The organism is Desulfoluna sp. CLI2B (assembly GCF_056847375.1).
In genome coordinates this window covers 344081-458067 of record NZ_CP186557.1, presented here as the reverse complement: position 1 = coordinate 458067, position 113987 = coordinate 344081, and the positions used below count along the sequence as shown (strand labels likewise).

The following is a 113987-nucleotide window of genomic DNA, read 5'->3' as shown; positions in this document are numbered from 1 at the left end:
CCCCGATGGAGGTCTCCAGCTTGTCCGGCGTGGAAATGCCTGGGGGCACCCCGGTGGTCATCTTCATGGCAGCCTGCCCGGCCGAGGGCTGCCCAACCATGGTACAAACAAACAACAAGGCGAGAACCGGCAACTTCGTGCTCATGACGTTTCTCCTTGATTCATGGGGTTATGGGTCGTTTTTTTCCTTTCCCGTCGCCCTTGGGGACACGGTCATACCAGTGAGGTTAAGCATGGTAAGGCGAGGTTGTGACGGGCGGCATGGGGGAGACAAACCCAGAAGGGTTTATCATTAATTCAAGGCAGATACACTCAGCAAGTATCTCACAGGCGCATTCACAGAGTCCAGCGCAATCTGTCCCTTCGTTCCAGGGAAACACTGGCCATAAAAAGCGTGTCCCCTGTTATATGATGCTGTTTCCTGCCCCTCGGGTTTTCGGTGTACCCATGGCTGCTCCCCCCACCTTTTTCAAAAATACTCTCCACTTATCCTTGACTCTCAGCAAACCACCATGCAAACATACCATACCGTATGGTATTAAATAAAAGGAGAGCGGCTTTGAGCAACCCACAGAACAAAGAGAAGAAAAAGGCCAGGCGCAGCGCCGTTGAGTTGCTGGACGCCGGACTTAACCTCCTTGCGGAGCACAGTATTCAGCAATTGACCATTGATGCCCTGTGCAACACCCTGCATGTCACCAAGGGATCGTTTTATCACCACTTTAAAGGCCGAAGCGACTACCTGGAGCGCATGCTGGAGCATTGGGTGGAAAACTGGACGGTGGAGAATATGCGACTGGCAAACACCGCGGGCAACGCGGTTGCGCGCTTCGATGCCATTGTGGAAAGCTCCAACAACCTGCCCCATGGCCCTGAAACAAGCATTCGGGCATGGGCACAGCGGGATGCCCTGGCCCTGCGATTTCTGGAGCGGGTCGATGCCATGCGCATGGATTACCTGTTCAACATCTTTTTGGAAGTCTCCGGTGATGCAAAGAGGGCGCGCCTCCTGTCCCGTATCGGGTATTCCCTTTTTGTGGGCACGCGCATGGTGGCGCCTGCCATTGCCGGAGACGAGCGGGACGCACTCATCAACCTGGTGAAAAACGAACTGTACCACCTGCCAGCAACCGGCACCTGGAAACGGAGGAAACCATGAAACCTGAAATCCCCTGGTCGGACGTCGTATCCCTTTTCGGCAAAGTCACCCACACAGCCATCGCAACGGTGGACCCGGACGGCAGTCCCCGCGTCTCTCCCATCGGGTCCGTTCTTTTCACCGGAGAAAAGCAAGGGTACTACTTCGAAAAATTCCCCGAAAGCATGAGGCGAAACCTGGACCAGGACCCGCGCATGAGCATCTTGGCTGTGGCCCCGGGTTTCGGATTCTGGTTGAGCGCTTTGTGGAGAGGACGTTTTAAGAGTCAGCCCGCCATACGCCTGGTCTGCGAAGCCGGAGCACGCCGCGCGGCAACAGATGAAGAGCGCCGGGCCTGGCTGGATAAAGTTCGCCGGTTTCGGCACCTCAAAGGGCATGACATCCTGTGGAAACACATGAGTGAGCTGCGAGAGTTTACCGTGGTGCGTATCGAACCTGTGGAGCTGGGAAAAATGAACCCATTATAAGACCGAGCTGCCGGGACCGGTGAATCGCCCCCCCTTTCACCTTGAGGCATGGTTCACATAAATCAGCTCATCCGTGTTGAAGCCGAGGGCCTTTGACGTTGACACAAACACACTCAGCACCTCCTCATCGACCGTCGGGTGTCGAGAGAGCAGCCAGAGGTACGAGGTATCAGGGCCGCAGACAAAGGCATACCCGTAATTGTCTTTGTCCAGGTGAAAGATCACGTAGGACCCGTAGAACGGTCCGAAAAACGAAACCTTCAAATACCCTTCGCTGGGCCTGCCCACCAAAAAAGCCTTGCCCTCGGCTTCCTTCCACTGATTTTTCTCCGGTAAAAAGCCGCGATTTATGACCTGTACGCCGCCATCTTCACGCATGGCATACTCTGCTGTGACCTGCTCCATTCCCCGCTCAAAGGAGTGGTCTAACCGGGCAATCTCATACCATGTCCCCAGATACCTCTGGAGATCAAATCCCTGGACAGGCACCACCGGTTCAGGGACACCCAGACATCCGGTTAGAGTGAACAACAGAGCACACACCCAACCAAGCTTTTTCATGTCGATTCCTTTCCCCTGAGGGTCCATGGATTGGCCTTGACAGATCCCTTTCACATGGCTAAACTCTGCTCCATTCAAAAAAAGTTAGTCTACTACAATTTAATTTGGCAACGCAATGACAAGCAGTAACACCCACATCTCCCTGTCCCCACCGGAACAACACCATACCTCGGAAAAGGAACCGGCCCTTCCCGAAGGCATGACCCTTCAACGCCTTGAGTTACGCCGGGGCCTTGACCTCATCCTTGTGGAAGGAAAACCCCTTCAGCCCGGTTCACTTACCATGGAGACCGGTGAGGTGCCCTTTGAATTTTCCTTTCATCTTTCCGGCCACACGCACTACACAGTCAACCATGATAAAGGAGAACTCTGTTTCACAGGGCATCCGGGCCTGGGAGTCGCCTCTGCCTTCCCCCGCTCACAGGCCACCATGGCATTTGCGGCAGACCTCCCCATTCGCATGGTGGCCCTTCACGTAACCCCCGCTTTTTTCCGAGACTACCTTGAAGCACCCGGGGAGACACCGGGGTACCCGGAATTTGACCAGGCCATGGATCAGGGTTCTTTTCCCCATTGTTTCAAAACCATCCCCGCAGACCCCGCCATGACCGTTGCCGCATCCCAACTCCTCCATTGCCCTTACAAGGGCATGGGCAGAAAAATGTTCTACGAAAGCCGGGCCCTTGATCTCATTGCCATGCAACTTGACGCCTCAGCCCCCCCATCCTTTGGCAAAGGCTTGGCACCGTTCACCCCCCAGGAACTCCACCGGATCCAAAAAGCCCAAGCCTACCTGTCCCGCAATCTTGAAAACCCTCCCACCCTGGCAGAACTGGCCAAAACAGCCGGAATGAATCACACAAAGCTGAACCGCGGGTTCAAGGAGGTATACGGCACAACCGTGTTCGGATACCTGCGAAGGTACCGCTTGAGCCGCAGCCGCACCCTCATCGAATCCGGAGAGATGAACCTCTGTGAAATTGCCTATGCCACAGGGTTCAGCAGTCCCAGCCACTTTGCCAAAGCGTTTCTCAGCCATTTCGGCATCCAGCCCAGCCTTTACCTCAAGCAGGTCATGGCCCGGCAGACCATCTCCCTTCCCCAAGGCCCCCTGCCATAAAGCCTCTGACTCTCCATCCCTCAACGCCCCATACATGATCGCGAACTCCGACAAATTCAGCAAATGACACCATATGTTCCGGAGATGTTAGTCTGCACGCAATTTTCTCGACAGAATAAAAACAAACTCTCTCTCGTATCATGATGAAAGGAATCACATGGAGTCTCTTCCAAACACAGATGTAAGCTATCGTCCCCTCTACAACCTTGCCATGGGTCCCCTTAAGGCAGCCTTCCTCAACATGGCCCTTGAGCTCTCTATCTTTGATCTGCTGAGTGCTCCCGCATCACCGGAATCCGTTGCCCATCAGCTGAACACCCATTCCACCAACACACGCAGGCTCTTGGATGGCCTTACCATCCTGGAGCTCCTGGAGAAAAAAGAAGGGGCTTACCGAAACACCCCCTTGGCGAACACCTTTCTGGTCAGCCACTCGCCCCAGTTTATCGGCCCCCTTCTCACACAGACACAAAACCCCGACATGAACCCCTTAGAAGCATTGAAAACACTTGTTGCCAAAGGGCCGGAAGCCCACCCATCCCCCATGGACATGACCGATGAAACCCTCTGGGCCGAAGAGGTCAAGGCGTCCTCCGGATGGGTTTTGGGTGGTGTGGGAAGCAGGATTGCAACCCGCATTGCCGACCTGCCCGGCTTTGAGAACCTGAAAACCTTCATGGACATGGGGTGCGGCCACGGCGTCTTTTCCCTCTATCTCCTGGAGCAGATCCTGGCAAATGCCACGGGGGTACTCATGGACCGCAAGGGCGTCCTTGAAGCGGCAAAGCCCCTCATCGAATCATTTGACGCCCAGGACAGGATCTCTTATCGACCCGGGGATTATCTCACCGACGACCTTGGCCGGGGCTACGATCTCATCTTCGCCAGTGCCACCCTGAACTTTGCCCGGGGACGCATGGACCACATGCTCACAAAAATCCACCAGTCCCTGAACCCGGGCGGATATTTCGTCAGCTTTCAGGATGGCCTCACCCACGAGCAGACCCGGCCCGATACCATGCTCGGGGCCATTATTCCCTGCATGATGATGGGTCTGGATTACTGCTTCGACCAGGGAGAGATCGCTGATGCCGCCCTTCGGGCCGGTTTCCGCCATGTTCGGTCCCAAACCATGGAAACCCCCATCGGTAAGATGGAACTTGATATTGCCCGAAAAGCGTAGCCCAAGGAGACACAGATGAAGCATTCGTTAAAATATGCCCTTCACGCCCTGATGATCCTGGCTCTGACCTGCCAGGCAGGAACGGTCATGGCCCAGGCCGAAAGTGGTGCTGAAGAAAAAACGCACCTTGAAGCCATGGTGGTGACCGCCGAAAAGCGCCGGGAAAACGTTCAGGATATTCCGGTCAGCATCACGGCCCTGTCCGGAAATGAGATTCAAGACGCAGGTCTTTCCGACATCCAGGGAATGTCCCGGCTGGTCCCCAACCTCTACATCGCCAACTGGGGAATCCGGGGTACCTCCTATGCCTTTATCCGGGGCATCGGATCGGTGAACAACGAGCCCGCCCTGGGGTTTTACGTGGACGATGTGGGCTACATGGATGCCCGAAGTTTTGACACCCAGCTCTTTGACATTGAGCGCATCGAAGTGCTTCGTGGCCCCCAGGGGACCCTCTACGGACGCAACTCACTGGCCGGTGTCATCAACATCATCACCCGAAAGCCGGGCAACGAAACCCACGCAGGCCTGGAATACACCCTGGGCAATTACAACCTGAATCGGGGTCATGCTTATCTGCGGACACCGCTGGTAAAGGATCGACTGTTTCTGGGGCTGAGCGCAGGGGGCGAGTCACGTGACGGTTACTTTGACAACAGTTATCTCGGAAAGGATGTGGACAGCCGCAGGTCGCTCAACGGAAGGGGATTTCTTCGCTGGCTGCCCAGCGACACCCTGGATGTCTCCCTGGGTTTCAACGCGGAGCAGCTTCGGGACGGGGCCTTCCCTCTGGCCAAGCTCAAGGACCTTGACACCGACTCCTCCAAGGTGGCCTTTGACCATGAGGGCACGTACAACCGGGACAGCACCGCCACCCACCTGAAGGTGGCCTGGCAGCTGCCCTGGTTTGACCTCACGTCCGTCTCGGCGTATCGAGACTACGAGGACGAGGCATCAAACGATCAGGACTTCACGACCTACCCCATGATCACGTCCCATGAAACCATCGACGACAAGGAGTTCTCCCAGGAACTCCGACTGGCATCCAGGGATGAAGAAAACGCACGTGTGAAATGGCTGGCGGGTTTTTACGGATACAAAAAAGACAAAGACCACCTGATGGCCCTCGATTTTGCCCCGGGCATGTACCCTGTCCCCGGAGCTGTCCGTCGGCTCACGGACTCCAATGTCACCACAACGGGCACCGATCTCTTTGGCCAGGCCACAATCAGGGCAACAGAGCACCTTTCCGTCACGGCGGGCCTTCGGTATGACCACGAAAAAAGTGAAATAGACCACATCATGAATACCACCTCAGGTGGTACCACCCTGATGGACAGCAGCGTCGATGCGTCGGACACGCAGGATGCATGGCTGCCAAAGCTGCAGCTTGATTACCGATGGACACCGGGTCTCATGACCTATGTCGGCGTATCAAAGGGCTATCGAAGCGGAGGGTTCAACACCTCCCACCTTGACCCCAAAGACCTTACCTTTGACAGCGAGTTCAGCTGGAACTACGAGACCGGCGTCAAATCCAGCTGGTTTGATAACCGGCTCACCGTTAACGCGTCCATTTTTTACATTGAGTTGAAGGATCAGCAGGTGGTCCAGCTCCTGCCTTCGGCCGACACGGTGATCCGAAATGTGGGTGAGTCACGGAGCATGGGGGTTGAGGTGGAATCCAGTGCCCTGCTGGCCCCGGGCCTCACCCTGGACGCCGGCTTCGGGTATACCGATGCCGAATTCAAGGACTACAAAGACAATGTCTCCGGTGCCGACTATACGGGAAACGAAGCCATGATGGCCCCCTCGTACACCTACAACCTGGCCCTCACCTACAGGCGCCCCATCAACCACACCTGGGACGCCTTTACGCGTCTTCGACGCATGCATGTCTTTTACTGGGACACCGCCAACACCATCAAAGAGGAGGACTATGAACTCGTCAACCTCAGCATGGGCTTGGAAAGCGAGCGATACGACATTGTCCTCTGGGCGAAAAACCTTCTGGATACCGACTACCGCGTGGTCGCCTTTGAGTTTCCCGGGTCTGACCCCGTGGGACAGTCCGGTGATCCCCTCACCGCAGGGGTCACCTTCAGGGCTCGATTTTAAGTTGTGGCCCGCCACTTTCAAGGTGAACCGCCTTGAAAGCGGGTTCACCCGACAGCTACCACTCCAGAATGACCTTCCCGGACTCCCCCGAGCGCATGACATCAAAGCCTTTCTGGAAGTCGTCAATGCCGAAGCGGTGGGTGATCACAGGGGAGATGTCCAGGCCGCTCTGGAGCATGCTGCTCATCTTGTACCAGGTCTCAAACATCTCCCGGCCGTAGATGCCTTTGAGCTTGAGGCCTTTGAAGATAATCTGCGACCAGTCCACGGCGGTCTCCGGGGGCTGGATGCCCAGAAGGGCGATGTGGCCGCCAAAATTCAGGGCGTCGAGCATGTCACGGAAGGCCTGGGGACTTCCCGACATTTCAAGGCCCACGTCAAAGCCCTCGCTCATGCCCAGCTCGGTGATGGTACCCGGGATGGAGCCATTGCTCCCGGAGACGTTCACGGCCCGTGAGGCTCCCATCTTCCGGGCCAGGTCCAGGCGATAGTCGTTTACGTCGCTGATAACCACATGGCGTGCCCCGGCGTGTCGGGCGATGGCAACGGCCATGATGCCGATGGGCCCGGCCCCGGTAATGAGCACATCCTCGCCCACCAGGTCAAAGGAGAGGGCCGTGTGGGTGGCGTTGCCCAGGGGATCGAGGATGGAAGCGGTCTCATCGCTGATGCCATGGGGGATCCGAAACGCGTTTACAGCAGGCACGGCAATGTACTCGGCAAAGCAGCCGGTACGGTTCACGCCGATGCCTTCGGTGTTGCGGCAGAGATGCCGTTTTCCCGCCTTGCAGTTCCGGCAGTAGCCACAGGTGATGTGCCCCTCGGCAGACACCCGATCCCCCGCCTTGTAGCCCTCCACCTCGCTTCCCACCTCCACGATCTCCCCCACGAACTCATGGCCGATGACCATGGGGGCCGGCACCGTCTTTTGCGACCACTCGTCCCAATTGTAGATATGGATATCGGTGCCGCAGATGGCGGTTTTCTTCACCTTGATCAGGATGTCGTTGTGACCGGGCCTGGGAACCTCAACCTCTTCCATCCAGATCCCCGGTTCGGGCTTTGACTTGCTCAACGCCTTCATTGTCTCCATCGCTCACCTCATCTCCGTGTAAACGTTAAAAAACGCCTCCGGCGGCCCTGCCGGGGGCTAAACTTTTGAAAAGTTGAACAAACAGGCCCCAAAGCTATATTTTAAGTTTGCGCCAACATAAATACGGATGTGATTTGACCCGAGGAACGAGGGGCAAAGCGCATTCGTAACCAGCTTTCAAGGTGGCACACCTTGCCGCCGAAGGCTTGTTTTATTAAATGATATGTAACGCTTTGCCCACGTTTATAAAGGCGGCAATGGCCTTATCCAGATGGGCTTTGGTGAGGCCTGCGGACATCTGGGTGCGGATCCGTGCCTTGCCTTTGGGAACCACCGGAAAGCTGAACCCGATGACGTAGATGCCTTCGCGGGTGGCCATACTGGCCAGGGCAGCGTCTCCGAGCATCACGGGGATGATGGGGTGGTTTCCGGGGACGAGGTCAAAACCGGCCTCTTCCAGGGCGGCCCGGAAATAGCGGGTGTTTTCTTTGAGGGTATCGATGAGCTCGGAGCTGGATTTCAAAAGGTCAAGGACGGCGATGGAGGTGGCGGTGACCACAGGAGCAAGGGTATTGGAGAAGAGATAGGGGCGGGAGCGTTGCCGAAGCCAGTCGATGACCTCTTTTTTTCCAGAGGTGTACCCGCCGGAGGCGCCCCCCAGGGCCTTGCCCAGGGTGCCGGTAATGATATCCACCCGGTCCATGACGCCGCAGAGCTCATGGGTGCCCCGGCCAGTGTCGCCGGTGAAGCCCACGGCGTGGGAGTCGTCCACCATGACGTAGGCCCCGTAGGCATCGGCCAGATCGCAGATGGAGGCGAGATCTGCAATGGTTCCGTCCATAGAAAAGACCCCGTCGGTGGCGATGAGGACAAAGCGGGACCCTTTGGCGGCTTTGAGCTGGGCTTCCAAGTCTTCCATGTCGTTGTTGGCGTACCGGAACCGTTTGGCCTTGCTGAGGCGCACCCCGTCAATGATGCTGGCGTGGTTGAGGGCATCGCTGATGATGGCGTCTTCAGGCCCCAGAAGGGTCTCGAAAAGACCGCCGTTGGCGTCGAAGCAGGAACTGTAGAGGATGGTATCCTCCATGCCCAGGAACTCGCTTAGGGCAGCCTCCAGCTCTTTGTGGATATCCAGGGTGCCGCAGATAAACCGAACGGAGCTCATGCCGAACCCGTAACGATCCAGGGACGCGTGGGCCGCGTCGATGAGCGTTTGGTTGTTGGAGAGGCCCAGGTAATTGTTGGCGCAGAGGTTGATGACCTCACGGGGTCCCTTTACGCTGATCTCAGCCTGCTGCTGAGAGGTGATGACGCGCTCCTCTTTGTAAAGCCCGGCAGCCTTCAGGGCCTCCGTCTCTTTGGCAAGGTGCGTAAGCAGTTCCGTCTTCATAACATCCCCCATGGTTGGTTGAGGCAAATAAAACAGACCCCTTCTCGCATCGAAGGCTTGTGATGATGCCCACCCGGTTAAACAGAAAGGGCCCTGTACCGGCCCCATGGAAAGCTGGAGCCCCCGTTATCGGTCCATCATCGCCTGATTATTGTCAAAACATACTCCTTGTGGGTTGTCAATTAAATTTTAACCCAAAAATTACCCATTGCGCAAAATACTACCGTGAAAAATCTTCAATCATGAATTTTGCGTTAACAATTTTCGCATTTCTCAATCCGCAGGCATTTTCACCCATCGCCCCGACATGTGGTGGCGATACCAGGGACACCCGGCACAAGAGAACCAACAACAATGCAAAAAGAATCCGGCCCGTCCTGAAAAAGGAAACCCAGGGGTAACAAAAAGAGTTGTGCAGCGATATCTTCGTGGGGTAATCAAGGTATATTCATCAGGCGGCAGAGGTGTTGCAGAATCCGAAGGCATGGGCCGAAACGGCGACCGTGTTGCCCGGTGTTTCTCCCTTCCACCAGAACCAAGGAACAAACCATATGTCAGAGCGAAGTTTCCAGACGGACCATATCGACAGGGCCATCATCAAGGCATTGCAGAAAAACGGACGCGAATCGTACAAGAACATCGCAAGGGAGCTTGGGGTATCGGACGGTACGGTGAGGCTCCGCGTAGAAAAAATGATTCGGAACAACTACCTGAAAATAAGCGCGTCGGTGGACCCGCTCTTTTTCGAAAACTGCATCATGGCCCAGATCGGCCTCAACCTCGAAGAACCTGCCAACAAGGAGGTGATGGAACAGATCTCACGTTTTAAGGGCGTTCAGTCCGTCAACAACGTCACCGGACGCTACGACCTTGTCATTGAGGTCTTTGTGGACTCTCGCAGCGAACTCAGAAAATTCCTCATCGAAGACCTTGCCACCGTCAGCGGCGTGAGGGGAACCGAAAGTTTTGTCTTTCTTGAGGCCATCAACAAATGGGCCAGTATTTCCGATTAATGGCCCCTGTTCATTCCGTGCATGACGCCCACCGGCTTATCTGATAAGGAATAGAAAGAGATATTAACAGGCTAAATAACAGCCTGAAACCATCAGATACCGGGCAAAGAACATGCGAAACACATTACTCGTATTTTACTCAAGAACCGGAACCACCAAGGCACTGGCAGAAACAATCCGGGCGCGGCTGAACTGCGACATGGAGGAGGTCTTTGACCTGAAGAATCGGAGCGGCTTTTTCGGGAATCTCATGGGGGGCTTAGACGCCCTGTTTCAGAGGCAGACTGCCATCAGCGAGCCTTCTCACGATCCGGCGGCTTACGACCGGATCATCGTCGGAAGCCCGGTGTGGTACGGAAACCTTGCCCCTGCCATCCGCACCTGGCTCACCCGGAACGCCCCTCGCACCAAAGAATCGGCGACTGGGTTCTTCTGCACCTTTGCGGGCAAGGGGAATATCAGGGCCGGGAAAAAATTCAGCGGCCTTGCCATGGCAAAGAATCCGGCCCTGCTCTGCGTTCAAAACGGTGAAAAACACGGCATCACCCAGGACAGGGTGGAGGCGTTTGCCGAGGATATGGAGAGGAAATACCCGGGTTAACCTGTCTCCTCGATAAACCCAAGCACCACGCCGTTGGGGTCTTTGGCCAGCAGCAGCCGCAATCCGCCGGGCAGGGTTTTGGGACTCTCAAGTCCCGGCGCGCCTTTATCCAGAAGCCGGGCGTGGGTGGCCTCGATGTCGTCCACGTGGAAGGTCAGAGAGACCGAACAGGCGGCATTGGTCACAGGAGGGTCGGTGGCCCGCATGATAAGCTCCACCTTGACGCCCGAAGGGTCTGTCAAAAAGGCCAGCTCCACCCCGGGGGACGGGGTCAGGCGACTGCTCAGCTGAAAATCAAGGGCTTCGGTGTAGAAGTTCACCGAGGCATCCATGTCGTCGGTTCCGACGGTTACAAACGCTATCTGCATGAAAAACCCTTTTGCATCAATCCATCCCTCAAAAGAGACGATTCAGTCTGTTGTGGCCTCCCGCGGCCTTACCTGCCGCCCCGGAGTCCCACCACCAGGGCCACTTCCCCTTTGGGCAGGGTGAGGCGTTCGGCGATCTCGTCCACGGAGAGCCCTTTGGCGGCAAGCTGAACGATTCTCTGGCGGGATTCGGAGATGCGCTGCTCGGCGTTCTCTTCTTCGACGGCGGTCTGTTGTTGACGAGCCATGAGGGCATCGGCACGGTTCAGGTGTAATTTCAGGGAGGCGATGCGCTTTTCCAGGCCCTGGTTCAGTTCGGTGACTATGAGGCGTTTTTCGGCCACATGCCCGTCAAAGGCGTCGGCCACGGCCTTGGCCTCGGAGAGCACGGGTTCCAGCAGGGAGAGCACCCGGGAATGGGCCGCACGCACGGACTCAGCCTCCAGGCGTTGCCGTGTGCGCCGGGTCTGGATCAATTCGGACAGGGCCAGTGCCAGACAGGCAGTACCAAGGCCGAAGAGCAGAAAAGCCAGCATCGTATACAGAGTCATGGACGTGTCCCCCTCTCCTGAAGATCCGTGCTGAAAAAAAACATGGCGAAACATCTCGCGAACCAAACACAAAGGACCGACGGCCCCTTGCCACCCCCTGGGCCTACATCAGGCGATACCCCTCCAGAACAACCCGGTCAATGACCCCTTCGGTAAGAAGGGCCCCGGCGGTCTTGCGGACCAACTCACGCAACTCCCGCTCCACGGGTTTTTCCCCGGACACCGAGGCGAGCCGTGCGGCAAGCTCATCGTAGATGCGCTTCCGGTAAAAGATTTCATAGCCTGCAAGGGGATCTTTTTTTACCCCCCTTATGGTAAGCACCACGTGTGTGGCCACAAAAGCGTAGTCGTTTCCGTCGGCGGCAGGGATAAGAAAATTCTCCAGGCGGGAGATCACCTGGGGTTCGCCGGGCTCACCGGAGTCCAGCAAAGCCTCCGCCTCCTCGACCCCGGCGGACTCGCCCACCTGGGCCACGGGAACGGCAGGGTCGTCCCCTTTGAGAAATATCCAGCCTGCCACCCCTCCCAGAATAAAAAACAGGCCGACACCGGCCGCCATGAGCAACCGCTTCTTCTTTCCGCCGGAGGACTCCCGGGCGGGTTCCGGGTCCGCAGCCTCGACAGGCTCTCCAGAGGGAGGTGTTTCGATCTCGTCTGCGCGGGTCTGGGGCGGGTCTTCCAGGGTGTCGGTGAGGATGGTCTCGATCTCTTCATCGGAAATCTGGAACCCCTCATCCCCGGAGGGTGCTGGCTCTTCGGCATCCACACCGCTGTTTTTCAGCAGGCGATCGATGTCGTCCTGGCTGATGAGATCCTCATCAGTGCCCTCGGCCTCGCCGGTATCTGCCGGGGGGACATCATCCAGGGAGAGCTCATCTGGGGGCCCCTCGGGATCTGCCCCGGGCTCCGCCTCGGAGAGCACTCGCTGGATATCGTCCATGGAGATCATGGAAAGGTCTTCGTCGTCTGTGCCATCATCCTCAGGAAGCAGCTCGTCAGTCATCTCATCCTCCCTGCTGGATTCGGGGGTGGCCTCCGGTTCGTCGTCGCTCAGGAGGCGGTCTATTTCATCGGTATCGATAAAGTCCGAAATATCCCCAAGGGAATCGTCCCCATCTGGAAACGCAAAGTCACCCTGTCCTTTGAGCAGGGTGTCGATCTGTTCCTGGGAAACGAAATTATCGGCATATGGGCTATTGGGGCGGGACATACGGCGCTACTTTTGATACCGGCGAATGCGTGATCGAAGTTTGATCAGCGACTGGGTGTGAATCTGACAGATACGGGACTCGGTGAGATCCATGATCTTGCCGATCTCTTTTAAGGTCATCTCTTCGTAGTAGTACAGCGAGATAACCGTCTGCTCCTTGTCCGTCAACCGTTGGATGGCTTCGATGAGAACCTGTTTCAGCTCCTTTTTCATCACCGAATCCGAAGGATCGTCTTCGCTTCGGATGCCTTCGGAAAAGGTACTGCCGCTGCCCTCGTCGCTGTCGTCGTTGCGGATGCACGCATCAAGACTCAAAATGGCGGCGCTGTGAATGTCCGAAAGGGTCTTGTAGTACTTCTCAAGGGGCATGCCCAGCTCTTCAGCCACCTCAAGGTCGCTGGCGGGCCTCTCTTTGCGGGCCTCAATCTTCTGAACGGCAGCCTCTACGTCCTGGATCTTTTTCCGCATGGATCGGGAGTACCAGTCCATGCTTCGGAGTTCATCCAGAATGGCCCCTTTGATGCGATACTGGGCGTAGGTCTTGAGCCCCACATCCTTTTCAGGATCGAACTTGTCCACCGCATCGATAAGCCCCAAGGATCCGGCGCTCACCAGCTCGTCAAAGGCGACGTTGGCGGGAAGGCGAGACGCCACGCGTCCGGCGATGTACTTCACCAGATACGCATACTTGCGGATCATCTCATCCCGTTCAAGCGGTGAGAAGTGGCATCGCCTCTTCTCCATTTTCTTTTCGTAGGCAGACGTCATGCAAACGATCCGATTATCCGACACGCCCGTCACCGGCGAAATATATCGCCTGCCAACGGTCGCAGATATGGACCTCTCCCCCCCTCGACTGTCTGACCGCTGAAGGCGCTAGGGGTTCTCCCCGGAAATCAGGCGGTTCATGAAAAACGATATGTTGCCGGTACCGGGTGTTCCGGACGGGGATTTGAGGATCTGTTCAGCTATTTTAGTAATACTTCTGCTTGATGCGGCTGCAGGGTATTGCTCAATTACGGGTTTTCTCCCGACGACAGCTTGTCTCAAATGATCATCAAAGGGAACGTACCCCACAAACTCAAGCACAACCCCTTTAAGGAACCTGTCCGCCGCCTGGCTCAAGGTGGCGTAGACCGCCTTGGCTTCCTGAAGGCCGCGGGCCATATTGACGAGCAACTTGAAATGCTTGGTGCCGTTCAGGAACATGACCTTGATCATGCCGTAGGCATCGGTTACCGACGTCGGCTCACCGGTAACGACCACTATACACTCTTCAGCAGCTGAATTAAAGTAAATTACATTTGAGGAAATCCCGGCCGCCGTGTCGATCAACATAATATCGTAAAGGTTATCCAGGCCCTCAAATTCAGCCAAAAGACTCAACTTCTGCCCCTCGGTAAGATCAGCAAAGGCCGTGTCCCCGGACGCAGCCGGAATCACCCCCACCCGACCGGAAGCCGGCGTGATCACCTCGGATAGCTCCTTCTCGCCGGTGATGACATGCCCCACATGGTACTTCGGGTGAATCCCGAAAATGATGTCCACGTTGGCCAGCCCCATGTCGGCGTCAAAGATCAACACCCGCTTTCCCATGTCGGCAAAAGCCACCGCGAGATTGGCCACCATATTGGTCTTGCCCACGCCTCCTTTGCCGCTGGTGATGGAAATCACGCGCGTGGAAGATGCCCGTAAGCCCCCCCTGCGAACGGAAGAGGCCCCTCTGCCCTTAACCATTTCCCTAAGACTGCTTGCCTGATCCACTGTTGTACTATTGCTCCATGTCGGTTTCTTGAGAGGGGTTTGAAAGGACCAGCCCCAGCACACTTTTTCTGTCTGCGACCACCAGGTCCTCCGGCACCCTCTGCCCATTGGTAATGAGCGATAAGGGAAGCCGGGCTTCTGCCATGGTGTCGAAAATCGATGCGGCGCGCCTTGTCTCGTCCACCTTGGTAAAGACAAGGGTCTCCGGCCTTAAGACCGAAAATCGCTGCACCACCTCCCGGGCATCCAGGCGCCCTGTGACGGCGCTCACCACCAGGTGCACCGACAGGGGCACGCCACTGCCCAGGATCGTCTTGAGTTCCTCCATGCGGGCGGTATCCAGATGGCTCTGGCCGGCCGTGTCCACGAGGATCACCTCGCAGCGCTCCAGCTTGGAGAGGGCCGACACCAGGTCCTCCCGGCTGAAGGCCGGAACAAAGGGAATGCCCATGATGGAGGCGTAGGTCTTGAGTTGATCGATGGCGCCGATGCGGTAGCTGTCTACGGAGATGAGTCCCACCTTTCTCCCCTGCTTTAAAAACAGCTCCGCCGCCAGTTTGGCGATGGTCGTGGTCTTGCCCGATCCCGTGGGCCCTACAAAGGTCGCCACCTGGCGCCCTTCCTGCGCCCGGCCGGAAAGGCCGAAGGGATCGGCCACCTTCACCTGGCCCACAAGCAGGGACAACACTTCCCGCCCGATGCTGTCGGCGGGCACCTCGCCGTCGCCTGCCCGGCTCGCAAGCCTTTCCTCGGCCCGGCCCACCACTTCACGGGCCCGCGAATCCGAGACCCCGGCACGGAGCAGGGTCGTAAAAATACTTTGGGTTTCCGGGTTCCGGAGGATCTGACGCTCCTCCTCGGCCTGCTGGGAGAGAAGCATCAGCTCCTTTAACGCTGCCAGCTCCGACTGAACGGCAGCCCATCCCTCGGGCGAAGGTTTCTCTTCGGTTATATCCCGCACCGAACGGGAGTCAACCCCGCCCTTGGTCACAGGGACCGCCTCGGAAAAAAGGGAGTCGGTATTCCCTGCCGGGGGCTTTTCCGCGTCCACCTCGAAGATATCACGTCCGTACGGGTTATTCACCCCCACAGGAATGCGCCGGGTCGATAAAATGATGGCGTCGTCCCCGATGCTCTCCTTCACCTTGGCCACGGCCGCCTGCATACTGCCTGCCGTAAAGGTCTTAACTGCCATGGGCCGACTCCATTCCGCCGGGCAGGGAGACCTTGCCCGTGGCCTTGATGTTCATGTTGCGGGTAATCTCGCCGTGGGACACCACCATCACCGATGGAATCCAGGGTTCGATAAGGGCCCGAACATGCCGTCTCAACACCGGCGAACAGAGAATCACCGGTTGAACATTCAATCCCATATTTCGGTCCACTTCCTTTTGAATTGCCATGATGACCTGTTCCGACACCATGGGGTCCAGGGCGAGCCAGGCGCCCCCTTCGGAGTTCTGCAAGGCTCCGCTGAGCTGGTCTTCCAGAGGCTGATCCAGGAGGATCACGGGCAACGAGCCGTCCCCTTGCTGGTACTGGGAGAGAAAGCCCCTTGCAAGGCGCTGGCGCACATACTCGGTCAACAGGTCCGTGTCCTTGCTCATGGGAGCGTAATCGGCCAGGGTCTCCACAATGGTGAGAAGGTCCCGGATGGAGACCCGCTCCCGCAACAGGTTCTGGAGCACCTTCTGCACCATGCCCAGGGTCATAAGAGAGGGCACCAGCTCCTCCACGGCCTTGGGGCTGGACTTGGCCAGGTTGTCCAGAAGGGCCTGCACCTCCTGGCGCCCAAGCAGCTCGTAGGCGTTGTTTCGCACCACCTCGGTGATGTGGGTGGCGATGACCGTGGAGGTGTCCACCACCGTGTACCCGGCAAACTTGGCGTCTTCCTCCCGTTCCATGGGAATCCAGATGGCCGGTAGGTTAAAGGCCGGCTCCCGGGTGGGAATGCCGTCGATGGTCTGGTTCACGTCTCCGGGGTCCATGGCCAGAAGGTGGTTGACCATCATCTCGCCTGCGGCCATCTCCACCCCGCGGATCAGCATGCGGTACCCGGAGGGTTTCAGTTTCAGGTTGTCGCGGATGTGGATGGGGGGCACCACAATGCCCATCTCCGTTGCAAACTGGCGCCGGATGGCCTTGATGCGGCCCAGGAGGCTGCCGTCCTGATTCCGGTCCACCAGGGAGATGAGCCCGTAGCCCACCTCCAGTTCCATGCTGTCCATGGCCAGGAGGCTCTCCACGTCATCTGGACCGGAGTCGGCCGGGGCCTCCTCCATTTCGTCGGGGGGCATCTCGTCCACGGATTCGCCTTCCCGGGGACCGAAGGCATAGGTCGCTCCGGCCAGGCCCAGCCCCAGAATCATAAAGGGAAACCCGGGCAGCCCGGGAACCAGCCCCAACAGAAACACGATAACCGAGCCGACGTAAATAGGAAAGGCACTGGAGAAAATATGCTTGGCAAACTCCTCGCCCATGCGCCCTTCGGAGCCGGAGCGGGAGACGAGGATACCGGCAGATGTGGAGATAACAAGGGAAGGGATCTGGCTCACCAGCCCGTCCCCCACGGTGAGCAGGGTGTAGTTCCCCGCGGCCGTGGCCACGTCCATGTCCAGCTGCATCACCCCGATGACGATGCCGCCCAAAATATTGATGCCCGTAATGATGATGCCTGCCACGGCATCGCCTTTGACAAATTTGCTGGCACCGTCCATGGCCCCGTGGAACTCCGCCTCCCGGGCGATGAGTTCTCGGCGCTTCCGGGCCTCTTCCTCATCGATGTTGCCTGCGTTCAAATCGGCGTCGATGGCCATCTGCTTGCCGGGCATGGCGTCCAGGGTAAATCGTGCCGCCACCTCGGCGATACGGCCGGAACCGGCGGTGATGACCTTGAAGTTCACGATGACCAGGATGACAAAGATCACCATGCCCACCACGTAGTTGCCCCCCACCACAAAATTACCGAAGGCCTGGATCACGGAGCCCGCGGCCGAGGCACCCTCGTTGCCGTGGAGAAGGATCAGGCGGGTGGAGGCCACGTTCAGGGCCAGGCGAAACAGGGTCAGCACCAGGAGTAACGGTGGAAACACGGCAAAATCCGTGGGTTTCACCGTATAAATGGTGGTGATCAAAACGATGATCCCCAGGGTGATGTTCAGGGCCAGGAGCAGGTCCAGAATCACGGCGGGCAGGGGAAGAATCATGGCGGTGAGGATCCCCATGACGCCTGCCACCACGGCGATCTCCGCCGACTCCTTTTTCAATGCCCCCAAAAGAGGGGGCGCGTTGCCTGTGCTGCTTGCCATCTCGTGTCTGTCCTGCTCTGATCAGAAGTGTTGTCCGGCTGCGTCCGATATCCGTCGGCGGGCGTCATGATTTTGTCACCCCGCCTCCCTGCCGCTCCTTTGTCACCCCCTGGTGCCGGGCCTTGCGGGCAGCGTCCCGACACGTCTTTTGCATCAAAAAGCGATTACATTACCGCCCCTTGAGTCGGAATACGTAGGCGAGAAGCTCTGCCACCGCCTGAAAGAGGTCGTCGGGGATCTCCCTGCCCACCTCCACTACTTTATACAAATTCCGGGCCAACGGGCGATTTTCCACCAGGGGAACCCCGTTTTCCCGGGCAATCTCCCGGATCCGCTGGGCAATTTTTCCAGCGCCCTTGGCCACCACCTTGGGGGCGGCCATCTGCCCCGGCTTGTAGGAGATGGCCACGGCCAGTCGCACGGGGTTGACCACCACCACGTCGGCGTCGGGCACCTCGTGCATCATCCGCTTTCTGGAGGCCTCGATCTGGAGGTTTCGAATACGGGACTTCACCAAAGGGTCCCCTTCCATCTCCTTGTGCTCTTCCTTGACCTCCTGGCGGGTCATCTTGAGCTTTTCCTCAAAGCGCCAGCGCTGAAAAACGTAATCGGCCACCGCCACCGCCACCATGGGCAGGGTCACGGCGAGAAAGATCTTAAAGGCCACCCGCCCCATGTAGAGAAAAATCCGCAGGGCCGACTCATCGTAGAGAAGGGGAATGCGGGAGAGCTCCCCTTTGATCACCAGCCACGCCACATAGATGATGATGGTGAGCTTGGCCAGGCTCTTGACCAGCTCCCCCACGGCATGGAGGGAAAACTTGTTCTGGAACCCCTTGATGGGATCGATGCGCTCGATCTTGGGCATCACCGCCTTGGGTGAAATGACAAACCCCACCATGATCACATTGGAAAAAAGCCCCAGCACAAACACCGCCAGAAGCACCGGTGCCATGATGAGGAGAAAGAGCCCCCCCATATGGAAACACAAATCCACCACGGCCTTGAGGGTCAGCGCCTCCACCGACTCAAAGGCAAAGGCGTCCCGGAAGAGATCCTCAAAATGCCCGGAGATAAAGCTGGAGGTCAACAAAAGAATGAAAATGGCCCCCAAAAGCACAAAAACCGACGGCAGCTCGGCGCTTCGGGCCACGTCCCCTTCTTCCCGTGCCTTCTCCCGTTTTTTCGGGGTGGCCGGTTCGGTTTTCTCCTGCATGGAGTCTTCAGCCACGGGTGCCTCCCATCATCTCCAGCATGTGGGTGAGAAGGGTGGCATAGTCCCCCACAAAGCGCCCCACCATGATGTGAATCACCTGAAGGGTCAGGCCAAAGAGAAAAAGCCCCACGGCGATCTTCACCGGAAAAGCAAGCACCAGAACGTTCATCTGAGGCACAAAACGGGCGCACATGCCAAAGGCACAGCTCGTAAAGAAAAGGGCCACCATTGTTGGAGCCGCCACGCGTATGCCCACGGTGAACATGGCAGAGACCAGGGTCTCCAGGGTGTTCCAGAGGCTCTGGGTGAGCAGCAACCCCCCGGGCTTCACCAGGAAAAAGCTGTCGGCCAACGCGGTGATCACCACATGGTGCCCCCCGAAGGCCAGAAAAAGGAGCGTGGCCACGAGATACCCCACCTGACTCATGATGGCCATGGGTGACCCGGACTGGGGATCGATGGTGTTGATCATGGAAAAACCCATCTGAAAACTGATGATGCCCCCTGCCAGCTGTATCGCCGCAAAAAAGAGACGGGCGGAAAGGGCCAGGCACATCCCGAGGATCAACTCCGCTCCCATGGTGATCACCATGGGTACGGTCCCGTTCGGAAACACCGGGGCGGTTTTGGCCGCCACGGGCCAGAGGGTAAAGGCCAGCACCAGGGAGAGGGCGGTTTTCACCCGCACCGGGATCACCGGGCTGCCGAAAAAGGGGAAAAGAAAAAGAAGGGTGCTCACCCTTAAGAGCACCAGCAGGAAGATGCGGAACTCCGCGGTGGGAAAGTTGAGGATCTCCATGGGCCTACCGGATGTACATGGGGATGTTTTCGATCACCCGGATGGTAAAGGTGGTGATCTTCTCCAGCATCCAGGGCAAAAAGAAGAGAAACCCCAAAAGCACGGCCACGATCTTGGGCACAAAACTCAAGGTCATCTCCTGAATGGAGGTGACCGCCTGAAAAATGGAAATCAACAGACCCACCAGAAGACCCAGAAGCAGCATGGGAGCAGAGAGCAGCAACGTCAAGATGATGCTCTCCTTGGCAAAGGTCACCACAAATTCAGGGGTCATATCAGCAGCCTCCTTATACGCCAAAGCTTTTGACCAGGGACCCCACGATGAGGTTCCAGCCGTCCACCAGCACAAACAGCATGAGCTTGAAGGGAAGAGAGATCATCACAGGGGGCAGCATCATCATGCCCATGGAGAGAAGCACGCTGGCCACCACCATGTCCAGGATAATGAAGGGAACATAGATGAGAAAGCCGATGATAAAGGCCGTCTGCAGCTCGCTGATGACAAAGGCGGGTACCAGGGTGGTGAGGGGCAAATCGTCGTGGGTCTCCGGCCGCTTGTCCCGGGCGACCTTGACAAAGAGGGCGATGTCCTTTTCCCGGGTGTTGGCCAGCATGAACTTTTTCACCGGCTTTTCCACCTCACGGACCATCTCGGTAAAGGGGATCTTCTCCTCCAGGTATGGATTGAGCCCCTTATCGTAGGCCTCCTGCCACACCGGCTTCATGACAAAAAAGGTAATGAACAGGGCCAGCCCCACCAGCACCTGGTTGGGGGGCGCCGACTGGGTGGCCAGGGCCTGGCGGAGAAAATGGAACACCACCACCACCCGGGTAAAGGAGGTCATGAGAATAAGAATGGTGGGGGCCAGGGCCAACACCGTGAGAAGGGCCAGCACCTCCAGGGCGACGCCCACCTCCGAAGGAGTGGTGGCCTGCCCCACCCCGATCTGAAGGGAGGGGATGGGAAACTCAGCCCAGGCACTCACGGGCAAAAGGAACAACACCCCGATGAAAGCAGCCGGGCAAAAGTGCCTTATCAGCCCTTTGCGATCACGTCTCATCCGGGGCCTCCCCTTGCTTTGCTTCGCCCCTGGCCATGCGGCGCCTGAGCAGGGTCTCGAAAAAGGACGGAGAGGCCTCGTCCGCATCGGCTATGGCCTCAACCTCACCAAAGGTATGCAGGGTACTGATCCCGGCCGGGGTCACCCCCAGAAGCAGGCGCACGCCCTCCACATCCACGAGCATGAGGCGCTCCTTGGGGCCCAAATGGTAAGTCCCCCGTACCGCCACGGCTCCCTGGCCCGCAAGCTGCCGCATCCCGCCGATGCGCTTCAAAAGAAACACAACGCCCATGAGCACGGCCAGCACAACAAGAAGCATGCCCCCGGTTTTCAGCACCAGCGCCCCCATATCGGGAATCGCTGAGATATCCTGTACCGCTCCCGCCTCCACGGCCTTTCCCCCTTTACGACCTTAAGCTGCGCACCCGTTCCATGGGGGTGATGATGTCGGTTAAACGTACGCCGAACTTCTCGTTGACCACCACCACCTCGCCCCGGGCCACCAGCTTCCTGTTGATGTAGATCTCCAGGGGCTCGCCGGCGAGCTTGTCCAGCTCCACGATGGAGCCCTGGCCAAGCTGGAGCAGGTCGTTGACCAGCATCTTTCGACGGCCCAGCTCCACGGAGAGTTCCAGGGGGATATCCAGGATAAAATCGATGTCCTGGGTTTCGGCTCCGAAATCGTCCATTTCGTCAGTTTTGTTGCCGTTGTTATCTTCCATTAGGTCTGTCCCTTTGCTATCGGGTGTAGAGTTTTTCTTCAATGCTGAAGGCCTGGAACCCACGCTGGGTCCCGGCAAAGCCCTTGAGCTTCTTCACGCCGCCCACCATGGCCAGAAGGGTGTCTGAGGCATCCTGGGTCAACTCGATGACATCCCCCTCCTTCAGGCCGATGAGGCGTCTACCGGGAATGAGCTGTAACCCGAGCCACTGCATTTCCACCTCGGAGTCGAAGATGATCTCCTTGAGGCGTTTCTGCCAGGTGTAGTCCACGTCCTCGGTTTCCGCCTGGAACCCGGCAGAGAGCTTGCCGCGGATGGGCTCGATCATGGCATAGGGAATGCACACGATGAGGGTACCCGCCGACTGCTCCAGCTCCACCTCAAAGCGGGAGACGATAACCAGGTCCGTGGGCATGACAATGGCGGCAAACTGGGGGTTCACCTCGGACCGGACCATGGCGGGATGCACCTGCTCCACCGGCATCCAGGCCGTCTCGAAATCCTTGAGGCAGGCCTTCACCACCTTGAGGATCATGGCCTGCTCGATGCTGGTAAACTCCCGGCCGTCCACCCGGGCCGTGGAGTTGCCCTTGCCTCCGAAAAACTGGTCGATGAGGTTGAAGACCAGGCGGCTCTCCATGACAAACAGGGCGTGGCCCCTCAAGGGCTCCAGCCGGAACACATGGAGGCTCGTGGGCACGGGCAGGCTGCGGCCGAACTCGGCAAACTTGAGAATGTCGTGGGACTCTGCCGCAATGTCCACGTTGGTATGCAGAAGGGCCGACAGGCTCGTGCGGATCTCCCGGGCAAACCGGTCGTTCAGGACCTCAAAGGTGGGCATACGCCCACGCACCACCTGGTCCTGACTGGTAAAGTCGTAGGGAAGCACCCCGTCGGGGTCGGGCTGGCCCGATTCGGTCTCCGTTTCAATGTCTCCGGTGCTCAAGCCGGACAGGAGGCTGTCCACCTCCTCCTGTGACAGAATATCGCTCATGGCCACCTACAGGATAAAAAATTCAGTAATATAAACACCTTTGACGCGCCCACTCTCCAGAAGACCGTTGACCAGGCGCAGGGTCTCGTATTTAAGGCGTACCCTGCTTCCGCTGCGCTCCATCTCCTCCACGGACCGCCCGGCAAGGGCAAGGCCCAGGGCCTCGACGATCTCCTCCTTGCGAAGGGTCATCTCCTCGGCCAGCCCCTCGGAGTTGAGGTCAAAACTGAACCCGAGGGTCAGGGTCCGGTCCCCCATGCGCCCGGAAAGGGGCACCTGAATGTCCGTCAGGGGCCACAGGGCCTGGAAGGGCTCCTTGTGACGCGGCGGCAGGGGCTCGGTATCCGCGGCGACCTCCTCGTCGGGTTGCCCGAGAAGAAACCACGCCGCACCGGCACAAGCTACAGCCAGAAGAAGGCATCCCGCAAGGATGATCACCATTTTTTTATTTTTCAAGAAACCCGGCATGACTCGCCTTTCGCCTTCGTTGTGTCTCCAAACCCCAAGGGGATTAGCCGGATATGCCCGACAGGGACTTGAGACGCCCACTGGAAATGCCACGGGCCCCGGATACAGCCCCAAGCGCGCCACCCGAAGGTAGAGCAACCACCGTGCCAACGCCCCTTGGATTCCCCTTTTCTCGGCAAGGGCTCAAAAAAGTTCGATGTATTTCGAGGTATTGCAACACAGGCGGCCCATAACAAGCGTCCCTGCGACGCACCCCCTCTTTTTCAGGTATCGGCAGAATCGTCAAAAACATGACACCCGAACAAAAAAAACGCGGCCCCGGGCAATGCTCCCCGGTTCGGCCGCGTTTTATAAAAAAGCCATAGATACCCTGGCTATCGCTTCATGGAGATGGTGTCCCCAAGCATGGTGTCCACGGTGGTGACGATCTTGGAGTTGGCCTGGTAGGCCCTCTGGTTGGTGATCATTTTCACGAACTCAGAGGCCATGTCCACGTTGGACTGCTCCAGGGAGTTGGGGGCCAGGCTGCCCAGACCGTTGGTGCCCGGACGGTTGGTGATCACTGAGCCCGAGAGACGGGTCTCGCTGAAGAGGTTGCCCCCTTCCTTGAAGAGCCCCTGAACGTTCTGGAACTTGCCCAGGGCCACACGGAAGAGCGGGGTCACCTGGCCGTTGGAGTACTGGCCGGTGATGACGCCGTCCACGTCCACGCTGATGTTCTGGAGGCTGCCCGCCCCGTAGCCGCTGGCAGACTGGAACACCGTGGTGGAGGCTGAAGCGAACTGGGTGGAGGAGAGCCCTGCAGGGGCCCAGTTGGTGCCGTCAAAGGCGATGCCCATGTCCAGCTCGATGCCCATCTCCGTGGTGCGGTTGTTGCCCCCTAAAAAGTCGGCGGCCACGGTGAAGTGCTGGTTCTGGAAATCACCGCTCATGTCGGACCAACCGTCGGCGTTGTCCAGAGCGTCGGGATCCCCTGCGGAGATCACCACATCAAAGGTACTTCCCACGGCCACGCTGGTGTCCTCTTCCAGGCGCAGGACAATGCCGTCCGGGCCTTCCACGGAATTCCCGTTCTTGAAGTCTGCGGGCACGGTGATGGTGCCGGTCTTGCCGCTGCCTGCCGCCGTCCAGTTCAGGACAATGGGGTTGGTGCCCACGATTCCGCCGCCTGCAGCCGGGTCTGCCGCGGGATCTGCCGCTGTGGCGGAAGGGGCCACGGTAAAGCTGTAGGTTTCCGTGGCGGGGGGGCCGCCGGCCAGGACCGCGGGATCGCCGCTCCAGTCGCCGCTGACCTTGGGGGTGCCGCTGGTCCAGGTGGAGTTGGCCACGGTGAGGTTGCCACCGGAATTGCCCACAAACCGTTCAAAGGTCTGACTTGCCAGCAGGCCGTCGGTGGTGAAGTTCAGCGTACCACGTCCCAGAAGGCCCCGTCCCCTGTCCTCATCGGAGTTGAAAATGTCCCTCATGTCCTCTTCCGGGTTGCAGGTGACGATGTACTCGTAGCTGCCGTCCCCTGCGCCCTTGTCAAAGTAGAGGGTGAGGTCATGGGTACTGCCCAGGGCGTCGAAGGCCTTGACCGTGGTCTGGTACTCAAAGGCAAGGTCGCTGATGTTGATCCCCGCGCCGGGGCGTCCGTCCCAGGCCGTGGACAAAGGCACTCCGGGCCCCACGGTGTTGTCTTTGCCCCTGGCGTCCAGGTTGGTGATGACCGAAATCTTGTTGGTCTTTTCCGGGGGCGAAGTAAAAGACTCCAGCTGGATATCCTGGATGGAGCCCACATCCTCCACGTCACCCGTGGCCTCGTTTCGACGAACAGCCCACCCCTGGGTGATGTAGCCAGAGGGGGTGGTGAAGTTGCCGTCCTTGTCGAACCGGAACTCACCGGCCCGGGTGAAGTACTGCTCGGCTTCGTTTTTGGGGTGACGCACGATAAAGAAGCCCTCACCGCCGATGGCAAGGTCCGTGGGGGACTCCGTGGATTCAAAGGACCCCTGGGCAAACTGTCCGGCGATCTCGCCCACGGAGGTACCGCGCCCCACCTGGGCGCTTCCGGAGTTGGTGGCCACGGTCTGGCTCAGGACATCCTGGAAGGTGACCCGGCTGGATTTGAAACCGATGGTGTTGACGTTGGCGATGTTGTCGCCGATGACGGTCATGGCATTGCCCATGGCCGAGAGGCCGCTGACGCCTGAAAAGAGTGAACTGGTAAGTGACATGCGTTGATTTCTCCTCTATCGGTTTCCGCCATCGGCAGACGGAGCTGCCTGGGGCTGCGGTGCGGCAGCCATGGCTGCCCGGGGCTGAGCCCCTTGGGTTCCGAACAATTGAGCGGCGATCTCCGGGGGAAGCCCCCCGGGCACGGCACCGCCCGGCAGTGAAGGACCGGCTGCCACCGGGGGTTTTTCAGGGGCCACCACCGTGGCCACGCTCCCGGGCGCCACCTTGCGGCCGTCCACCACCAGAAAGCTGCGCCCACCCTCCCGGGTTACCCCCTCCACCATCCCGCGATCGGTGGTGGAGACGGAGGCGTAGTCGCCTTTGGCATTACGGGCGATGATCTTGTAAACATACTTGCCGTCGGAAAGACGGTTGCCGTCTTCATCGGTGCCGTCCCAGGCGATCTGCTGGCGGCCCTGGGAGATGAAGTCGGTACCGGAGCTGATCTCTTTGACCAGGACGCCGTCGGGGTTGTAGACCATCACGCTGACCCTGGCCGGCTCCTTCAGGGTGTAGTGCCCGCCGGAGGTTACACTACCGGCACTGAGGGAGACGGGGTTGCCGTTTGAGACCACCTCCTTGCCGATGTAGTCGAAGATGTTGTTCTCCTCCTTGCTGGCCTGGTTCACGGCCAGCAGGGATTTTAAGTTGTCGTTCATGTTCACCTGCTGCTCCAGCCCGGAGAACTGGGCCAGCTGCGCGGTAAAATCGGTTCCGTCCAGAGGGTTCAGGGGATCCTGGTTTTTCATCTGTGCCACCATCATGGTGAGAAAGGCGTTTTTTCCCAGGGCCTCGTCCTCATCCTTTGTGCGGCCGGTCTTGTTATGGGACTGGCCGTCGAGGAAAATGGATCGGTTGTTGTATGTGCTCTCAACTCCCGGCGTTGTCATGCGCTCTCCTTACTGATTATCACCGATGATTCCCTGTCTGGGCGCCATCGCATCCGCCCCTTGCTCATGCCACCACGCTGATGGCGCCCTCGTGTTCTCGCTTGGCCGGGCCCGAGGCCTCGCCTTCGGGTTCTCCCGTTCCGCCCTGGCCGCCCTGCCGAGGGCTGGAACGCCCTCTTCCGCTACGGCCTTCCATACCCCCGCCGTTCTGGGCCATGAAGTCCATGGTCGCCCCGGTGGCCACCTCAATGCGGTCCAGGCGAATCCCGTGGTCGGCCATGAGGGCCCGGAGATCATGCTTGCCTGCAGCAAGAATCTCTCCTGCCTTCTCTTTTTCGGAGACGATGCGTACCGAAACGCCTTCGCCCTCTTTTTCGATGCGTATCTGAATCCGCCCCAGGGAGGGGGGACGCACCTGAAACGTCACTTCGCGATCGTTCTTTTTCAAGGAGGTGGAAATCTGCCGCCCCACCTGAAGGGCCAGCTGACGGGTCAGCCCGCTTTTGGGCGTATCCACCGAAGAGGAAGGCTCCAGCTCGCTTGCGGCGGCTGCCACCACGTCCGAGGGGGTGGGCACCACCGGGGCGCCTGCACGGTCGGACCCAACGGACTTTACGGATTGAAGGGGAGCAGCCGCAGGCTCGTCCACCGGAGCCGTTCTGGGTCGGGCTCCGGGGCCGGGAGCCATGGCCGGATGATCTTTCTTGGCCAGCCGGGCTGCCCCGGTGTCATCAAGAGCGACCTCTGCAGGGGACGCTGCTTTTGCCCCGCGCACTGTGGCCCGGTTCCCGGAACGTGCCAGGGTGTTGCCAAGTCCTTCTGCAATGCCTGCGGCTGCAGCCGGGACTTTAGCGTCCGCGGAGGCAGGGGATGTGCCAGGCGCAGACAACGGAGGAGTCTCCTGCCGCGTGGCTTTCTTCCCCTCAGCGGCACCGCGAACCATCTCGGCGAAGCGGTCTACCCCCACCTCTCCAGCGGGTTGAGGAACCTTGCCGGCTGCGGCTGCGCCACCCCCTTGAGCGGGGCCGGGCGCCATGCCCCCCTTGGTAAAGGGCATCTTTGCCCCGGGCTTTCCGGGTACCCCGGCACTTTTTTCCGGTCCGTGTTCCAGCGGGCCCTCTGCCAACGCGGGGCCGCCTGATTTCACAACCGGAACCAGCGGGGAGACCGCCAACCCGGCAAGAAGCTCGGCCACCGCCTCATCGCCATTGCCCTTGGTGTCCTCTGCCTCGGCGGACGCGCCTTTTTTAACCGGCCCCTTTCCTTCCGCCATGGAAAGAGCAGCCTTTTTACCCGACGGGGCCTTTCCCTTTAATAATGTCCCGGCTTCGGCACCCTCCCCCTTGGTTTCAGGAGCCATGCCCTTGGCCGCGTTGCCTTTTCCGAAGAAAGCCGTCAGGAGAGCGGCAAAGCCGCCGGGCTGTTTTCCCTTTGCCCCGCGTTGCCTGCCCGCGGCCTGAAGGCCCGAGGTTGCTTCCGATGTGGTTTGAACTGCTGTCTGCATGAACCTCTTCACTTTCCCGGTTGGGTTGCCTGGGGTTACCGTAATGCCCCCACCCTGTGTCATCAGGTGCGTTCGGCTTGCGGGCCCCACCGGTGGGACACCGCATGCCCTCAGACAAAAAGCAAAGCCCATGCCAACCTTCCAATGTCAATTCAAATTACTATATTTTCAGGATATTAAACCAAGCCAATCACACATCCTCCACCCCAGCACAATTTTCCCTTTTGACGCCTGAAGGGAAATTTCTGCCCCGCCCGCGGCATGTTCATTCTCCGTACATAAACAGATCACCAATTGTACATTCGCCCCGCCAGCCACGATCCACACGCCGAGCCACCAGAAATTTTACCATACCATTCAAATATGTTATCTTTTTGCACCCATTCGGGTATATATTTTGCTATGTTACCCATGGCACCACCGGTCGACCCGAGGCTTCCGAAAGGTGATGACAATGTAAAAAAACGAAACGACGCTGTAACCGCTCACCACTGCAAGGGTTTTTCCCTCCACAACGTCTCGCCATTTTTTTCCAGGCATCATTTATGACGGTCTGCCATTTTCCTGACACCTGTGACCCAAGAGGCACCATGAGAACCACTGTTTTTGATACCCCTATCCTGCGCACCATCATGCGCTGGGCAGCCATCATGACCCTGAAAGCCGGGGGCTGGAAAGCCGTCGGCACCCTGCCCACCGTGGACAAATACGTCGGCATTGCCGCCCCCCACACCTCCAACTGGGACTTTATCTGGACCATCTGCATCGCCCTGAAGCTTCGCGTCAAGGTCTTCTGGATGGGCAAGCACACCCTCTTCAAAGGCCCGGCCGGCCCCATCATGCGCTGGCTCGGCGGCATCGCCATCGACCGGACCAAGGCCGGAAACACCGTGGAGCAATCCATTGCAGCCTTCAATGAAAACGAAAAGCTTGTCCTCATCATTCCGCCTGAGGGTACCCGGTCCAAGGCCCGGTACTGGAAGACGGGTTTTTACCATATCGCCAACGGAGCAGGATTCCGTTTCCAGTGGCTCAATCTATGATTACCCTGAAAATGGGAGGCTTCGGCCCGGCCTTGATCCCCACCGGGGACATTGAGGCAGACATGGATCTCATCAAGGGGTTCTACAGCAACGTCACCGGCAAATACCCGGACCAGTACGGCGAAGCCGAGGTGTTCTCCGGCAACGACGCCATCGACGCCGACACCCGGGCTTACGTGGACAGCTCCAGCGTCTTCTTCTCTCCCACCGGAGACATGGAGAGCGACCTGCGCTTCCTTTCCGCCTACTACCGAGAGATCACCGGCCCCGACGGCCCCCGCCCCAGCCTCAACGCATAAATAAAACGTGCGGCCCTTCTCGGGCCGCACGTTCAAAAACATCCGCCTTACACCACCACCCCGTCCCCTTACCGCGCCACCACCGGCCTCACCTTTTGCGGTCCACCCTGCGTGGGCGAGGCAAAATGGCGCCTCAGGTGATCCACGCGGTCGCTGAAGCTGTCGTCCAGGCGCCCCTCTCGGGCCGCAGCCCCAATGCCTTCAGCCATCCAGGCCGTACGCAGGGAGATGCGCCGCTCCGAAGCCAGCTTAGCGCTCCCCATGGCCGTGCCCCGCATGATAAACCGGAATGCCCGGCTGTAGATCAGCTCATCCACGGCGTAGAGCTCGTCTTCTGCGCCATCGCCGTAATGCCGGGACACCAGCCCCTGCACCACGGGGTGCACCAATCCGTGTTTGCGGACCTTTCCATACCCGAACATCTTGATCAGCCCGTCCACCCATTCGAGATACGACCCCAGGACCCCGCCTGCGTTGGCCAGGATATCGGGGATGGAAATGCGCCCCCTGTCCTCCAGGTAGGTCTCGGCCTCGGGGGTCAGGGGGCCGTTGGCCCCTTGCAGGATATAATCCGCATCCACCCGGGAGGCATGGACAGCACCGGTCCGCATCTCCGCGTCCAGGGTCACCACCTCCTCCAGGGCAGCGGGCACCACCACATCCACCGTGGCGGTAAGGGGCCGGGTGGTGTCCCCTTCCACAAATCGACCCATGGTGTCATCCGCCATCTCGGACAGCAGCTTGCCGGAAGCAGCCCCTCGAGCCAGCTCGTCCACCTGGGGAATACCCCGCAGATTCACCAGGGTGCCCCCGGCATCGGAGATCATGTGAATGGACGCGCCTTTGCCGTGAACGATGGCGGCAAAGGCCCCTCCGACCTTACCAAACCCCTGAACGGCAAAGGAGAGCATGCGAATGTTGGCGTCTGCAGCGTGATAGAACTGGGGTTCCGTGTCCAGGGCTTCATCGATGCGCGCAGGGTTCAGCCAGAGGTCGGCATCGTTGTACCGATGAAACCCTTTGAGCACCGCCAGCACCTCGTAAAGCCCCCGGGCCGTGGCACCGGTCCGCAGGGCCAGGCCGCGCCCCCCGGGCTTTCCGGTGATGGCCGAGGAGGTATACCCCTTGACCTCCTCCCGGTCTGCCGCAAGGGTTGTCACAAGAGCCTTGTTCCCCACATCGATACCGAAATGGCGCCTCAGGCGCTCTGCCTTCTCGAGAAGCCACTTCCAGGCTCCCTTCGGCGATCACCGGCGCGGGAGACCTCGTCGGTGATCACCTCAAAGAGCGTGCCGATCTCCTGCGGTCCAACCCCCACATCCCCTGCCGGCACATCGGAAAAGGGCCCGATCCCCGCCTTTTTAAACAAAAATCGGCCGTAGGCGGCAAGGACCCGCTCGCGCACCTCTCCCGTCCCAAGGCTACCCAGAATCCCACCCTTGCCCGTGGCATAATAGGGAATCCCGAGCCCGAGGCTCTTGAACAGCATGTTGGTGGACAGGGCCCCCTCCCCGGAAAAGGAGACATGGGTTTTGTGACAGCGGATTCCCCCTTTGCCGATGCCCTCCCCGTTCATGCGGATAAAAAGGCAGCTCTTGCCGGAGTGATCATCAAAATAGTTTTCGTAATGAATCCCTCGAAACCGGACCAGCCGGGAGATCTCATCGCCGAAAAGGGCCCTTTTTCCGGCCCCGGGGATCTCCACGGGAACGGTGGCCGCAGCAAAAATATGGTAGAGGGTGGCCCAATAGTAGTCGCTCTTCATCTCCCCGTCCGGTGCCATGAGGTAGTTCCTGATGGTGTCAAAGGCCACCTTCCTTACCCTTTGGCTCTCATCGGAGAGAAGATACACCAACGGAATGAGATACTCTTTGTGGCGGTGGGCCTGCATCCGGCCCAGATAGGCAAGCTTTCCCCTGTAATCGGCCAGCGCAAGGTTACCCAGAAAGTCCCCTATCTGCCCCGTGGGAATGGGGTCGCTCTTCATCAGCATGGAGCGGGTGGCAAGCTCGTTTCGCAGAAACCCGTCGAGCTCCGGGGTGATGAGGGCATCGGCGATATAGGTGGAAAAGGCCACCATGCGCCGGTTGGCCATGACAAAGGTTTCAAAATACTGCCGGGTAAAGGGGATGCCCTTTTTGTCGAAAATACCTTCGATGGTCGTGAGGTTGTTCCGAAAATTCTCGTAAGGGAGCCAGAGCTGGAGCCTTCGTTCCGGGACCGGTTCATCGGCGATGATGTTCTGGTCGATGCAGATGTGAACCGTCGTCCCCTTTTTCAAGCGACGCACCACCCGGTTCCAGGCCGTAAAATAGTTCTCAAGGGTACGGATCCGCTGATTGTGGAGAAGGGCATGGACAAACCGCTCGGTGGCGGTCCCCAAAAAATCCATCACCTCCTTTTTACCGGCCACCTTCCCCAGCTTCTCCTCCATATATTGGGCCGCATTCGTCATCAACCCCGTTTGTCACCGGGGGTCTCCCCTTCCACAATATACAAGCGGCGGTTGGCCTCCGGGTTCCCTTCCAGGCAGACCACATAGGAACTCATGCGAAAGCTCTGCATGGGGTGTTCCCGCATCAGGGCCTTGATGGCCTCCAGGGTTTCACGTACCAGCTCCCGTGTCTCGGAAATGAAAAAGAGGTGCTTGTTGCCGAAACGGCCGGTGACGTTGATCCCCTCCCCGCTTCCGGAGGCGTAGCGGTTTTTGAGCATCGCCTCCTGATAACGGCTTCCCGCAATAAGGAAAGCGATCTCCTCGGTGGCAAGGGACCGGTAAAAATAGGGACCGAGATCGGTCTTGGTCAGCACGGTCTCGATGGCATCCAGGACGTGTCGGGTTCGAGGTCGTAGGCGTGGCGGAGATGGTTGTGAGGACCATCTTCTTTATCGGACACAAAGCGGTTGTCCATGCCGCGCAACTTGTCACGCACACCGCTGTCCGTGAGATGGTACAATACGTCTGGGGTGGTCTCCATGATGGCTCCTTTCCGGAGCGCCTGGCCACAACAGGAGGGAAACGCGAAGAAGGCCACAGGCGAGCGCCCCGAAGGCTGGAAAAATGAAGCGTTGTGTTCGGTTACAGACGATTATAACCCGAAACCGGTTCCCGGGGGTAAATTTTCTGAACGCCGCTGCGGCAGATAAATAAACCGGCCCCGACCAGCCGCCCATTCATGGGCCCGGAAGCGCGTGCACAAAAAAAGCCCTGGGGCGACAAGACGCCACAGGGCTTTCCAACAAAGCACTTGGAACTTTGAAAAAACTGACTAGTCGTTCTCGGCGGGTTTTTCTTCCTCAACCCCTTCGTCGTTCTTCCAGGATTCCTTCAGCTCGTCAAAGCCGAGGTAAAGAGCGAGTGCGCCACCGAGAAGAAGAAGCGCGGGTACTGTTCCTGCAAGAAGCTGAAGCAGTGCATCAAACCATACCGCAATACCAATCAGGCCAAGAACCGCTGCAATAGCACCACCGATTAACGTCTTCATAAACCAGTTCCTCCTTTAAGCATAAATTTTCTTTATTTTTAACTTTATAATCTCCCCAACCGGGGATCCTTACGAAAGAACACTGCCGATGACACCGGCGGGAGAGGCGGCAGGCTAAACCTTGATAAAAACAACGAAATACAAACTGGATACGTATGTCATTTCAACAAAATAGAGCCCTGCATAACGCCTGTTTCTCTTTAGAATATAACTTGTGGAAGGTACCATATCAACGGATTCTACGCAACCCCAAATCCCGATAAATTTACGAGTGATTAGCAGCGATGAACGACCGTTCATTGTCTCTTTTACCACAGGATTTCATGGAAGGATGCATCACATGCCACCTTAATTTATCCATGATGCGTAGCAAGGTGTCTGACAGAGCCCCGGTACCCCTGAAGATGAGTGACAACATCCCGAAGGCGGATGACCACCGACTCTGTAGCAGCCAGCCCAACCACCTGAAATAGTGGACCTTTGAAAGCGCACACCCCGTCTCACCCGGGATAATAGAGTTGCACAATCACAGGATCTATATTATTTACAAGCGTTAAACCCAAGAGCCCCTTGCCTGGATACGACGGGGCCCTGGATAGCTCAGCCCCGCTTCTTTGTTTTGACCCACCGAAGCAGGTTCTGATCAGGCTTTTTTTATACCGCTGCGATGCAACTTAAGCAAAAAGAGTTCAAGTGCCTTGCCACGTGTGCCGCCGTGCCTTTCGGCATCCTGCCAGCCAAGGCCGCTTCGCAATCCGGACACCCAAACAATCGGAATTTTTGAGACATGTTGACTTTTCGACGAAAACGCAAAACCAAGACCCCCGTGGGCGATGCCATGCGGGTCCACTACTCGAACTACATCCCCGAAAGAGGGGGCGCCGTCTCCGATCTGCTGCGCCGATTCATGTTCAGAAACATCGTGCTCTCCGAGACGGAGAAAGAAAAGATCACCCAACTGGACGAAAACGGCATCTTTGTTTATGCGTCCAAGTATCGGAGCCACTTCTCTTTTCTCTACTTTCACACCCGGCTCAAACAGATGGGCCTGCCCTTCCCCACCATCGGCTTTGACTGCACCATCTACGCATGGCAGCCCCTCGGCCACCTCCTGGGGATCATGGGCTCTCACATCCGCTATTTTTTCCGTCATTTTTCCGTGCCCGACCCCGTGGAAAGCGGCCACTTCAAAAACCAGCTCTTAAACGGCAAAACAGCCATCCTGCCCCTCATCGGACGGGATGCCTTTTACCGAAGCTTCGTCAAATCCAAAACCGATCCCATTGCCTGCCTGCTGGAACTCCAGGCCGAAACCGACCGCCCCCTGTACATCATCCCCGAAGTGATGATCTTCTCCATGAAGCCCAAGAAAAGCGGCCTCTCCTTTTTCGACATCCTCTTCGGGACCCGGGAGCGCCCGGGAAAGGTCCGGCGCCTTGCCGGCATCTTCAAGCGCAACAAAGAGAGCTTTGTGGAGTTCTGCGACCCGGTCTGCCTCAAGACCTGGCTGGCCGCCCCGGGCATGGAAGAAAAGTCCCTGGGGGAACAGGCCCTGCTTCTGCGCCGCGAGCTCATCGAGCAGCTCAACCGCCACCGCCAGACCATCACCGGCCCGGTCCTGAAAAGCCGCCAGGAGATCCGCGAGAGCATCCTCACAGGAAAGCCCCTCAAGAACTTTATGATCCGGCACGCTGAAGAGAGCGACACCCCCTTGCAGGAGGTCCACAAGAAGGCGGACACCTATCTCGACGAGATTGCCGCCAACTACAGCTCCCGATGGATCCGCATCTTCGAGGTTTTCCTGGACCGTCTCTTCAAGAGCCTTTTTGAAGGCATCGTCACCGATAAAAAAGGGATCGCCCGGGTCAAGATCCGCTCCAAGCAGTCCCCGCTGATCCTGGTCCCCTGCCACAAGAGCCACCTGGACTACCTGATCCTCTCCTACGTCTTTAAAAAGCACAACATGCCCTGCCCCCATATCGCTGCAGGACGAAACCTCTCCTTCTGGCCCCTGGGCATTGTCTTAAGGGGCGGGGGCGCCTTTTTCATGCGCCGCACCTTTAAAGGGGCCAAGCTCTACTCCCGGGTCTTCTTCGAGTACATGTCCAAGCTCCTCTCCGAAGGGTTCAACGTGGAGCTTTTCATCGAAGGCACCCGAAGCCGGACCGGTAAGCTCCTCTCTCCCAAAGTTGGCCTGCTCTCCATGCTGGTGGACGCCTGCAGGCAAGGGGCCTGCGAGGACCTGCAGTTCGTGCCGGTCTACTTCGGCTACGACAGGGTGCTGGAAGAGGACGCCTACCTCCACGAAGTGGAAGGCGGGGACAAAGAGTCGGAAAACCTGGGCCAGCTCATCAAGGCGCGCCGTTTCCTGAAACGCCGCTACGGCAAAGTGTACGTCAACTTCCATGAGCCCATTTCCCTGTCCGACGTGGTCAAAGAGCAGGGGCTCGACTTCAAGGCCATGGACACGGATCAGCACAACACCTTCTGCAACGACCTGGGCTACCGCATCATCAACAGCATCAACGATGTCTCCATCGCCACCCCGTACGGAGTCGTGGCAAGCGCAGTGCTCAACAGCATGAAAAAACGCTTCACCTTTGAGCAGGCCCTGGAAGATATCCGCCTCTACACCGATCACCTGGACGCCATGGACGTCTGGGTGGCCGACTCTCTTGGGGAAAACCGGGAGCGATCATTCCAGAGCGTTCTGGACAGCTACGTCAGGCGAAAATTCCTGGAGTGCGGTTCCGACTGCAAAGGCCACCTGGACCCGGGAACGGTCTTCAACCTTCCCGACGGCCAGCGCCCCGTTCTGGACTATTACAAAAACAACTGCATCATCCACTTCATCTCCGCGGCCATGACTGCCCTTGCCATCAAGGAGGTCAACCGCTTCCAGTTCCAGGCGGGCGAGCTCCTGGAAGCCTACGACTTCCTGGCCGATCTCTTTGACCCGGAGTTTGCGTTCAACCGCACGGCCACCTCGGAGTACATGGTGCGAAAAGACCTCAAGGCCTTCATCGATACCCACACCATCGTGCCCCACGAATCCAGCCCGGACACCTACGAGATCACCCCGGACGGCCTGAGAAAGCTCACCCTCTTCTCCCGGTTCCTCAGAACCTACCTGGAGTCGTACCTGGTGGCCCTCACCGCCTATGAGTCCAAAAAGGCATCCAAGCTGGACGGCAAAGCCATGGTGAAGAAGTGCCAGACCCTCGGGAAAAAAATGTTCAAGGTAAACGAGATCGAACTCCCCGAGGCCCTGAGTGACATCACCTTTAAAAACGCGGTCCGCCACTTCAAGGACAAGGGCATCCTCGACGAGACCAGCGGAGAAGCCACCCACTCCTTCTACAAAAACTCCATTCGCCACTACCTGGAGGTGATGGAGAAATAGCTTGGCTAAAAAGGCTAAAGGCTAAAGGCTAAAGGACCTTAAGCAGCTTCGGTTGGAGCTGTCACGTGATGAATCAAAGCCGTGGGCGACTCGCTGGAGTGGCCCACGGCTTTTTTGGTGAATAGATAAAAAGGGCGTCACTGTTGAGATCAAAAAAGCCTCCGGGGGCCCTGCCGGGGGCCAAACTTTTAAAAAGTTTGACAAACAGGATTCGAGAGCAATTTCGGCCACGTCACTGATACTGGCGAATCATATGCTTTGGACTTAATAAGTCTGTAGCTCTCTTTTCCCTCAGCCCCTCGGGGCTGAGGGAAAAGAGAGCTACAACCGAAAGGTTTTGGTCCAGCTTTTTTCAAAAAGCTGGCCGCCGGAGGCAGTGCGGTTAAATTCATAATGGCCAAGTAGGAACAACGTATCCTGTTGGGTCGAAGCTTGTGAGGCAGTCCGCACACACCATCAGCGTTTGTGTCGGGCGAAGCCCGAGTCAAAGGCCCTTGCGGTTTGGCCCGAGGAACGAGGGACTAAGCGCAAGGGCAATCAGCTTTCGAGGTGGTTCACCTCGCCGCCGGAGGCAGGCTTTTTCATGCACTTTAACCATAGAAGGCAATGACATGCAGGCAATGATACTGGCGGCGGGGCTTGGGACCCGGCTGCTTCCCCATACCGAGGTTCGGCCCAAGCCGTTGTTTACCATTGGCGGGGTCACGCTCCTGGAGCGGCACATCAATGCCCTGGCCGACGCAGGATTTGACGCTGTCATCATCAACACCTGCCACCTGGCAGAAGAGATCCACCGGTTTATCGACCACAAATCATGGCCGGTAAAGGTCCACCTGCGACAGGAAGAGACCCTGCTGGACAGCGCCGGTGCCGTGGCCAATGTGGCGGACCTTCTGGACGGCTCCCCCCTGCTTGTGGTCAACGGGGATACCTTAACGGACATCGACCCCAAGGCCCTTTACGAAGCCCACCTGGAACAAGACAATACGGCCACCCTGGCCCTTATGGATCGCCCCGAGTTCAACAATGTGTCCGTGGATACCCAAGGGCAGGTCCGCGCTTTTCGGGAGCCCACCCCCAAAGACATGCAAAGGCTTGCCTTCACCGGTATGCAGGTGCTGTCCCCCGAAGCAGTGGCTGCCATTCCCAAACGAGCGTACGGCATGGTGAACCTCTACCGGGACCTCATCGCCCAGGGCAAAAAGGTTCAGGGCATTGCCCTGGAGACCTGCCTCTGGTTTGACTGCGGCACCGAGAACCGGTACCTGGAAGCCACCAAGGCCCTCATGGTCCCGGAGGCCTTCATAAAAACCTTTGGTACGGCCCAGGGCCCCTTTGAAACAATCCCCTTGAAAGGGGACGGCTCCGACCGCAGGTGGTCCCGCATCACAAGCCCCGAGGGAACCCTCATTTCCTGTGAGCACGGTATTCATCCAGGCTTTGCCACAGGCGAGGCCGAATCCATGATCCGCATCGGTACCCACCTCCGCACCAAAGGCATTACCGTCTCCCCCGTTGTCAGCGGTGATGCCGTCTCCGGCCTTGTCCTCGTCAAAGACGCCGGCAACACCCACCTCGCCGAATTGGCCAGAGCCCTGCCAGAGCCCGAGGTAGAAAACCTATACCAAAAGGTCATCAACACGCTGATCCGTTTCTCACAGGAGGGTATCCAAGGCTTTAAGAGCGCTTGGTGCTGGCAGACACCTGCGTATAATAAAGAGATGATCCTCACCATGGAGTGCCGCTACTTCATAGACGCCTTCATCAACAGCTACCTTGGCATGACCGAATCCGCAGAGCCCTGCCAGGCCGCCTTCAACCTCATCGCCGACAAGGCCCTTGAAGGCGGGGTAACCGGTCTCATGCACCGGGATTTTCAGTCCCGCAACATCATGATCTCAGACAACGACCCTGTCATCATCGATTTTCAGGGAGCCCGCAAAGGCCCCTTGCAGTACGACCTCGCCTCCCTGCTCATCGACCCCTATGCAGGACTCTCCGAAGCCCTCCAGGCCCGGCTCCTGGACCATTGCGTCCAGGCATTGGAATCACTTGGTATCATTATTGATGAAACATTCCACACAAGCTACACCTTCTGCGCCATTGCCCGGAACCTGCAGATGTTAGGTGCCTTCGGCAAGCTCACACAAAAAGGGAAACGAGGCTTTAAGGAGCATATTCCGCAGGCTCTGGCAACAATCGAAAACCGCCTCAAACACCTGAACGACCCAACCCTCGAAGAGCTCTTCAGGCTGGTAAACCAATCGAACCTACGGTGACAGGCGAATAGTTCCCCGCCTCCAAACCTTGGTTTATAGCCTGTTTCCCACCGACGATGGTCGAGGAGACACTCAACGTTGGAGTTCCCCCATGTTATATCAAAAAAGCTATCAACCATTCGACCTGATATAGTAGGCGCAAAAAAGCCAACCAGCAGATTGACGGGTTGGCTTTTGGAAATTTCGTTTTTTGTATGAAGTCTACAGATTCGAGCCGCTGTGTTTCCAGTAGTATGAGCGTGACACGGGTATTTCTGGGTCATAAATTCCACCGTCACCAGTTGCAATAAGTACTCTTCCTGAATCTTTATCAAAAATCACTGCCGGTTGAGGCATGGGATCTTCCATATCAGTCCTGATGGATTTAACAGATAAGGAGTGAACACACGTACTGATAACATACACACGCCCAACCCCCGTACCACAAACTCCCTTACACTTTTCCGGCAAATCTGAAAAATCAGTGTCCGAAGAATTTGTCTTGTCTTCATCGGGGGTATAGCTCCCGATAATGAGGATATCACCTAACACGAGCGGTTCGGAGATAACCTTTTCGCCCGGTCTTGTAAAATCGAGATACCACCCTTTGGCGCTAACAAAATCAGAGCTGTTGCCCTTGGGTGTCAATTCATAATAATCAAAGTCTCCGACGGTGCGAGAATAACTCATATCAAAACCGAGTAAATCACTCCGCTCATAGGGAATTCCATCCCACGAATCATCCACAGCATAGATAGAATCAGAGTTCCATTTGATGCTGGGGTGCTCCCGGTCACCTGTTCCAAAAAAAATTTTCGTGCTGTCACACGAATCTCCGACGATGGGGGGGTAAAAAATTTTTTGATAGTGAGAATATCCGCCCTCTTCTGTCACCATTTTCGTGCTATTGAATATTTTGTAACGCTTAGGAAACGTATTATCCAAGTCTTTTGTCGGGCGGGTCACCCTGGCTTTATTTAAGCCCAAGTAAAAATTATCTGAAAAATGGTATACATTCCCTTTCATGTCCCCGGCATAAATATTTGAAAAGATGCGGCCCGGATCATGATCGATGTCTGAGATACGAGCCCCGACGATACATGCATCAATCTCACCGCCACTATAGGTATCCAACTTGGCGACACCACCATTTAGTTGACACACTGCGACAAAACGACCTTTTTTGTCAGTAGCATCAGCATCAGGATTGATTTGATCCTGATTCTCGAAGTCGTATCCCCCACCGACCACAAAGCCCGGCCGCCATCCCCCCATTCCATTACTTAAACGGCCTAGCCGAGGCTTACTCCACGACAGCCCCCAATCACTATCATCATCCCCAACGTGACCCAGATATAGAGGTTTATCCATATCATGGACATAAAGAAGGTGATAACATGGCCCCCCTCGCCTTTCTCCAAAAACCAGTATGTTGGGGTCACGCTTGCTGTAGACGGCTTTAGTCAAATCATCTACTATATTGCCACCTTTGTCATGGTATGTGACGAAATTGTATAATACGGCGCCACCATCTATGAACCAGGGGTGATTATTTGTGTTTTTAAGTTCATTCAGGCGTGCGTGGTATGTTGGGGGAATAAAAGCCCACTTTTCGTTTCCATCATCATCAAAGCAATGCATCATGCCATCGTTTGATCCAGCGAAAAGATATGTATCGACACCCCCGCTTATATTTGGATCTTCCGCAACAATAACATTGGAGTGAACGATATGCCCAAGTGGCCAATTGGCTCCATAGCCATAAATGTGTTCACTTAAAAAATCCTTTAATGTATCCCCGTCCATCCCAATGCTGCTCCCCTCTTCAGGAATCACCACAGCCCCTATTCCCTCCAACAGCTCGGGCAACTCTTCCGTTCTCATTCCTTTTGCCGTAAAAATACGCCGTACCGAGGACAATTTACTGAACTTGTCACCTGGCGTGTCTGAACTCTCGATATCAGCGCTTAAAATTTTTACATACAATTTCCCCGCGGCACCATCATCTGGTGCAGCTTTATTTTCATGGTCACCAGGAAAATCAACAGACCACTCACTTTTAACCTCACCACTTATCAAGCCCGAATTATCTAGCAAATCAACATAATCCCCACAGCCATCGATCTTCCCTTTTATCGTATCGCCCGACAAAAAGAATTTTTTAATATTTCCCTGCCCTCTTTGCCCGGAAGAAACTTTAAACGAAGTAAGATATATATGATCTCTTGAATAGGTAAGATCGTCCTGACGAACAGGAGTCACGGCCGATGAGAAAGTGGATGACTTCACACTACCCACCAAAATATCGGATAGATAGTCTCTCAGTTCATCTCTGTTCTTTGCTACAGCATGGATACCGCCGCCATTTCTTGCCGTATCTTCCAACAATTTCAAGTCTGCTTGAGTAGAATCTGCATCCATCCGAAAGGCTATTGTGTGCACTCTGATATTTTGTTCTCTATCGAGAGAAGAAAAATCTTCTGAATAGAGAAAAGCAGCCACATCATCAAGCCAGCGCATTTTCATATTTGATTCTGTGCAGTCATCCTTGTCGACAAGCCCACATAGTTTATCTTCAGTATCCCCATCATACTCTTTACCCACCAATGTAGACACTAACTGATCCGTATTCTCGTCGTAGTGTTTAAACGGTTTTTCATACACCCATTTATATGTAAAATCTTCACTATCAAACGTAATCATATCTCCGTTGGAATCCAACCATTGAAAATCATCGGATGGTGCCCCATCTGTAATGAGAACAATATGATTCTTTTGATCGGGGCATTCAATGGGACTTTTGTATCTGGCTGACGTCACACTACCCGTATGTGTGGAGTCAAAGAAACTGTCACTCATCGTATAATTATTAAACCAGCTTTGCTGACCAGCAAAATACAAACCCGCCTCGATCAGACTTTCAGCAAGTGGTGTTTCTTTCGATATATCATTTAAGAAAAGGCCATCGTAACCAAAAAACAGTGGTTGCCCATATTCATTATCACCTGTTTTTACCTTGTAACGCTGAAACAAGACAGTCCGTAAGTCAGTTAAACTGGAATTGATAGGTGCTGCTAAATCTGCGCCATTACTTTTGAAGTGAGACACATAGCTACCGGACCAATATGTATTCAAATCGAACTGCATAATTCCGTAACGAACATGATTGTGGCTTGCAGATATCACATCATGTAAAGCGATAGCGCCATTGTACTTCCGCGCCCTCTTCATTTCCAGATAGTTCATGAAGTTCCGAGTCATCAAGAGATAACGAGGAGCCATCCATCTCAACAGCTTACAACTTCCGTTATCCAGCTCCCACATTTTCTCTTTTGACCAACCGTTCTTTCTAAGAGATGCTTTTGCATCGTCACACTTTATGTCACTTACCTTTAATTCTTTAGCACAAAATTGCCTTACCACTCCAAGTTGAACATATACATGATCGTCATCAACATTGTACGCTCCCAGAGCAATTTCATAATCACCAAATCCAGCATCCGGAATACTATATTTATGAGTCATATAATTATAATAGTCCGTATTTGGATTATAATTATCCAAATCCGTGCCGTCATACGAAGTTCCGGTAATTCCGGGGCTGAATTCAATTTCTTCCATTTTTTTGTCTACATAATCGAGGTAATTCAAATAATTTTCACACACAACCGTCTTGTCAGTACATATATCGGCACACACTTTTTTTGAGCCACTAACACCATGACAAAGTTCTCCTTGATAGTATCCTTTTGTAAAGAGAGAATTGTATGCATCAGAACAAGTTACATCATTAATAGTAGAACCAAAGCCAAAGATCGACCAACCGAGATCAGTTTTGGTCTCTTTAAACCTCAGGTAATATGGATCCGGATTATTGTACGGCATATCGGTAGACCAATTTATTTTATCATGGCTATATTCCTCTATAGTCTTGTCATGGACATCGGTTTTATTCATGCTAAATGAGGTATCGAAAATCACAAGCACGTTGGGCTCAATAGTTGTCGTACAGTCGCTAAAAATCTCCATATCCCCGTTTCCACTTCCATAAACAGGTACAACAGAAGCAAGCAATACACCAATCAACGTGATAAAAAATCTCATTTTCATCCCCTTATGCTTAAAAGACATCGGTATCCTGCTTAGCGGGTAATAAAATCCCCTTCTGGATCCATACATCAGATAGATTAATTCCGTCCCGTTTGAATGCTGTTGAAGTAATGGCAAAACGACGCCAATCAATTGACCCACCATAATAACGGTGACTTTGTTGTGGTATATTGTTTGCCTGCGATGACAAATCCGCCACATTTTGGTAATCAGATTTATTAACGATTCGCCTTATTTCCACTCGAGCAACAAACTTAGCCGAACTGGAATCGACAACATCTGTTTTATAAACCGCTGTTTTAAAGTCAAAATATTTCGAATCATTCAGCACTCTATTGAGAGAATACTTAACAACCTCATCACCTGTAGACTCATCCTTTTCCACCGTATCCTCATGAACACCAAAACCTGCCATGCATTTATTTAATGCTGCTTCAGCGGCAGCAAAACCTTCACTGTAGCACCTCGCGTTTTCGGTAATTTTAATCTCAAAAACAGATGTTTGTGTCGCAATGAGACCCATGACAGTAATAATCAGGATAAACATCAAGGTAAAAAGCATCACGGAACCGGTATCGTCGGTCAGGCTTTTCAGCATCGCCCCCCCCTATTGCAAATTATTTTGCGGCTTAATCATTGTGCGCGTCATGGTTTTTATGTCGCCGGTCGTGAGAGACCGCCAGGCAGCCACTAGATAGACGTTTCGAACAGAAAAGTCCGTATCGCCGTCACCGTCCACATCCCTGTCATCAACCTCATGCCGCAAATAAAGCGAAGCCTTCCCGTTCCCCCACGTCATCCACGGGGTACGGATGTTCCCCTTTTGTACATCATCCAAAAAGTTACCCAGCCCAGTATCTGAAAGGGAATTTCCGTTTCGGAAAAGATCGTCTGTCCCCGAGGTAGCTCCATAATCGGTGCATTCAACAACCTCCACCCCGGCCGTGAGCAATTGTGCCGCCATGTCTTTTCGCCGGGTCTCTTCGTCGGTCTGGATGGCTTTGAACTGAAGCCCGATAACCCCGAGCATAGCCACAGCAAAAATAGCCATGGCAATAAGGACTTCCAACATGGTAAATCCGTCATTGATTTTCATTGTCAGGTCTCCCAAACGGGTTCAGAATCGAGAATCAAAAGCCCGGTTAGCATTCAATAGTACATGTTCCTGAACTTCACGGTGGTGGTGTAGAGACGATAGGAATAGTTGGCCGTATCAAGATCAGCCACCGTAAAATTCGGAATAAAGTCCACTTGATTTTCTGATGCATTTTTGGCCTTGCGTTTTGTGCTTCGCATAAGCAGCCAGATCTTGGCTGCGCGGATTCGGTCAAGGGAAGGTTTTGGATCTTTGATTGGGGTGCTACTCACATTATCGGTTGTAAGTTTGCCTGAAGAATCTAACGTATAAAAATCGGTAAGTTCGAGATTTGAATCATTGGGAGTGTTGTCGTAGGCCCACCTCACCGAGTTGCTCTCTTTTTCTAAGACGCCATAGCTGCTGGCTCCTGAACCCAGATCATCTTCATCATAGGCATAAAGCACCCGAAAGGCTTCGACATTTTGAAGCAGTGCATTTGTGTTGTTGTTTCGTTGAAGTTGGTTACTGCCATTAAGAAACCTAAACACGGTCCTCTCTTCGTAGCTGTTATTTCCAGCTGAATCTGTATCGTCAATTTCGCCATCAGCATTTGTATCATAGGTAAAATCCATGTGTGTCATGCCGGCAACACGAAAGCTTGCAAGCCTTCCCGAGCCCCCGTCACCCCGTTGAGAAGGGGAGTATCCGGCCAGCATTAAATCGTTGCCTATGACAGCCAGCGCCGCCCTGCCATTTTGCTGCATCATCACCTTCATCTGGTGGTCTTCGTGGCTTTTGGTCTGATCGATAATCAGGGTACAAATTGCCGTGATTAGAATAATACCGATGCCCAAAGCCACCAGGATTTCAAGGAGCGTAAAGCCCATGGTGCCAGTAGAAACCCGCAAGGCGGATGTTCGTATTGATACATTCTTATGCAAGGTCTTCATGATTCCTCCCCTGGGTCTTGATCGTCCTCACCTTCTTGGCCGCATCCGGATGCCCCTCCGCTGCTTGAAGCATCATGAATCCCAGATGCCTGCCTCATGGTGCCCAGGTTGTTTATAACAATGCTGTATTCGCGAAGGGACCTGTCGTTCCAAACCCTCAACGTCCCGCTGTTGCACCCCAGAAGAATCCCCCGTGAGTTGTACCCCATGGATTCCTGATTGGTATCGCAGAGGACATGACTTGATGAAGTAAATACCTCGGTGATTTCAGGTATTCCGTCTCCATTCTGATCCCAGCTGATCCGAGCCGATGAAAAAGGTTTCGGGGTCTCATCGCTCGCGTCTGACACCGCATCGCCCTTGTCATCGTAATATATCACTGTGATTGTTTGCCCCTCCTTGATGGCTTTCATGCGGACGTGCTGAAGGGCGTTGTAGAGTTCCCTTGATGCCCCGGCCGTTCGCCTGTTCGAAAGAAATTCCTGCCAGGCTGGAGAGGATATCGAGACGATAATGGCGACCAATGCAACGGCCACCATCAACTCGAGAAGGGTAAAGCCTCTCTGGTTCTTCATGATACGCTCCTGAGAAACTCTCATAGTAAATATACTTTCTTTAAGAATGTACTATTATTCTATATCAAACACCCACAACACAACGAACGGCGCACAAAGCCATAAATTCATTAATGCAAGCCTTAAGCCACCCGTAAACATTGTTTAAAAATTGATTATTCTACTTATATAGAAGATTCACGAGAAAAGCTTGTTTGACCCCATTAATTGCTCTTTGGATGCACTCATTTGATAATCAGAAAACACCAACCACTCACCGGAATCACTTCACTCAACCAGAAAATCGTTAAATATTTTTACATTTCAAATGTTAACCCCATAAAAACATACCCTTAAATGAAAATCCAAACCTTTAAAACATTTTTACCCTTATACTCTCACGGCAAACCAATAACTATAACACCCTATAATAATGATTAAAATAAACAAAAACCTTTTCATCAAGCGTTGCACCCTTTGATAAAAAAAATTTTACGATCGTTTACGAATCAAAAGCCCTGCAAAAGGGCTCAAGGAGATGCCACAAGTCAAAGGGCATCACTTATTTTTATGGGGAGAAAGTAACCTAAAGGGATTTCTTTGCGTCATGACGATGCGACGGCGGGCCCGTGACTTGGGATAGTAAAAGCACGACCATGCCACCCATGAAAGCCACAGTGGCTTAACTGGAGGGGTGATGGATAAAGCACGTCGAATGGCGACTTTCAAGGTGTATTGTACCGATACGTTGACTCTTGGTGTGCTTTTCGTCCCGACACTTACTTTAAATGATGAAATTTCATTTTGGACAGGAGGGAGGGGTGGCTGATTTCAAGAAGCCTGGATGCCTTGGTGCGGTTGCCGCCTGTTTCTTTCAGGGCGCGGCGAATCATTATCCCTTCGAGCTTTCGTACAGCGGCTTTTAGGGAAAATCCGTCAAGGAAAAACTCGTCCTTTGAACAAGGTCTTTCCTGGGGTGTTCCCACAATGGCTGTGGGCAGGGTATCGGGTTCAACCTGATCGCCGTTGGCAAGGACCACGGCGCGCTCCATGGCGTTCTCCAGCTCACGGACGTTGCCGGGCCAGGGGTAGGCCAAAAGACGCTTCATGGCGGCTGGAGAGACGCCGGTCACCCTGCTGCCGAGCTTGCGGTTAAACATCTTCAGAAAGTGTTCGCACAGCAGGGGGATGTCTTCTGGGCGTTCCGACAATGGGGGAAGGTCAATGGGAAGAACGTTGAGGCGAAAAAAGAGATCTTCGCGAAAGGCGCCTTGGGCTACCTCTGCCTGCAAATCCCGCGAGGTTGCAGAGATGACGCGCACATCGATTTTCCGGGTCTGGATGCCTCCCACGGGGCGCACCTCGCCCTCCTGAAGCACCCGAAGGAGCTTTACCTGCATGGAAAGGGGCAGCTCTCCGATCTCGTCTAAAAAAAGGGTTCCGCCGTGGGCCTCTTCAAAAAGCCCCTTCTTGTCTTGAACAGCCCCGGTAAAGGCCCCTTTTTTGTGCCCGAAGAGCTCGCTCTCCATGAGGGTCTCAGGAATGCCGCCGCAGTTCACGGGGACCAGGGGCCCCTGGGCTCGGTCGCTCGCCGTGTGGATGCCCCGTGCGATGAGTTCCTTACCCGTCCCGCTGCCGCCGGAGATCAAAACCGTGGTGGCATACCGTGCTGCTTTGCGTGCCAGGGCAAAAACATCCTTCATGGCATCGCTTTTTGCCACCATGTTGGAGAACCGAAACCGGCCTTCCATGAGGCCCAGCTGGTCTTTGAGATAGAGGTTTTCGTTTTTGAGATCCCTGTGCTCAGCGGCACGAGAGAGGAGAAGGGTCACTTCGTCGGATTTGAAGGGCTTGGAGATGAAGTCAAAGGCTCCGTGTCGCATGGCTGAAACCGCGGTGTCGATGGTGCCGTAGGCACTCATCATGATCACCATGGAGCGCGAAAAAACCGTCTTGTTTTCCTTGAGCAGGGAGACCCCGTCCACACCGGGCATTTTCACGTCAAGGAGGATAAAATCATAGGGAGAATCGAGCTTCGCGGCCCTGCCGGCCATCTTAACACCGGTCCCCCCTGAAGCTGCCGTCTCCACGGCATAGCCCTCTTTTTCCAGCAAGACCGAGAGCATGTGCCGCATGTTCTTCTCATCGTCAATGATCAGGATCTTTCCCGCCACCCATCTCCCTCGGAAATGAGTTTGAACATGCCTCCGGCGGCCCTGCCGGGGGCCAAACTTTTAAAAAGTTTGACAAACAGGTCTCACGTACGTTTTTTGATTATTCGAAGGTGTTTCCTGAATATTGAGCTCTTCTAAGGATCTAACCGGAAAATTTTTGCGGAGCTTTTTTTCAAAAAAGCGACCCGCCGGAGGCAACTAAACCGCTGCCCCCTTCGACGTCTCCAGGCACAGAATCATGCGAGCGCCCTCGCCATGCCGGCTTTCAGCACGCAGGCTCCCGCCGAGTCCTTCCACGATAAGAAAGGAGACAGAGAGACCCAGCCCGGTACCTTGCCCTGGCTCCTTGGTGGAAAAAAACGGATCAAAGATATTGGGCAGGTCCGCATCCGAAATCCCGCCGCCGTTGTCATCCACCACGACTTCAAGACACTGACGCCTGTCGTCTTCAACCACGTTGCGGGTGGAGATCACCAGGGAACCATCTTCCCTGCCAGCACCTTCGATGGCATCGGCCGCGTTTAGCACCAAGTTAAGAAACACCTGGCGTAAGGCGCCTGTGGTGGCCATGACGCCATCGTCATGGGCCCTTAGATTGGTCCTAAAATTGATATCTTTCAACAGGGGCTGAACACGAACCAGTTCGCGAATCTCGGCTATCAGGTCATGGACAGCCACCACGTCTTTGTCCCCACAGTCTCCGCTACGGTTAAAATCCAGGAGTTGCCGGATAATGCCGTCAATACGTGACAACTCCTCGTTGGTTCGGGCGATATAATCAAAACGTTCCAGATCGGTTTCAGCGGATTGGATAAGGGAAAGGTACCCGGTGATGATCCCCAAAGGATTGCCGATTTCATGGGCGACACCAGAGGCAAGGCGCCCCATGGCCGAGAGTTTTTCAGCACGGACTACGTCCTCCTGGGCCCGGGAGAGCTCGGTATTGAGATCCTTCAGCTCCCGCACCGAAATCTTAAGCTTCTCACGGTCGGCGTTGATGCGGCTGACCATGGTGTTCAACGCCATGGAGAGTCTTGAAAATTCGCTGCCCGCCTCTTCCTGAAACATGAAGGGATCTTCGGTTCCGGCATCTTCGGCCTTTGCAAGAAGTCGCGCCACCGGCTTGACTGCTACCTTGGAAACCTGGCTCACCCCGGCAAACGTGACCACCACAAGGTTGATGAGGATATAAAGGGCCAGGAGCTTGATGGTATCGGTGAGCCACGCACTCACCTTGCCCGTATCCACAACCGCGGCCACACCGCCTCGAACAGGCGCCTCAAAAGGAACAGCTGCAACCACAGCCCCACCCAGTCCCAACAGCCCCATACCGGACCCTTTGACAAGAACCGGTTCTCCCTTTGTCACTGCCTTTTCGATGGCCTCCCCAGCCTCTGCCCCGCGCTCATCCGTGCCGAACCCGTAGCTCAGCTGCTCGTCAAGAAGAGACACCTTCACCAGGGTCACGGCGCTTCCCTCCACCATGCCCCCGAGGATCAACCGAAGGCTATCCACGTCTCTCTTCCCGGCCTCGTCGAACCCGTAGTCCGCGACAGCCCGTACCAGATGCAGGGCCCTTTCCGCCTCCTTTTTCACCATGACCTGACGCACCAGGGTCAAGGCGCAAAAGGCGGTGACCCCCATGGCAAAGAGAAAGAGAAACGCCAGGTTCACACTGATGCTTGTCTTGATGCCGGTGGACATATGCAAGATGCCTTTTTGTTGACGTTCGCGCACAATTGCCTCCGGCAGCCATACCGGGGACCAAGCTTTTGAAAAAATTGATAAACAGATCTTGGGTAAGCCTTTTGTAGGCTTTGCCGAAACTATGTCGCACCCGCAGGTCGCTTTGATCGCCCCCAAGGGAGGTCAAAGCGACCTGCGGGTGTATTCAGGAAAGTTTTTTGCGGAGCTTTTTTTCAATATAGCGTCCTGCCGGAGGCAGCCACTTGATGGTTTTTGATTTTACTCATAGTAAAAAGAGCAACAAAAGTCACCCATAAACATTACGACTTGCAGTGTTTTGCCTTCATCATGGCTGAGGCGCAGCTGATCATCTTCGGGCTCAGGCGAGTAAACCGATCGAAATCGGCAGTAAAGGCAAAGCCAGGGACCAGGGTTTTGATAACGGGAATCTCAAGATCCGTTCGGGTGAGGTCCACATACACAGGAGCAAACCCTTCGGAGGCCAAGAGCTGCTCAAGAAGCTTTTTGTCCCCTGTTGCCGAGCCCGTGGAGTAATCGGGGAGTTGCTCTTCGTGGACGGGAACAGGTCGTGCCGGAGGGGCCATGGACGCCTCGCCCCCGGGAAAGGCAAAGGGCACCTCGGTCATGGCCGAAACCGCGGCCCGCCTGGCGTTGAGATGGGCCGCACACCCTTTGGCCACGACGCCCTCATGATCTATCACCATGGCTTTGCAGATGGGCACGCCCAGGCGGCCGGTGAGTTCCTGGAAAAACAGGTTCACCCCCTCCTGGCGATACGCGGACAGAAGCGGGCCCAGGTTTTCGTTGGCGGTATAGAGCTCAAAGCACAGGGCCGGATCGTAGGGCTGGGTGGCCTCTGCCTCTCGCTCCAGGGCTTCATACAGACCGGAGACACACGCTTCATCCAAGGTGTTGCCCGAGGCAAGACCCGTGGATCCCAGGCTGGAAAAAAGAGCGGGTTCGTCGAGGTTCATGAAGAGAAACACCGCCTGAACCGGAACCAGGATGGGTACCTCTGCCCCTTGGGCTGTTGTCACGCCTTCCATCCAATGGAGGGGCTCGTCCCCATAGGGGACATCCAGCATCAAGGCGTTGGGGTCCAGCGCTCTTTTCCCGCCTGCCAGAAGCTCGCTGTAGCGGGCCTTGGTCACCTCATGGTCGTTGACCGTGCCCACCACGCGTCCGCCTTCAATGGAGGCATAAGAGCTCAGGCGCTCGGCGATCTCCATGTACAGGGAGGCCCTGGCATCGGCCACGGAAAGCCCTTTGCCGTAACTGGTCTGCTCACCGGTGAGGGTGTAGGCCAGATCTCCCTGGCTCACCCGCGTCGAGACCTGCCACTTCCTCTGCAGGGCAAAGGGGGAAAGAGAGGCCTGGTGACGCATTTCACCGCCGTTGAAGATCCCCACTGCTTCCAGCCGGGCCTTGGCCACAGAGGCTGTCTCCGCAGCAGAAACCCGCTGGACCAGCGGAACCTCCTGGCGCACCTGATCCGCCATGCTCCCCACGGGAAGGGGTTCGGAAGGCCCCATGGGGCCAGGGGCCGTCAGCAAAACCGGAGCCTCATCAATAAAGGGGAGTTCCTCCAGACGGTCCACATTGCCTTGCAGCATCTCTGCCCAGGGATGGGCAGATACTCCGTGGGCCGACACAAAACGAGCATAGATCAAGGGGCTTTCCACCTTTTCCGGGGTCCAGCCCTCTTTCTCAAGTGCCTCCCGAATGGCCGGAAATGCATCAAAGGCAAGGGTTGCCTCATAGAGAAGCCCCTTGAGAAGCTCATCGGCCCCCTTAAGCTTTTCGGTCATCCCCTCCTCCCCCAGACCACCCAGCAGGGTCAGGGCAGCCTGACGCATAAAGGCGTCCATGGGGGCCTTGCGCAGGGCCGTAAGGGCCGCATCAAGGCTCTCCACGCCTTCGGGTACCACGGCAAAATATCCCGTGGCAGCCTCGGTGGTTGTCAATTTCAATCGGTAGTCAGTCATCTTTTAGCCTCCGGCGGGTCACTTTTTGAAAAAAGCTCCGCAAAAACGTTTCGGTTGTCAGGCCTTGCTTCCATCAAGACCTAAACGGTCTATCATGAAATTTGGTGGCGGGCAGGAGAGACCCTTTTGCCTGTCATCCCCTCCCACCGCATGGACTCTCTATTCACCATTTACCATTCACGACTCACTCTCCCTGTTCACTCTTTACAAAAAAAGGCCCCGGAATCTCTCCCGGGGCCTTTTCATATCACACGTCATGGGACGCATTGCCGAGAAAAGGCGCGCCCTCAGGTATCATCATTTGAAAAAAAGTTTCATGATGTCGCTGTAAAAGACGTACACCATAAGGGAGAGCAGGAGAAACATCCCGGCCTGGCTGGCCGTCTCCCGGATCCTGTCGTTCACCGGTTTTCCGGTGATCCACTCAATGGTAAAAAAGAGAAGATGCCCGCCGTCCAGCACCGGAATGGGCAAAAAGTTGAGAATGGCCAGGTTGATGCTGATAAAAGCGATAAAAGAGATCAGGGAAGAGAGCCCCACACGGGCCTGGTCCCCGGCCATCTTGGCGATGATGATGGGGCCGCCCAGATCAGCGGGGATGCTGCCCTTCACCATCTTTACAAGGCCCACCACCATGAGCTTTCCAAGGAACCAGGTTTTGGCCACCCCTTCGGTGATGCAGCCGAAAAATCCAAGTCGCTTGTTTACCACCTCGTAATACGGAGCGATACCGATGCGCCAGGCGCCCTCTTTGCCGTCGAGCTGTTCCGGCGTTAGGCTTACGGTAAGCTCTTTGCCATCCCTTAAAACCCGCAGCGTGACAGCCTTGCCCTTGCTCCCCGTAATGGCCGTTACCACATCGGTCCACACAGAAAGGGGGGTGTCATCCACGGCAAGGAGCCGGTCTTTGACCTTAAGGCCTGCCTTTTCAGCAGGCGACTCACTCTGGATCCCTCCGATAATGGGATCCTGGACAGGACCGATGCCCACGGCCCAGGAAGGGACCTCCTCTCCGAACAGGTTCCGGGAGGTGGATGCCTCGGGGGTGAGCTCCACGGTGCGGGTATCTCCGGCTCGCTCGTAGGTCAGGAAAAGGGGCTTTCCGCTGCTGGATTCTATGGCCTCCACCACATCGCTCCAGAGGGTCACGGGCTCATCGCCCACCTCTGTGACCCGGTCGCCATAGGCCAGACCCGCCCGGGCCGCCGGGGTGTCCGCAACCACCTGCCCCACCACCGGGGCAAGGCCGTTGACCCCATGCACCCCAAAAAGGCCCGTGTAAATCACCACAGCCAGCACGAGGTTAAAGACCGGCCCTGCGGCCACGATGAGCATCCGCTGCCACACGGCCTTGTGGGTAAAGGAGAGGTGCCGCTGCTCGTCAGTAATCTCGGCGTCGGGTTCCTCCCCCACCATCTTGACGTATCCCCCTAAGGGAATGGCAGAGACCAGGTACTCGGTCATGCCCACCTTGCGGCCAAAGATCCGGGGGCCGAAGCCCAGGGAGAACTTTTCCACCCCCACGCCGAACAGGCGGGCCACAAGAAAGTGCCCCAGTTCGTGGAAAAAGACGAGAACGCCCAATACAATGATGATGGAAAAAAGGTTGGTCGTCATGAATTGTCCTGCATGGTTGATGCCGCTAAGGGCAAATAAATTCGGTTGCTTTTCGCCGGGCCCAGGCATCGGCCTCCTGGACATGGTCCAGGGAGGGCCGGGTGACCACGGGGTGGGCATCCATGGTTGCTTCGATAATGCGGGGAATGTCGAGAAAACCGATGCGTTCTTCAAGAAAAGAGGCCACAGCCACTTCGTTGGCGGCGTTTAGAACCGTCGGCATCGTCCCGCCAGCACCTGCCGCCTCAAAGGCGAGCTTCAGGCATCGGAACTTCGAAAAGTCAGGTGCTTCAAAGGTCAGGGCGGCAAGGGCCGCAAAATCCGGGGGATCCATGCCGATGTCCATGCGGCTGGGATAATTCAGGGCATAGGCGATGGCGCCCTTCATGTCCGGCTGCCCCAACTGGGCCATCACCACCCCGTCCACATATGCCACCATGGAATGTACAATACTCTGGGGATGGACCACAACCTCAATCCGCTGGGCTTCCACATCAAAAAGATGATGGGCTTCAATAACTTCCAGACCCTTGTTCATGAGGGTGGCCGAATCGATGGTGATCTTTTTGCCCATGCTCCAGGTGGGGTGATTCAAAGCCTGGGCCAGGGAAATATCCCCCATGGCTTCCCTGGGCGTGCCGCGAAACGGCCCTCCTGAGGCCGTGAGGATCAACTTGCTCACCTCCCGGGGGTTCTCACCGTTCAGGCACTGAAAAATGGCGCTGTGCTCGCTGTCCACCGGAAGGATGGGCACGCCCTTTTCAGCGGCCAGGGGCATGACCAGGTCCCCTGCCGTCACCAGGGTCTCCTTGTTGGCAAGGGCCACGGCCTTTCCGGCCTCAATGGCTGCAAGGGTAGGCACAAGGCCTGCAGCCCCCACAAAGGCGGAAACCACCATGGAGACACCGTCGCAGGAAGCGGCCGCCTTGTACCCGCTCTCCCCGAAGAGAAGTTCTGTGGCGCACGAAGGCGGAAGAAGCGCTTTGAGGCGGTCCCGGTGGGCCTCGTCGATGACGCAGGCAAGCTCCGGCGAGAACTCAAGGACCTGCTCCGCCAACAGCTCCACACTGGTGGCGGCGCACAGGGTTTTTACCGCAAAGCGGTCCGGATACATCCGGACAATCTCGAGGACGTTTTTTCCAATGGACCCGGTAGATCCCAGCAGGGTCAGGTATTTCATGGGACTCCCCTTCAGGCGCCAAGCACCATAAAGAAATAGAACAGAGGCGCCGCGAAGAGAAGGGCGTCGATACGATCGAGCAGGCCGCCGTGGCCCGGAATGAGCTGACCGGAATCCTTGATGCCGGACGAACGTTTCAGGGACGACTCAAACAGATCGCCCAGAGGCCCCACAGCCCCGGCCAGGGGAAAGAGCAGCAAACAGGCAAGCCAGCCCAGTTCGGGGACGAAAAGAGCCTTCATGACAAACCCGGCCACCAAGGCCCCGGCCATGCCGCCCATGAACCCCTCCACGGTTTTGCCCGGGCTTACGGCCGGGCAGAGCTTGCGCTTGCCGAAGAAGGTCCCTGCGTAAAAGGCGCCGGTATCGCAGGCAGCCACGGTCACAAGCAGGGTAAAGATCCACATCACCCCGTGCTCGGGGTCCAGGCGAAGTCGCATCACGGCAGCCAGCATCATGGGAATGTACAAAAGGCCGAAGATGTGGGTCAAAAGGTGTTTGACCACCTTGGGATCGGTCTCGAACCGGGAGAGAAGGAAAAAGCCGCCCAAGGGGATGTTGAGGAACACCACACCCAAAAGGGCGCCCCAGGGGTTGGACATGCCATGGGCCAAAGCCACCATGACAAGGGAGGAACCGTACCCGAGAAGGGGAAGGGCATCGAACCGGTCGGCTGTATCGTCCACCAGGGGGTAGTACTCGGACAGGGCGATCACGGCCACGGCCATGATGAGAAGTGTGAAGAGCAGGGCCCCGCCTTTTAAGATAAAAAGCCAAAGCAGGGGAATCGCGACAACCGCTGAAAGAATCCGTTTCAGGTGCATGGGTTTCACATCCTTTTTAATACAGCAAAAGGGAGACCGGTCCCGCCGCATGCGGCAGCCGATACTCCCTTCGGGTACCCACGTTGTTCACTCTCGACTCAGGACTGAAGCACCTTTCCATAGCGGCGCTCACGCGCCTGGAAATCCTTGAGAATGGAAGCAAACTCCGATTCATTAAAATCGGGCCAAAGGGTCTCGGTAAAAAATATCTCGCTGTAGGCGCACTGCCAGAGCAGAAAGTTGCTGAGGCGCATCTCCCCGCTGGTACGAATCACCAGGTCGGGATCGGGGATACCGCGGGTAAACAGATGCTGTGACACCATCTCTTCATCCACATCGGCGGCCCGGAGACGCCCCTGGCTCACCTCGTCGGCGATGCCCTGCACCGCCGCCACTAGCTCGGAACGGCTGCCGTAGCTCAGGGCCAGGCAGAGGGTCAGGCGCTCGTTGTGACGCGTTGCCTCCATGGCCAGGTCGAGCTCACGCCGCACCTCCTCCGGCAGGCGATGAAGCTCACCGATGGCCGTCAGGCGGACGCCGTTTTTGACGAGCTGCGCTTTCTCGTTTCGAAGAAACCGCGTGAGGAGCCCCATAAGGGCATCCACCTCTTTTTTCGGCCGCTGCCAGTTTTCCGTGGAAAACGCATAGAGGGTCAGGTAGGGGATGCCGAACTTCGTGCAGCTCTCCACCACCGTACGAACCGCGCCCGCGCCCTTTTCATGGCCCTTGACACGGTTCATCACCCGCTTTTTGGCCCACCTGCCGTTGCCGTCCATGATAAAGGCGACATGCTCGGGCAGCTGGTCTGCTGACAGTCCGTCGGGAAGCTCTCGTTCCATCAAACCTCGAGAATCTCTTTTTCTTTGTCTTTGTAAACCGCGTCGATCTTGCCCACAAAATCATCGGTGACCTTCTGGACCTGATCCTGGGCCTTGAACTGATCGTCCTCGGAGATCTCCCCGTCCTTCTTCAGGCTTTTCAGGGTCTCGTTGGAATCGCGCCGGATATTTCGGACCGCCACCTTGTGGTCTTCACAGGTCTTGTGCACAAGCTTGACGATCTCTTTACGCCGCTCCTCGGTGAGGGGGGGCACAGAGATGCGGATCAGCTTGCCGTCGCTGGAGGGGGTCAGGCCGATGTTTGCTTTGAGGATACCCTTTTCGATCTCTTTGAGGGCTGTAGCATCCCAGGGCTGAATGACGAGCAGGCGAGGTTCCGGAACAGAGACGGAAGCCATCTGGTTCAGGGGGGTCAGGGTACCGTAATAGTCCACCTTCACGCTGTCGAGCATATTGGCCGAGGCGCGACCGGTGCGAACACGTCCCATCTCTTTTTCAAGAGCGTCCATGGTTTTGCCCATTCTCTCACTGGTCTCTTCGAGAAGCGCGTTGATCATATCGTCACCTTTCCTGTCTTCATTAAGATTAGATGGTTGTAAAATCAGGTATGGCAAGGGGGGGGATAAAAAGGGATCAAAGACCGGTCAGAGCTCAGGTCCGGTGCCTCCCCCTGAAACAGAAAAAGATCAGGCCCGCGTATCGCGAACCTGATCTCATTCATACCCGTAAGATCATCAGTTGTCAATCAGGGTGCCTACATCCTTGGCCCCGGTGACCACTTTGAAAATATTTCCCTTGCCGGAGAGATTGAACACCGACAAGGGCAGGTTGTTGTCCATGGCAAGGGAGATGGCAGTCATGTCCATGACATTGAGCTGCTTCTCCAAGACTTCCATGTACTTGATCCGGGGGAAGAACGTGGCGTCCTTCTCCTTGACAGGATCTTTGTCGTAGATGCCGTCCACCTTGGTGGCCTTCATCAGGAGTTCCGCATGGATCTCCTGGGCGCGAAGCACCGCCGCCGTGTCGGTGGTGAAGTAGGGACTGCCCGTCCCTGCGGCGAAAATCACGGCGCGTCCCTTCTCCAGGTGGCGAACCGCCCGACGGAGAATAAAGGGTTCGGCCACCTCATGCATGCTGATGGCGGACTGGACCCTGGTGGGAATGCCGATCTTTTCAAGGGCACCGGAAAGGGCGATGCTGTTGATGACGGTGGCCAGCATCCCCATATGGTCGGCAGGTGCCCTGTCCATGCCGTAGGAGCTTGCGGCGATACCTCGAAAGATATTACCGCCGCCAACGACAATGGCCACCTCAACGCCCAGCTCATGAATCGACTTCACCTCTTCGGCGACGTATTTCATCATGTCGGGGCTGATACCGAAGCTCTGATCACCCATCAGAGCTTCACCACTTAATTTAAGAAGAACACGCTTGAAGGCAGGCTTCGCCGCTGTCATCTACTCTCCTAACTGGTAACGGACGAAACGGCGGATACGGATGTTCTCGCCCATTTTGCCGATAACCTCTTTTGTATAGTCCTCAATGGTGATCTGGGGATTCTTTACGTAAGCCTGGCTCATGAGGCAGGAATCCTTGTAGAACTTCTGGACCTGACCTTCAACGATCTTGTCCACGATGTTCTCAGGCTTGCCCTGCTCAAGGGCGCGCTCACGGTAAATTTCCCGCTCCTTGGCTACAACGTCTTCGGAAATGTCCTCAGGGGCAAGACCGGCAGGGTTGACGGCTGCAATGTGCATGGCGATGTCTTTGGCGAAGGCCTGGAAGTCTTCGTTTTTGGCAACGAAGTCAGTTTCGCAGTTGATCTCAACCATAACACCGATTTTACCGCCCATGTGGATGTAGCTCATGACGGTGCCTTCGGAAGTGGCTCGGGCGGAACGCTTTGCAGCGGCTGCCAGGCCTTTTTTCCGGAGGAAGTCGAGGGCCTTGGCCACATCGCCGTCGCTCTCCTTCAGGGCTTTTTTGCAATCCATGATTCCGGAGCCGGTCTTTTCACGAAGTTCTTTTACCATTGCTGCGCTGATTTCTGCCATGACTACTCTCCTGCATTATCGGCCGCGGCGTCTGCTGCCGGGGCATCATTCTCGGTTTTCTTACGGATCACTTCAACCACGGGCCCTTCTGCGTCACCTGCAGCGGCCTCGGCAACAGCTGCTGCCTTGGTTTCCACTTCGTCGTTGCCTTTGTCGCTTGCGGCAGCACGCTTTTCGTTGAAGCGCTTGCGGCCTTCGATGCAGGCATCGGCAAGGCGGGAGGTGATCAGACGAATGGAGCGGATGGCATCATCGTTACCAGGGATCACGTAATCGATGGGATCCGGGTCACAGTTGGTATCCACAAGAGCAACGATGGGAATGTTGAGACGCTGAGCTTCCTTGACGGCGATGCTCTCTTTCTTGGGGTCCACGATGACGATGGCACCGGGAAGGCCGTTCATGAAGCTGATACCGCCGATAACGGCTTCCAGCTTGTCGCGCTCTTTACCGAGCTTGAGGCGCTCTTTTTTGGTGTAGCTCTCAATGGTTCCGTCGTTCTGGATCTCATTGAGCTTGTTGAGGCGCTCGATGCTGGTTTTAACGGTCTGGAAGTTGGTGAGCATGCCGCCGAGCCAGCGGTTCTGCACGTAGAACATCTCAGCGCGGTTGGCTTCTTCGTAAATGGCTTCTCGGGCCTGCTTCTTGGTGCCCACGAAAAGTACGGACTTTCCGGCAGCGGCCACATCAGCGACGAAGTCGTAGGCGTTCTTGAACATCCCGACGGACTTCTGAAGGTTGATGATGTAGATACCGTTGCGGGCGCCGAAAATATACGGCTTCATCTTCGGGTTCCAGCGTTTGGTCTGGTGACCGAAATGGCATCCGGCTTCGAGAAGCTCTTTCATGCTTACGTAAGACATATCCTTACTCCTTTGGTTTTTCCACCGCCCCCGTCATCCCCGGAATCAACTCGCCCCGATAAAACGGAGAAAGAACCTGATACGGGTCGGAAGGCGTGTGTCATTAAAATGCATCTGCCCGTGAATCGGGCAAATTAAACAAAAGCGGCTGTTGACGCCGCTTGAAAATTGGCACCCCGGAGGGCACGCTCGGACCGTCGGGCGCAAAAATGCGCCTCGATCGATAAATCCTAACATTCATAACAGGTCCAGAGACGCATGACAAGGGCAATCCAACCAGCCATCAAAAAACCCCGGCATCGGCCAGCGAGAACCCAACAGATGTAAAGGAAGACCGCCCCTCCAGAACACTCGGACCGGAAAAATGACGCCGCGCCTGCGGCATGGGAAGAAAAAAAGACAACTGCCCAAAATTTAAACTTTGCGGGACGACAAAAAAAACCTCCCTGGAAAGCATGACAAACAGACCTTAGCCAAGCGTTTCCATACCCCGCCGAAACAACGCCGACACCCTCAAAGCCGCACAGAGACATCAAGCCTTGCGACGAGCACGCACCGCCCTGTTGTTGCCTGCGTAGTCATCAAAAAAGCGAATGGAATCAAAAATCCCTTCTACTTCAAGGAGCCCGCGAACCGCCTCGCGCTGATCCCAGCCCATCTCAAGGAGAAGCCATCCGCCGGGCTTCAGGTGCGTTCGACACCCGGAGATAATCAGGGAGAGATCCCGCAAACCGTCGGCATCGCCGTCCAGGGCCAGGCGAGGCTCGAAAACCGCCACTTCCGGTTCCAGCAGGTCGATATCCGCCGTGGGAATATAAGGAGGATTGGAGACCACCACATCAAACAGCGGAGCCTCGGCAAAGGGAGCGAACCAGACACCCTGAATAAAGGAAACGCGACCTTCCAGCTCGTTACGCCGGGCATTTTCCCGCGCCACACCAAGAGCCGTTGTGGAACGGTCCGTTGCCAAAACCATGTGCTCGGGACACGCCTTGGCAAGGGAAAGAGCAATGGCACCGGACCCTGTCCCCAGATCCACAACGCGCTGCACTCCCTTATCCCCACCCTGCAAAACCTCCAGAGTCGCTTCCACCAGGGTTTCGGTATCGGGCCGAGGCACCAGCACCCCGGGGGCGACCGTCAAATCGAGATCCCAGAACCCGGTCTCACCCATGATATAGGCAATGGGCTCCCGCTCCAGCCGCCTCCGGACAAGAATTTCGTACCCCTTCTTCAGCGACGCTGAAGCAGGGTCGTCTTTTCTCAACAAAAGACCGGCACGCCCCACCTTGAGGTGATGCATCATCAAAAGGTCTGCGGCAAGCTTCGGGGCATCCACCCCGGCATCTTCAAAAAGACAGGCAGCCTCCGCCAGCACCTGGGCGATGGTGACGGAGGTTTCAAACAGATAATCAGAGGGTTTGTTCATTTTGGAGGGCCTGGGCCTGGGCGTGGGTTCTAAGGGATGCGATGATCTCTTCGATATCCCCTTCCATAATGGCATCCAGTCGGTAGAGGGTCAGCCCGATGCGATGATCGGTCATGCGCCCCTGGGGAAAGTTGTAGGTACGGATACGCTCACTGCGGTCCCCGCTGCCGATCTGGCCTTTCCTGGCGGCGGAACGTTCGGCTTCCGTCTCCTGGATCATCTTATCCAGAATACGGGACCGAAGCACCTTCATGGCCTTGTCCTTGTTCTTGTGCTGGGTTCATCCTGACAGGATGCTGTAATACCTGGGAAGGTGCGTAATACGGACCGCGGAGTCCGTGGTGTTGACGCTCTGACCGCCGGGGCCGGAGGATCTGAAAATATCGATACGCAGTTCATTGGGCTCGATCTTCAGCTCCACATCTTCCGCCTCGGGAAGCACCGCCACGGTCACGGCAGAGGTATGGATACGCCCCTGGGTCTCCGTAGCGGGAACGCGCTGAACCCTGTGAACCCCGCTCTCATACTTGAACGAGCTATAGGCGCCCTTGCCGTTCACCTGAAAGACGACTTCCTTGTAGCCGCCCACATCGGATCCGTGGGAGTCCATGACCTCCACACCCCAACCCCGGCCTTCGGCATATCGGGTGTACATCTTGAACAGATCCCCGGCAAACAGTGAGGACTCGTCCCCGCCGGTACCGGCGCGAAGCTCCACGATGACACTCTTCTCATCCAGAGGATCCTTGGGAACCAGGAGGTACAATCTTTTCCTCCATCTCCTCCACCTGAGCTTCCAGGGGGCCGATCTCTTCTGCGGCCATCTCTTTCATATCGGGATCGTCGTCGTTGAGAAGCTCCCGGGCTTCCTCAAGCTCAGCCACAACCTTCTTGTACCGACGATACGCTTCCACCAGCTTGGTGATCTCACCGTGTTCTTTGATGTACTTCTGATACTGAACCCGATCGCTGACCACAGCGGGATCGCTGAGAAGCTGCTCCAGTTTTATGAACCGGTCTTCCACACCTTCGAGTTTACCAAACATTATCTTGCCTGCCCCATTACCCCTTTGTCATGCGCCACCGGCACACAAAGAGAAGTGTTCGCACCGTCGTTGCCCGGACCCGCCGTCCGGACGACAAAAAGGGAAATCGTAAAAACCGATTCCCCTTCTTCTCCCAAGCCATACGGTCTTGATTTCGTCGCGATACTTACTTGCCAACCTTGCTGGCATCGAAGTTTGCGAATTTCTTACGGAAACGATCGATACGACCAGCCGTATCCACAAGCTTCTGCTTACCGGTGAAGAACGGATGGCAGCTTGAGCAGATTTCCACCTTGATCTCTTCGCGGGTAGAACCCACGGTCATGACGTTGCCGCATGCGCAGGTGGCAGTGGCTGCTTTGTATTCGGGATGAATGCCCTTTTTCATGAGGTAAAACTCCTTAAAAGATAAATATATGAAAACATACCACCTGAGGGGAACCCCGAAGGGCCGCCTTACGCTGCCGATGATAGGCAGCGGTGGTATCATGAATTCATGGAATCAAGAAACTCCATATTATCCTTAGTTCCACTAATCTTGTCAAGCAAAAAGCCCATGCTGTCCACGGTGTTGAGGGATGCCAAGAGCTTGCGCAGGATCCAGATCCTGTCGAGCTGGCCCTTCTCAACGAGAAGCTCCTCTTTTCGGGTACCGGACTTTTTGATGTCAATGGCAGGGAACATGCGGCGATCAGCCAACTTGCGATCAAGAACCAGCTCCATGTTGCCGGTTCCTTTGAATTCCTCGAAGATCACCTCGTCCATGCGGCTGCCTGTATCGATAAGCGCCGTGGCGATGATGGTAAGGCTGCCGCCCTCTTCCACGTTTCGGGCCGCGCCGAAGAAACGCTTGGGACGGTGCAGGGCGTTGGAGTCCACACCACCGGAGAGGATCTTGCCCGACGGAGGCATCACCGAGTTGTAGGCACGGGCCAGACGGGTGATACTGTCCAGAAGGATCACGACATCTTTTTTGTGCTCCACAAGGCGCTTGGCCTTCTCGATGACCATCTCAGCCACCTGAACGTGACGTTCGGCGGGCTCGTCAAAGGTAGAGCTGATGACTTCAGCCTTGACGGAGCGAGCCATGTCGGTCACTTCCTCGGGCCGTTCGTCAATAAGAAGGATAAAGGGAACAATATTGGGATGACTCTTGATCATGCTGTTGGCGATGGTCTGCAGGATCATGGTTTTACCGGAACGGGGAGGGGAGACGATGAGCCCCCTCTGGCCAAAGCCGATGGGAGCCATGAGCTCGATGATGCGGGTGGAGTAGTTGTCCTTGTCATTCTCCAGCTGAACCTTTACTTCGGGGTAAAGGGGCGTGAGGTTGTCAAAGAAGATCTTTTCACGCGCCACATCGGGGTCTTCATAGTTGACCGCCTGCACCTTCAGGAGGGCGAAGTAGCGCTCAGACTCCTTGGGCTGGCGAATCTGACCGGAAACCGTGTCCCCGGTCTTGAGGTTGAATCTGCGAATCTGAGAAGGGGAAACGTAGATATCATCGGGCCCGGGCAGGTAGTTGCAATCCGGAGACCGAAGAAAACCGAACCCGTCGGGAAGCACCTCCAGGGTACCCTCCCCGTAAATCTGACCCTCCCGCTCAATCTGGGCCTGGAGCAGCATAAAAATGAGCTCCTGCTTGGGAAGACCGCCGGCGCCCTCTATATTGAGACTCCGCGCCATCTTGGCCAGCTCTTCAATCCGCATCGCTTTCAATTCAACAATGTTCATCAACAGTTTCCCCACATGTTTATATGCTCATCCAGAACAACAATCAGCGTCGTCCCAATCCGTATTGATTCGGTGCAATAATACCCACTCCTTCCGTATTACCCGCAATGGAAAACATAAAAAGGCCCCTTCGGAAGGCACATCGTGCCACACAGGTCACCTGTGAGGCCGGGATGTGTTACAGATTTTTTACCATGATTTCTGTAAGGTGAGTGTCTGTTCTGCAGGTCCTATAAGGATCATGACGTTGGTAATAACAAAAAGAGCGGTTTTATTGGTTAGATACAATCCCGCGCGCGGCATGTCAAGGACTTATAAATGGGCACCTCATTTTTTTACAATTTTTTCAAACACCTTATAAAATGCCCCTTTCAATTCAGAAAGCCCCCGCATATTTTCAATCACCAGATCAGCCCGATCCCGCTTGTCGCCATCGGGCAACTGAAGATCCAGAAGCCGCATGGCCTCCGCTTCGGCAACGCCATCCCGCTCCATCAACCGGGCGCACTGGGTGGCGCGATCCACCCCCACATGGAGGGTCACATCAAACATGGCCTCAAGGTTCAATTCGAAAAGCAGGGGCACCTCGCACACAGCCATCACCGCCCCCGACGCCTCTTCCCTTTCAAGAAACACCTTCATCAGGCGAATGACCTCGGGCTGCACAATGGACTCCAAAACGCGGCGCGCCTCAGGGTCGGAAATCAACTGCCGCCTCAACGCGGGGCGATCCAGGCCGCCGTCCTCCCCGACCACACCGTCACCAAACCAGGCCACCACCGCATCAAACCCCGGACTTCCCGGACTCACGGCTTCCCGCGCCAGCTCATCGGCAATGGACACCGCCACACCCTTTTCCCTGAACAGGCGACATACCGTCGTTTTTCCGGAGGCAGCCCCCCCGGTCAACCCAACCTTGACCATCCCCGCATCATCCTTCCACCCGGCGCCAGCGCGTCGGGCCATCAATCAGAGCCCCAAAGGCGCCCCAATACGTCAAAAAAAAAACTCGCAACACCCCACACCACAGGGAACTCTCTGCGCAACACCACACCCAGGACGTCATTGAAAATTCGCCCTGAATCAGCCCCCATCCTCCCATACAATGTATCCCTCCCCTTGACAAGCCACCTACATTCTATTACTTAAACTTTTTTGATGATTATGTAAAAAATAATCGAAGAATGGATTCCTCAATCAGGCTCGGCCGCCAAAAGGCGTTGCCGTTTTCCAAACCATTGGCTAATAATTCGTACCGGCCAGGCGAGGAACCCCTTCTTTGCACCCCGCACGGACCAAAGGAGACAGGGCCGCGAAGCAACGACTCTGTCCACCCAAAATTGTATATGGTTATCGTTTACCCCTTTAACTGAAGCGATTTTCTACTAAATACGTATTTCGGCCCCAACGGAAGCGGAAAAGGCACCCAGGGATCCATCCTCAAGGACAAGTACAATGCTGCCCACATCGAGTCCGGCGCCATCTTCCGCGAGAACATCAAGGGCGGTACCGAACTCGGCAAAAAAGCAAAAAGCTACATCGACGCCGGTGACCTCGTACCCGATGACATCACCATCCCCATGATCCTTGATCGCCTCAAGCAGGACGACTGCGCCAACGGCTGGCTCCTGGACGGGTTCCCCAGAAACAAGGTGCAGGCCGAAAAACTCGATGAATCCCTCAAGGCCGCCGGCATGGAACTCAACTACGTGGTTGAAATTGTCCTGGACCGAGAGATTGCCAAGCTCCGCATCACCGGCCGACGCCTCTGCGAAAACGACCCCAACCATCCCAACAACATCGGCATCGAAGCCATCAAGCCCAATGGCGACAAATGCCGCGTCTGCGGCGGGGCCCTCACCTCCCGCGCCGACGACCAGGATGACGCAGCCATCGACAAACGCCACTCCATCTACTACAACGAAGTGGACGGCACCCTGGCTGCGGCCTACTACTTCAAAGATGTTGCCGCCAAGAGCGATGCCACCAAGTACATCACCCTGGCCGGTGAAAAAGACATGAAGTCCGTCACCGACGAACTCATCTCCAAGCTGTAGGATACGCAAACGGCCCAGGGCCGAGGCTTTCCGACAGCAAGATACCGAAAAGGTGATGGCCGGATTTTTTTCTTGCCATCACCTTTTTTTTGTTTTATCCTTACAGGAGTTTACTTTTTAATAGTATACAGACTAACCATCACGCCGAACGCAAGAGATCACCGGCCTCTGATGTTGAGAAAGGGGCGATATATTTGAAGGAAATCGAAGTTAAAGTACTCGATAACGATCTCGAAAAAGCCATGCGTATTCTGAAGAAAAAAATTCAGAACGACGGCCTTTTCAAGCGGCTGAAGCTCAAGAAGAGCTACGAAAAGCCGAGCGAATTCCGACGCCGCAAGCAGCGCGAAGCGCAGCGTCGACAGAGGATTGCCAGTGCCCGCAACCGCTAAGGCCTGACAGTTTCCTGTATCGCTATCGATTCTTTTTCAAAAGGCCCGGCTTAGGCATTTTCTGCATTTAGCCGGGTTTTTTGTATTGGCAGACCACCAACATCTTCAGAGTAACATCCACCATGACAATGCAATCCGACTACGAGCGCTGTCTCGACACCATGTACAAACTCGGCCGCTTCGGCATCATCCTGGGCCTGGACACCATGAAAGGGATCCTTGAACGCCTGGACAACCCGGAGAAAAAATTCACCGTCATCCATGTGGCGGGCACCAACGGCAAGGGTTCCGTGGCGTCTTATCTATCTCGGATCCTGACCCTTTCCGGCTACCGTACCGGCCTGTATGCGTTACTTCCTGCCGCCTTTCGTCCGGTTCAACGAACGCATCGTGGTGGACGGCGAGATGGTCACCGATGCAGACGTTGTGGCCAGCTACAACCGGGTGGAAGCCGCCAATGTCGGAGAACGCTCCGGTACCTTCTTTGAGCTGACCACGGCCATGGCCTTTGATCTCTTCGCCGAAAAAGGGGTGGAGGTGGCCATCATCGAAACGGGCATGGGCGGCCGCCTGGACGCCACCAACATCGTCACCCCGGCCCTGTCGGTCATCACCAACGTCTCTCTGGAGCACAAGGACCACCTGGGCGACACCATCGCCAAAATTGCCTACGAAAAAGCAGGGATCATCAAGCAGGGCATCCCCGCCATCGTGGGCGTGCGTCAGGCCAGCGCCATCGGCGTGGTGGAAGAGACCGCCCGGGAGCTGGACGCCCCCGTGATCCGCCTGGGCCGGGACATCCACACCCGACGCTCCGACAAGGGCTTCAGCTGCCGTTGCAGCGGCATCTCCATCAGCGACCTCACCACCTCCCTGCTCGGCAGGCACCAGGTGGATAACGCCGCCCTTGCCGTGGCAGCCTGTGCCACCTTGAGAAAAGGGGACACATTCCGCATCGCCGACGAGACCATTCGCCAGGGCCTGGCCACCACCCCCTGGCCCGGACGCCTCGAGCGGGTCGCCGGCAACCCGGAGACCATCATTGACGGGGCGCACAACCCTGCAGCCATAAAAGTCCTCGTCCAGTACCTTGAAGACGAGCAGCGGGGCCGGGACATCACCCTGGTCACAGGCATCCTCGACGACAAAGCCTATCCCAAGATGTTTGCCAACCTGCTGCCCTTCTGCAGGCGCGTCATCCTCGTCAAGGCCAAGACCGACCGAAGCATCGACCCGGAAGCCATGCGGGCCGCTGCGTCCAAATACGTCCGCGACGTCTCGGTTATCCCCGACATCGCGCAGGCCATCCAGTCCGCCCGCTCCACAGCCCGGCAGGACGAACTGGTCCTCGTGGCCGGATCCCTCTACGTGGCCGGAGAAGCCCGGGCCGCTCTTACGAGCCGGTAAGCCTTACCAAGGCCGAGCCTGAACGCCTGCTTCTCGCACCAAACCAAAAAAGGACACCCCGCCTGGGGGTGTCCTTTTTTTTATGACTGCCATGCGCGCCTTCTAAAGGAACAGAGAAACAAGGCAGGTAACTTCGCTTCGCTCACGAGCCGGAGGCCGCATCGTACGCTGCCCGGACCAGGGAATCGGGGACCTCAAGGAGAGAGGCGATGCGCTGCAACAGGGCCGCCTGACCGGACACATACCCCATTGCCTGGGCCGCACGATGGGCCGACTCAAGGAGCATCCGTTTCTCGGCGTTGGCAAGATACGGAGCGATACGCTTCAGACGCTCTCCCAGTGCATCGGGGTCGGCTTCATAACGACGCGTCTCCCGAGCCATGGCATCGGCATCCATAACAACCCCAGTCACGTCCTCAATGAACTGAGAGTCAACGGCTCCTTTCGAGCAGTTCCCCTCCCCATGGGCATCCATCATCGCCAGCACCACAGCCAAAAGCGCGGGCTTCAACCCGTCACGGGTCACCGTGGGGCTATGGGCTGTCACATTCCGGTCAAAGACCCCGCCGCACCGAAGGCAGCGCACCAGGCCGGCATCTTCGGAACGTGTGCGCACAGGCACCCCCAGCAGCCGGATCACCGTAAGGGTTTCCATTGACTGACACTCTGAGGTCTGGCGGCATCCCGGGCAGTAAAACTCACCCAGGGGCGTATACCTGTATCCTGTGCTGCGCCCAAACAAGCCCATCACCTGCGTCGCCTCCCTTTACCGGCCTCTACCCCGGTTCGCTTCAAGAGCTCGGCCACCTCCCCTTCCGAGAGATGGCGCCACTGTCCGGGCTTCAACTGCCCAAGCCGGATATTGGCCATGCGTACCCGCTTCAGGGTCACCACCTCATGGCCCACGCTTTGCGCCATGCGCCGGATCTGGCGATTCTTACCCTCTTTGAGCACAATGGTGTAACGGTCCCTGTCCTCCCGGCGGATCCTGCAGGGCCGGGTCATGCCTTCTTTCAGGCGTATCCCCTTTTCCATGCGGGACAGCTCCGAGGACGAAATCTCGGTTGACACCCGCACCCGGTACTCTTTTTCATGGTCAAAGGAGGGGTGGGAGAGCCGGTGGTGAATCCTGCCGTCGTTGGTGAGGATAAGGAGCCCCGACGAATCCCGGTCCAGCCGCCCCACGGGAAACACCCGCTCCGGCACGTCCACCAGGTCCGTCACCACCCTGGCATCCCCATGGTTGCAGGAGGTGATCACCCCCACGGGCTTGTGCAGGGCAAGGTAGACCCGTTTTTCTTCGGTGCGAACCGCCTGGCCCTTCACGCAGACCCGGTCCTTTGCCGGATCCACCCGGGACCCCAGCTCCGTCACCACCCGGTCGTTCACGGTCACTGCCCCCTCCTTGATCAGGGTTTCGGCAGCCCGCCTGGAACAGACCCCTGCATGGGCCAGGTATTTCTGGAGGCGCACCCCCTCAATTTCAGTCACAACCCCTTCTCCTTCCAAAGAGCGGTTGAATCCGCTCCGTTTCTTCTATATACCTATGGCGATCACCGGGCCGCTTTGCGGCCCAAAAAATCGGGGCCGCGCCTTGACTGCGGCGCGCCCCTTACCCTATGTACAGGAAACCTCTGAAATGTTCAATCAAACCGACACCCACGGTGAGTGCCCCGAATGCGGAAGCCCCCTTGAGGTGCAGCGGTCCTGAACCCGCGTCACCTTTCGTTGCAGGTCCTGCAACACAAGCTATCGCCCCGAACGGCTCAAGGAACTCATCGACGAAGCCTTTGAACGGAAAATGGCCTGCGTGCCCATCAACCGCATCTGATATGGAAACCACCTTCAAACTGACCATCGGATACCACGGAACGCCCTACGCCGGCTGGCAGATCCAACCCGACCAGCCCACGGTGCAGGAGGCGATCCAAAAGGCCCTGACGCGCATGGTCACCCGACCCGTCACCGTCATCGCCTCAGGTCGCACGGACGCCGGCGTCCATGCCGTGGCCCAGGTGGCCCATTTCAAGGCAGACACCGCCATATCCGCTGAAAAGTTCCAGGACGCCCTCAACAGCATGCTCCCGGAGACCATCACCATTCACGCATGCGAAAAGGTAGACGATTCCTTCCACGCCCGGTTCAACGCCCGGCGCAAGCGCTACACCTACCGCATCATCAATCGCCCGGTGGCCCCGGCCGTAAGCGCCGACACCTTCTGGCACATCCGGAATCCGCTGGATATACCGGCCATGCAGCAGGCGGCAGCATGCCTTGCGGGCACCCATGATTTCAAAGCCTTCGAAGGCACAGGAAGCCCCCGGGCCACCACCGTGCGCACCCTCTTTGAGGCCTGCGTCCACGACCACGGCCAGGGGCTTATCACCATCACCTTCTGCGGCAGCGGGTTTTTAAAATTCATGGTGCGGAACCTGGTGGGCACCCTGGTGGATGTGGGACTCTCCCGCACCACCCCGGACAGATTCAGGGAAATCCTTGCATCCTGCAACAGACAACACGCCGGTGCCACCGCCCCTTCCCGGGGCCTGTTCCTCGTATCCGTGGCGTATGAAGACACGCCCCACACACCGAGAGAGTTCACCGACTCCCCCCTCTACCCCGCCGGCCTCTGGCTCGGCCCCTGTTAGGAGAACCATTCATGACAACACATATCAAAGGGGTCGTCTTCGACCTGGACGGCACCCTCATCGACTCCCTGGAAGAGATCGCCACCGCCACCAACCGCACCCTGGAGGCCTTCGGCTACCCCACCCACCCCGAAGACGCCTTCAAGTACTTTGCAGGCCACGGGGCTAGGGTCCTGGTGGAGCGGGCCGCCCCCAAAGAGGTCACAGCCGACCCCGACAAATTCGAGCCCCTGCTGGAGCGTTTCCTCTCGGTCTACCACAAGCTCACCGGCACCATCGCCCATCCCTACGACGGGATCCCCGAGCTCCTCACCGCCCTTGCGGATAAAGGCATCAAACTCTTTGTCCTCACCAACAAGCCCCACGAATCCGCCGGGGAGTGCGTCGCCGACATCATGCCCCACTGGACCTTTGATCAGGTCCTGGGCGCCCGGGAAAGCGTCCCCAGAAAGCCCGACCCCGCAGGGGCCCTGGAGATCCTTGAGACCACCGGCATCAAAGGCGAAGAGATGCTCTACCTGGGCGACACCGCCGTGGACATGAAAACCGCCGTGGGCGCCGGCATGGTCCCTGTGGGCGTCCTCTGGGGCTTCCGCGAGCAAAAAGAGCTCGAAGAGAGCGGCGCCAAGCACCTCATCAACCACCCCCTGGAGCTGCTCGACCTGCTGTAAGACAAAAGCGATGCCTCCGGCGGCCAGGGGCTAAGCCCCTGGACCCCAGGTTCGCGAATGCTCTTTCGCCTTCGTGCCTCAGGCTCATCACATTCACTGACGGGCTGACGCCCGTGGCTTACAAATAAAGAAGGGAGATCACGTCACAGCGACGTGATCTCCCTTTTTTTTATCCGTCACCCAACGTTTTCCCACGGGCGCAGCCCGTACGCGAATGCGACGCGGGCGAGGAACGAGCCCAAGGAGCATTCGCAATCCCCAGGGGCTTTAGCCCCTGGTGGTTTCTCCGTCTGCCTGGGCGGTTGTCGTGGCAATGGCGGGCCGCGCGACGATCCAGCATGCCGATGAGGATGCCCGCGTCATGCTCCTGCACCACGGGCAGGCTGTCGATATTCTTCTGAGTAAACTTCTGGAGCACCGCGTTTAAATCTTCGGACGGGGTGGTGGTGATAATCTCGGTGGTGGCGATGTCCCGCATCACAATGAGGTGCTCCACCTCTTGAAGAAAAATCACACTCCGGATGTCTGTGGACGAAAAGATGCCCACCAGGCGCTCTTCTTTGTTCATCACGGGAAAGTAGTGCTGCTTGGTCTCCGAAAAGAACCGCTTGAAGGCAAGAAAGCCCATCTCTTCATGGACGTGGGGCACCTGCTTTACCGCAGGCATGAGGTCCTTTACCCGAAGCTTCTGGAGAATATCCACCATGAACTCACCGGCATGGGCCGGGGAATCCACCTTGGTCTTCACCTGATTTTCAAAGATGGTGAACTTCTGGCCCATGAGAAAACAGATGGAGCAGACCATGAGACTCGGCAGCAGGAGATGGTACGAGTTGGTCATCTCGCTGACGAAGATAATGGTGGAGATGGGGGTGTTGGAGACAGCCGTAAAAAAACCGGCCATGCCCACGATGATAAAGGCCCCGGGGGCCGTGACAACACCCGGCATGATCTGGTGAAAAATCTGGCCCACCACGCCGCCCATGGCCCCGCCGATGACCACCGACGGACCGAAGACCCCGCCGCTACCCCCGGATCCGATGGAAAAGGAGGTGGTGAAGATCTTGCCGATGGCAAGGGTGAGCAGCATGGTGATGGGCAGCCCCGTGGTGAGGGCTGTCTGGATAAACCCGTAGCCGAAGGCCAGGGTATGGGAAAAGAAAAACCCGATGATGCCCGTGCAGAGCCCGCCCATGGCAGGCTTCAGGTGGTTGGGCACCCCGGTGAGGTTCTTGAACACCTTTTCCGTGCCGTAGAACACCTTCACGTAAAACCAGCCCGTGGCCACCAGCACCCCGGCCAGGACCAGGTAGGGCCCGAGCTCCAGGGGGTTTCGGAAGAGAAAATCCGGGGACTCAAAGAGCGACCCCCAGCCATAAACCAGGCAGTAGACGCAGTAGGCCACCACCGAGGAGATCCCCGCAGGAATAATCACATCGGACTCGAACTCAGGGTCCCGGTAGAGCACCTCCGAAGCAAACAGAGCCCCTGCCAGGGGCGCACGGAAGATACTCCCCACCCCTGCACCGATGCCCGCGGCCATCATGATGCGGCGTTCCCGGTCCGACAGATTTAAACGCGTGGCCAGAAAGGAGGCAAAGCCCGCCCCGATCTGGGCGATGGGGCCTTCCCGGCCACCGGACCCACCCGTGGTCAGGGTGATGGTGGAGGCAATGGTTTTGATGATGGGCACCCGGCTCCGGATGAAGCCGCCCTTGTTGTGGTAGGCGTCGATGGCTGCATCGGTGCCGTGGCCTTCGGCCTCCGGGGCAAAGGTGTAGACCAGCCAGCCGCTGACGAGACCGCCCAGGGCGGGAAGAAACAGGAGGATCCACCGATTGAAAGGACGGGTGGTGGGTTCGAGGAGATGGTGCTCTCCGGCGGGAGGCGTGGGACGGTACCCTGCCATGAAATCCATAAAATAGTGGATTCCCAGCTGGCACAGGTAGTGAAAAAGGACAGATCCGCACCCGGCAATGAGGCCAATGATCAAAAAGTAGGAAAACCACTTGCCGGCGTTGTAGATCCCTTTCCGACCCCGTGCGCCTTTGGTCAACAAGACCATATAAACTCCAATGGGCAATCACATGTGCCGCCCCGCACAGCAGAGAGTCTGCAGGGCACTTAAAAGCCCGGGCCGGACGCGAGGTCAGGCCCGGGTGCAACAAACGAACCGGTTAGCCCGCCAGGTCCTGGACACCTTTGTAAATGGTGTCGAAGAGCTCGCGAACGTCCTCGATCTCAATGCAGGAGAACGCCACACGCAGGTCGGTGGCCCCCAGGGAGATGAGGCCAACCCCGTAGGTATCCAGGAGATGGAGTCTCAGGGTTTCGGCATCGGTATTTTTAAGACGGATGCACATGAAGTAGCCCGAGTTAAAGGGGTAGACGCTCCAGGCGTCGGCGTACTTCGCATCGCGGGACACCTCGGCCACCTTGTTGGCGCGGGCCTTGAGGATCTCGCCCTTGGCGTCCTTGGACTCGGCGTAGCCTTCGGTCTGCATGGCCTTCAGGACAATGGACTGGCTCAGGTGCGAGGCGTTGGAGACGCTGCCGCGAACCGCACCGGCGGTTTTCCTCTCCAGGGCGTCGTAGACGCCGGCCTGGTTGTCGCAGGCGGGAATGCCGTAGGTGAGAAAGCCCACGCGAAGGCCCCAGACATAATCTTCCTTGGTGGCCCCGTCCATCTTGATGGCCATGAGGCGCTCGTGGCGACCGCTGATGAGGGAGAAGATGGACTCCTTGAGGACGTCTTCTTCGTAGAACAGACCAAAGTAGGCGTCGTCGGTGACGGCGATGACGTTGGTCCCGCCCTTGGCCACCTCTTCGAGGATGTCTGCGATCCTGGCTGCCTCGGCATTGGTCACCGTATACCCGGTGGGGTTCTGGGGAAAGTTGAGGAGCACGATGATCTTGTCGCGAGCCGCCGCCTCTTCCTTCACCTTGGCCTCAAAGGCGGCCAGGTCAAAGCCGCCGGCTTCGGTAAAGAGGTTGTACTTGGACAAGGTGGCGCCTTTGCGAACCGAGAGGATCAGGTTGTAGTTGCCCCACATCATGTCCGGCAGGATCACCGCGTCGCCGGGGTCGACCCAGACATCGGCCATGACGCTGATGGCCTGGGTGATGCCGCAGGTCACAACGGGCAGGCTCACCTCTGCACCGTCAAGGGAGGGGTTCTTCTCGTACATCGCTTCTTTCCAGGCGGCGCGGAGTCCGGGGATACCGAATGAGGGGGCGTAGGTCAGGCTGTTTTCCGGTGCCAGCCCCTCGGTCACCTTCGCCCATGACGGACGGAAGACGCATGATGCCGCCCTCTTCCTTGGCAATGCCGATGGTGGCGTTGATCCGGTGCGCTTTTTGTTTTGCTTCAGCGGACTGGCTCAAGATCCCTTTAGGAAAAAAGAGATTTTTACCAACCTCTGACAACATCTCCATCAGATAACCATTACCCTGGGCGATTTCCTCATTCAGCTGTCTGGCGATTTCGTTCATGGATCAGGCTCCTTCAAATCTGTGTCGGTTCGACACTTCCGATGTGGGCCAGCCACATCTTCATCATATACGTGTCATGCGGCAAGGTGCCGCCCCTATTCTCCAGGCAATAACCAAAAGATAAAAAAACCCCCGTCGTTGTACCACAAAGGTGAAAAGGCGGGGGCTTTTGAATCGTCCGAAAAGGCGCATCTATGATCGGCTCTGCATCGACTCGATACGCTATCTTCCCCCACGCTTTGAAGCTTTGATGGGGTTGATCTTCTGCTTCTTCTCAACGATCACGTTCTTCACGTGGGTGGCAAGGTTGCAGTTGCCGTTTTTCCAGCGTGCATCGGGATCGGGTGCAGACGTGCAGTATTTTTCGGAGGCGAACTCACCGATGCGGCCGCAGCCTTCGCACTTTTCGATAATGGGTTTGCAGACGCCGCCCTCGTAGGAGCAACCGCTTTTGGTCATGAAAGGGCAATCGCTGCCGTTTCGAACTGTTGTACAAATCATTGGATATACTCTCCATATCACAGATTTTGGCCCTGGGGCCGACTCATGGTATCTCAATAGATCAAAATTAAACCAAATATTTATAAAAGAACTCAGCCCCATTTGTCAAATTCAAATTCATGGGGGCTTTTAAAAAAAGGCACCGCCCCTGCCCCTGCGCCGATGCTTGTTCCCCGGCACCATCCGGTGCCCCGGATGGCTGAGGCAGCCGGAAAAGGGGGACGCACACGGGCACCTCCCCATGGCTCCGCGCGGCTTTTTCCCTTGATCTTTGGCCCGTTTGATGCCACTTACGAAAGTAAGGTGATGAGCCGACCTTTCGCAAGGCCCACACAAAACCACAACATCATGGACACACGGTCCATATGTGTCCATGGTGCATTCCATACATACAGACCATCTTGAAGGACAACACCATGAATCGAATCCAACAGGCCGCCGAGGTTATCCGCACCGAAGCCGATGCCCTCCTCAACCTGACCAAGGTCACTCACAATTTCGACAAAGCCGTAACCGCCATCCTGGAAAGCCAGGGGCGCGTCATCATTACCGGTATCGGCAAATCCGGCCTCATCGGACGAAAAATCGCCGCCACCTTGAGCAGCACCGGAACCCGCGCTGTCTTCATGCACCCGGTGGAAGCCATGCACGGCGACCTCGGCATGGTCTCCCCCAAGGATGTGGTGCTGGCCATCTCCAACAGCGGCGAAACCATCGAGCTCAACCACCTGCTGCCCAGCATAAAAGCCCTTGGCTGCCCGGTGGTGGCTTTCACGGGCAACCCCAAATCTACCCTGGGGCAGCACGCGGACCTGGTCATTGATACGGTGTGGAAGGAGGCCTGTCCCCTGGGCCTGGCACCCACCTCCAGCACCACGGCCCAGCTTGCCATGGGCGACGCTCTCCTGCGCCGATCATGCTCAAAGCTCAAGCCCGACGACTTCAAAAAGTTCCACCCCGGGGCGCCCTGGGTCAGCGGCTCTCCCTGCAGGTCTCCGAGATGATGGTCACCGGCGAGATGGTGCCCCTGGTGGCGGCCTCCGCCTCCATTGGCGACGCCCTGGCCGCCCTGGACGCCCGTCGCCTGGGTGCCGTGTTTATCACCGATGAAAAGGGCCTGCTCTTAGGGCTGCTCTCCGACGGGGATGTTCGCCACCTCATGGCAGCAGAGGACTTCGACCCCACCCGCCCCGTCTCCGAGGTGATGACCCGGTCCCCCCGGTCCGTGGCCATCAATGCCCCGGCCTACGACGCCCTCAACATGATGGAAGCACACCAGATCACGGTCCTGCCCGCCACCGACGACCAGGGCAGGGTCAAAGGCCTGCTCCACCTCCACGACATCCTCGGAAAAGGGGCGTTTCAGTTCAACGGCAACTGATCCACTCTCCTTTTTGACCGGGCGCAAAAAAGGGACGCCCGCGGTTCACCCGAAAAATCCGTTGATCCGGCATCGGATCATGACAGATACCCGACGCCCCCGTATCCCTACCCGGATGCGGGGGCACATCGCAACGCCATGATGGGAGTGATTATGAGATTCGAACACATCGACACCACCATCCAGACCCTTGGTGAAGCCAAGATCCCCTCCCCCCTCCTGCAACCGAATAACGGTGAATGCGGGGCCTATTTCGTGGACGACGACGAGCGGATCCTCCTGCACGTCAACGAAAAGCATGTGGCCCAACTCAAAGCCGACGACATCCCCGCCCCCCGCCTTTGAATCAGCCGGGCCCCGTCGCAAAAATCCAAGTTGACCCCAGCAGTTCGACTACGCTCGGCGACCTGCGGCGGCCTCTGCCCCGGCCTCAACGACATCATCCGGTCCGTGGTTTTGGAGCTCTACCACCGCTACGGCGTGAAGCACATCTGCGGAATCCGGCACGGCCTCCAGGGGTTCATCCCCAAATACGGGCACAGCACCGTGGACCTCTCCCCGGAGACTGTCACCAACATTCTGGACAGCGGCGGGTCTATTTTGGGGTCCTCACGGGGAGACCAGGACATCGAAGAGGTGGTGGACAGCCTGGAGCGCATGCACATCGGCATCCTCTTCATGGTCGGCGGCGACGGCACCCTGGCCGCCGCGTCCAAGATCTCGGAGGCCATCACCAAGCGCGGCCTGAAAATCAGCGTCATCGGCATCCCCAAGACCATCGACAACGACGTCTATCTCGTGGCCCGCTCCTTTGGCTTCGACACGGCCGTGGACATCGCCACCCAGGCCATCAGCGGAGCCCACAACGAGGCAGAGGCCTACCCCAACGGCATCGGCCTCATCAAGCTCATGGGAAGGGAATCCGGCTTTCTCGCCGCCACGGCTGCCCTGGCGCGCCAGGACGTCAACTTCGTGCTCATCCCCGAGGTTCCCTTTGACCTGGACGGCCCCAACGGCTTCCTGGAAAACCTGGAAAAACGGGTCACCCTTCGCGGCCACGCCGTGGTGGTGGTGGCCGAAGGCGCAGGCCAGGAGTTCTTTGAAGGGCGCAAAAAAATGCACGACGCGTCCGGCAACGTCAAGCTTTACGACATTGGCCTGCTCATCAAGAGCAAGATCATGGCCTACTTCAAGGAGAAGGGTATCCCCGTCAGCCTGAAGTACATCGACCCCAGCTACATCATCCGGAGCCTTCCGGCCAACGCCAACGATCACGTCTTCTGCAGCTTTCTCGGGCGCGACGCGGTCCACGCCGGCATGGCGGGCAAAACCAAGATGGTGGTGAGCCACTGGAACAACCACTTTGTCCATGTGCCCATGGACGAGGTGATCACCCAGCGCAAAAAAGTGGACCCCGACGGAAAGCTGGGCTTAGTGCTGGAGGCCATGGGGGCGCTCTCAAGAACCCCGCCCCGGAAAAGGCATAAAAAACGCTTCCGCGGGTCGACTTGGTAAAACAAGCCTCGCAAAAACGTTTCCAATTAAACGGTGACGCGTCCAAAATGATTCTCGGAAACAGCGTGGCGGCACAGCCATTTTATAAGGTGGTGAAGCGCCGACGCACCCCGCCCCCTATAGCTTATAGCCTATGACCTTTTTCCTATGGCCTGCCTCTTACCTCCCCACTTCCACAAACCGCCGCCTCGAGCCCTTCAGAAGGGTCAGGGCCTTGTCTGCATCGCCGGTTCCGTCAAAGGAGGTGGTTCCGGTGACCCCGGGATAGGCGTTCACCGCCAGAAGGGCATCACGGACCGCACCACGGGATGCCGGTGCCGAGTCCAGGAGGATATTCAACATCAAGAAGCACAGAGTCAAAGGCCACGGCCTCGATGTAATCGGGGGTTCGCCCATAGGCGCCTTTAAAGGCCCTTACAAAGCCCTTGACCTTCGGGTCGCGGCTCCGCGCGTAAAAACCGTCGGGGATGATGCTGTTCCCAAGATGGCCGGACACCCCTTTTCTCAGGGCTGTGTTGTGCCAGAGGTTCGTACCCAGGGTGTACACACCCCCTAAATCGTGGAAGGCCAGCTGGGGCAGGATCATCTCAAGATTCTTCCGTCCGTCGGGAATAAAGATCGCCTCAAAGTCCACCACCTGGCCCGAACCTTTGGCATCCTCGGGCAGCACACGCCCCCAGGCCTGCATGCCCGTGGGAACCTGGGGCTTGGCGTACCAGAGCCCGGTCAGCTTCTTGATGGCCCGTGAAAAGTCCACGGTACCGGCCGCGTAGGCCTCCACCCAACTCCTCCCCAAGTGTCTCCACCTCATCCCAGAACAGGTTCATGAAATCCCGGCCATAGGGTTCATCGGGATAGAGGATCACAAAATCGTTTAAGCCCAGCACCTCAAAGGCGTAGGAGACCACGGAGCGAACCTGCATCCTGGGGGTTATGAAGTTCCGGAAAACAAAGTCGCCGGAGGCGGTGATCCCCTCTTTGCCCGTCATGGTCATGAGGGGAATCCCCCTGAGCTGGGCTTCGGCCGCGGCGCTCTCCACGTTGCCCACCGGACCGATGATGGCTGCGGCCCCTGCCTCCACCAGCTCACGAACGGCCTGGCGCGTCGTCTCGTCATCTGAGCCCGTATCCCGGAAAATCAACTGGGCATCCCGATACCTTTCGTCAGCGGCCATGGACTGGAAGGCAAGCTCAATCCCCTCCCGTGCCTGGCGCCCGTACTCGGCATACCGGCCCGTAAAGGGCAACAGGCATCCCAGCACCCTGGGGTTAAAATGGGTCTGACTGAGGGCCTCCCGAAAGGCCACCACCTCATCACGCACCGGGTGAACCGCGTAAAGGCTCAGAAACTCCACCGCCCCCCGGAGGGCCTCGTCACCCTGCCCGTCCTCGACCAGGGCCCGCATGCGCCTCAGAAGCAGGTACCCCCTTTTCTCCTTGTCGTGGACCCGCGAAAGCATCTCCAGGGATTCCGAAAGGGTCAGGTTGGCCACAGTCTGCCGGAGACGGACCGTCACCCCCCTGCGCTCTGCAGGATGGGCCAGTTCGCACGCCTTGAAATAGGCGCCCACGGCGTCCACAGTATCCCCCAGGGCCAGGTAGGCATCCCCCATGACGGCGTATTTTCGCATCAGATAATCGGATGGAGAGAGGGTATCTGGAATGGCCGCACCCTTTGCATCACCCCTGGGCCTCCGGCGATAGGAAAGAATCATGGACTCCACCAGAGCCACAGGCACAAGGGGGCTCTCAGGATATGCCTCAGCCACCCGGGCCAGTGCGACGTCGGCCTTGCCGTAGGCACCGGTAAGGCCGTAGATCATCCCCTGCTTCAACAGGGCTGCAGCGGCCACATGGCTGTCGGGATAACGGCCCACCACGTCGGCATACATCTCCAGCGCCTGGTCGTATCGCCGTGCGCCAAAGGCCTCTTCCGCACGGACAAAAAGCTGCTCATCTTCCGGCAGGACCCGCTCAGGGCCGTACCCCCTTTGCCCGCAACCGACCAAACACAGAATAAGCACCAGCAAAAGCAGTGCCCGGGCCCCTTTTTTTATCAACGGGTTCTTTATCGCCATACCCTTTGGCCATCCTTAATATAGTGGGTTGTCATGCAAGGAACGATTCCACAGCCGCAAAAAGACCTTCGGTATCCCCGGGGTCCAGCCAGATCATGTCGGGTCGGCCGAAGCCAAGGGCCAGCTGCCGCTTGGCACTGCTCGCGTGTCCCGCTTCAGGAGCCTGACAGTCTCCTCCCAGGGCACGCCATCCTCCAGGTGCTCCACCATGTGCCGGTACCCGATGGACCCCATGGACTTCAGGCCCCGGTGGTAGCCACGGGCAAGGAGCCCTTTGACCTCGTCCAGAAGGCCCTCGGCCACCATGAGGTCCACGCGCCGGTTGATGCGGTCGTACAGGGTCTCCCGGTCCGAAAAGAGACAGACCTTGAGGGCATCGTAGCGGGCCTGTGCAAAGGCGTGCTCTGCGTGGTGGGCGCTGAAGGGCTTGCCCGTGGCCTCGAAAACAGAGAGGGCTCGAACAATGCGCAACGGATCGTTTTCGCTTATTTTCTCAGCATACGCCGGGTCCACCTGAACCAATCGGGCGTAAAGGGGGGCAAGCCCCGAGGCCTCCACCTCGGCCGTAAGCCTCTCGGTAATGACGGGATCCGACGGGATCGCCTCGGAGAGCCCGTGAACCAGGGCTTTCACATAAAGGCCGGTGCCGCCGGCCACCACGGGCAGCACCCCGCCATCGCACAGGGCGTCGATCACCCCATCGGCCTGGGCCGCAAAAAGGGCGGCGTCGTAAGGTTCATCAGGGTCCACCACGTCAATCATGTGATGAACGGCAAGACGCTGCTCCTCTTCGGTGGGTTTGGCCGTGCCGATGTCCATTTGCCGATAAACCTGCATGGAATCCGCCCCGACCACTTCCCCTGAAAACCGTCTGCAAACCTCTATGGCCGCAGAGGTTTTTCCTACACCGGTGGGTCCACATATCACAACAATTTTTCTATTCATACCAGTAAATAATGTAAACAAGCCTAAACGGATTCACGCCGGTTTCTCCCGTTGTCCACCATTGAACAGCCGCACGGATACCGGACATTTAGTCCCTTAATATATAAATATAATTCTATTGACAACACCCAATATAGCGGGTAGTAAGTGTATTTGCTCATTTTATCTTTAATATAAGGTAAGATAGCTGCGAGCCAGCGCGCTCGTCGACTCTGGAAATATAACTTTTCAGGTTTATTTGGAATATTCTGTAACACTGCAAGGCCGTTCTCAGCGATTTGAATGCGCCTGCGCACCATTCAACAGGAGAAAGAAGCCATGTCTAAGGATGTAATCGGATCCGTGATGGTCGTCGGGGGGGGTATCGCCGGTATGCAAACTGCCCTGGATCTGGCCGATTCAGGTTATTATGTATACCTGGTCGAAAAAGGGGCCTCCATTGGCGGTGTCATGTCCCAGCTGGACAAGACTTTTCCGACCAACGACTGTGCAATGTGAATTATCTCACCTAAACTGGTCGAGGTCGGCCGGCATCTGAACATTGAGTTAAAAACCCTTTCTGACGTGATCGACATCCAGGGCGAGGCAGGTAATTTTGAAGTTACCTTAAACGAGAGGCCCCGATACGTGGACGAGTCCAAATGTATCGCCTGTGGTCTCTGTGCCGAAAAATGCCCCAAGAAGGTCACGGACCCTTACAACGCTAATCTGATCAAGCGAAAAGCCATCTACGTCGAGTATGATCAGGCCGTACCCCTTAAGTACGCCATTGATCCCGACACCTGTCTCAAGCTTACCAAGGACAGGTGCGGAAACTGCGAGAAGGTCTGCCCCACCGGCGCCATCGATTACACGATGACCGCCAAGGAGACCACCCTCAACGTCGGCTCCGTGGTCCTGGCCACTGGCTTCAAGCCCTTTGATCCTTCCGTTTTCGACACCTATCAGTACACCAAGTTCCCCAACGTTGTTACCTCTCTGGAATTCGAGCGTATCCTCTCCGCTTCAGGCCCCACCCAGGGTCACCTGACCCGTCGGAGCAAGGACGGCGAAGAGCCCAAGAAGATCGCCTGGTTCCAGTGCATCGGCTCAAGGGACATCAACCGCTGCGACAACGGCCACTGCTCCAGCGTCTGCTGTATGTACGCCATCAAAGAAGCGGTCATGGCCAAGGAGCACAACGGGGACGATCTGGATTGCGCCATCTTCTTCATGGACATGCGTACTCCGGGCAAGGACTTCGAAGAGTACTACGAGAAGAGCAAGGATCGTGGTATCCGGTTTGTCCGCAGCCGCGTACACACCATCAACCCCATTCCTGAAACCGATGACCTGGAAGTACGCTACGTCACCGAAGACGGCACCATCAAGACCGAAGTCTTCGGCATGATCGTCCTCTCCATCGGTCTCGAGGCGGCTCCGGAAACCGTGGAACTGGCCAAGAAGCTGGACATTGAACTTACCCCCAGCAACTTTGCCGCCACCTCCGCCTTCAACCCCGTGGCCACAAGCCGTGAGGGTATCTACGTCTGCGGCGCCTTCCAGGGCCCCAAAGACATTCCCGAGTCCATCGTGGACGCCAGTGCGGCAGCTGCCGCGGCCGGCGAGTCCATCGCCTCGGCACGGAACACCGTGACCAAGGAAGCCGAGACGGTGCCCCAGCTCGACGTGGGCGGCGAACGACCCAAGATCGGCGTCTTCGTCTGCTCCTGCGGTACCAACATCGCAGGCACCGTGGACGTGGAGGCTGTCTCCGAGTACGCCAAGTCCCTCCCCTACGTGGAGTTCGTGGCCAACAACCTCTTCTCCTGTTCCCAGGATACTCAGGACAAGATCGCTGAGACCATCAAGGAGAAAGGCCTCAACCGCGTTGTGGTTGCCGCCTGTACGCCCAAGACCCACGAAGGCCTCTTCCAGGAGACCCTCCTGGCTGCCGGCCTCAACAAGTACCTCTTCGAGATGACCAACATCCGGAACCAGGACTCCTGGGTACACAAGGATCAGCCGGAGATGGCCACCGAAAAAGCCAAGGACCTCATTCGCATGTCCGTGGCCAAGGTCGCCCTCTTCCAGCCCCTCGAAGAAGCCGAGCTCCAGGTCAACCAGACCGCCATGGTCCTCGGCGGGGGCCTTGCGGGCATCACCACTGCCCAGAGCCTCTCACGTCAGGGATACGCCACCCACATCGTTGAACGCGAAGACAAGCTTGGCGGCAACGCCAACCGCCTCTACCGCACCGCCTCCGGCGAGAATGTGGCAGAGAAGCTGGTCGAGCTCATCGACGACGTGACCAAGGACGAGAACATCACCGTTCACCTGAACACCACCCTGGAAAACGTGGAAGGCTTCGTGGGCAACTTCGAATCCACCCTCGCTTCCAACGGAGCGGAGACCGTCCTGAAGCACGGGGTTGCCGTCATGGCCACCGGGGCTCAGCCCTACACCCCCACAGAATACTCTTACGGCTCCAGCGACCGCATCGTCACCAGCCTTGAAATGGATGAGAAACTCAAGGCCGACGATCCGATGCTGAACACCGTGAATTCAGCCGTATTTATCCAGTGCGTCGGCTCCCGCGAGCCCGAGCGTCCCTTCTGCTCACGTGTCTGCTGTACCCACAGCATCGACAACGCCCTGGAAATCAAACGCCGCAATCCCCTTGCCAACGTATACATCCTGTACCGCGACATCCGGACCTACGGCGAGCGCGAGCATCTCTACCGCGAAGCACGCGAAAAAGGCGTTATCTTCATCCGTTACGACGTGGACAAGAAGCCTGTTGTCGCCGTCAACGGAGACAAGGTATCCATCAAGACCGTCGATCACGTTCTCCGGCGCGAAGTTGAGATCGAAGCAGACCTCCTCTCCCTGGCCACCGCCGTGGTGCCCTACCGGGATGAAAAGGTTGCCCAGTTCTTCAAGCTGCCCATGAACGACAACGGCTTCTTCGTGGAACGCCACGCCAAGCTCGGTCCCAGCGAGTTCGCAACCGACGGCGTCTTCCTCTGCGGCATGGCTCACTATCCCAAGCCCATTGACGAAGCCATCGGCCAGGCCAAGGCAGCGGCATCCCGCGCCATCACCCTGCTGGCCCGTGAGACCATTCACACCAGCGGCCAGGTCGCCCATGTGAACCCCGCGCTCTGCAGCTCCTGCGGGATCTGTGTCAGCGTCTGCCCCTACTCCGCGCCTTCCTTCATGACCGAAGGCCGAGACGCAGGCAAGGCCCAGATCAACCCCGTACTCTGCAAGGGCTGCGGCCTCTGCGTCGGCTCCTGCCGATCCGGTGCCATTCGCCACAGGGGCTTTGATAACGACCAGATCATGTCGCAGATCTTTGCCCTGAACGAAGCGTAAGGACAGATTCGCATTAAACCTGTTTGTCCCGCCCTTTCCGAGCGTGTTTCGAAGGGGCGGGATTCAAAGGAGACTAAATAAAAATGGCTGAATTCGAACCGAAAATCGTCAGCTTTCTCTGTAACTGGTGCAGTTACGGAGCCGCTGACCTCGCAGGTGTGGGCAGAGCCCAGTACCCTGCCAACGTCCGCGTGATCCGGATCCCCTGTTCCGGTCGCATGAGCCCCAAATTCTTCCTGGCCGCCCTGCGCGAAGGAGCCGATGCCGTCTGGGTTTCCGGCTGACATCCCGGTGACTGCCATTACCTGGAAGGTAATTACTACGCACGTCGAAAGTTCGCCCTGATGAAAAACCTCATGGAGCATATGGGCGTTGAACCCGGCCGCCTGCAGTTCTCCTGGATCTCGTCCGCCGAGTCCACCAAGTTCGTGGACGTGGTGACCAAGGTCACGGAATCCGTCAAGGCCCTGGGTCCCAATACCAATTACGTGAAAAAGAGCGCGGCGAAGGGTTAAGCCATGGAATCATACATCGGAAAAATCAAAGAGATATCGGAAAGGCTCTTGAACGACGGCACCGTCGAGTGCGTTGTTGGATTCCGTAAAGGAACCGTGGCCAACACCAACGAGCCCTGCATGATCACCAAAGCCGAAGATGCCAAAGACCTTGTCTGGGATGCAAACTGCCGTTTGAACCTGGCCAACTACATCACCGGCCGTACGGAAAAGATCGCCATCATCGCCAAGGGATGTGATTCTCGAAACATCGTCAACCACATCATCGAAAACAAGATCTCCCGCGATCAGCTTGTGATCATCGGCGTGCCCTGCAAAGGGATGGTGGACAAGAACAACCCCGAGCAGCTTCAGGCCAACTGCGCCACCTGTCTCCACAGAAACCCCGTCATCTACGACGAGCTCTGTGCCGATCTCGTGGAAGAGCAGAAGGACGTGGACAGCTACGAAGACGTCCGCAAGGTTGAAGCCATGGACACCCAGGAGAAATGGGCCTTCTTCGAAGAGCTCCTCTCCGGCTGCACCCGCTGCTACGCGTGCAGAAACGTACGCCCCTCGCTACCGCCCCACCTGCTCGCCCTGCACCAAGCCCGACCCCAGTGGGTAGGCAAAGGAACCGATCCCATCGATATTCGCACCTACCACTTCCTGAGGGCCTACCACTGCGCCGGCCGCTGCACCGACTGCGGCGCCTGCGAAGCGGCCTGCCCCCAGAACATCAAGGTGCGCAATTTCACCAAGAAGCTCGAAAAAGACTGCTACGAGCTCTACGGTTGGGAAGCGGGACTTACCGTCGACCAGCGTCCGCCGCTGGACAGCTTCAAGCTGGACGATCCCGAAAAATTCATCATGTAATCCCGTTCGCCTCTCTTGTGTTATCTGAACTGAGCGAATGAACCATCATATGAACAAGGGCAAATATCATGAAGGTCATCAAAATTGATAAAAATACATGGGCCGCGGATTCTACAGCCGCAGAAGTGGTTACCGCCTCTTCGGCCCCGTGATGCAGGGTGATGCCCACGAATACAAGGAACTGACGAGTGACGAAACGCCGGACATGGCGTACACCAACACCCGTCTCTCCCCCAAGTCCGTGGTCTTCCCCCAGTCCGAGCCGATGTTTACGTACAGCCTGGACGAGTCTGATCCGGAACACCACCTCCTCAAGGACGCTCCCAAGGATTATTCCCCCCGGGCCGTCATCGGGATGCGACCCTGCGACGCCAAGGCCCTGGCCCTGGTCCGCATGAACTTCGACACCGAAGACTACCGCGACCCCTTCTGGATGGACTCTTACGAAGCCACCACCTTTGTGGGCCTGGCCTGTGACGCCCCCTGCGACACATGCTTCTGCACCAGCGCAGGATGCGGCCCCTACCACGAGGAAGGCCTCGACGTTCTCCTCTCCGACTGCGGCGATGCCTACGAGGCCAAAGCCCTGACGGAAAAAGGGGAGAAGCTCCTGGCCGCAGCCGGTTGGGACGCCGAGGGCGACGCATCTGTCTTCGAGCCCAAAAAAGCCGAAGCCGAAGCCAAGATCACCTGCAAGGTGGAGTCCTCCAAGCTTCGGGGCAAAAACAGCCTCGATCTCTACGATGCTCCGTTCTGGAAAGAACTCTCCTTTGCATGCATCAACTGCGGGACCTGCACCTACGCCTGCCCCACCTGCTGGTGTTTCGACATCCAGGACGAAAACAAGGGCAACGACGGTGTGCGCATGAGAAACTGGGACAGCTGCATGACCTCTCTGTTCACCCTGCACGGCTCCGGCCACAACCCCAGGGAACAGAAGCATCAGCGCTTCCGTCAGCGTTTCATGCACAAGCTCAAGTACTTTGTCGACAAGTACGACAAGGGCCTGATGTGCGTGGGCTGCGGCCGCTGCGTTCAGCAGTGCCCTGCCAACATTGATATCCGCAGCATCTGTAACAAGATGAACGGTTACGAAGCCGCCAGCTAAAAAAAGGAGAAGACCTGTGCAGAATCCTTATAAGGCGTATCCCGTTCGCATTGACGACATTCAGGTTGCGACCGCGGATAAAACGCTCAGAACCTTTAAGTTTGTCTTTCTCAACCCGGAAGATGAAGAGAAATTTGCCTACAAGGTTGGACAGTTCGCAGAGCTCTCCATCCCCGGTCAGGGTGAAATCCCCATTGGCATCGCCTCCTCCCCTTCCGAGAAGGGCTTTGTCATGTTTACCGTGTTCGATGAATAAAGTGACCGACCACCTTCACAACATGAAGGTAGGCGACATCATGGGCATCCGAGGCCCTCTGGGCAACTGGTATCCCATCGAGGACCTCGAAGGCAAAAACATCGTCATCATCGGCGCCGGTTTTGCCTTTACCACCCTGCGTTCCACCATCAAGTACCTGCTCGAGCCCGAAAACCGCAAGCGCTTCGGCCGACTGGACGTGATCTACGGTGCGCGTAACCCCGGCATGATCCTTTATAAGGATGGAGTGGTGGAGCGGAAAGCGGCAATCAACGACCTCAACCTCACCGTTGACGGCACCATGCATCCGACTGGAAATATCACACCGGTTTCGTGCCCACCATCACCGAAACCCAGGCGCCCCAGGCCGATGACGATACCTACGCCATCCTCTGCGGCCCCCCCATGATGCTGAAGTTTACCAAGCCTGTCCTGGACAAGCTTGGTTACAAGCCTGATCACATCATCATGAGCCTCGAAAACCGAATGAAATGCGGCATCGGCATGTGCGGTCGCTGCAACATCGGCAAGGAGCTGGTCTGCAAAGACGGCCCCGTCTTCACCCTCGACAAGCTCAATGAGATGCCGGAAGAGGATCAGTAAACGAATATAGGCGGTTAAACCCGTAACATATTGTATGTTACGGGTTGACATTGCCCTTTCTTTACTGTATTTCTTCTCTTCGAAGTGGACAGGACAAAATAAGGGATAAGCCTTTCAAATTGATAATTCTCAACAGGAGGTTTTGATTCAATGGCCGTAACCACAGGTACGGAAAGTCGTTTGACGTAGATGAGGATGGTTTCCTTCTTGACTTCAACCAGTTCACCGAAGAGTGGCTGGAGATCGTTATGAAAGAAGAAGGTATTGCAGAGCTGAACGACGAGCACAAGCTCGTTATCGACGTTCTTCAGGACTACTACCGTAAAAACGGTATCGCTCCCATGGTTCGCGTTCTCTCCAAGCTGACCAAGTTCAAGCTCAAGCACATCTACGAGCTGTTCCCCTCAGGCCCCGGCAAAGGCGCCTGCAAAATGGCTGGTCTTCCCAAGCCCACCGGTTGCGTATAGTCACCGGACGCCGTTTTTAAGTTTATCAAATCAGGCCCTGTCGGTAACGGCGGGGCCTTTTTTGGTTTAAGCCCCTCACCCTATAAGCCTTTCCCAAACGCCCATGCAGACTTCCCTTCTGATCCAGACCACAAAAAACAAAGAGCTGGTGGATATCTCCTCTGACGTGCAGGCAGAAATAGACCGATGGGGCTGCCACGACGGCGTCCTCTTCCTGTTCGTGCCCCACACCACCGCTGCCGTCACCATCAATGAAAACGCCGATCCCGCCGTTCAGGAAGATGTGATCTACGCCCTGAAAAAGGCGTTCCCCGACCACCCGGCCTTCCGGCACCTGGAGGGAAACTCTGATGCCCACGTCATGACAAGCCTTACCGGCTCATCCGAGATCATTTTCATCCAAGAGGGACGCCCTGTCCTCGGCACCTGGCAGGGCATCTACCTTGCCGAATTCGACGGCCCCCGCAAACGCCGGGTGGTCCTCAAGTGCCTTCCGGGGTAAGGTCCTGAAGGGCTGCGGCACCAACAGGCGCATAGCCCCTCTTATTCTTCTTTATCAAGGAGCAGAAGACAAGCGCCTTGATTGCCGGAACGTTTTTGCGGAGCTTTTTTCAAAAAGCGACCCGCCGGAGGCAACTGAATGGATAAATGCGTTGACCCGATGGCACCCGGCCCCAACGGTTGACGCAACGGCCCCGGCATCATAAGATATCGAATTCAAGAAACACGACATGCAGGCCCCCTTTATTATAAGGCCCTGCCAGGCGATTACCCATGAGCGGCCAAAGGAGCATCCGTACATGACCCTCGAAGAGAAGGACAAGCAGATCATCAACCACATCCAATCCGATTTTCCCATCTGCAAACGGCCCTATGCCGCCATCGGCGACGCGCTGTCCATGGATGAAGCCGAGGTGATCACGCGGGTGGCAAAGCTCAAGGAGATGGGTATCATCCGCCGTATCGGCGGCAACTTCAGCCCCGAAAAAGTGGGCTTTCACAGCACCCTCTGCGGGGCCAGGGTTCCCGAGGATAAGCTTGAGACCTTTGCCGAGGTGGTCAACAGCTACAAAGGCGTTACCCACAACTACGTCCGGGATGACGAGTTCAACGTCTGGTTCACCTTCATCGAAGACTCCGTGGCCCAGATTGAGGCCAACCTGGCTGAAATTGCCGAGCGTACCGGGGTCACCAGTATCTACAACCTGCCAGCCACCCATATCTTTAAAATTCGCGCCGAATTCACCGTGGAGTAGCCATGGAAACCCTGCGCCTTGCCCTGGCCGCCGTTCCTGCCTCCCTTGCCGACCCTTCCGGCAACAGAGACACCCTTCATCGCAGCAGTCGCAAGGCCCGGGAGGCCGGGGCCGACCTCATCGTTTTTCCCGAGCTCTCCCTCACCGGCTATGCCAACGGCACCGGTGCCTTTGAACGGGCAATCACCGAAGACGAGGCCCTCTGCATCATTCAGGAGGCCGTAAACGAAACCGGCTTAGGGATCCTTGCCGGGTATACGGAAAAGGCCTCCTCCGGTGAGCTGTTCGCCTCCCACACAGCCCTTTTACCGGACGGAAGTCACACCACCTACCGAAAGCTCCACCTGGCCCCGCCGGAAAAGGGACTCTACAGTGCCGGGACCGGCCTGCCCCTCTTTTCCTTCAAGGGGTTTTCCATTGGCATGATGCTCTGCTACGACGCCCACTTCCCCCTGGCCTTTCACCACCTGGCCCAGCAGGGTGCAGACCTTGTGATCCTCCCCCACGCCTCCCCCAGGGGCACCAGCGAAGAGAAATACGATTCCTGGATGCGTCACCTGCCGTCCCGGGCCTTTGACAACAGCTTCTGGGTGGCTGCCGTCAACCAGTGCGGCACCAACGAAGCGCACCTTTCCTTTCCGGCCCTGGCCCTGGCCTTTGACCCCTCGGGGCACCTTGCGGGACCTCCACGCCTTACAGAAGGCCTCCACCTCGTGGACATCGACCAAAAAAAACTCACCGAGGTCAGGTCCCACCCCATGCGCTACTTCCTGCCCAACACCCGCAACGAGTTTTAACCTTCAACACTAAAGCCGATAGCTTACAGGTGGTTAACCTGTTTCCGCACAACTGAAACAAGACAACACCCAGCCTTTTGATGGCGTTCGCCCATGCCTTAAGTCATCCTCCCCTTAACTCACACCCGCACCGCCTTAGAAATTATTATTGACACATAAAATGTAGATATATATATGACTGACATCACCCTTTAATCATTGGCACACCCCATGATCAATATTTAATGATTCGATGTTATTAGAAATATGGCATTTATCAATAAAAAAGACCAAGTATCCATTTCACTACACCATAAAAACGCATCGCCGCACGAGCAGCACCGGAGCCAAGGGATAAATACCCGCAAGAATACGTTGAAACCATCGCGATCCTCCACCTGCCCTTAGGTATCGGTCGCCGATGCTCCCTTCAGGCCCTTGCGTTCGCCTAAATTCAGTGGCAAACGCAAGCCACATGCGGCGCGACATGCACCCTTAACCCATTGTTGACAAACGGCCATCCCACTGCCGGGCTGGGCCATCTCACATAAGATAACCACCGCGCATACTGTGCGCCGATCATACAATGTAAGCACTGCATTTAATTTAGTCATCGCTAAAGGAGATTAGGTGAAATGAGACGACTTGTGATGATGATTGGTTTTTTCTTTGTGTTAACCGGGTCCGCGCTTGCGGCCGATGTCAGGGACGTTGATGGCTCCGGCCTCCCACCCCAGATGACCCAGGTTGAATACGAATACATCCTGGACATGGCCAACCTCACGGCACGGATCTACGACAACGCCTGGGACTGGATGCTGGACAGACTGGCGCCCTTCCTGCTGAACAAACTCGACTTTGTGGGCAATTCATCCAACTACCTCAATGTTGTACGGGATGAAAACGTCCTGAACTACATGACCGAAGCGCAGCGTTCGGCAGTGACAACCCTGCTGGACACCTATGTGGGCGGCTGGGACGGCCTGGACGCAAAGGTGTACATCAACATCCACAACCCCGGGCAGCTTGTTCTGGTCTTCAGGGGCACCGAAGCCCTCAACGTTAACGACTGGATTGCCGACGTCCGGCAGGCCCTCAATATTTTCGTAAACTCCATCGGGTCGGTCCAGTACGATAAAGCCGTGGACCTCGCCGTGGGCCTGAAGGCCTTTGCCGATGCCAACAGCTACACCATGGAAATTGCCGGCCACAGCCTGGGCGGTGGCCTGGCGCAGATCACCGGCCTGAAAACCGGGGTCAAAACCACCTGCTTCAACGCAGCCGGCCTCACCGCAGCCACCTTGGTTGAGCAGGGCATTATTGACAGCGCAAGCCAGCCCGTGACCGAAGAGATGGTGGCCAACATCACCCACATCAATGTCAAAAACTGCCCCCTGGTGGACACCGACGGACAGATGAACGACAGCTCCCCCTTCGCCACCTGCCCCCGCTACGGCAATGCCGACAAGGTCTACTGGATGGATCACCTGATGTTCTGCGGAGGCACATGGAACATGCCCCTGCGCATCGCCAACCACATGTACCATGCGTACGTCTACCAGCTGTACCAGAAAGATTTTCTCTAAGCAGCCCGCAAAACGCCCGGCATAAGGGTAATGCGAACCACGCACCATAAAAAAAGCTCACCGGGAATTCCCGGTGAGCTTTTTTAATCTGGTGCAACAGCAGTCTGCCGACGAACGCGTTCTGCCTCAGGAGACAGCCACAAGGACGTTCTGATCCTCCAACTGATGCGGTAGTTGAACATCACAATGGTGGTGGTCAGAGGCCGCCCAAAGAGAAAATCAAGGATCTCTGCCTTGACCCTGCCGCTCTCCACCAGGGTCTCCCGGAGGCTCCGGTCGTAGGCGATCATCTCACAGACCTTTTCAGCGGCCTCCTGGTCGCCGGTGTCGTCGACCTTCCGGATCAGCTCGTCCAGCAGGTCATAGCTGCAGCGCTCGTGGTGGTCTGCCACCAGGTCCCAGAGCCCCTTGATCCCGCCGATCTTGTCGGCACCGAAGCGTAAACCTCCACGATCTCCCGCTCGTCCCAACACTTGAAGGACCGACACTCAAAAGGCCTCTGGCTGTAGATGTCGCAACGGTTCTCAGGGGTCAGGAACAGGCAGCGCAGAGTCTCGGGGTCCACCTTGATCTTGATCTGATCCGTGGCCAGGGGCTCCATCTTCAGGGACTCTTTATTGAACATGCGCTCTCCGGCCCTCAGGGTGTACAGCACGGAAAGGTCGAGTTTTCCTGTCTTGATAAGCCTCTCATCCTGGGACCGCAGCACCGGTCCGCCCCCGGTGCAGCAGGCGCCGCAGTGGTTGCATGATGTCTGGGCAGCGCTGCACCCGCTGCATCCTTCGTTTCCGCCGGTTAAAAACTCCATAAAGCCCTTCCTTATATATAGATCATGTTGAGCCCCATTGCCTCCGGCGGCCCTGCCGGGGGGACCAACTTTTTTTAAAAATTCAACAACCAGGTTTCACACAGACACCAGCCTGCCTTCCGGGTTCACGGCGCAGTCCGTAAGCACATGTGATGAGCCTGGGGCACGAAGCGTAAAGCATGTGCGATACCGCAGGTCATCAAACATCAAACCAGAAAAAAAGGCAAGGGCCAACTGCGCACCGCGCAAGAGACCCCTGCCTGATTTGTTTACCTCACGTTTTCAAGGTGTTTCACCCTGAAGGATCGCTGTGTTACCGCGACCCAAATCCCTGCGGGTTACTCGGCAAGGCGCTTGTAGTGTTCGTAGCGCTTGGCGAACTCCATCTCGATCTGACCGCGGAGCTTCTTGGACTCTTCAGGGAACATCTGCTCCAGGCTGGCAAAACGGTTCTCGCCGGCCAGGAAGTCCTGAATGGTGCCGTCGGGCTCTTTGGATTCAAAGATGAAGGGATTCTTGCCCTCTTCGGCCAGGGCAGGGTTGTAGCGATACAGGGGCCAGTACCCGGAGGCCACCGCAAGCTTCATCTCTTCCTGGGTCTTGCCCATGCCTTTTTTGATGCCCTGGTTGATACACGGGGCGTAGCAGATCACCACGGAAGGTCCGGGGTGGTTTTCCGCCTCGATAAAGGCCTTCATGAGCTGCTGCTTGTTGGCGCCCATGGAGACGGAGGCCACGTAGACATAGCCGTAGCTCATGGCGATGAGGCCAAGGTCCTTCTTGCCGATCTTCTTGCCGGAGGCGGCAAACTTGGCCACGGCACCGGTGGGGGTCGCCTTGGAGGCCTGACCGCCGGTGTTGGAGTAAACCTCGGTATCCATGACCAGGATGTTCACGTCTTCCCCGGAGGCAATGACGTGGTCCAGGCCGCCGAAACCGATGTCATAGGCCCAGCCGTCCCCGCCAAAGATCCAGTGGGACTTCTTGGTGAACAGGTCGTTCATGGCATCGATCTCATCGAGGATGGGGTCTCCCATCTCCGTGAGAAGGCGTGCCTTGATCTCGTCCCCGTACTGCCTTGAGAGCTTGGCGTCGCCCATGTTCTCGGACCAGTTCTTCATGGCGGCCTTCATCTCGTCGGAGATCTCGCAATCCTGGGCCTCGGCCATGAGGTCGGCAAGCTTCTGGCGCCGCTGGTTCGTGGCCAGGGCCATGCCGTAACCAAACTCGGCAGCGTCTTCAAAGAGAGAGTTGCCCCAGGTGGGACCGAACCCGTCTTTGTTGGCGCAATAGGGGAAGGAGGGGGCGGACCCCGCCCAGATAGAGGAACAACCCGTGGCGTTGGCGATGGTCATGCGCTCGCCGAAGAGCTGGGTGAGGACCTTCACATAGGGAGTCTCCCCGCAGCCCGCACAGGCACCGGAGAACTCCAGAAGGGGCTGCATGAGCTGGCTGCCCTTGACGGACTCGCGCTTGAGCAGGCCTTCCTTGTACTCCACGGTCTTGGAAAAGGCGAAGTTGTCCGCCTCGGCCTCGGCCTGGGAGGCGATGGGCTTCATCACCAGGGCCGGGGTCTTTGCCGGGCAGATATCGGCACAGTTGCCGCAGCCCAGACAATCCATGGCGTTGACCTGGATGCGGAACTTGTACTCCTTGAGTTCCTTGCCGGCGGCGGGCAGCGTGGCAAAGCTTTCCGGCGCATCGGCCAGCTCAGCGTCGCTCACCACAATGGGAACGATGGCCGCGTGGGGGCAGACAAAGGAGCACTGGTTACACTGGATACAGTTTTCAGCGATCCACTCGGGCACTTCGATGGCCACGCCGCGTTTCTCGTAGCGCGAGGTACCCACGGGGAAGACACCGTCGGCGGGGAAGGTGGAGACGGGCAGGGAGTCACCCTTCTGGGCATTGACGGGTCGAAGCACATCGGTGATGAACTCCGGTGCCTCTTCGGCTTCGGAGGCGGCATCTTTGGCTTCGGCCCACGCCTCAGGCACGGGAATCTCCACAAGGCCTTCCAGGGCCTGGTCCACAGCGGCGATGTTCATGTCCACGATGGCATCGCCCTTCTTCATGTAGGTCTTCTTGATGTCTTTTTTCAGGAGGGCAATGGCCTCCTCAAAGGGCATCACATTGGCCAGCTTGAAGAAGGCGGTCTGCATGATCATGTTGATACGTCCGCCGAGGCCCACGTTGGCGGCGACCTTCACCGCGTCGATGGCGTAGAAACGGATCTTCTTGGCGGCCAGGATACTCTTGAGGGAGCCGGGAAGCTCTGCCTCCATCTCCTCGGCCGTCCAGGGGGCGTTGATGAGGAAGGTGCCGCCCTCTTTGATCCCATCCACCACATCGTAGAGGTGGACGTAGTTGGACTTGTGGCAGGCCACGAAATCTGGCTTGTCCACAAGGTAGGTACTCTTGATGGGCTCGTCCCCGAAACGCAGGTGGGACACGGTGATGCCGCCGGACTTCTTGGAGTCGTAGGCAAAGTACCCCTGGGCGTACATGTCGGTGTTGTCGCCGATGATCTTGATGGCGCTCTTGTTGGCACCCACGGTTCCGTCGGAGCCAAGGCCCCAGAACTTGCAGTTGACGGTGCCTTCGATGCCGGCATCGAAGCTCTCGTCCACTTCCAGGGAGCTGTAGGAGACGTCGTCCTTGATGCCCACGGTGAAGTGATTCCTGGGCCCGGTGACCTTCATGTTGTCGAAGACCGCCTTGGCCATGGCCGGGGTGAACTCCTTGGAGCCCAGGCCGTAGCGACCGGTTAGGATCTGGGGCATCTCCCCCATCTCCATGTACGCGGCGGCAACATCCAGGTAGAGGGGCTCGCCCATGCTTCCGGACTCCTTGGTGCGGTCCAGAACGGTGATGGTGGACGCCGTGGCCGGAATGGCCTGCAGGAGGTGCTCGGCGCTGAAGGGACGATAGAGGCGAACCTTGACGAGGCCTACCCTCTCACCCATGGCGGTCAGCTTGGAGACAGCCTCTTCCAGGGCTTCGCAGCCGGAGCCCATGGCGATGACAACCCGCTCGGCCTCGGGGTGGCCCACGTAGTCGAAGAGACGGTAGGGGCGGCCGGTGAGCTTGGTGACCTTCTCCATGTACTCGGCCACGATGTTGGGCACATCCTCATAATAGAGGTTGGCGGCCTCACGACCCTGGAAGTAGATATCCGGGTTCTGGGCGGTGCCGCGAATCTCGGGGTGCTCAGGGTTCATGGCGTTGGCGCGGAACTCTTCCAGGGCATCCATGTTCACGAGGTCTTTCATGTCCTCGTAATCGATCATCTCGATCTTCTGGATCTCGCTGGAGGTTCGGAACCCGTCAAAGAAGTGGACAAAGGGCACCCGGCTCTCGATGGTTGCCAGATGGGCCACCAGGGCCAGGTCCTGGACTTCCTGGACGTTGCCGGAGCAGAGCTGGGCGAAACCGGTCTGCCGAACGGCCATGACGTCCTGGTGATCCCCGAAGATGGACAGGGCATGGGCGGCAACAGCACGGGCCGACACATGGAAGACGCAGGGCAGGAGCTCCCCTGCAATCTTGTACATGTTGGGAATCATGAGCAGGAGGCCCTGGGAGGCGGTGAAGGTGGTGGTCAGCGCCCCGGCTGCCAGTTACGTAAACCGCGCCGCCGGCCACACGGCCTCGGACTGGAGCTGGCGAACCATCACTTCCTGGTCAAAAATGTTTTTCCGGGATGCGGCTGCCCACGCGTCGGCGGTTTCGCCCATGGGCGTTGAAGGCGTAATCGGATACAGTGCCGCCACGTCACTGAAGGCGTAGGCGACATGGACGGCAGCGGTGTTGCCGTCAATGGTCTTCATTGTTTTCCCCATAGTTAACTCCTTTAAATCGTTAGGAAGGACTCGCCACACCCGCAATCCCGGCCGCAGGACTACCATGCCGGAGATTGGCGATTGCTGCGGGTCTTTTTCGTTGCGGTGGCGCATAGCGCGAAATCCGGGCCGGAACTGCGATGGTCCGCAGGTCGGTGCATGGCGTCGGCCATATTCCGAGCATCCCTGCGGACGCGGGTCTCACTATACCGTACCGCCCCACGGGGCGGATATTTCCTCACTTTACGAGGGAGTCGTAAATAAGCATGATTACATGATCCCCATGTCAAAGTAAAGCAGAATAATCCTCATTTACCCAATCATCCTACGCAAATATTTCACTTCCGTGCACCTCCCGAAGCGCCGCCTAAATTACATAAAAAAAGGTCGAAACAGCATCCATTACTCTGCTGTTCCGACCTTTGAGTGTTTTCCAGCTTCCTCGAAAAGGAAACTTCTATTTGCTATCTTGACTCATCACCCATGCGAAATTCAAGGCCATCGCCCCCCACATCCACGGCCACACTGTCGCCGTCCCCAAAACGCCCTTTGAGGATCTCCACGGCCAGGGGGTTCTCCACCTCCCGCTGAATGGCGCGCTTCAGGGGCCGGGCTCCGAACACGGGGTCGTACCCGGCGTCCACCAGGTGGGCCACCCCCGCCTCGGACACGGAAAAGCCGATGCCCCGAGCCTTAAGGCGCTCGCTCACCCGCTTGAGCTGAAGTTCCACAATGCGGGACAGGTCTTCCCGGGTCAGGCTGTCGAAAATCACGGTCTCGTCAATGCGGTTGAGGAACTCGGGCCGGAACGACGCCTGCAGCATGGACTCCACCTTGGCCTCCATCTCCGGGCGGTTCTTGCCGCCGTACTCCTGGATCACATGGCTGCCGATGTTGGAGGTAAGCATGATGAGGGTGTTCCGGAAATCCACGGTGCGTCCCTGGCTGTCTGTCATCCGCCCGTCATCCAAAATCTGGAGCAGGAGGTTGAAGACGTCCGGATGGGCCTTTTCGATCTCGTCGAAAAGCACCACGGCATAGGGCCGCCTGCGGATGGCCTCGGTGAGGTACCCGCCTTCGTCGTAGCCCACATACCCCGGAGGCGCCCCGATGAGCCGCGCCACCGCGTGTTTCTCCATGTACTCACTCATGTCGATGCGCACCAGGGCCCGCTCATCGTCAAAGAGAAACTCGGCAAGGGCCTTGGCCAGTTCGGTCTTGCCCACCCCGGTGGGGCCCATGAAGATGAAGGAGCCCACGGGCCGGTTGGCGTCCTGGAGCCCGGATCGGGCGCGGCGTACCGCGTCGGAAACAGCCGAAATGGCCCGTTTCTGACCCACCACGCGCTTGCCCAGCCCCTCTTCCATGGCCAAAAGGCGCTCCATCTCCCCTTCCAGCATCTTGGCCACCGGAATGCCGGTCCAGCGGGAGATCACCTCGGCCACGTCCTCGTCGTCCACCTCCTCCTTGAGCATTTTCCGGTCTTTCTGAAGCTCGGAAAGGGTCTCCTTGGCTTCATCCAGGGCTTTCCTGAGTTCATCACTTCGCCCGTAACGAAGCTCTGCCACCTTGGCCAGGTCCCCTTCGCGCTCAGCCCGCTCCTCTTCTATCCCCAGCTGTTCCTGCTCTTCCTTGAGACCCCGGATCCCATCAATTATCGCCTTTTCGTTGGCCCAGTGGGCCTTCTTGCTGTTGGCCTCTTCCCGGAGCTGTCCCAGCTCCTTTTCAAGGGCTTCCAGCCGGTCCTTGGAGCCCCGGTCGCTCTCCTTGGTGAGGGCCTGCTTCTCCACCTCCAGCTGGGTAATGCGCCGCATCATCTCATCGATCTCGGCGGGCATGCTGTCGATCTCGATGCGGAGCCTGGAGGCGCACTCGTCAATGAGGTCGATGGCCTTGTCCGGCAGGAAGCGATCGGCGATGTAGCGGTTGGAGAGGGTGGCCGCCGCCACAATGGCCGAATCCTTGATGCGCACCCCATGGTGCACCTCGTACTTTTCTTTAAGCCCGCGCAGGATGGAGATGGTGTCCTCCACACTGGGCTCAGCGGTAAAGACCGGCTGGAAACGCCGCTCCAGGGCCGCATCCTTTTCGATGTATTTTCGGTACTCATCCAGGGTGGTGGCTCCCACACAGCGCAACACACCGCGAGCCAGGGCAGGCTTCAACAGGTTGGAAGCGTCCATGGACCCTTCTGCGGCACCGGCACCCACCACGGTGTGAAGTTCGTCGATGAACAGGACGATCTCGCCGTCGGCGTCCTCCACCTCTTTAAGGACAGCCTTCAGCCGCTCTTCAAACTCACCCCGAAACTTGGCGCCCGCCACCAGGGCCCCCATGTCCAGGGCCGCAAGGCGCCTGTTCTTGAGGATCTCGGGCACGTCCCCTTCCACGATGCGACGGGCCAACCCCTCCACAATGGCGGTCTTGCCCACGCCGGGTTCCCCGATGAGCACCGGGTTGTTCTTCCGGCGCCTGGAGAGCACCTGCACCACGCGACGGATCTCTTCGTCCCGACCGATGACCGGGTCCAGCTTGCCGGCCCGGGCCAACGCCGTTAAATCCCGGGAAAACTTCTCCAGGGCCTGGTAGGTCGCTTCCGGGTTGGGGTCGGTGACCCGCTGGCTGCCCCGGATCTCCATCAGCACCGAAAGCAGGGACTCCCGGGTGAGGCCGAACCGGGCAAAAAGCTCCTTCATCCCTTTTTTCCCGCACCCGGCAAGGGCCAGGAGAAGGTGTTCCACGCTGACGTACTCGTCTTTCATGGCCTCGGCTTCGTCAAAGGCCTGGCTTAAGACCTGCCTGGACTCCCGGGACAAGGCAGCGTCCCCTGCGGCCCCGCTCACCTGGGGCAGGCGCCCCATGAGCTCGGCCAGCTGACCGGAGAGCCCTTCTAAAGGAACCCCCATTTTTCGGAAAATCGAGAGGACAATCCCCTCCCGGTCCCCCACCATGGCCGCCAGCATGTGCTCGGGTTCAATCTGTGGGTTGCCCTTGCGCGAGGCCATCTCATGGGCCTCCTGGATCATCTCCTGGGACTTCACCGTCAATCGATCAAATCGCATCATCCACTCCTTTTCGTCCTGAAAGACCCTTCCCCCACGGTCGGGCCCTCACAGCGTTTCGCTTTGTCCATCGCAGAAGCTTTAGCGTCCTTATCGATGCGTTCAACGGAAAAATTAACCACCCATCCGGACGTGTCAAGCAGGGGCAAGGACCAGCGCATTAAACCATTCAGTTGCCTTCTATGAGCAAAGTGAGCGGCCAATGCCTGCCTCCGGCGGCCAGGGGATTTTTAGCCTAAGTGGCTTCGCCACCCCTGAACCCCAGGTTGCGAATGCCCTCTCCCTTCGTTCCTCAGGGTGAGGACATTCGCGAAGGTTTCTGGATAAGCGAGCAAGACCTGTTTATCTAACTTTTCAAAAGTTTGGCCCCCGGCAGGGCCGCCGGAGGCGTCTTTAACTTGGCTGCCTTTGGCGGCCAGGCGGGGGCACCTATAAACCCTATGACGAATGCATGGGGGCAACCATCCCGCAAACGGCTTCGGAGCATTCGCGTGGGGTACCGCTTTTGCAGGAGATGCCCATTTCATTCTTCTGGAAACAGGTAAAAGGCTGGCGGTATCAAAAATGGGTGGCGAGAAAATCGATGGATTCAAAGCAAGGGGCGGCTTTGAAGATCTCCATGGAGAGGGTGTGGGTGTAGGAGCACAAAAAGGGAAGGAGGCGGTGAAAAAGTGAAGGGTCCATGAGGGGAAGGGCGCGGTGGTCTTTTCCGTTGGCAACGCCGTGGAGGTGAACCATGCGGCATAGGGGACCAAGGCGGCGTATGGTCTCTTCAACGGGGAGGCCAAAGTGAATCAGATGGCCCAGGTCCAGGCAGATCCTGTAGCCCATGGACTCCAGGGTGTCGGCCAGGGGAAGCAGGTCGTAGTCCAGGGTCTCCACGGTGACCCTGGCCGGGTCCATGGCCCCTGCAAGGGCTTCAAGGCTCCTGTGGGCGGCTTCCGTCCACGCCCCGGGATCCGTGCCGGAAGGGCGCTCCAGGTGGACGGTATGGGTCACCGGGGCAAGGGGTGCCGTCAACTCGAAAACCCGCTTGTGGGCGTCCAGGGACCGGATCTGTTCAGCACGGTCCACCGAGGCCAGGTTCTCGTCGATGGGCATGTGGATGTTGTAGGAGAGGCCGTGGGCCTGCTGAAGGGAGGCAAGGGCCCGGACGGTTTTCGCCTCCGGCAGGCACTCGGGTCTGCCTTCGAAAAAGAGAAGCTCCACCCCGTCCACAAAGGGGGCCACGCGGGCCACGTTCTCCTCATACCCCGCAGGGTAAAGCCAGGAGGGCACGGAAAGGGAAAAGGGAAACCGGTTTTTGTAGCTGGTTGTCGGTATGGATTCCATCAGGCATGCACTCCTTTCACACGGCCGTGGCACCGTGAGATCTTGCGGCTTCGTTTCACCTCGTACATGGCGCTGTCCGCATACCGGATCAGGTCGCTTGCCGTCACTGCGTCGTCGGGGAAGACGGCCACCCCCACGCTGCCAGAGACATAGGCCACGTCCCTGCCTCCGGCGCTGTATGGCTGGGCCAGAATCACGGCCACTTTGCGCACCACCACCTCCACATCGCAGCCGTCGGCGTTGTCCAGGACCACGGCAAACTCGTCCCCGCCCACCCGTGCCACGCAGTCGCACTGGCGAAGATTGTCCACCAGGCGCCGGGTGATCTCCCGGAGGACCTCGTCTCCGGCCTCGTGCCCCAGGGTGTCGTTGACCTCTTTGAACCGATCGATGTCGATGTAGAGCAGGGCCACCTGCCCTCCGTAGCGCTTGGCCCTCAGGATATCCGTCTCCAGGCGTTCGTAGAAGCCCTTCCGGTTTTTCAGGCCGGTGAGGGGATCGTGGTAGGCCATGTAAATCAGTTCCTGCTCGTAGCGTTTCCGTGCCTCCACGTCCCGCACAATGGTGCGGTACCCGGTGCGCTCGCCGGTACTGTCCCGGATGACGGAGACCGACACGCCGATATGGCGCCGGTCCCCACCCTTTCGGATGATGGGGTAATCGAACTCGGCCATCTCTTCATCGCCTTTGAGGATCCTTGCAAACCGGGCCAGCACCTCGTCCCGGCTCTCCTCGGCGATGAACCGGCCCCTGTGCATCCCCAGGATCTCGTCTGCTTCGTACCCGCAGATCTCACACATGGCGGTGTTGACAAAGGTGACACAGCCCTCCCGGTCCACCTCGCAATACCCCTCCTTCATGTTCTCCACGATGGTCCGGTACTTCTCCTCACTGGACCTGAGGGCCTCTTCCGCCTGGTGGCGCTGGACAATTTCGTGCTCCAGCTCATAGCTTCGGATCTCGGCCTCGGCCGTCATCTGGTTGGCTGTGAAGATGGCCCGCTCCAGTGCCTTGTTGGAGGATTCGAGCTCTTTTCCCTTATCGGCCAGGGCCCGGTTCTGGCCCTCGGAGTCATGGAGCATCTCTGCAATGGCCCGTCGCATGCGATTGATGCTCCGGGACAGGGAGACAAACTCGGAGCTTCCTGAAAACCGCACCCCTTCGTCAAGGTTTCCTTCGGCAATCTTCTCCGAGACATCCCGCAGCTCCTCAATGGGGCGAATCAAAAACCAGGAGAACAGAGAGCCACCCACCAGGACAACCCCGAAAAGACACACCGCAGCCACGGCAAACCGGGATCCAAGCTCTTCGGTGCCTCCGGGGCGGGCAAAAACCGGAGTAAACACCAACCGGCCCCTGCCGCCCTCTTCCCCGGGGGGCAGGGCCACCAGGCGAACGGTACCGCTGGGCAGCGCTGCCGTCCGGCCAACGGCCCGGCCTTGTCGCCTTGCCTCCGCCAGCAGGTCCGCATGGGCCGCCAGCTCGGCCACAGGGATACCCGTGGCCTTTCCGAATCGCGCCCACGTCTCCGGGGTTCCCTCCCCCTGGACGAGCCCTCCCATGGAAAGGGCCCCGTCGGCACGCACCGTACCCGACGGAGAGGCACCCTCTCCCCAGGCCAGCAGGGCCCCATCAAGGGTTGCTGTGTAAACGGACCGTGTCTGATAATGCACAAAGGCATAAAAGAACAGGGCCATGACCACAAGGACCCCAGAGATCCATATGGTGATGCGGGCTCTCAGCCCCAGGCCCGTTCCTTCTTTTTCTTCCATCGATCACTCCTGCCTCGTCAGGCAAATGGGTCGGCGGCACGGCAGGTCCATTGAATCCGAAGAGTGCCCTGCTCGCCATAAAAAAAGGGTCGGCCACCCGGTGGCCGACCCTCACATGCTTTCCCGTCACTGCACGCGCTGACGGATCAGTAAGTCAGCACCACGCCGCACATGGTTTCATTGATGTAGCGACTCCAGGAATTCCCGGTGTCGAATTCAGCGTCGATATAGGTGTGGGTAAGGGTCAGGTAGGCATTTTCGATGAGGTAGAAGCGCAGGCCCACGGTGAAATCCATGTACCCTTTGGTCTCATCGAAGGTGATGGATTCGGGGGCAAGGGTCATGTCGCCGGTCACCTCGATGGGAATGTTAAAGGGGTTGATGGTGGCCGGCAGCTCGTAGCCGGCGCCGAGGTTGAAGCCCAGGGCGCTGAGGTCGGCCCGTTCGGTCTTTGCCTTGTTCTTCATGGAGCCCAGAACGTACTTGAAGCCCAGGCCGTAACGGAGTCCGGGGGTGAGGTTGTCGCTTTTCACGCTGACAAGGCCACTGCCGATGGTGTAACGGTCTTCGTTGTACATCAGCCCAGCGCCGACCTCAAGGGTCCCCAGGGGGCTGCTCGTCAACATGCTGGCGTTGGTTCCCACGGCACGGTTGTTGGCTGAGATCCCCAGGCTGAGCCCCTCGGCAGATGCCGAGGACCCGAAAGACAACAGGGAAGCGGTAATCATAAAAAGGGAGGCAGCGATGATCGATACTCTTTTCATCATGAAGAATTCCTGTACAAGTTGAATATGAATTGGCGACGAAACCCGCCGTTGCCGCCCCGCTGCCGAGGACAGCCTTGCTGACATCCGCATGATGTGGGTGACTCCGGACAGGGATTCGGTCATTTTCAGGCGTCGACTTTTTCCGGACGGCCCTGTAAGTATGATATACTTCCCCGGTAAACCTCTCCACGCCAGGGTCATCTGCAACGGAGTCGGTACGTTGCTTACGGGATGCCTTAAAAATCAACTGGAAAACACACTGCCACACTTACCGGAAAAGATCAACAATACCGGAATGACGAAACGCCAGGCCCCTTCCCCTCCGGGCCCGACGTTTTTTAAGAAAGGAAACCCATGCTGAAAGTTTACTCCGCCTCCTGGTGCCCCCACTGCATCAAGACAGAGGCCTACCTCAAAGAACAGAATATCCCTTTTGATTCCATTAACATCGAAACCGCGCCAAAGGAGATCGTGGACAAGGTCTCGGAGATCAACGGCGGGGAATGGGTGGTGCCCACCCTGGAGTACAAGGGTGTATGGCGAAGGGGCAAGGTCTTTAACAAAGCCGCCCTTGAGGCGGACCTCAGGGAGATGGGCGTCCAATAAAAAAGCGGCCCCCAAAGGAGGCCGCTTTTGATCATATCATCACACCAACGCTGAGGACCGGGCTAAAAGGAGAATCCCACCTCGGCAAAGGGTCCGGCAAAGGTCAGGTCGACGTCAAAGTCGTCCTCATCCACCTCCACCTCTTCGTGGCGGTACCCGGCGGCCACGAAAAACGGCCCCATGGTGTTGTATTTCACGCGGCCGATGGCACTGATGATGCGGGCATAGCTCACGTCCAGGCCCCTGACTTCCGCCTCCAGGGCAAAGCCCCCGATGAGGTTGAGCTGGCCTGCCACAAACAGCATGGGAACGGGTACGGTGACGCTTTCGGTGCGTGTCTCGCTGGACACGGAGTCGGTCATCTCGGCTTCCATGTCAAGCACCCGCACGTTGAGGCCCACGTCCAGGCCCACACGGCCCAGGGTGGCCAGCCCCACAAAGGGGACCCCGTAGAACAGGCCGATGTCATACTGCTCAAGGGTCAGCTTGGTTTCGGAGTTGGCGGTAAAGGTGTCGTCCCCGAATTTGAACTCCTCGGTGAGATTCCCCTCGAACTCCATGGGGGTGGTCATGAGGTAGACATTGGGAATCACCAGGGGAAGTTCCACCCGAAGGCGGGCCGCGGGGAACACCTCGTCGTCAAAGCCCAGAATGGATTCCACATCCCCACTGGTTCCGCCGTTGTACTGGAAGTCACCGGACGGAGTCGGCATGAACCCTCCCACAGCCCCTTCCACACTTACCAGCCCGAGGAGCGCAAAGGAGCGCCCGGGCACCATCACAGCTGCCACTGCAAGCAGAATGAATAACCATCGTTTCATACGTATTGTTTCCTCCATCATTTTGGGCCGATCATTATGGCGGGACATCCCCGTTGTCCCCTATATCGTCCGGGAACATCAATCCTTGAGGCATTTCGTTTATAAGCCAGATGCCATCGTAAAATCAGGTCAAAATAGCCGAATACCGCTTAAATAACAAGCTTTCATCTTCTTTGCGCGGCCCATGAAAAAAAGCGCGTCTCCGGAAAGAGAACGCGTGAACCCCTTGACCGCAAAGGATGAATCAGATATTTTAGGCCGTTGACCTCACTCTGACAGGCTCATTAGCAATGATCAACAACACGAAATGAAAATGAAACGGATCCCCCCTGCACCCTTAAAAGGCACGCAAATGGGATGATTGACTGTTTTATCACCGAGCCGACCCAAGGGCGGAAGACCTAAATAGACGACATGCGCAGAGCAATCGTGCATGCACGGGGCCTCACTCCACGGATCTATGGGGATAGTCTTTTCGTGGAACACTTGATGGCACGCCTTGAACAACGCCATTTCGGTATCCGGTCGCGTCACCCGGACACCCGAAACACGTTGCCCCGAACCACCTGTCGGAGAATCATGAGCATGCGGCTGAACCGCACCTTTGGCTGACCGCATCCGCCCGCTTAACGAAAAAACCAGCACGGCCGGAGTCTTCCCAGCCTAACTCTTTTTACCTTCCCGAAGCTGTATCCGCACAGCCCCGCAGGGCAACCGTTAAAAGGAGGAATACCATGTCTGAAGTGGTAAAAATGATCATCGAGGGAAAGACCTACGAATTCCCCGTGATTGAGGGATCTGAAGGGGAAAAAGCCTTCGACATTACCAAACTGCGCCAGCAAACCGGGTACATCACCATGGACCCCGGGTTCGGCAACACGGGCAGCTGTACGTCCGCCATCACCTTCATGGACGGCGAAAAGGGCATTCTGCGCTATCGCGGCATCCCGGTGGAACAGCTTGCCGAGCACTCCAGCTTCGTCGAGACCGCCTACCTTCTCATCAACGGAAGACTCCCCAATAAACAGGAGCTCACCCGCACCAGCGTTCAGCTTAACGATGACTCGCTCATCCACGAAGACATGCAGATCTTCTATCAGAACTTCCCCAGGCGGGCTCACCCCATGGGGATTCTCTCGGCCATGATCAACGCCCTGAGAAGCTTCTACCCGGAACTCGAAGACACGGACCCGGAAGGCATCAACCGCACCTTCCTGCGGCTCCTCTCCAAGATCCGCACCATGGCGGCCATGAGTTACAGGATCTCCCGGGGCCACAAGGTGGTCTACCCCCGGGCGGACTACTCCTACTGCGCCAACTTTCTCAACATGATGTTTCACTCGCCGGTGCGGCCCTACGAGCTCGACCCGGACATCGTGGAGGCATTGAACGTCTTCTGGATCCTCCACGCCGACCACGAGCAGAACTGCTCCACGGCGGCTGTCCGCGTGGTGGGCAGCGGGCGCGTCAACCTCTACGCAGCCATCTCCGCAGGCATCGCCGCCCTCTGGGGGCCCCTCCACGGCGGAGCCAACCAGGCGGTCATCGAGATGCTCACCAACATCCACAAGAGCGGCGCGGACATCGAGGATGCCGGCCAGGCGGGCCGAGGAGAGCTACTACCTCTGCCTCATGGGCTTCGGCCACAGGGTCTACAAGACCTACGACCCCCGGGCCAGGATCATGAAGACGTGTCAGATGGCTGCTCAAGCTCAAGGTGAAACACCCCGCTGGACATCGCCAGGCTCGAAGAGGTGGCTCTTACCGATCCCTACTTCATCGACAAGAACCTCTACCCCAACGTGGACTTTTACAGCGGCATTGTCTTACGGGCCATGGGTATTCCTACGGAGATGTTCACCGTGATGTTTGCCATCGGCCGACTGCCCGGCTGGATCTCCCAGTGGAAGGAAGGGGCCGACGACCCCAACTGGAAGATCAGCAGGCCCCGCCAGGTGTACACCGGCAACATTGCCACCGACTACGTCCCCATCAACAAGCGATAACCTAACGCAGGCCGCCTGTGGGCCGGGGGCGTTTTTGCGTCCCTTCCCCGCAAGCCCCAATCCGGTATTGACCCGACCCGGGGCAATCCGATATACAACCGCTTTGATTTTTTATGATGTTCACAAGCCTCTTCCACGGCCGTTGGGCCAGAGTGTGGAGGGCGGCTTTCTTGTGCGTCCTGTCCCCGAGGCGACATGTTTCCTTAGAAGCCTGTGCTACATACAGGGCAATGGATGCACGTATACGGCGTTACGCCACATGCATCACAGACAGACCCAAAACCCAAGGAACCGCCCGTGTTTTTCAAGAATTACAGTGACACCACCCACTTTGAGCTCATGGTCCGCCTCATCCGGGCCTTTGATTCCCAGGACTTTTCAGACACCGTCAACCGCATCCCCGTTGAGATGCGCCCCCGGGACGGCGACCACTCCCGGTGCTGTGTCTACAGGGACCGAGCCATTCTGAAGTACCGGCTCATGGCCCTTCTGGGCTTCGGCATCGAAGAGGAAGAAGACGAGATGGTGCCTCTCTCCCGATACGCGGAGTTAAGCCTCTCCCGCCAGTCCGCCCCCAACCCCGTGCTGACGGTTATCGACGAAGCCTGCAACGGCTGCGTGCGCACCCGCTACGAGGCCACCAACGCCTGCCGTGGGTGCCTCACCCATGCCTGCGTGGATGTCTGCCCCAAGGGTGCCGTAAAACTCGTCAACGGCAAGTCCATCATCGACCCGGACCGATGCGTCCAGTGCGGCAAGTGCATGGATGTCTGCCCTTATCACGCCATCGTACGCATCCCCATCCCCTGCGAGGAGTCCTGCCCCACCGGGGCCATCTCCAAGATGAGCAACAGCAAGGAGACGATTGACTACGACAAGTGCATCTTCTGCGGAAAATGCCTGGCCGCCTGCCCCTTCAACGCCATCCTGGAACGTTCCCAGCTGGTGGACGTCATCCGCGAGATGGCCGAGGGCAAACGCGTCACCGCCCTGGTGGCCCCGGCCATCGTTGGGGAGACCCCTTCCACCATGGGACAGCTCGTGGGCGCCCTGAAGGCCGCCGGTTTCTCCCATGTCTTTGAGGTGGCCTCAGGAGCCGACAAGACCGCTGCCTTTGAGGCCGACGAGTTTGTGGAACGCATGGAAGAGGGCGCGCCCTTCATGACCTCCTCCTGCTGCCCAGCCTACACCGAGTGCGTGGAAAAACACCTGCCCGAACTCAAGCCCTTTGTCTCGGACACCCGAACCCCCATGCACTACACGGCCCAGACCGCCAAGGAAGAGGCCCCCGACGACGTCACCGTCTTCATCGGCCCCTGCGTGGCCAAACGCAAAGAGGCCTCGGACGATCCCTTTGTGGACCACGTCCTCACCTTCCGGGAACTAAGGGCCCTGCTGGCCGCGCGCAACATCGAGATCCTCCAGTGCGAGGACACCGACTTTGACCTGGCAGGCCTGGCCGAGGGCCGCGGCTTTCCCGTCTCCGGCGGCGTCACCGAGGGCATCAAGGCCTATATCGGGGAACGCGCTGCCATAGAGCCTGTGGCCGTCAACGGCCTGGACAAGCGGTCGGTGAAAAAACTGAAATCCTATGCAAAGAAATGCCCGGGCAATTTTGTGGAGATCATGGGATGTGAAGGTGGCTGCATCGCCGGTCCCTCGGGCGTGGAGCCCGGCAAAAAGGCGGGAAGAAAACTCCAGGTATTTTTGAAAGAGAGCCCCAGGGGGATCAAGGGCTAAAAAACGTACCTCCGGCGGCCCAGCCGGGGGCCAAATTTTTGAAAAGTTTGACAAACAGGCTCTACGAATCATGTGGACCGGCCTCGTCTTCCGGCCCTGGGCGCCGGAAGACGAGGCAACTGGAACGTTTTTGCGGAGCTTTTTTCAAAAAGCGACCCGCCGGAGGCATGATTTAAAAAGAAAAGAGAGGCAAGGCGCCCCTGGCGATGAACCAGATCAGGGGCAGGAAGATGGCAGGGAGCATGTTGCCCACACGGATCTTGGTGACGTTAAGCATGTTGAGGCCGATGGTGAGGATGAGAAGGCCGCCCACGGAGGTCATCTGGGCCACCACCTCAGGGGTGAGAAACTGCTTCATGACCGTGGCGGTGAGGGTGATGCTTCCCTGGTAAATGAAGACGGCCACGGCGGAGAAGATCACGCCGATGCCCATGGTGGTGGTGAAGATCACGGAGATGATGCCATCTAAAATGGCCTTGGCGTAGAGGGTCTGATGGTTGCCGGTGAGCCCGCTCTCAAGGGCTCCCACAATGGCCATGGAGCCCACGCAGAAGACCAGGCTGGCCGTGACAAATCCTTTGGCAAGGGACCCTTCGCCACCGGGAACCTTTGTCTCCAGCCACTCCCCGAGCCTTTGGAGACGGCCTTCGATATCCATCCACTCGCCCATGAGGGCGCCGATGACCAGCGAGAGAATCACCACGAGGAGGGCCTCCGAGGCAAAGGCGGCCTTAAGCCCCACAAGGACCACGGCCAGGGCCACGGCATGGATCACCGTCTCCTTGTATTTTTCGGCGATGCCGCCTTTGAACACCAGGCCTGTAAGGCTCCCTGCCACAATGGCGCATGCGTTGACAATCGTACCGAGCATGGGCTCTCCCCTTTCCTTCTGCATATCTATAACTTAAAAACCATGTTTCATATCACAGATAAAAGGGACCAAAAAGGCACAATTGCCGGGAACGTCAACAGTTACCGGGGAAGGTGCCTGGCGCGAAGCCGCTTGGGGAGCTTGCCGTGGTAGCGGGACGAAAGAAACGCCGCGGTATCGGCAAGGAAGGTCTCTGCCCCCCGGGCCGCTTCACGGTCGACATCGGAGGCCCCGGCCTCCGTGCGCAGGGTCTCTGCGTTGCTGCGCCTTGCGTCGATGTAGCTGTAGAGTTCGATCAGATGGGTATGGCTCATTACACGGCCTCCCCGTAATCACGGAACGCCATGTTGTATCTCTCCGTAACGTGGGCCGTCATGGCCGCCACCTCATCAAGCATTCCCCTGTAGAAGGCCCGCGTCAGCGCGTCGTCCGCCCCTTCCAGGCCCTTTATGGCTTCCTTTCTTTTCTCGGCGAGAAATCTGTGAATCTCTACGAGGTAAGCATCCGGCATCTTTTTCCTCCTGTTGCCCGGGGGCCGGCCCATAGAAACCGGAGCCCCATAAAAACATTGACACGTCTGCGGGAACTCCATTAACTTGACTTTGTTGATATGAATCGTCACATCCAAGGATCCCCATGAAACTCTCCACGAAAAGTCGTTACGGTGCCCGCATCCTCGTTGAGCTTGCCCGGCACCATGCCACGCAAGTTCCCCTTCAGGTCAGCGAAATCGCACGCCGTCAGGACATTCCCATGAAATACCTGGAGCAGTTGATTCGCCTGTTGCGGCTGGCCGGTATTGTGCGGAGCGTGCGAGGGCCCAAGGGCGGCCATGTGCTCAACGTCCCCCCGGAGGAGATAAGCCTGGGCCGCGTGGTGCGCCTCTTTGAAGGGCAGGACGAGCTTGTGGAGTGCATCAGCTCGCCGGAGACCTGCATCAAGGCCCCCAGCTGCAGGTTCCGCCAGGCATGGAAAGAGGCCACCGAGGCTCTGTACGCCAACCTCGACCAGGTCACAATCTCCGACCTCATGGATCCCCACAGTTAAAAAAGGGCGGCCCTGAATGGACCGCCCTGTTCTTATCCCGCCGATGAGAAAGCTTACTCGCTTTCGTCTTCGCTATCCTTGAGTTTCCCCAGGGCCTTGGTGAGTTCCACCACCACCCCGAGTCCCTCTTTCATCTCGTCGCTGAAGCTTGCCACGGCAAGACCGGCCGGTCCCACCTTGGGAGCGTTGTCCAGGTCCACCAGGCCAGGGAGGGCTGCGGCGCGCCTCAGGAATTCAACAGCCTTCGGATCGGAGAGGGTCCTGGCAAGGCCGATGAAGGCCACGATGCCGTCGATGATCTCTTCGGACTCCTCCGGGCCGTAGTTGGCGGCGATCTTCTCCCTGAAATCCACCATCCAGATCTTCAGAACCCGGAACACACCCCGCTGATCCAGGGTATCCAGATACGTGACGAGCTTGGGCACCGTGGATTTCATCAGCGGCGCCATGTCCTTCATGAAGTCCAGGAGGCTCTCGAACTGGCGCAGGGCATAGGAAAAGTTGCGCGTGTTGCGCGCCACCATGGTGAGCAGCTCCAACACATCGTCGAGTTGAACGCTGGTTTCCACCTCCTGAAGGCCCCGGGTCACCAGGTCGGCGGCCTGACGCCCCAGGGGGGCCAGGTCCGCCATGAGCTCGGTGCGGGCCTTGTGGCCCTGGATGATGGGGGCCAGCTGTTCTTCCAGGCGATCGAGCTTTTCAAGTTTCTGTAGTATCAGTTCCTCGTTGGTCATGTGGCCCCTCCTACTTGGCGAATGCGGGCCAGAACTTGCCTGCCATGGACATCTGGGGCTCCAGGGGCAACTCTTTACCGGTGAGAAGCAGGTTCCAGTACACCCACTTGAACATCATCTTGCCCCAGTAGTTCATGTGGGACTCCCCCACAAGGTCGAAGGGTCCCAGGGCCGGGAAGGGGTACTTGCCGGGAAGGGGCTCGGTCTTGTAGTTGAAGTCAAAGAGAAAGGCCTTGTCGTAACCCGAGACGATAAAGCAGGTGGAGTGGCCGTCAAAGGAGGCCTTGGGCTCCAGCCCCTCAATCTCCCGCAGGATGTTCTCGGTGACCAGCTCCGCCTGGTAATGGGCCACGGACCCCGCCTTGGAGGTGGGCACGTTGGAGACATCCCCCACGGCATAGATGTTGTCGTACTTCACGGACTTGAGGGTGTGGTGATCGGTCATGAGGTACCCCATGCCGTCTCCCAGGCCGGACTCGTCGATAAAATCCGCCCCCAGATTGGGCATGGTGGAGACCATGAGGTCGTAATCGGCCGTCTCACCCGAGGGAGAGATCAGGCGCTTGCCTGCCGTGTCCACCTCGGCCAGGTCGAAGTTGGGCTTGACCAGGATGTTCTTCTCCTCGGCGGTCTTGGAGAGCACCTTGGTGGCAATGGGCTTGGTGAAAATGCCGGTGTTGGGGGTGACCAGCTCGATCTGCACGTCGTCGCGCACCCCGTTCTCCCTGAAGTACCAGTCCGCAAGGAAAACAAACTCCATGGGGACCACCGGGCACTTGTGGGGCATCTCCGCGATGTTGAACACCAGCTTGCCCTTTTCAAAGCGCTTCAGGCGCTTGGCAAGGGCCAGGGCCCCTGAGAGGCTGAAGATGGTGTGCTCGTTGCCTTCCGGGTCGGCCTTCCACTCTTCCAGGCCTTCCACTTCATCCGGTGCGATATCGCACCCGGTGGCAACGATGAGGATATCATAAGGGAGCTTTCCGTTGGCTTTGGTTTCCGCGTAGTTCTGGTCCGGATTGATCCCCACCACCTCGTCCAGAAGGAACTCCACCCCTTTGGGAATGAAGTCCCGCTTCGGTTTCACGCAATCGTCACGGGTGTAGATGCCAAAGGGAATAAACAGCCAACCGGGCTGGTAGTGGTGCTCTTCATCGTTATCGACAATGGTGATGCGCCATTCGTCGACGCTGAGCTGTTTTCTCAGATGGGCGGCGGCCATGGTTCCACCGGCTCCGGAACCAAGAATGACAATCTTTTTCATAGCTTCCTCTGCGTTATGGTTTCGCACGCCGCTGCGACTCGGCTGTGCCACCTCTCTCCCGCTAAGTATACTTGGTTGATATACATTAACATAATATAGAACCAATGCATATGGATTGAGCTTTTACCGCCAGAGCTTCTGATTGTCAATATTTTTTAGGGATTTATACAGTAACCCCACAAAAAAAAGCCGCCGAAAAACAACGCGCCTCAGCGACTCCAAGGGGCCTTCATGCCTTGCAAAATGCCCCGCCTATTTCCCATTAAGTGGCCCTTCGGGCCTTGCCTCCCTCCGCCGTCTGCCTTGACGAACCGCCCCCCTTCCAGTAAGGTTAGGACATCTTCACGGGGATGGAGTTCCCCAGCATCCGGCGACCTTGCACCGGAACAAACTGCCCTTGGGCTGATGACTCCTGCCGACGGTACCTTTGTGTCTGTCCGGGGGCATCCAGCTGCCAGACAGACCCGCCGACTGCGGGTTTTTTTATGCGTAAAAATCCCGGCAGACCCTGCCGGGCATCACTGGGAGATTCCACACCATGATCCTCTATCAGAAACTTCTCTGCATTGCTGCGGCCGGTTCCCTGGGCACCCTGTCCAGATACGGGCTGGCAGGTCTGGTTCAACGCCTCGCCGGAGGCGCGCAGGTTTCCCTGGATGATGGCGAGGAATCATCGGATGTTTCCTCTTCGGACTGATCTGGACACTGGGGGCCGACCGTATGGTCATCGGTGCCGAAACCCGTACCATTATCCTCACCGGATTCATGGGGGCTTTCACCACCTTTTCCACCTTTATTTCGGAGACCGGCCAGCTGGCCGTGGGAGCCCAATGGTGGGTGGCCATGGGAAACATCGTCTTTCAGGTAGGAGCAGGCCTCGCCCTGTTTGCCGCAGGTGCCGCCCTGGCCCGCCTGATCTGATCAACCGGAACCGTTACGTCAGGAGGCACCATGCCCATTCAAGAGGAAGCACAGCGTCTGAGAGTTTACATCGGAGACCAGGCCCGCCACATGGGGTCGCCCCTGTACCAGTGGATTGTCGAAGAGGCCAGGCGGAAAAAAATGGCAGGCGCCACGGTATTTCGCGGCCATATGGGCTTCGGGGCGAGCAGCTGCATCCACACGGACAAAATCCTGCGTCTCTCCGAGGACCTGCCTGTGGTGGTGGAGATCGTGGATCGCCCCCATCGCATTGAGGATTTTCTTACGGATCTGGAGTCCGTTCTGGTCAAAGGGATGATTACCCGGGAGACCATTGAGGTCATCGCCTACCGGGACGGTACGAAGTCATAGGGAAAAAAGGGGCAGATCAGGCCTCGGTCTGTCCCTCGGTGGCAAGGAAGGGCTCCCCTTTTCTTAAGGAGAGGTCCAGATCCGCTTCCCGGATGAGAATCTCCGAGGTCACGCCCTGGGACGGGAAGAGGCTCACCCCTACCCGCGCGTCAATGGAGACATCCCCTCTGCCCGCAAGGGTGTAGGGCCTCACCAGGCTTTCCGTCAATTCATCTGCTTTTGCATTGGCCTGCTCACGCGTTCGCACCGTCTCAATCACCACCACGAATTCATCGCCCGCCATGCGGCATACCAGCGCCTCGTCCGAAGCCACCTCCTTAAGCCGCTCCGCCGCATCCCTCATAACCCGATCCCCCGCCTTGTGGCCGTAAGCTTCGTTGATGGGCTTGAAGCGGTCCAGGTCGATATAGAAAAGGGCAAAGGGTTCATCCTTATACAGATTGACGGTGATCAGCTGCTTGATGTAGGCCTCGAAATACCGGATATTGGGCAACCCGGTAATGGGGTCGTGGTGGGCCAGGTAACGGATCCTGGAAAGGGAGGAGAGAAGGGCGTACAACATGGCCGTGATGACCAGGGAGAGCCCAAGCCCGGAGGCACGGAGGAATCCCTCGGCTTTGTAGACAACGGCGCCCCGGTAAGGCGCCGCCGCCAGGAGCCATGTCCCCACCGGAAGAGAAATGGGAAGCTGGACCGCGTCACTGCGTTCAAACAGGGCCGGGTCCCCGTAAAACACCTTTCCCTGGGCGCCCATGCCATCTTTTCCCCTCAGGGCATACACCAGGGAACCGGCATCCATGAGCCCGCTGGCCGCATAAAGGGAGTCCACATCCATCACCATGCTGGAGATTCCCCAATACGAGTTGTCCCCGTCGGTAAGATAAATGGGGCTCCTGCTGATGATGGCCCGCCCCCCCTGCACCAGTTCCACGGGACCTGCCACCACGGTCCGCCGGGTGTCAATGGCCCGCTCCACCATGGGCCACTGGGCCTCGCTCTCCCTGTAACGAAAGCCCAAAGCCGCTTCGTTCCCCTCCAGGGGGTAGATGTGGGTGATGACGTTATCCCTGGCCAGGCCGAGATTGCGGATATGGGGGGTCCTTCGGATCAGGCGACGGGCAATGACCTCAAAGGTCTCGGGCTGCACCTCCGGGTTGGTGGCCACGTAGATCACCAGCCCCAGGTTCAGGTTCAGGGTGGTGTTGATCTCAGACTCCAGAAGGGTTCGAACCCGGCCGGCCTCCTTGATCAAGGCCTCCCGTTCCCGGGCCTGCCAGCGATCCTTTCCAAGGTAAACCAGGCACTCGCTGCCCCCTGCAAGAAGCAAAAAACACAGCAAAGAGACCCCTGCAATGAACACGCGGCTGTCTGTGAATCGTTTCACAACACCTCCCCCTCACGGATGACCCCACCCTGCGTATTCCGGTGGACGATTCAATGATTTCGTTACACGATACGACATATCGCGACGAAAAAACGGATTGATCGTTTAATCATATCGTGTCGGCAGGTTCATGACAAGGACAGGGGCGGCGGCAGCCCCAGGGTTGTGACGAACGCTATCCAGCGGCAGAGATGCCAAGTCTCCCATGCCCAACCGTCTGTCAACACGGAACGGTAGCGGGCCATGGCAGAAGGGCCATTGGGCAACATCCTGGATGGTGGGTCCTTGAAAGGGATAAGGGGGGGACAGAGACGTGATCATCGTACCGAGCCCCGGCTACACCATGGACATAACGGGTATCCA

The 113987-nt window shown here is 57.4% G+C and carries 109 protein-coding genes, 5 pseudogenes and 1 riboswitch (1 of these 115 cut by a window edge); of the genes and pseudogenes, 43 read left to right on the top strand and 71 right to left on the bottom strand.

Annotated features, from left to right (window positions below):
- Positions 1-145 carry the 5' portion of a DUF1254 domain-containing protein gene (locus ACOYW2_RS02240; protein ID WP_482769244.1) on the bottom strand. It extends 1376 nt beyond the left edge of the window, so only the first 145 of its 1521 coding nucleotides appear in the window; the start codon lies at positions 143-145; its stop codon lies beyond the left edge, outside the window.
- A gap of 414 nt (positions 146-559) precedes the next feature.
- Here ACOYW2_RS02240 and ACOYW2_RS02235 point away from each other — a divergent pair, with 414 nt between their 5' ends.
- On the top strand, positions 560-1159 hold the full coding sequence (locus ACOYW2_RS02235; RefSeq protein ID WP_482769243.1) for a TetR/AcrR family transcriptional regulator: 600 nt from the start codon (positions 560-562) through the stop codon (positions 1157-1159).
- Positions 1156-1626, top strand: a complete 471-nt coding sequence (locus ACOYW2_RS02230; protein ID WP_482769242.1) for a pyridoxamine 5'-phosphate oxidase family protein — start codon at positions 1156-1158, stop codon at positions 1624-1626. The genes ACOYW2_RS02235 and ACOYW2_RS02230 overlap by 4 nt, the downstream gene beginning before the upstream one ends.
- Before the next feature lie 36 nt (positions 1627-1662).
- On the opposite strand, the gene ACOYW2_RS02225 is transcribed toward ACOYW2_RS02230, so the two are convergent.
- Entirely contained in the window at positions 1663-2187 is a 525-nt protein-coding gene (locus tag ACOYW2_RS02225) for a lipocalin family protein (protein WP_482415026.1), read from the bottom strand.
- Between the two features lie 115 nt (positions 2188-2302).
- On the opposite strand from ACOYW2_RS02225, the gene ACOYW2_RS02220 reads away from it, so the two are divergent.
- The 3 genes from ACOYW2_RS02220 (at position 2303) to ACOYW2_RS02210 (ending at position 6608) form a co-directional block, all read left to right on the top strand.
- Positions 2303-3307, top strand: a complete 1005-nt coding sequence (locus tag ACOYW2_RS02220) for a helix-turn-helix transcriptional regulator (RefSeq protein WP_482769241.1) — start codon at positions 2303-2305, stop codon at positions 3305-3307.
- Between the two features lie 157 nt (positions 3308-3464).
- Positions 3465-4490 carry a methyltransferase family protein gene (locus ACOYW2_RS02215; RefSeq protein ID WP_482769240.1) on the top strand — a complete coding sequence of 342 codons (1026 nt, stop codon included), beginning with the start codon at positions 3465-3467 and terminating at the stop codon, positions 4488-4490.
- A gap of 15 nt (positions 4491-4505) precedes the next feature.
- Complete coding sequence (locus ACOYW2_RS02210; protein WP_482769239.1) at positions 4506-6608, top strand: TonB-dependent receptor; 2103 nt, start codon at positions 4506-4508, stop codon at positions 6606-6608.
- Between the two features lie 55 nt (positions 6609-6663).
- On the opposite strand, the gene tdh is transcribed toward ACOYW2_RS02210, so the two are convergent.
- Positions 6664-7701 (bottom strand): L-threonine 3-dehydrogenase, encoded by a 1038-nt coding sequence (tdh, locus tag ACOYW2_RS02205; protein ID WP_482769238.1) that lies wholly within the window; start codon positions 7699-7701, stop codon positions 6664-6666.
- 214 nt (positions 7702-7915) lie between these two features.
- Positions 7916-9091: a glycine C-acetyltransferase gene (locus ACOYW2_RS02200; protein WP_482769237.1), complete on the bottom strand. Its 1176-nt coding sequence runs from the start codon at positions 9089-9091 to the stop codon at positions 7916-7918.
- A 551-nt stretch (positions 9092-9642) separates the two neighbouring features.
- On the opposite strand from ACOYW2_RS02200, the gene ACOYW2_RS02195 reads away from it, so the two are divergent.
- Together ACOYW2_RS02195 and ACOYW2_RS02190 are read left to right on the top strand one after the other, a co-directional pair.
- Positions 9643-10104, top strand: a complete 462-nt coding sequence (locus ACOYW2_RS02195) for an Lrp/AsnC family transcriptional regulator (RefSeq protein WP_482415020.1) — start codon at positions 9643-9645, stop codon at positions 10102-10104.
- A gap of 112 nt (positions 10105-10216) precedes the next feature.
- Positions 10217-10705: a flavodoxin family protein gene (locus ACOYW2_RS02190; RefSeq protein WP_482769236.1), complete on the top strand. Its 489-nt coding sequence runs from the start codon at positions 10217-10219 to the stop codon at positions 10703-10705.
- Here the strand turns inward: ACOYW2_RS02190 and ACOYW2_RS02185 are convergent.
- From ACOYW2_RS02185 to ACOYW2_RS02100, 18 genes are all read right to left on the bottom strand, one after another.
- The gene (locus ACOYW2_RS02185; RefSeq protein ID WP_482769235.1) at positions 10702-11073 is read right to left on the bottom strand and encodes a VOC family protein; all 372 of its coding nucleotides are present in this window, start codon (positions 11071-11073) and stop codon (positions 10702-10704) included. The two genes, ACOYW2_RS02190 and ACOYW2_RS02185, sit on opposite strands and share 4 nt — an antisense overlap.
- Positions 11074-11141: 68 nt before the next feature.
- Complete coding sequence (locus ACOYW2_RS02180; protein ID WP_482415017.1) at positions 11142-11624, bottom strand: DUF6115 domain-containing protein; 483 nt, start codon at positions 11622-11624, stop codon at positions 11142-11144.
- 103 nt (positions 11625-11727) lie between these two features.
- Positions 11728-12834, bottom strand: coding sequence for a hypothetical protein (locus tag ACOYW2_RS02175; protein ID WP_482769234.1), 1107 nt, complete (start codon positions 12832-12834; stop codon positions 11728-11730).
- 6 nt (positions 12835-12840) lie between these two features.
- Entirely contained in the window at positions 12841-13602 is a 762-nt protein-coding gene (locus ACOYW2_RS02170; RefSeq protein ID WP_246317682.1) for a FliA/WhiG family RNA polymerase sigma factor, read from the bottom strand.
- Positions 13603-13710: 108 nt separating this feature from the next.
- Positions 13711-14661: a MinD/ParA family protein gene (locus ACOYW2_RS02165; RefSeq protein WP_482769233.1), complete on the bottom strand. Its 951-nt coding sequence runs from the start codon at positions 14659-14661 to the stop codon at positions 13711-13713.
- Complete coding sequence (gene flhF, locus ACOYW2_RS02160; RefSeq protein ID WP_482769232.1) at positions 14606-15793, bottom strand: flagellar biosynthesis GTPase FlhF; 1188 nt, start codon at positions 15791-15793, stop codon at positions 14606-14608. The genes ACOYW2_RS02165 and flhF overlap by 56 nt, the downstream gene beginning before the upstream one ends.
- Positions 15783-17906, bottom strand: coding sequence for a flagellar biosynthesis protein FlhA (gene flhA / locus ACOYW2_RS02155; RefSeq protein ID WP_482415012.1), 2124 nt, complete (start codon positions 17904-17906; stop codon positions 15783-15785). Before flhA ends, flhF begins: the two co-directional genes overlap by 11 nt.
- Positions 17907-18075: 169 nt before the next feature.
- Positions 18076-19137, bottom strand: coding sequence for a flagellar biosynthesis protein FlhB (gene flhB, locus ACOYW2_RS02150; protein ID WP_482415011.1), 1062 nt, complete (start codon positions 19135-19137; stop codon positions 18076-18078).
- Entirely contained in the window at positions 19130-19921 is a 792-nt protein-coding gene (fliR, locus tag ACOYW2_RS02145; protein WP_482769231.1) for a flagellar biosynthetic protein FliR, read from the bottom strand. The genes flhB and fliR overlap by 8 nt, the downstream gene beginning before the upstream one ends.
- 4 nt (positions 19922-19925) lie before the next feature.
- On the bottom strand, positions 19926-20195 hold the full coding sequence (gene fliQ, locus ACOYW2_RS02140; RefSeq protein ID WP_180136866.1) for a flagellar biosynthesis protein FliQ: 270 nt from the start codon (positions 20193-20195) through the stop codon (positions 19926-19928).
- A gap of 13 nt (positions 20196-20208) precedes the next feature.
- Positions 20209-20982, bottom strand: a complete 774-nt coding sequence (fliP, locus tag ACOYW2_RS02135) for a flagellar type III secretion system pore protein FliP (protein ID WP_482769230.1) — start codon at positions 20980-20982, stop codon at positions 20209-20211.
- Positions 20972-21373, bottom strand: a complete 402-nt coding sequence (gene fliO, locus ACOYW2_RS02130; RefSeq protein ID WP_482421512.1) for a flagellar biosynthetic protein FliO — start codon at positions 21371-21373, stop codon at positions 20972-20974. The genes fliP and fliO overlap by 11 nt, the downstream gene beginning before the upstream one ends.
- A 13-nt stretch (positions 21374-21386) precedes the next feature.
- Positions 21387-21704 (bottom strand): flagellar motor switch protein FliN, encoded by a 318-nt coding sequence (gene fliN, locus ACOYW2_RS02125; RefSeq protein WP_180136868.1) that lies wholly within the window; start codon positions 21702-21704, stop codon positions 21387-21389.
- Positions 21705-21720: 16 nt separating this feature from the next.
- A complete protein-coding gene (fliM, locus tag ACOYW2_RS02120; protein ID WP_482769229.1) occupies positions 21721-22698 on the bottom strand; it encodes a flagellar motor switch protein FliM in 978 nt (325 codons plus the stop codon).
- 6 nt (positions 22699-22704) lie between these two features.
- A complete protein-coding gene (locus ACOYW2_RS02115) occupies positions 22705-23154 on the bottom strand; it encodes a flagellar basal body-associated FliL family protein (RefSeq protein WP_482769228.1) in 450 nt (149 codons plus the stop codon).
- 386 nt (positions 23155-23540) lie between these two features.
- A complete protein-coding gene (locus ACOYW2_RS02110) occupies positions 23541-25382 on the bottom strand; it encodes a flagellar hook protein FlgE (protein ID WP_482415005.1) in 1842 nt (613 codons plus the stop codon).
- Between the two features lie 15 nt (positions 25383-25397).
- Positions 25398-26273, bottom strand: coding sequence for a flagellar hook assembly protein FlgD (locus ACOYW2_RS02105; protein WP_180136872.1), 876 nt, complete (start codon positions 26271-26273; stop codon positions 25398-25400).
- A 64-nt stretch (positions 26274-26337) separates the two neighbouring features.
- Positions 26338-27777 carry a flagellar hook-length control protein FliK gene (locus ACOYW2_RS02100; RefSeq protein WP_482769227.1) on the bottom strand — a complete coding sequence of 480 codons (1440 nt, stop codon included), beginning with the start codon at positions 27775-27777 and terminating at the stop codon, positions 26338-26340.
- A gap of 590 nt (positions 27778-28367) precedes the next feature.
- Between ACOYW2_RS02100 and ACOYW2_RS02095 the strand changes: the two genes are divergently transcribed.
- Together ACOYW2_RS02095 and ACOYW2_RS02090 are read left to right on the top strand one after the other, a co-directional pair.
- Positions 28368-28820, top strand: coding sequence for a 1-acyl-sn-glycerol-3-phosphate acyltransferase (locus ACOYW2_RS02095; RefSeq protein WP_482421507.1), 453 nt, complete (start codon positions 28368-28370; stop codon positions 28818-28820).
- On the top strand, positions 28817-29119 hold the full coding sequence (locus ACOYW2_RS02090; RefSeq protein WP_482769226.1) for a hypothetical protein: 303 nt from the start codon (positions 28817-28819) through the stop codon (positions 29117-29119). Before ACOYW2_RS02095 ends, ACOYW2_RS02090 begins: the two co-directional genes overlap by 4 nt.
- Positions 29120-29187: 68 nt before the next feature.
- On the opposite strand, the gene ACOYW2_RS02085 is transcribed toward ACOYW2_RS02090, so the two are convergent.
- The 4 genes from ACOYW2_RS02085 to ACOYW2_RS02070 all read right to left on the bottom strand — a co-directional run bounded on the left by ACOYW2_RS02085 (position 29188) and on the right by ACOYW2_RS02070 (position 32604).
- Complete coding sequence (locus tag ACOYW2_RS02085) at positions 29188-30279, bottom strand: Glu/Leu/Phe/Val dehydrogenase (RefSeq protein WP_482769225.1); 1092 nt, start codon at positions 30277-30279, stop codon at positions 29188-29190.
- Positions 30280-30317: 38 nt separating this feature from the next.
- Complete coding sequence (locus tag ACOYW2_RS02080; protein WP_482769224.1) at positions 30318-31553, bottom strand: Glu/Leu/Phe/Val dehydrogenase dimerization domain-containing protein; 1236 nt, start codon at positions 31551-31553, stop codon at positions 30318-30320.
- A 20-nt stretch (positions 31554-31573) separates the two neighbouring features.
- Positions 31574-31930: a hypothetical protein gene (locus tag ACOYW2_RS02075; protein WP_482769223.1), complete on the bottom strand. Its 357-nt coding sequence runs from the start codon at positions 31928-31930 to the stop codon at positions 31574-31576.
- Positions 31931-32388: 458 nt separating this feature from the next.
- Positions 32389-32604: a hypothetical protein gene (locus ACOYW2_RS02070; RefSeq protein ID WP_092207469.1), complete on the bottom strand. Its 216-nt coding sequence runs from the start codon at positions 32602-32604 to the stop codon at positions 32389-32391.
- 787 nt (positions 32605-33391) lie between these two features.
- On the opposite strand from ACOYW2_RS02070, the gene ACOYW2_RS02065 reads away from it, so the two are divergent.
- Both ACOYW2_RS02065 and ACOYW2_RS02060 read left to right on the top strand, forming a co-directional pair.
- Positions 33392-36007 carry a 1-acyl-sn-glycerol-3-phosphate acyltransferase gene (locus ACOYW2_RS02065; protein ID WP_482769222.1) on the top strand — a complete coding sequence of 872 codons (2616 nt, stop codon included), beginning with the start codon at positions 33392-33394 and terminating at the stop codon, positions 36005-36007.
- Positions 36008-36618: 611 nt separating this feature from the next.
- The gene (locus ACOYW2_RS02060) at positions 36619-38286 is read left to right on the top strand and encodes a sugar phosphate nucleotidyltransferase (RefSeq protein ID WP_482769221.1); all 1668 of its coding nucleotides are present in this window, start codon (positions 36619-36621) and stop codon (positions 38284-38286) included.
- Between the two features lie 201 nt (positions 38287-38487).
- Here ACOYW2_RS02060 and ACOYW2_RS02055 read toward each other — a convergent pair whose 3' ends face one another.
- From ACOYW2_RS02055 to coaE, 22 genes and pseudogenes are all read right to left on the bottom strand, one after another.
- Entirely contained in the window at positions 38488-42369 is a 3882-nt protein-coding gene (locus ACOYW2_RS02055; RefSeq protein WP_482769220.1) for a pilus assembly protein, read from the bottom strand.
- A 16-nt stretch (positions 42370-42385) separates the two neighbouring features.
- Positions 42386-42973 carry a pilus assembly PilX family protein gene (locus ACOYW2_RS02050; protein ID WP_482769219.1) on the bottom strand — a complete coding sequence of 196 codons (588 nt, stop codon included), beginning with the start codon at positions 42971-42973 and terminating at the stop codon, positions 42386-42388.
- Positions 42974-42982: 9 nt separating this feature from the next.
- On the bottom strand, positions 42983-43471 hold the full coding sequence (locus ACOYW2_RS02045) for a type IV pilus modification PilV family protein (RefSeq protein ID WP_482769218.1): 489 nt from the start codon (positions 43469-43471) through the stop codon (positions 42983-42985).
- Between the two features lie 53 nt (positions 43472-43524).
- The gene (locus ACOYW2_RS02040; protein ID WP_482769217.1) at positions 43525-44403 is read right to left on the bottom strand and encodes a PilW family protein; all 879 of its coding nucleotides are present in this window, start codon (positions 44401-44403) and stop codon (positions 43525-43527) included.
- The gene (locus ACOYW2_RS02035) at positions 44400-44978 is read right to left on the bottom strand and encodes a GspH/FimT family pseudopilin (RefSeq protein WP_482769216.1); all 579 of its coding nucleotides are present in this window, start codon (positions 44976-44978) and stop codon (positions 44400-44402) included. The genes ACOYW2_RS02040 and ACOYW2_RS02035 overlap by 4 nt, the downstream gene beginning before the upstream one ends.
- Positions 44979-45736: 758 nt before the next feature.
- Positions 45737-47131 (bottom strand): sigma-54-dependent transcriptional regulator, encoded by a 1395-nt coding sequence (locus ACOYW2_RS02030; protein ID WP_482769215.1) that lies wholly within the window; start codon positions 47129-47131, stop codon positions 45737-45739.
- A gap of 198 nt (positions 47132-47329) precedes the next feature.
- On the bottom strand, positions 47330-48868 hold the full coding sequence (locus ACOYW2_RS02025) for a sensor histidine kinase (RefSeq protein WP_482769214.1): 1539 nt from the start codon (positions 48866-48868) through the stop codon (positions 47330-47332).
- 269 nt (positions 48869-49137) lie between these two features.
- The gene (locus ACOYW2_RS02020) at positions 49138-50823 is read right to left on the bottom strand and encodes a YcaO-like family protein (RefSeq protein ID WP_482769213.1); all 1686 of its coding nucleotides are present in this window, start codon (positions 50821-50823) and stop codon (positions 49138-49140) included.
- 297 nt (positions 50824-51120) lie between these two features.
- The gene (rseP, locus tag ACOYW2_RS02015) at positions 51121-52440 is read right to left on the bottom strand and encodes an RIP metalloprotease RseP (RefSeq protein WP_482769212.1); all 1320 of its coding nucleotides are present in this window, start codon (positions 52438-52440) and stop codon (positions 51121-51123) included.
- Between the two features lie 25 nt (positions 52441-52465).
- Complete coding sequence (locus tag ACOYW2_RS02010; RefSeq protein WP_482769211.1) at positions 52466-53620, bottom strand: 1-deoxy-D-xylulose-5-phosphate reductoisomerase; 1155 nt, start codon at positions 53618-53620, stop codon at positions 52466-52468.
- 11 nt (positions 53621-53631) lie between these two features.
- On the bottom strand, positions 53632-54444 hold the full coding sequence (locus ACOYW2_RS02005) for a phosphatidate cytidylyltransferase (RefSeq protein ID WP_180136888.1): 813 nt from the start codon (positions 54442-54444) through the stop codon (positions 53632-53634).
- Positions 54445-54542: 98 nt separating this feature from the next.
- Complete coding sequence (locus ACOYW2_RS02000) at positions 54543-55283, bottom strand: isoprenyl transferase (protein ID WP_482414987.1); 741 nt, start codon at positions 55281-55283, stop codon at positions 54543-54545.
- Positions 55283-55840: a ribosome recycling factor gene (gene frr, locus ACOYW2_RS01995; RefSeq protein ID WP_180136889.1), complete on the bottom strand. Its 558-nt coding sequence runs from the start codon at positions 55838-55840 to the stop codon at positions 55283-55285. Before frr ends, ACOYW2_RS02000 begins: the two co-directional genes overlap by 1 nt.
- A gap of 177 nt (positions 55841-56017) precedes the next feature.
- Entirely contained in the window at positions 56018-56743 is a 726-nt protein-coding gene (pyrH, locus tag ACOYW2_RS01990) for a UMP kinase (RefSeq protein WP_180136890.1), read from the bottom strand.
- On the bottom strand, positions 56744-57340 hold the full coding sequence (gene tsf, locus ACOYW2_RS01985) for a translation elongation factor Ts (RefSeq protein ID WP_180136891.1): 597 nt from the start codon (positions 57338-57340) through the stop codon (positions 56744-56746).
- Between the two features lie 2 nt (positions 57341-57342).
- The gene (gene rpsB / locus ACOYW2_RS01980; protein WP_180136892.1) at positions 57343-58203 is read right to left on the bottom strand and encodes a 30S ribosomal protein S2; all 861 of its coding nucleotides are present in this window, start codon (positions 58201-58203) and stop codon (positions 57343-57345) included.
- A 532-nt stretch (positions 58204-58735) separates the two neighbouring features.
- Positions 58736-59632: a peptide chain release factor N(5)-glutamine methyltransferase gene (gene prmC, locus ACOYW2_RS01975; protein WP_482769210.1), complete on the bottom strand. Its 897-nt coding sequence runs from the start codon at positions 59630-59632 to the stop codon at positions 58736-58738.
- Positions 59616-60350, bottom strand: a pseudogene (gene prfA / locus ACOYW2_RS01970) (peptide chain release factor 1). The gene prmC and the pseudogene prfA overlap by 17 nt, the downstream one beginning before the upstream one ends.
- 13 nt (positions 60351-60363) lie before the next feature.
- Complete coding sequence (locus ACOYW2_RS01965; RefSeq protein WP_482769209.1) at positions 60364-60678, bottom strand: PCRF domain-containing protein; 315 nt, start codon at positions 60676-60678, stop codon at positions 60364-60366.
- Positions 60679-60844: 166 nt separating this feature from the next.
- Positions 60845-61066: a 50S ribosomal protein L31 gene (gene rpmE, locus ACOYW2_RS01960; protein ID WP_180136895.1), complete on the bottom strand. Its 222-nt coding sequence runs from the start codon at positions 61064-61066 to the stop codon at positions 60845-60847.
- Positions 61067-61164: 98 nt separating this feature from the next.
- Positions 61165-62412, bottom strand: coding sequence for a transcription termination factor Rho (gene rho, locus ACOYW2_RS01955; protein WP_180136896.1), 1248 nt, complete (start codon positions 62410-62412; stop codon positions 61165-61167).
- Between the two features lie 327 nt (positions 62413-62739).
- The gene (coaE, locus tag ACOYW2_RS01950; protein ID WP_482769208.1) at positions 62740-63378 is read right to left on the bottom strand and encodes a dephospho-CoA kinase; all 639 of its coding nucleotides are present in this window, start codon (positions 63376-63378) and stop codon (positions 62740-62742) included.
- A 428-nt stretch (positions 63379-63806) separates the two neighbouring features.
- Here coaE and ACOYW2_RS01945 point away from each other — a divergent pair.
- The 4 genes and pseudogenes from ACOYW2_RS01945 to ACOYW2_RS01930 all read left to right on the top strand — a co-directional run.
- Positions 63807-64469 (top strand): annotated as a pseudogene (locus ACOYW2_RS01945) (adenylate kinase); the annotation flags it as partial.
- 194 nt (positions 64470-64663) lie between these two features.
- Positions 64664-64861 carry a 30S ribosomal protein S21 gene (gene rpsU, locus ACOYW2_RS01940; protein ID WP_092207517.1) on the top strand — a complete coding sequence of 66 codons (198 nt, stop codon included), beginning with the start codon at positions 64664-64666 and terminating at the stop codon, positions 64859-64861.
- 122 nt (positions 64862-64983) lie between these two features.
- On the top strand, positions 64984-65349 hold the full coding sequence (locus tag ACOYW2_RS01935; protein WP_482421479.1) for a hypothetical protein: 366 nt from the start codon (positions 64984-64986) through the stop codon (positions 65347-65349).
- Positions 65267-66268, top strand: a complete 1002-nt coding sequence (locus tag ACOYW2_RS01930) for a bifunctional folylpolyglutamate synthase/dihydrofolate synthase (protein ID WP_482769207.1) — start codon at positions 65267-65269, stop codon at positions 66266-66268. Before ACOYW2_RS01935 ends, ACOYW2_RS01930 begins: the two co-directional genes overlap by 83 nt.
- A 142-nt stretch (positions 66269-66410) precedes the next feature.
- On the opposite strand, the gene ACOYW2_RS01925 is transcribed toward ACOYW2_RS01930, so the two are convergent.
- A complete protein-coding gene (locus tag ACOYW2_RS01925) occupies positions 66411-67019 on the bottom strand; it encodes a hypothetical protein (RefSeq protein WP_482769206.1) in 609 nt (202 codons plus the stop codon).
- Positions 67016-67759 (bottom strand): pseudouridine synthase, encoded by a 744-nt coding sequence (locus tag ACOYW2_RS01920; protein WP_482421476.1) that lies wholly within the window; start codon positions 67757-67759, stop codon positions 67016-67018. Before ACOYW2_RS01920 ends, ACOYW2_RS01925 begins: the two co-directional genes overlap by 4 nt.
- Positions 67760-67991: 232 nt before the next feature.
- Between ACOYW2_RS01920 and ACOYW2_RS01915 the strand changes: the two are divergent.
- The 3 genes and pseudogenes from ACOYW2_RS01915 to ACOYW2_RS01905 all read left to right on the top strand — a co-directional run.
- Positions 67992-68099 (top strand): annotated as a pseudogene (locus tag ACOYW2_RS01915) (dual CXXC motif small (seleno)protein); the annotation flags it as partial.
- Between the two features lies 1 nt (position 68100).
- Positions 68101-68916 carry a tRNA pseudouridine(38-40) synthase TruA gene (gene truA / locus ACOYW2_RS01910; RefSeq protein ID WP_482769205.1) on the top strand — a complete coding sequence of 272 codons (816 nt, stop codon included), beginning with the start codon at positions 68101-68103 and terminating at the stop codon, positions 68914-68916.
- A gap of 11 nt (positions 68917-68927) precedes the next feature.
- Positions 68928-69587, top strand: coding sequence for an HAD family hydrolase (locus ACOYW2_RS01905; RefSeq protein WP_482769204.1), 660 nt, complete (start codon positions 68928-68930; stop codon positions 69585-69587).
- 169 nt (positions 69588-69756) lie between these two features.
- Here ACOYW2_RS01905 and ACOYW2_RS01900 read toward each other — a convergent pair whose 3' ends face one another.
- The 4 genes from ACOYW2_RS01900 to ACOYW2_RS01885 all read right to left on the bottom strand — a co-directional run bounded on the left by ACOYW2_RS01900 (position 69757) and on the right by ACOYW2_RS01885 (position 73580).
- Positions 69757-71652 carry a chloride channel protein gene (locus ACOYW2_RS01900; protein ID WP_482769203.1) on the bottom strand — a complete coding sequence of 632 codons (1896 nt, stop codon included), beginning with the start codon at positions 71650-71652 and terminating at the stop codon, positions 69757-69759.
- Between the two features lie 112 nt (positions 71653-71764).
- On the bottom strand, positions 71765-72862 hold the full coding sequence (locus tag ACOYW2_RS01895) for an aminotransferase class I/II-fold pyridoxal phosphate-dependent enzyme (protein WP_482769202.1): 1098 nt from the start codon (positions 72860-72862) through the stop codon (positions 71765-71767).
- A complete protein-coding gene (locus tag ACOYW2_RS01890) occupies positions 72750-73079 on the bottom strand; it encodes a hypothetical protein (protein ID WP_482769201.1) in 330 nt (109 codons plus the stop codon). Before ACOYW2_RS01890 ends, ACOYW2_RS01895 begins: the two co-directional genes overlap by 113 nt.
- A 222-nt stretch (positions 73080-73301) precedes the next feature.
- Positions 73302-73580 (bottom strand): PxxKW family cysteine-rich protein, encoded by a 279-nt coding sequence (locus ACOYW2_RS01885; RefSeq protein ID WP_180136904.1) that lies wholly within the window; start codon positions 73578-73580, stop codon positions 73302-73304.
- A 416-nt stretch (positions 73581-73996) separates the two neighbouring features.
- On the opposite strand from ACOYW2_RS01885, the gene ACOYW2_RS01880 reads away from it, so the two are divergent.
- The 4 genes from ACOYW2_RS01880 (at position 73997) to ACOYW2_RS01865 (ending at position 76476) form a co-directional block, all read left to right on the top strand.
- Positions 73997-74584 (top strand): KpsF/GutQ family sugar-phosphate isomerase, encoded by a 588-nt coding sequence (locus tag ACOYW2_RS01880; protein ID WP_482769200.1) that lies wholly within the window; start codon positions 73997-73999, stop codon positions 74582-74584.
- Positions 74581-74961: a CBS domain-containing protein gene (locus ACOYW2_RS01875; RefSeq protein WP_482769199.1), complete on the top strand. Its 381-nt coding sequence runs from the start codon at positions 74581-74583 to the stop codon at positions 74959-74961. The genes ACOYW2_RS01880 and ACOYW2_RS01875 overlap by 4 nt, the downstream gene beginning before the upstream one ends.
- A 153-nt stretch (positions 74962-75114) precedes the next feature.
- A complete protein-coding gene (locus ACOYW2_RS01870) occupies positions 75115-75306 on the top strand; it encodes a hypothetical protein (RefSeq protein WP_482769198.1) in 192 nt (63 codons plus the stop codon).
- A 30-nt stretch (positions 75307-75336) separates the two neighbouring features.
- Complete coding sequence (locus ACOYW2_RS01865) at positions 75337-76476, top strand: ATP-dependent 6-phosphofructokinase (protein WP_482769197.1); 1140 nt, start codon at positions 75337-75339, stop codon at positions 76474-76476.
- A gap of 289 nt (positions 76477-76765) precedes the next feature.
- Here the strand turns inward: ACOYW2_RS01865 and ACOYW2_RS01860 are convergent, their stop codons facing one another.
- The 3 genes from ACOYW2_RS01860 to miaA form a co-directional block, all read right to left on the bottom strand.
- Positions 76766-77146, bottom strand: a complete 381-nt coding sequence (locus ACOYW2_RS01860) for a hypothetical protein (RefSeq protein WP_482769196.1) — start codon at positions 77144-77146, stop codon at positions 76766-76768.
- Positions 77100-78554, bottom strand: a complete 1455-nt coding sequence (locus ACOYW2_RS01855) for an ABC transporter substrate-binding protein (protein ID WP_482769195.1) — start codon at positions 78552-78554, stop codon at positions 77100-77102. Before ACOYW2_RS01855 ends, ACOYW2_RS01860 begins: the two co-directional genes overlap by 47 nt.
- Before the next feature lie 93 nt (positions 78555-78647).
- Positions 78648-79499: a tRNA (adenosine(37)-N6)-dimethylallyltransferase MiaA gene (miaA, locus tag ACOYW2_RS01850; RefSeq protein WP_482769194.1), complete on the bottom strand. Its 852-nt coding sequence runs from the start codon at positions 79497-79499 to the stop codon at positions 78648-78650.
- Between the two features lie 318 nt (positions 79500-79817).
- Between miaA and ACOYW2_RS01845 the strand changes: the two genes are divergently transcribed.
- The 12 genes and pseudogenes from ACOYW2_RS01845 to ACOYW2_RS01790 all read left to right on the top strand — a co-directional run bounded on the left by ACOYW2_RS01845 (position 79818) and on the right by ACOYW2_RS01790 (position 90278).
- The gene (locus ACOYW2_RS01845) at positions 79818-82856 is read left to right on the top strand and encodes an FAD-dependent oxidoreductase (protein ID WP_482421465.1); all 3039 of its coding nucleotides are present in this window, start codon (positions 79818-79820) and stop codon (positions 82854-82856) included.
- A gap of 83 nt (positions 82857-82939) precedes the next feature.
- Positions 82940-83371: a hydrogenase iron-sulfur subunit gene (locus tag ACOYW2_RS01840; RefSeq protein WP_180136910.1), complete on the top strand. Its 432-nt coding sequence runs from the start codon at positions 82940-82942 to the stop codon at positions 83369-83371.
- 3 nt (positions 83372-83374) lie between these two features.
- Entirely contained in the window at positions 83375-84226 is an 852-nt protein-coding gene (locus ACOYW2_RS01835) for a 4Fe-4S ferredoxin (RefSeq protein ID WP_482769193.1), read from the top strand.
- A 97-nt stretch (positions 84227-84323) separates the two neighbouring features.
- Entirely contained in the window at positions 84324-85334 is a 1011-nt protein-coding gene (locus ACOYW2_RS01830) for a 4Fe-4S dicluster domain-containing protein (protein WP_482769192.1), read from the top strand.
- Positions 85335-85350: 16 nt separating this feature from the next.
- Positions 85351-85590, top strand: coding sequence for a hypothetical protein (locus tag ACOYW2_RS01825; RefSeq protein ID WP_482421462.1), 240 nt, complete (start codon positions 85351-85353; stop codon positions 85588-85590).
- Entirely contained in the window at positions 85583-85999 is a 417-nt protein-coding gene (locus tag ACOYW2_RS01820) for a ferredoxin reductase domain-containing protein (protein ID WP_482769191.1), read from the top strand. The genes ACOYW2_RS01825 and ACOYW2_RS01820 overlap by 8 nt, the downstream gene beginning before the upstream one ends.
- Positions 85996-86193 carry an iron-sulfur cluster-binding protein gene (locus ACOYW2_RS01815; RefSeq protein WP_482769190.1) on the top strand — a complete coding sequence of 66 codons (198 nt, stop codon included), beginning with the start codon at positions 85996-85998 and terminating at the stop codon, positions 86191-86193. The genes ACOYW2_RS01820 and ACOYW2_RS01815 overlap by 4 nt, the downstream gene beginning before the upstream one ends.
- 182 nt (positions 86194-86375) lie before the next feature.
- Positions 86376-86660: pseudogene (locus ACOYW2_RS01810) on the top strand (TusE/DsrC/DsvC family sulfur relay protein); the annotation flags it as partial.
- A gap of 103 nt (positions 86661-86763) precedes the next feature.
- Positions 86764-87162, top strand: coding sequence for a secondary thiamine-phosphate synthase enzyme YjbQ (locus tag ACOYW2_RS01805; protein WP_482414968.1), 399 nt, complete (start codon positions 86764-86766; stop codon positions 87160-87162).
- 298 nt (positions 87163-87460) lie between these two features.
- Positions 87461-87916 carry a siroheme decarboxylase subunit alpha gene (gene ahbA, locus ACOYW2_RS01800; RefSeq protein WP_482769189.1) on the top strand — a complete coding sequence of 152 codons (456 nt, stop codon included), beginning with the start codon at positions 87461-87463 and terminating at the stop codon, positions 87914-87916.
- 2 nt (positions 87917-87918) lie between these two features.
- Positions 87919-88713, top strand: a complete 795-nt coding sequence (locus tag ACOYW2_RS01795) for a nitrilase-related carbon-nitrogen hydrolase (RefSeq protein ID WP_482769188.1) — start codon at positions 87919-87921, stop codon at positions 88711-88713.
- Between the two features lie 614 nt (positions 88714-89327).
- Positions 89328-90278 carry a Tle-like phospholipase domain-containing protein gene (locus ACOYW2_RS01790; protein ID WP_482769187.1) on the top strand — a complete coding sequence of 317 codons (951 nt, stop codon included), beginning with the start codon at positions 89328-89330 and terminating at the stop codon, positions 90276-90278.
- Between the two features lie 83 nt (positions 90279-90361).
- On the opposite strand, the gene ACOYW2_RS01785 is transcribed toward ACOYW2_RS01790, so the two are convergent.
- From ACOYW2_RS01785 to ACOYW2_RS01755, 7 genes and pseudogenes are all read right to left on the bottom strand, one after another.
- Positions 90362-90670, bottom strand: coding sequence for a hypothetical protein (locus ACOYW2_RS01785; protein ID WP_482769186.1), 309 nt, complete (start codon positions 90668-90670; stop codon positions 90362-90364).
- A complete protein-coding gene (locus ACOYW2_RS01780; protein WP_482421457.1) occupies positions 90622-91086 on the bottom strand; it encodes a YkgJ family cysteine cluster protein in 465 nt (154 codons plus the stop codon). Before ACOYW2_RS01780 ends, ACOYW2_RS01785 begins: the two co-directional genes overlap by 49 nt.
- Before the next feature lie 338 nt (positions 91087-91424).
- A pseudogene (nifJ, locus tag ACOYW2_RS01775) lies at positions 91425-94916 on the bottom strand (pyruvate:ferredoxin (flavodoxin) oxidoreductase).
- A 476-nt stretch (positions 94917-95392) separates the two neighbouring features.
- The gene (gene clpB, locus ACOYW2_RS01770) at positions 95393-97990 is read right to left on the bottom strand and encodes an ATP-dependent chaperone ClpB (protein ID WP_482770968.1); all 2598 of its coding nucleotides are present in this window, start codon (positions 97988-97990) and stop codon (positions 95393-95395) included.
- 558 nt (positions 97991-98548) lie between these two features.
- A complete protein-coding gene (cbiR, locus tag ACOYW2_RS01765) occupies positions 98549-99322 on the bottom strand; it encodes a cobamide remodeling phosphodiesterase CbiR (RefSeq protein WP_482769185.1) in 774 nt (257 codons plus the stop codon).
- On the bottom strand, positions 99322-101094 hold the full coding sequence (locus ACOYW2_RS01760) for a diguanylate cyclase (RefSeq protein ID WP_482769184.1): 1773 nt from the start codon (positions 101092-101094) through the stop codon (positions 99322-99324). The genes cbiR and ACOYW2_RS01760 overlap by 1 nt, the downstream gene beginning before the upstream one ends.
- A gap of 146 nt (positions 101095-101240) precedes the next feature.
- Entirely contained in the window at positions 101241-101861 is a 621-nt protein-coding gene (locus tag ACOYW2_RS01755; protein ID WP_180136923.1) for a hypothetical protein, read from the bottom strand.
- Positions 101862-102215: 354 nt separating this feature from the next.
- Here ACOYW2_RS01755 and ACOYW2_RS01750 point away from each other — a divergent pair, with 354 nt between their 5' ends.
- Positions 102216-102467 (top strand): glutaredoxin family protein, encoded by a 252-nt coding sequence (locus ACOYW2_RS01750; RefSeq protein ID WP_180136924.1) that lies wholly within the window; start codon positions 102216-102218, stop codon positions 102465-102467.
- A gap of 62 nt (positions 102468-102529) precedes the next feature.
- Here the strand turns inward: ACOYW2_RS01750 and ACOYW2_RS01745 are convergent, their stop codons facing one another.
- Complete coding sequence (locus ACOYW2_RS01745; RefSeq protein ID WP_180136925.1) at positions 102530-103288, bottom strand: TIGR04219 family outer membrane beta-barrel protein; 759 nt, start codon at positions 103286-103288, stop codon at positions 102530-102532.
- Between the two features lie 734 nt (positions 103289-104022).
- Here ACOYW2_RS01745 and ACOYW2_RS01740 point away from each other — a divergent pair.
- The 4 genes from ACOYW2_RS01740 (at position 104023) to ACOYW2_RS01725 (ending at position 107034) form a co-directional block, all read left to right on the top strand.
- Positions 104023-105009 carry a citrate/2-methylcitrate synthase gene (locus ACOYW2_RS01740; protein ID WP_482769183.1) on the top strand — a complete coding sequence of 329 codons (987 nt, stop codon included), beginning with the start codon at positions 104023-104025 and terminating at the stop codon, positions 105007-105009.
- Entirely contained in the window at positions 104921-105154 is a 234-nt protein-coding gene (locus ACOYW2_RS01735) for a citrate/2-methylcitrate synthase (protein WP_482769182.1), read from the top strand. Before ACOYW2_RS01740 ends, ACOYW2_RS01735 begins: the two co-directional genes overlap by 89 nt.
- Positions 105043-105294 carry a citrate/2-methylcitrate synthase gene (locus ACOYW2_RS01730; RefSeq protein WP_482421452.1) on the top strand — a complete coding sequence of 84 codons (252 nt, stop codon included), beginning with the start codon at positions 105043-105045 and terminating at the stop codon, positions 105292-105294. Before ACOYW2_RS01735 ends, ACOYW2_RS01730 begins: the two co-directional genes overlap by 112 nt.
- Before the next feature lie 297 nt (positions 105295-105591).
- On the top strand, positions 105592-107034 hold the full coding sequence (locus tag ACOYW2_RS01725; RefSeq protein ID WP_482769181.1) for a monomeric [FeFe] hydrogenase: 1443 nt from the start codon (positions 105592-105594) through the stop codon (positions 107032-107034).
- A gap of 172 nt (positions 107035-107206) precedes the next feature.
- Here ACOYW2_RS01725 and ACOYW2_RS01720 read toward each other — a convergent pair whose 3' ends face one another.
- The 3 genes from ACOYW2_RS01720 to ACOYW2_RS01710 all read right to left on the bottom strand — a co-directional run bounded on the left by ACOYW2_RS01720 (position 107207) and on the right by ACOYW2_RS01710 (position 108416).
- On the bottom strand, positions 107207-107905 hold the full coding sequence (locus ACOYW2_RS01720) for a DUF554 domain-containing protein (protein ID WP_482414959.1): 699 nt from the start codon (positions 107903-107905) through the stop codon (positions 107207-107209).
- Positions 107906-108006: 101 nt separating this feature from the next.
- Positions 108007-108219 carry a hypothetical protein gene (locus ACOYW2_RS01715; protein WP_482769180.1) on the bottom strand — a complete coding sequence of 71 codons (213 nt, stop codon included), beginning with the start codon at positions 108217-108219 and terminating at the stop codon, positions 108007-108009.
- Positions 108219-108416: a hypothetical protein gene (locus ACOYW2_RS01710; RefSeq protein ID WP_482769179.1), complete on the bottom strand. Its 198-nt coding sequence runs from the start codon at positions 108414-108416 to the stop codon at positions 108219-108221. Before ACOYW2_RS01710 ends, ACOYW2_RS01715 begins: the two co-directional genes overlap by 1 nt.
- Positions 108417-108541: 125 nt before the next feature.
- Between ACOYW2_RS01710 and ACOYW2_RS01705 the strand changes: the two genes are divergently transcribed.
- Entirely contained in the window at positions 108542-108952 is a 411-nt protein-coding gene (locus ACOYW2_RS01705; RefSeq protein ID WP_482414957.1) for an RrF2 family transcriptional regulator, read from the top strand.
- Positions 108953-109005: 53 nt separating this feature from the next.
- Here the strand turns inward: ACOYW2_RS01705 and ACOYW2_RS01700 are convergent, their stop codons facing one another.
- Complete coding sequence (locus ACOYW2_RS01700; RefSeq protein ID WP_482414956.1) at positions 109006-109686, bottom strand: DUF1641 domain-containing protein; 681 nt, start codon at positions 109684-109686, stop codon at positions 109006-109008.
- 10 nt (positions 109687-109696) lie between these two features.
- Positions 109697-110947: a type III sulfide quinone reductase, selenoprotein subtype gene (sqr, locus tag ACOYW2_RS01695; RefSeq protein ID WP_482414955.1), complete on the bottom strand. Its 1251-nt coding sequence runs from the start codon at positions 110945-110947 to the stop codon at positions 109697-109699.
- 337 nt (positions 110948-111284) lie between these two features.
- A riboswitch (Fluoride riboswitch) is annotated at positions 111285-111369 on the top strand.
- A gap of 116 nt (positions 111370-111485) precedes the next feature.
- Between sqr and ACOYW2_RS01690 the strand changes: the two genes are divergently transcribed.
- The 3 genes from ACOYW2_RS01690 to ACOYW2_RS01680 are packed head-to-tail and all read left to right on the top strand — an operon-like array spanning position 111486 to position 112240.
- A complete protein-coding gene (locus tag ACOYW2_RS01690; RefSeq protein ID WP_482769178.1) occupies positions 111486-111644 on the top strand; it encodes a hypothetical protein in 159 nt (52 codons plus the stop codon).
- A 23-nt stretch (positions 111645-111667) separates the two neighbouring features.
- Positions 111668-111868: a CrcB family protein gene (locus ACOYW2_RS01685; protein ID WP_482769177.1), complete on the top strand. Its 201-nt coding sequence runs from the start codon at positions 111668-111670 to the stop codon at positions 111866-111868.
- A gap of 30 nt (positions 111869-111898) precedes the next feature.
- The gene (locus ACOYW2_RS01680) at positions 111899-112240 is read left to right on the top strand and encodes a DUF190 domain-containing protein (RefSeq protein WP_482769176.1); all 342 of its coding nucleotides are present in this window, start codon (positions 111899-111901) and stop codon (positions 112238-112240) included.
- 16 nt (positions 112241-112256) lie between these two features.
- Here the strand turns inward: ACOYW2_RS01680 and ACOYW2_RS01675 are convergent, their stop codons facing one another.
- Positions 112257-113624, bottom strand: a complete 1368-nt coding sequence (locus ACOYW2_RS01675) for a diguanylate cyclase domain-containing protein (protein ID WP_482769175.1) — start codon at positions 113622-113624, stop codon at positions 112257-112259.
- Positions 113625-113987: the final 363 nt, after the last annotated feature.

Coding starts and splice junctions, on each gene's coding strand:
- fliN (WP_180136868.1), bottom strand. CDS start 21,704: ATGGAAGATAACAACGGCAACAAAACTGACGAAATGGACGATTTCGGA.
- ACOYW2_RS02090 (WP_482769226.1), top strand. CDS start 28,817: ATGATTACCCTGAAAATGGGAGGCTTCGGCCCGGCCTTGATCCCCACC.
- ACOYW2_RS01870 (WP_482769198.1), top strand. CDS start 75,115: ATGAGATTCGAACACATCGACACCACCATCCAGACCCTTGGTGAAGCC.
- clpB (WP_482770968.1), bottom strand. CDS start 97,990: ATGCGATTTGATCGATTGACGGTGAAGTCCCAGGAGATGATCCAGGAG.
- ACOYW2_RS02225 (WP_482415026.1), bottom strand. CDS start 2,187: ATGAAAAAGCTTGGTTGGGTGTGTGCTCTGTTGTTCACTCTAACCGGA.
- ACOYW2_RS01805 (WP_482414968.1), top strand. CDS start 86,764: ATGCAGACTTCCCTTCTGATCCAGACCACAAAAAACAAAGAGCTGGTG.
- ACOYW2_RS01710 (WP_482769179.1), bottom strand. CDS start 108,416: ATGCCGGATGCTTACCTCGTAGAGATTCACAGATTTCTCGCCGAGAAA.
- ACOYW2_RS01750 (WP_180136924.1), top strand. CDS start 102,216: ATGCTGAAAGTTTACTCCGCCTCCTGGTGCCCCCACTGCATCAAGACA.
- prmC (WP_482769210.1), bottom strand. CDS start 59,632: ATGAACAAACCCTCTGATTATCTGTTTGAAACCTCCGTCACCATCGCC.
- ACOYW2_RS01760 (WP_482769184.1), bottom strand. CDS start 101,094: ATGGAAGAAAAAGAAGGAACGGGCCTGGGGCTGAGAGCCCGCATCACC.
- ACOYW2_RS01820 (WP_482769191.1), top strand. CDS start 85,583: ATGAATAAAGTGACCGACCACCTTCACAACATGAAGGTAGGCGACATC.
- ACOYW2_RS01875 (WP_482769199.1), top strand. CDS start 74,581: ATGATGGTCACCGGCGAGATGGTGCCCCTGGTGGCGGCCTCCGCCTCC.
- ACOYW2_RS02095 (WP_482421507.1), top strand. CDS start 28,368: ATGAGAACCACTGTTTTTGATACCCCTATCCTGCGCACCATCATGCGC.
- frr (WP_180136889.1), bottom strand. CDS start 55,840: ATGATCAACGCGCTTCTCGAAGAGACCAGTGAGAGAATGGGCAAAACC.
- ACOYW2_RS02195 (WP_482415020.1), top strand. CDS start 9,643: ATGTCAGAGCGAAGTTTCCAGACGGACCATATCGACAGGGCCATCATC.
- ACOYW2_RS01690 (WP_482769178.1), top strand. CDS start 111,486: ATGATCCTCTATCAGAAACTTCTCTGCATTGCTGCGGCCGGTTCCCTG.
- ACOYW2_RS02080 (WP_482769224.1), bottom strand. CDS start 31,553: ATGGAGGAGAAGCTGGGGAAGGTGGCCGGTAAAAAGGAGGTGATGGAT.
- rho (WP_180136896.1), bottom strand. CDS start 62,412: ATGAACATTGTTGAATTGAAAGCGATGCGGATTGAAGAGCTGGCCAAG.
- ACOYW2_RS02175 (WP_482769234.1), bottom strand. CDS start 12,834: ATGTCCCGCCCCAATAGCCCATATGCCGATAATTTCGTTTCCCAGGAA.
- fliP (WP_482769230.1), bottom strand. CDS start 20,982: ATGAGACGTGATCGCAAAGGGCTGATAAGGCACTTTTGCCCGGCTGCT.
- rpmE (WP_180136895.1), bottom strand. CDS start 61,066: ATGAAAAAGGGCATTCATCCCGAATACAAAGCAGCCACTGCCACCTGC.
- tdh (WP_482769238.1), bottom strand. CDS start 7,701: ATGGAGACAATGAAGGCGTTGAGCAAGTCAAAGCCCGAACCGGGGATC.
- ACOYW2_RS01855 (WP_482769195.1), bottom strand. CDS start 78,554: ATGGCGATAAAGAACCCGTTGATAAAAAAAGGGGCCCGGGCACTGCTT.
- ACOYW2_RS02070 (WP_092207469.1), bottom strand. CDS start 32,604: ATGAAGACGTTAATCGGTGGTGCTATTGCAGCGGTTCTTGGCCTGATT.
- rpsB (WP_180136892.1), bottom strand. CDS start 58,203: ATGTCTTACGTAAGCATGAAAGAGCTTCTCGAAGCCGGATGCCATTTC.
- ACOYW2_RS01900 (WP_482769203.1), bottom strand. CDS start 71,652: ATGGTCTTGTTGACCAAAGGCGCACGGGGTCGGAAAGGGATCTACAAC.
- ACOYW2_RS01795 (WP_482769188.1), top strand. CDS start 87,919: ATGGAAACCCTGCGCCTTGCCCTGGCCGCCGTTCCTGCCTCCCTTGCC.
- ACOYW2_RS01680 (WP_482769176.1), top strand. CDS start 111,899: ATGCCCATTCAAGAGGAAGCACAGCGTCTGAGAGTTTACATCGGAGAC.
- ahbA (WP_482769189.1), top strand. CDS start 87,461: ATGACCCTCGAAGAGAAGGACAAGCAGATCATCAACCACATCCAATCC.
- ACOYW2_RS01685 (WP_482769177.1), top strand. CDS start 111,668: ATGGTCATCGGTGCCGAAACCCGTACCATTATCCTCACCGGATTCATG.
- ACOYW2_RS02040 (WP_482769217.1), bottom strand. CDS start 44,403: ATGAAGACCTTGCATAAGAATGTATCAATACGAACATCCGCCTTGCGG.
- ACOYW2_RS02220 (WP_482769241.1), top strand. CDS start 2,303: ATGACAAGCAGTAACACCCACATCTCCCTGTCCCCACCGGAACAACAC.
- ACOYW2_RS01885 (WP_180136904.1), bottom strand. CDS start 73,580: ATGATTTGTACAACAGTTCGAAACGGCAGCGATTGCCCTTTCATGACC.
- pyrH (WP_180136890.1), bottom strand. CDS start 56,743: ATGACAGCGGCGAAGCCTGCCTTCAAGCGTGTTCTTCTTAAATTAAGT.
- fliQ (WP_180136866.1), bottom strand. CDS start 20,195: ATGACCCCTGAATTTGTGGTGACCTTTGCCAAGGAGAGCATCATCTTG.
- ACOYW2_RS01705 (WP_482414957.1), top strand. CDS start 108,542: ATGAAACTCTCCACGAAAAGTCGTTACGGTGCCCGCATCCTCGTTGAG.
- ACOYW2_RS01755 (WP_180136923.1), bottom strand. CDS start 101,861: ATGATGAAAAGAGTATCGATCATCGCTGCCTCCCTTTTTATGATTACC.
- ACOYW2_RS02180 (WP_482415017.1), bottom strand. CDS start 11,624: ATGACTCTGTATACGATGCTGGCTTTTCTGCTCTTCGGCCTTGGTACT.
- ACOYW2_RS02170 (WP_246317682.1), bottom strand. CDS start 13,602: ATGACGTCTGCCTACGAAAAGAAAATGGAGAAGAGGCGATGCCACTTC.
- ACOYW2_RS01880 (WP_482769200.1), top strand. CDS start 73,997: ATGAATCGAATCCAACAGGCCGCCGAGGTTATCCGCACCGAAGCCGAT.
- ACOYW2_RS02100 (WP_482769227.1), bottom strand. CDS start 27,777: ATGCAGACAGCAGTTCAAACCACATCGGAAGCAACCTCGGGCCTTCAG.
- ACOYW2_RS01780 (WP_482421457.1), bottom strand. CDS start 91,086: ATGGAGTTTTTAACCGGCGGAAACGAAGGATGCAGCGGGTGCAGCGCT.
- sqr (WP_482414955.1), bottom strand. CDS start 110,947: ATGAAAAAGATTGTCATTCTTGGTTCCGGAGCCGGTGGAACCATGGCC.
- miaA (WP_482769194.1), bottom strand. CDS start 79,499: ATGAATAGAAAAATTGTTGTGATATGTGGACCCACCGGTGTAGGAAAA.
- ACOYW2_RS02215 (WP_482769240.1), top strand. CDS start 3,465: ATGGAGTCTCTTCCAAACACAGATGTAAGCTATCGTCCCCTCTACAAC.
- ACOYW2_RS01735 (WP_482769182.1), top strand. CDS start 104,921: ATGGGCTTCGGCCACAGGGTCTACAAGACCTACGACCCCCGGGCCAGG.
- ACOYW2_RS02000 (WP_482414987.1), bottom strand. CDS start 55,283: ATGGAACGAGAGCTTCCCGACGGACTGTCAGCAGACCAGCTGCCCGAG.
- ACOYW2_RS01965 (WP_482769209.1), bottom strand. CDS start 60,678: ATGTTTGGTAAACTCGAAGGTGTGGAAGACCGGTTCATAAAACTGGAG.
- rseP (WP_482769212.1), bottom strand. CDS start 52,440: ATGACGACCAACCTTTTTTCCATCATCATTGTATTGGGCGTTCTCGTC.
- ACOYW2_RS01905 (WP_482769204.1), top strand. CDS start 68,928: ATGACAACACATATCAAAGGGGTCGTCTTCGACCTGGACGGCACCCTC.
- ACOYW2_RS01830 (WP_482769192.1), top strand. CDS start 84,324: ATGGGCCGCGGATTCTACAGCCGCAGAAGTGGTTACCGCCTCTTCGGC.
- ACOYW2_RS02010 (WP_482769211.1), bottom strand. CDS start 53,620: ATGAAATACCTGACCCTGCTGGGATCTACCGGGTCCATTGGAAAAAAC.
- ACOYW2_RS01890 (WP_482769201.1), bottom strand. CDS start 73,079: ATGAACGAAATCGCCAGACAGCTGAATGAGGAAATCGCCCAGGGTAAT.
- ACOYW2_RS02105 (WP_180136872.1), bottom strand. CDS start 26,273: ATGACAACGCCGGGAGTTGAGAGCACATACAACAACCGATCCATTTTC.
- ACOYW2_RS02005 (WP_180136888.1), bottom strand. CDS start 54,444: ATGCACCTGAAACGGATTCTTTCAGCGGTTGTCGCGATTCCCCTGCTT.
- fliM (WP_482769229.1), bottom strand. CDS start 22,698: ATGAGCGATATTCTGTCACAGGAGGAGGTGGACAGCCTCCTGTCCGGC.
- ACOYW2_RS02060 (WP_482769221.1), top strand. CDS start 36,619: ATGCAGGCAATGATACTGGCGGCGGGGCTTGGGACCCGGCTGCTTCCC.
- ACOYW2_RS01930 (WP_482769207.1), top strand. CDS start 65,267: ATGGTCACCGATGCAGACGTTGTGGCCAGCTACAACCGGGTGGAAGCC.
- ACOYW2_RS02185 (WP_482769235.1), bottom strand. CDS start 11,073: ATGCAGATAGCGTTTGTAACCGTCGGAACCGACGACATGGATGCCTCG.
- ACOYW2_RS01815 (WP_482769190.1), top strand. CDS start 85,996: ATGATGCTGAAGTTTACCAAGCCTGTCCTGGACAAGCTTGGTTACAAG.
- ACOYW2_RS02065 (WP_482769222.1), top strand. CDS start 33,392: ATGTTGACTTTTCGACGAAAACGCAAAACCAAGACCCCCGTGGGCGAT.
- ACOYW2_RS02035 (WP_482769216.1), bottom strand. CDS start 44,978: ATGAAGAACCAGAGAGGCTTTACCCTTCTCGAGTTGATGGTGGCCGTT.
- ACOYW2_RS02050 (WP_482769219.1), bottom strand. CDS start 42,973: ATGCTGAAAAGCCTGACCGACGATACCGGTTCCGTGATGCTTTTTACC.
- ACOYW2_RS02110 (WP_482415005.1), bottom strand. CDS start 25,382: ATGTCACTTACCAGTTCACTCTTTTCAGGCGTCAGCGGCCTCTCGGCC.
- flhA (WP_482415012.1), bottom strand. CDS start 17,906: ATGGCAAGCAGCACAGGCAACGCGCCCCCTCTTTTGGGGGCATTGAAA.
- ACOYW2_RS02045 (WP_482769218.1), bottom strand. CDS start 43,471: ATGAAAATCAATGACGGATTTACCATGTTGGAAGTCCTTATTGCCATG.
- ACOYW2_RS01835 (WP_482769193.1), top strand. CDS start 83,375: ATGGAATCATACATCGGAAAAATCAAAGAGATATCGGAAAGGCTCTTG.
- flhF (WP_482769232.1), bottom strand. CDS start 15,793: ATGGCAGTTAAGACCTTTACGGCAGGCAGTATGCAGGCGGCCGTGGCC.
- ACOYW2_RS02190 (WP_482769236.1), top strand. CDS start 10,217: ATGCGAAACACATTACTCGTATTTTACTCAAGAACCGGAACCACCAAG.
- tsf (WP_180136891.1), bottom strand. CDS start 57,340: ATGGCAGAAATCAGCGCAGCAATGGTAAAAGAACTTCGTGAAAAGACC.
- ACOYW2_RS01740 (WP_482769183.1), top strand. CDS start 104,023: ATGTCTGAAGTGGTAAAAATGATCATCGAGGGAAAGACCTACGAATTC.
- ACOYW2_RS02055 (WP_482769220.1), bottom strand. CDS start 42,369: ATGAGATTTTTTATCACGTTGATTGGTGTATTGCTTGCTTCTGTTGTA.
- ACOYW2_RS02230 (WP_482769242.1), top strand. CDS start 1,156: ATGAAACCTGAAATCCCCTGGTCGGACGTCGTATCCCTTTTCGGCAAA.
- ACOYW2_RS01790 (WP_482769187.1), top strand. CDS start 89,328: ATGAGACGACTTGTGATGATGATTGGTTTTTTCTTTGTGTTAACCGGG.
- ACOYW2_RS01700 (WP_482414956.1), bottom strand. CDS start 109,686: ATGACCAACGAGGAACTGATACTACAGAAACTTGAAAAGCTCGATCGC.
- coaE (WP_482769208.1), bottom strand. CDS start 63,378: ATGGCCCGACGCGCTGGCGCCGGGTGGAAGGATGATGCGGGGATGGTC.
- cbiR (WP_482769185.1), bottom strand. CDS start 99,322: ATGGAATCCATACCGACAACCAGCTACAAAAACCGGTTTCCCTTTTCC.
- ACOYW2_RS01715 (WP_482769180.1), bottom strand. CDS start 108,219: ATGAGCCATACCCATCTGATCGAACTCTACAGCTACATCGACGCAAGG.
- ACOYW2_RS01720 (WP_482414959.1), bottom strand. CDS start 107,905: ATGCTCGGTACGATTGTCAACGCATGCGCCATTGTGGCAGGGAGCCTT.
- fliR (WP_482769231.1), bottom strand. CDS start 19,921: ATGGAGATCCTCAACTTTCCCACCGCGGAGTTCCGCATCTTCCTGCTG.
- ACOYW2_RS01745 (WP_180136925.1), bottom strand. CDS start 103,288: ATGAAACGATGGTTATTCATTCTGCTTGCAGTGGCAGCTGTGATGGTG.
- ACOYW2_RS02210 (WP_482769239.1), top strand. CDS start 4,506: ATGAAGCATTCGTTAAAATATGCCCTTCACGCCCTGATGATCCTGGCT.
- ACOYW2_RS02200 (WP_482769237.1), bottom strand. CDS start 9,091: ATGAAGACGGAACTGCTTACGCACCTTGCCAAAGAGACGGAGGCCCTG.
- ACOYW2_RS01935 (WP_482421479.1), top strand. CDS start 64,984: ATGACAATGCAATCCGACTACGAGCGCTGTCTCGACACCATGTACAAA.
- truA (WP_482769205.1), top strand. CDS start 68,101: ATGGAAACCACCTTCAAACTGACCATCGGATACCACGGAACGCCCTAC.
- ACOYW2_RS02020 (WP_482769213.1), bottom strand. CDS start 50,823: ATGACTGACTACCGATTGAAATTGACAACCACCGAGGCTGCCACGGGA.